At 40.2% G+C, this 112,868-nt stretch carries 138 protein-coding genes, 3 tRNA genes and 7 pseudogenes (1 of these 148 running past the window's edge); 38 read left to right on the top strand and 110 right to left on the bottom strand.

Annotated features, from left to right (window positions below; all coding sequences use genetic code 11):
• The 6 genes from MCO_RS03390 to MCO_RS03365 form a co-directional block, all read right to left on the bottom strand.
• On the bottom strand, window positions 1–227 hold the 5' portion of the coding sequence (locus tag MCO_RS03390; RefSeq protein ID WP_007552617.1) for a hypothetical protein. Its footprint begins 154 nt before the window's first position; 227 of the gene's 381 nt are visible here — the first part of the coding sequence; the start codon lies at window positions 225–227; the stop codon falls past the left edge of the window.
• Window positions 228–247: 20 nt separating this feature from the next.
• Complete coding sequence (locus tag MCO_RS03385) at window positions 248–1,375, bottom strand: N4-gp56 family major capsid protein (protein ID WP_007552616.1); 1,128 nt, start codon at window positions 1,373–1,375, stop codon at window positions 248–250.
• A gap of 93 nt (window positions 1,376–1,468) precedes the next feature.
• Window positions 1,469–2,356: a hypothetical protein gene (locus MCO_RS03380; RefSeq protein ID WP_007552615.1), complete on the bottom strand. Its 888-nt coding sequence runs from the start codon at window positions 2,354–2,356 to the stop codon at window positions 1,469–1,471.
• A gap of 13 nt (window positions 2,357–2,369) precedes the next feature.
• Window positions 2,370–4,379 (bottom strand): portal protein, encoded by a 2,010-nt coding sequence (locus MCO_RS03375; protein WP_007552613.1) that lies wholly within the window; start codon window positions 4,377–4,379, stop codon window positions 2,370–2,372.
• Entirely contained in the window at window positions 4,364–5,692 is a 1,329-nt protein-coding gene (locus MCO_RS03370; protein ID WP_007552611.1) for a PBSX family phage terminase large subunit, read from the bottom strand. Before MCO_RS03370 ends, MCO_RS03375 begins: the two co-directional genes overlap by 16 nt.
• The gene (locus tag MCO_RS03365) at window positions 5,673–6,005 is read right to left on the bottom strand and encodes a hypothetical protein (protein WP_007552609.1); all 333 of its coding nucleotides are present in this window, start codon (window positions 6,003–6,005) and stop codon (window positions 5,673–5,675) included. Before MCO_RS03365 ends, MCO_RS03370 begins: the two co-directional genes overlap by 20 nt.
• Window positions 6,006–6,209: 204 nt before the next feature.
• Here MCO_RS03365 and MCO_RS03360 point away from each other — a divergent pair, with 204 nt between their 5' ends.
• Window positions 6,210–6,833 carry a hypothetical protein gene (locus tag MCO_RS03360; RefSeq protein ID WP_007552608.1) on the top strand — a complete coding sequence of 208 codons (624 nt, stop codon included), beginning with the start codon at window positions 6,210–6,212 and terminating at the stop codon, window positions 6,831–6,833.
• 9 nt (window positions 6,834–6,842) lie between these two features.
• Here MCO_RS03360 and MCO_RS03355 read toward each other — a convergent pair whose 3' ends face one another.
• The 9 genes from MCO_RS03355 to MCO_RS03315 form a co-directional block, all read right to left on the bottom strand.
• Entirely contained in the window at window positions 6,843–7,373 is a 531-nt protein-coding gene (locus tag MCO_RS03355; RefSeq protein ID WP_007552607.1) for a hypothetical protein, read from the bottom strand.
• A complete protein-coding gene (locus tag MCO_RS03350; protein WP_007552606.1) occupies window positions 7,342–7,674 on the bottom strand; it encodes a hypothetical protein in 333 nt (110 codons plus the stop codon). Before MCO_RS03350 ends, MCO_RS03355 begins: the two co-directional genes overlap by 32 nt.
• A gap of 12 nt (window positions 7,675–7,686) precedes the next feature.
• Window positions 7,687–8,127 (bottom strand): single-stranded DNA-binding protein, encoded by a 441-nt coding sequence (gene ssb, locus MCO_RS03345; RefSeq protein WP_007552605.1) that lies wholly within the window; start codon window positions 8,125–8,127, stop codon window positions 7,687–7,689.
• Window positions 8,128–8,445: 318 nt separating this feature from the next.
• Window positions 8,446–9,216 (bottom strand): hypothetical protein, encoded by a 771-nt coding sequence (locus MCO_RS03340; protein ID WP_007552604.1) that lies wholly within the window; start codon window positions 9,214–9,216, stop codon window positions 8,446–8,448.
• A 407-nt stretch (window positions 9,217–9,623) separates the two neighbouring features.
• Window positions 9,624–10,139, bottom strand: coding sequence for a hypothetical protein (locus tag MCO_RS03335; protein ID WP_007552603.1), 516 nt, complete (start codon window positions 10,137–10,139; stop codon window positions 9,624–9,626).
• Complete coding sequence (locus MCO_RS03330; protein WP_007552601.1) at window positions 10,126–10,473, bottom strand: hypothetical protein; 348 nt, start codon at window positions 10,471–10,473, stop codon at window positions 10,126–10,128. The genes MCO_RS03335 and MCO_RS03330 overlap by 14 nt, the downstream gene beginning before the upstream one ends.
• 181 nt (window positions 10,474–10,654) lie before the next feature.
• Window positions 10,655–11,116, bottom strand: coding sequence for a hypothetical protein (locus tag MCO_RS03325; RefSeq protein ID WP_007552600.1), 462 nt, complete (start codon window positions 11,114–11,116; stop codon window positions 10,655–10,657).
• Window positions 11,061–12,203, bottom strand: coding sequence for a DUF1376 domain-containing protein (locus tag MCO_RS03320; protein WP_007552599.1), 1,143 nt, complete (start codon window positions 12,201–12,203; stop codon window positions 11,061–11,063). Before MCO_RS03320 ends, MCO_RS03325 begins: the two co-directional genes overlap by 56 nt.
• Window positions 12,193–12,666, bottom strand: coding sequence for a crossover junction endodeoxyribonuclease RuvC (locus tag MCO_RS03315; protein ID WP_007552598.1), 474 nt, complete (start codon window positions 12,664–12,666; stop codon window positions 12,193–12,195). The genes MCO_RS03320 and MCO_RS03315 overlap by 11 nt, the downstream gene beginning before the upstream one ends.
• A 65-nt stretch (window positions 12,667–12,731) precedes the next feature.
• Here MCO_RS03315 and MCO_RS03310 point away from each other — a divergent pair, with 65 nt between their 5' ends.
• Window positions 12,732–13,385, top strand: coding sequence for a hypothetical protein (locus tag MCO_RS03310; RefSeq protein WP_007552597.1), 654 nt, complete (start codon window positions 12,732–12,734; stop codon window positions 13,383–13,385).
• Here the strand turns inward: MCO_RS03310 and MCO_RS03305 are convergent.
• The 4 genes from MCO_RS03305 to MCO_RS03290 form a co-directional block, all read right to left on the bottom strand.
• Window positions 13,382–14,140, bottom strand: coding sequence for a hypothetical protein (locus MCO_RS03305; protein ID WP_007552595.1), 759 nt, complete (start codon window positions 14,138–14,140; stop codon window positions 13,382–13,384). The genes MCO_RS03310 and MCO_RS03305 overlap by 4 nt on opposite strands.
• A 12-nt stretch (window positions 14,141–14,152) precedes the next feature.
• A complete protein-coding gene (locus MCO_RS03300; protein WP_007552594.1) occupies window positions 14,153–14,614 on the bottom strand; it encodes a hypothetical protein in 462 nt (153 codons plus the stop codon).
• A gap of 11 nt (window positions 14,615–14,625) precedes the next feature.
• Window positions 14,626–14,961 carry a dATP/dGTP diphosphohydrolase domain-containing protein gene (locus MCO_RS10790; RefSeq protein WP_196794021.1) on the bottom strand — a complete coding sequence of 112 codons (336 nt, stop codon included), beginning with the start codon at window positions 14,959–14,961 and terminating at the stop codon, window positions 14,626–14,628.
• A 670-nt stretch (window positions 14,962–15,631) separates the two neighbouring features.
• The gene (locus MCO_RS03290) at window positions 15,632–15,913 is read right to left on the bottom strand and encodes a hypothetical protein (protein WP_007552592.1); all 282 of its coding nucleotides are present in this window, start codon (window positions 15,911–15,913) and stop codon (window positions 15,632–15,634) included.
• Window positions 15,914–16,025: 112 nt separating this feature from the next.
• Here MCO_RS03290 and MCO_RS03285 point away from each other — a divergent pair, with 112 nt between their 5' ends.
• The 10 genes from MCO_RS03285 (at window position 16,026) to MCO_RS03240 (ending at window position 22,037) form a co-directional block, all read left to right on the top strand.
• On the top strand, window positions 16,026–16,355 hold the full coding sequence (locus MCO_RS03285; RefSeq protein WP_007552591.1) for a helix-turn-helix transcriptional regulator: 330 nt from the start codon (window positions 16,026–16,028) through the stop codon (window positions 16,353–16,355).
• Between the two features lie 264 nt (window positions 16,356–16,619).
• On the top strand, window positions 16,620–17,030 hold the full coding sequence (locus MCO_RS03280) for a hypothetical protein (protein WP_007552590.1): 411 nt from the start codon (window positions 16,620–16,622) through the stop codon (window positions 17,028–17,030).
• A 96-nt stretch (window positions 17,031–17,126) separates the two neighbouring features.
• Window positions 17,127–17,546 (top strand): hypothetical protein, encoded by a 420-nt coding sequence (locus MCO_RS03275; protein WP_007552589.1) that lies wholly within the window; start codon window positions 17,127–17,129, stop codon window positions 17,544–17,546.
• Window positions 17,543–18,085: a hypothetical protein gene (locus tag MCO_RS03270; RefSeq protein WP_007552470.1), complete on the top strand. Its 543-nt coding sequence runs from the start codon at window positions 17,543–17,545 to the stop codon at window positions 18,083–18,085. Before MCO_RS03275 ends, MCO_RS03270 begins: the two co-directional genes overlap by 4 nt.
• The gene (locus tag MCO_RS03265; RefSeq protein ID WP_007552588.1) at window positions 18,082–18,630 is read left to right on the top strand and encodes a hypothetical protein; all 549 of its coding nucleotides are present in this window, start codon (window positions 18,082–18,084) and stop codon (window positions 18,628–18,630) included. The genes MCO_RS03270 and MCO_RS03265 overlap by 4 nt, the downstream gene beginning before the upstream one ends.
• 73 nt (window positions 18,631–18,703) lie before the next feature.
• Complete coding sequence (locus MCO_RS03260) at window positions 18,704–19,459, top strand: ERF family protein (protein WP_007552586.1); 756 nt, start codon at window positions 18,704–18,706, stop codon at window positions 19,457–19,459.
• Window position 19,460: 1 nt separating this feature from the next.
• Window positions 19,461–20,084 carry a lambda exonuclease family protein gene (locus MCO_RS03255; RefSeq protein ID WP_007552584.1) on the top strand — a complete coding sequence of 208 codons (624 nt, stop codon included), beginning with the start codon at window positions 19,461–19,463 and terminating at the stop codon, window positions 20,082–20,084.
• 68 nt (window positions 20,085–20,152) lie between these two features.
• Window positions 20,153–20,641, top strand: coding sequence for a DUF488 family protein (locus MCO_RS03250; RefSeq protein WP_007552583.1), 489 nt, complete (start codon window positions 20,153–20,155; stop codon window positions 20,639–20,641).
• Between the two features lie 133 nt (window positions 20,642–20,774).
• A complete protein-coding gene (locus MCO_RS03245; protein ID WP_007552582.1) occupies window positions 20,775–20,993 on the top strand; it encodes a hypothetical protein in 219 nt (72 codons plus the stop codon).
• 6 nt (window positions 20,994–20,999) lie between these two features.
• Window positions 21,000–22,037 carry a tyrosine-type recombinase/integrase gene (locus tag MCO_RS03240; protein ID WP_007552581.1) on the top strand — a complete coding sequence of 346 codons (1,038 nt, stop codon included), beginning with the start codon at window positions 21,000–21,002 and terminating at the stop codon, window positions 22,035–22,037.
• A gap of 357 nt (window positions 22,038–22,394) precedes the next feature.
• Here the strand turns inward: MCO_RS03240 and MCO_RS03235 are convergent, their stop codons facing one another.
• Entirely contained in the window at window positions 22,395–23,492 is a 1,098-nt protein-coding gene (locus MCO_RS03235; RefSeq protein ID WP_007552580.1) for a DUF6421 family protein, read from the bottom strand.
• A gap of 94 nt (window positions 23,493–23,586) precedes the next feature.
• Window positions 23,587–23,931 (bottom strand): hypothetical protein, encoded by a 345-nt coding sequence (locus tag MCO_RS10785; RefSeq protein ID WP_245256834.1) that lies wholly within the window; start codon window positions 23,929–23,931, stop codon window positions 23,587–23,589.
• Between the two features lie 528 nt (window positions 23,932–24,459).
• On the opposite strand from MCO_RS10785, the gene MCO_RS11540 reads away from it, so the two are divergent.
• Window positions 24,460–24,573, top strand: coding sequence for a transposase (locus tag MCO_RS11540; RefSeq protein WP_155799336.1), 114 nt, complete (start codon window positions 24,460–24,462; stop codon window positions 24,571–24,573).
• A gap of 257 nt (window positions 24,574–24,830) precedes the next feature.
• Here MCO_RS11540 and MCO_RS03225 read toward each other — a convergent pair whose 3' ends face one another.
• Window positions 24,831–25,814 (bottom strand): RluA family pseudouridine synthase, encoded by a 984-nt coding sequence (locus MCO_RS03225; RefSeq protein WP_007552578.1) that lies wholly within the window; start codon window positions 25,812–25,814, stop codon window positions 24,831–24,833.
• A 208-nt stretch (window positions 25,815–26,022) separates the two neighbouring features.
• On the opposite strand from MCO_RS03225, the gene MCO_RS03220 reads away from it, so the two are divergent.
• On the top strand, window positions 26,023–27,807 hold the full coding sequence (locus MCO_RS03220) for a glucan ABC transporter ATP-binding protein/ permease (protein WP_007552577.1): 1,785 nt from the start codon (window positions 26,023–26,025) through the stop codon (window positions 27,805–27,807).
• A gap of 99 nt (window positions 27,808–27,906) precedes the next feature.
• Here MCO_RS03220 and alaS read toward each other — a convergent pair whose 3' ends face one another.
• The 35 genes from alaS to rpsL form a co-directional block, all read right to left on the bottom strand.
• On the bottom strand, window positions 27,907–30,570 hold the full coding sequence (gene alaS, locus MCO_RS03215; RefSeq protein ID WP_007552576.1) for an alanine--tRNA ligase: 2,664 nt from the start codon (window positions 30,568–30,570) through the stop codon (window positions 27,907–27,909).
• A 198-nt stretch (window positions 30,571–30,768) separates the two neighbouring features.
• Window positions 30,769–31,812, bottom strand: coding sequence for a recombinase RecA (gene recA / locus MCO_RS03210; protein ID WP_007552574.1), 1,044 nt, complete (start codon window positions 31,810–31,812; stop codon window positions 30,769–30,771).
• A gap of 608 nt (window positions 31,813–32,420) precedes the next feature.
• Window positions 32,421–33,734, bottom strand: a complete 1,314-nt coding sequence (locus MCO_RS03205; protein ID WP_040298768.1) for a replication-associated recombination protein A — start codon at window positions 33,732–33,734, stop codon at window positions 32,421–32,423.
• Window positions 33,735–33,741: 7 nt separating this feature from the next.
• The gene (locus tag MCO_RS03200; protein ID WP_007552570.1) at window positions 33,742–35,136 is read right to left on the bottom strand and encodes a DegQ family serine endoprotease; all 1,395 of its coding nucleotides are present in this window, start codon (window positions 35,134–35,136) and stop codon (window positions 33,742–33,744) included.
• 254 nt (window positions 35,137–35,390) lie between these two features.
• Window positions 35,391–35,816, bottom strand: a complete 426-nt coding sequence (gene rplQ, locus MCO_RS03195) for a 50S ribosomal protein L17 (RefSeq protein WP_007552569.1) — start codon at window positions 35,814–35,816, stop codon at window positions 35,391–35,393.
• A gap of 24 nt (window positions 35,817–35,840) precedes the next feature.
• Window positions 35,841–36,854 carry a DNA-directed RNA polymerase subunit alpha gene (locus MCO_RS03190; protein ID WP_007552568.1) on the bottom strand — a complete coding sequence of 338 codons (1,014 nt, stop codon included), beginning with the start codon at window positions 36,852–36,854 and terminating at the stop codon, window positions 35,841–35,843.
• Window positions 36,855–36,948: 94 nt separating this feature from the next.
• Window positions 36,949–37,338: a 30S ribosomal protein S11 gene (gene rpsK, locus MCO_RS03185; protein ID WP_007552567.1), complete on the bottom strand. Its 390-nt coding sequence runs from the start codon at window positions 37,336–37,338 to the stop codon at window positions 36,949–36,951.
• A 124-nt stretch (window positions 37,339–37,462) separates the two neighbouring features.
• Window positions 37,463–37,831: a 30S ribosomal protein S13 gene (gene rpsM / locus MCO_RS03180; protein WP_007552566.1), complete on the bottom strand. Its 369-nt coding sequence runs from the start codon at window positions 37,829–37,831 to the stop codon at window positions 37,463–37,465.
• Between the two features lie 177 nt (window positions 37,832–38,008).
• The gene (locus tag MCO_RS03175) at window positions 38,009–38,587 is read right to left on the bottom strand and encodes an adenylate kinase (RefSeq protein ID WP_007552564.1); all 579 of its coding nucleotides are present in this window, start codon (window positions 38,585–38,587) and stop codon (window positions 38,009–38,011) included.
• Entirely contained in the window at window positions 38,584–39,930 is a 1,347-nt protein-coding gene (secY, locus tag MCO_RS03170) for a preprotein translocase subunit SecY (RefSeq protein WP_007552563.1), read from the bottom strand. Before secY ends, MCO_RS03175 begins: the two co-directional genes overlap by 4 nt.
• Before the next feature lie 166 nt (window positions 39,931–40,096).
• Window positions 40,097–40,564 (bottom strand): 50S ribosomal protein L15, encoded by a 468-nt coding sequence (rplO, locus tag MCO_RS03165; RefSeq protein WP_007552562.1) that lies wholly within the window; start codon window positions 40,562–40,564, stop codon window positions 40,097–40,099.
• Window positions 40,565–40,584: 20 nt separating this feature from the next.
• On the bottom strand, window positions 40,585–40,791 hold the full coding sequence (gene rpmD / locus MCO_RS03160; protein ID WP_007552561.1) for a 50S ribosomal protein L30: 207 nt from the start codon (window positions 40,789–40,791) through the stop codon (window positions 40,585–40,587).
• Window positions 40,792–40,822: 31 nt separating this feature from the next.
• Window positions 40,823–41,371: a 30S ribosomal protein S5 gene (gene rpsE / locus MCO_RS03155; protein WP_007552560.1), complete on the bottom strand. Its 549-nt coding sequence runs from the start codon at window positions 41,369–41,371 to the stop codon at window positions 40,823–40,825.
• A gap of 114 nt (window positions 41,372–41,485) precedes the next feature.
• A complete protein-coding gene (gene rplR, locus MCO_RS03150; protein WP_007552559.1) occupies window positions 41,486–41,848 on the bottom strand; it encodes a 50S ribosomal protein L18 in 363 nt (120 codons plus the stop codon).
• Window positions 41,849–41,860: 12 nt separating this feature from the next.
• The gene (gene rplF / locus MCO_RS03145) at window positions 41,861–42,394 is read right to left on the bottom strand and encodes a 50S ribosomal protein L6 (RefSeq protein ID WP_007552558.1); all 534 of its coding nucleotides are present in this window, start codon (window positions 42,392–42,394) and stop codon (window positions 41,861–41,863) included.
• Window positions 42,395–42,431: 37 nt separating this feature from the next.
• The gene (gene rpsH, locus MCO_RS03140; protein WP_007552557.1) at window positions 42,432–42,830 is read right to left on the bottom strand and encodes a 30S ribosomal protein S8; all 399 of its coding nucleotides are present in this window, start codon (window positions 42,828–42,830) and stop codon (window positions 42,432–42,434) included.
• A 14-nt stretch (window positions 42,831–42,844) separates the two neighbouring features.
• Complete coding sequence (gene rpsN, locus MCO_RS03135) at window positions 42,845–43,150, bottom strand: 30S ribosomal protein S14 (RefSeq protein ID WP_007552555.1); 306 nt, start codon at window positions 43,148–43,150, stop codon at window positions 42,845–42,847.
• 24 nt (window positions 43,151–43,174) lie between these two features.
• On the bottom strand, window positions 43,175–43,732 hold the full coding sequence (gene rplE, locus MCO_RS03130; protein WP_007552553.1) for a 50S ribosomal protein L5: 558 nt from the start codon (window positions 43,730–43,732) through the stop codon (window positions 43,175–43,177).
• Window positions 43,725–44,039 carry a 50S ribosomal protein L24 gene (gene rplX, locus MCO_RS03125; protein WP_007552552.1) on the bottom strand — a complete coding sequence of 105 codons (315 nt, stop codon included), beginning with the start codon at window positions 44,037–44,039 and terminating at the stop codon, window positions 43,725–43,727. Before rplX ends, rplE begins: the two co-directional genes overlap by 8 nt.
• Window positions 44,040–44,051: 12 nt before the next feature.
• The gene (gene rplN / locus MCO_RS03120; protein WP_004855715.1) at window positions 44,052–44,420 is read right to left on the bottom strand and encodes a 50S ribosomal protein L14; all 369 of its coding nucleotides are present in this window, start codon (window positions 44,418–44,420) and stop codon (window positions 44,052–44,054) included.
• 146 nt (window positions 44,421–44,566) lie between these two features.
• On the bottom strand, window positions 44,567–44,806 hold the full coding sequence (gene rpsQ / locus MCO_RS03115) for a 30S ribosomal protein S17 (protein ID WP_007552551.1): 240 nt from the start codon (window positions 44,804–44,806) through the stop codon (window positions 44,567–44,569).
• A gap of 11 nt (window positions 44,807–44,817) precedes the next feature.
• Entirely contained in the window at window positions 44,818–45,018 is a 201-nt protein-coding gene (rpmC, locus tag MCO_RS03110; protein ID WP_007552550.1) for a 50S ribosomal protein L29, read from the bottom strand.
• Window positions 45,019–45,030: 12 nt separating this feature from the next.
• A complete protein-coding gene (gene rplP / locus MCO_RS03105) occupies window positions 45,031–45,444 on the bottom strand; it encodes a 50S ribosomal protein L16 (protein WP_007552549.1) in 414 nt (137 codons plus the stop codon).
• Between the two features lie 36 nt (window positions 45,445–45,480).
• Entirely contained in the window at window positions 45,481–46,191 is a 711-nt protein-coding gene (gene rpsC, locus MCO_RS03100; RefSeq protein WP_007552548.1) for a 30S ribosomal protein S3, read from the bottom strand.
• On the bottom strand, window positions 46,191–46,580 hold the full coding sequence (gene rplV, locus MCO_RS03095; protein WP_007552547.1) for a 50S ribosomal protein L22: 390 nt from the start codon (window positions 46,578–46,580) through the stop codon (window positions 46,191–46,193). Before rplV ends, rpsC begins: the two co-directional genes overlap by 1 nt.
• Window positions 46,581–46,582: 2 nt before the next feature.
• Window positions 46,583–46,861 (bottom strand): 30S ribosomal protein S19, encoded by a 279-nt coding sequence (gene rpsS / locus MCO_RS03090; RefSeq protein ID WP_007552546.1) that lies wholly within the window; start codon window positions 46,859–46,861, stop codon window positions 46,583–46,585.
• 15 nt (window positions 46,862–46,876) lie between these two features.
• Window positions 46,877–47,710, bottom strand: coding sequence for a 50S ribosomal protein L2 (gene rplB / locus MCO_RS03085; RefSeq protein WP_007552544.1), 834 nt, complete (start codon window positions 47,708–47,710; stop codon window positions 46,877–46,879).
• Between the two features lie 22 nt (window positions 47,711–47,732).
• On the bottom strand, window positions 47,733–48,026 hold the full coding sequence (locus MCO_RS03080) for a 50S ribosomal protein L23 (protein ID WP_007552543.1): 294 nt from the start codon (window positions 48,024–48,026) through the stop codon (window positions 47,733–47,735).
• Complete coding sequence (gene rplD, locus MCO_RS03075) at window positions 48,023–48,643, bottom strand: 50S ribosomal protein L4 (protein WP_007552542.1); 621 nt, start codon at window positions 48,641–48,643, stop codon at window positions 48,023–48,025. Before rplD ends, MCO_RS03080 begins: the two co-directional genes overlap by 4 nt.
• Window positions 48,643–49,383, bottom strand: a complete 741-nt coding sequence (gene rplC / locus MCO_RS03070; RefSeq protein ID WP_007552541.1) for a 50S ribosomal protein L3 — start codon at window positions 49,381–49,383, stop codon at window positions 48,643–48,645. Before rplC ends, rplD begins: the two co-directional genes overlap by 1 nt.
• 27 nt (window positions 49,384–49,410) lie before the next feature.
• On the bottom strand, window positions 49,411–49,719 hold the full coding sequence (gene rpsJ / locus MCO_RS03065; protein ID WP_004855744.1) for a 30S ribosomal protein S10: 309 nt from the start codon (window positions 49,717–49,719) through the stop codon (window positions 49,411–49,413).
• Window positions 49,720–49,784: 65 nt separating this feature from the next.
• Entirely contained in the window at window positions 49,785–50,960 is a 1,176-nt protein-coding gene (gene tuf / locus MCO_RS03060; RefSeq protein WP_007551991.1) for an elongation factor Tu, read from the bottom strand.
• A 63-nt stretch (window positions 50,961–51,023) separates the two neighbouring features.
• Window positions 51,024–53,108 (bottom strand): elongation factor G, encoded by a 2,085-nt coding sequence (gene fusA, locus MCO_RS03055; RefSeq protein ID WP_007552540.1) that lies wholly within the window; start codon window positions 53,106–53,108, stop codon window positions 51,024–51,026.
• Window positions 53,109–53,135: 27 nt separating this feature from the next.
• Window positions 53,136–53,606, bottom strand: a complete 471-nt coding sequence (gene rpsG / locus MCO_RS03050; protein ID WP_007552539.1) for a 30S ribosomal protein S7 — start codon at window positions 53,604–53,606, stop codon at window positions 53,136–53,138.
• 18 nt (window positions 53,607–53,624) lie between these two features.
• On the bottom strand, window positions 53,625–53,996 hold the full coding sequence (gene rpsL / locus MCO_RS03045; RefSeq protein ID WP_004859227.1) for a 30S ribosomal protein S12: 372 nt from the start codon (window positions 53,994–53,996) through the stop codon (window positions 53,625–53,627).
• A 513-nt stretch (window positions 53,997–54,509) separates the two neighbouring features.
• On the opposite strand from rpsL, the gene xth reads away from it, so the two are divergent.
• From xth to MCO_RS03020, 5 genes are all read left to right on the top strand, one after another.
• Complete coding sequence (xth, locus tag MCO_RS03040; RefSeq protein WP_007552537.1) at window positions 54,510–55,292, top strand: exodeoxyribonuclease III; 783 nt, start codon at window positions 54,510–54,512, stop codon at window positions 55,290–55,292.
• Between the two features lie 134 nt (window positions 55,293–55,426).
• Window positions 55,427–56,332, top strand: coding sequence for a transporter substrate-binding domain-containing protein (locus tag MCO_RS03035; RefSeq protein WP_007552536.1), 906 nt, complete (start codon window positions 55,427–55,429; stop codon window positions 56,330–56,332).
• A 146-nt stretch (window positions 56,333–56,478) separates the two neighbouring features.
• On the top strand, window positions 56,479–57,231 hold the full coding sequence (locus tag MCO_RS03030; protein WP_007552535.1) for an amino acid ABC transporter permease: 753 nt from the start codon (window positions 56,479–56,481) through the stop codon (window positions 57,229–57,231).
• 2 nt (window positions 57,232–57,233) lie between these two features.
• The gene (locus MCO_RS03025) at window positions 57,234–57,950 is read left to right on the top strand and encodes an amino acid ABC transporter permease (RefSeq protein WP_007552534.1); all 717 of its coding nucleotides are present in this window, start codon (window positions 57,234–57,236) and stop codon (window positions 57,948–57,950) included.
• A gap of 11 nt (window positions 57,951–57,961) precedes the next feature.
• On the top strand, window positions 57,962–58,708 hold the full coding sequence (locus MCO_RS03020) for an amino acid ABC transporter ATP-binding protein (RefSeq protein WP_007552533.1): 747 nt from the start codon (window positions 57,962–57,964) through the stop codon (window positions 58,706–58,708).
• Window positions 58,709–58,792: 84 nt separating this feature from the next.
• Here the strand turns inward: MCO_RS03020 and MCO_RS03015 are convergent, their stop codons facing one another.
• From MCO_RS03015 to MCO_RS02990, 6 genes are all read right to left on the bottom strand, one after another.
• Window positions 58,793–59,584: a tetratricopeptide repeat protein gene (locus MCO_RS03015; RefSeq protein ID WP_007552531.1), complete on the bottom strand. Its 792-nt coding sequence runs from the start codon at window positions 59,582–59,584 to the stop codon at window positions 58,793–58,795.
• Window positions 59,585–59,914: 330 nt separating this feature from the next.
• Window positions 59,915–62,638, bottom strand: a complete 2,724-nt coding sequence (locus MCO_RS03010) for a valine--tRNA ligase (RefSeq protein WP_040298765.1) — start codon at window positions 62,636–62,638, stop codon at window positions 59,915–59,917.
• 143 nt (window positions 62,639–62,781) lie between these two features.
• A complete protein-coding gene (locus MCO_RS03005) occupies window positions 62,782–63,348 on the bottom strand; it encodes a DUF2497 domain-containing protein (protein WP_007552529.1) in 567 nt (188 codons plus the stop codon).
• Between the two features lie 271 nt (window positions 63,349–63,619).
• Window positions 63,620–64,936, bottom strand: coding sequence for a TolC family outer membrane protein (locus tag MCO_RS03000; protein ID WP_007552528.1), 1,317 nt, complete (start codon window positions 64,934–64,936; stop codon window positions 63,620–63,622).
• Between the two features lie 33 nt (window positions 64,937–64,969).
• On the bottom strand, window positions 64,970–65,644 hold the full coding sequence (locus MCO_RS02995) for a protein-L-isoaspartate O-methyltransferase (RefSeq protein WP_007552527.1): 675 nt from the start codon (window positions 65,642–65,644) through the stop codon (window positions 64,970–64,972).
• Between the two features lie 213 nt (window positions 65,645–65,857).
• Window positions 65,858–65,931, bottom strand: a tRNA-Cys gene (locus MCO_RS02990).
• 186 nt (window positions 65,932–66,117) lie between these two features.
• Between MCO_RS02990 and MCO_RS02985 the strand changes: the two genes are divergently transcribed.
• A tRNA-Asn gene (locus MCO_RS02985) sits at window positions 66,118–66,192 on the top strand.
• Between the two features lie 90 nt (window positions 66,193–66,282).
• On the opposite strand, the gene MCO_RS02980 is transcribed toward MCO_RS02985, so the two are convergent.
• Entirely contained in the window at window positions 66,283–66,657 is a 375-nt protein-coding gene (locus tag MCO_RS02980) for a helix-turn-helix domain-containing protein (protein ID WP_007552526.1), read from the bottom strand.
• 206 nt (window positions 66,658–66,863) lie between these two features.
• On the opposite strand from MCO_RS02980, the gene MCO_RS02975 reads away from it, so the two are divergent.
• The 3 genes and pseudogenes from MCO_RS02975 to MCO_RS10775 all read left to right on the top strand — a co-directional run bounded on the left by MCO_RS02975 (window position 66,864) and on the right by MCO_RS10775 (window position 67,396).
• On the top strand, window positions 66,864–67,121 hold the full coding sequence (locus MCO_RS02975) for a type II toxin-antitoxin system RelB/DinJ family antitoxin (protein ID WP_040298763.1): 258 nt from the start codon (window positions 66,864–66,866) through the stop codon (window positions 67,119–67,121).
• A gap of 71 nt (window positions 67,122–67,192) precedes the next feature.
• Window positions 67,193–67,330 (top strand): annotated as a pseudogene (locus tag MCO_RS11070) (type II toxin-antitoxin system mRNA interferase toxin, RelE/StbE family); the annotation flags it as partial.
• Window positions 67,304–67,396, top strand: coding sequence for a type II toxin-antitoxin system YafQ family toxin (locus tag MCO_RS10775; protein ID WP_081488143.1), 93 nt, complete (start codon window positions 67,304–67,306; stop codon window positions 67,394–67,396). The pseudogene MCO_RS11070 and the gene MCO_RS10775, both read left to right, overlap by 27 nt.
• Here the strand turns inward: MCO_RS10775 and MCO_RS10495 are convergent.
• The 7 genes and pseudogenes from MCO_RS10495 to MCO_RS02945 all read right to left on the bottom strand — a co-directional run bounded on the left by MCO_RS10495 (window position 67,387) and on the right by MCO_RS02945 (window position 69,466).
• Window positions 67,387–67,524 (bottom strand): hypothetical protein, encoded by a 138-nt coding sequence (locus MCO_RS10495; RefSeq protein WP_196794022.1) that lies wholly within the window; start codon window positions 67,522–67,524, stop codon window positions 67,387–67,389. The two genes, MCO_RS10775 and MCO_RS10495, sit on opposite strands and share 10 nt — an antisense overlap.
• On the bottom strand, window positions 67,496–67,720 hold the full coding sequence (locus MCO_RS11065) for a hypothetical protein (protein WP_081488140.1): 225 nt from the start codon (window positions 67,718–67,720) through the stop codon (window positions 67,496–67,498). The genes MCO_RS10495 and MCO_RS11065 overlap by 29 nt, the downstream gene beginning before the upstream one ends.
• Complete coding sequence (locus MCO_RS02965) at window positions 67,653–67,880, bottom strand: hypothetical protein (RefSeq protein ID WP_007552524.1); 228 nt, start codon at window positions 67,878–67,880, stop codon at window positions 67,653–67,655. The genes MCO_RS11065 and MCO_RS02965 overlap by 68 nt, the downstream gene beginning before the upstream one ends.
• Window positions 67,877–68,341, bottom strand: a pseudogene (locus MCO_RS02960) (lysozyme); the annotation flags it as partial. The gene MCO_RS02965 and the pseudogene MCO_RS02960, both read right to left, overlap by 4 nt.
• 133 nt (window positions 68,342–68,474) lie before the next feature.
• Window positions 68,475–68,672, bottom strand: a pseudogene (locus MCO_RS02955) (lysozyme); the annotation flags it as partial.
• Between the two features lie 75 nt (window positions 68,673–68,747).
• Window positions 68,748–69,077, bottom strand: a complete 330-nt coding sequence (locus MCO_RS02950; RefSeq protein WP_007552520.1) for a hypothetical protein — start codon at window positions 69,075–69,077, stop codon at window positions 68,748–68,750.
• A gap of 11 nt (window positions 69,078–69,088) precedes the next feature.
• Window positions 69,089–69,466: a hypothetical protein gene (locus tag MCO_RS02945; protein ID WP_245256833.1), complete on the bottom strand. Its 378-nt coding sequence runs from the start codon at window positions 69,464–69,466 to the stop codon at window positions 69,089–69,091.
• Between the two features lie 320 nt (window positions 69,467–69,786).
• On the opposite strand from MCO_RS02945, the pseudogene MCO_RS11060 reads away from it, so the two are divergent.
• Window positions 69,787–70,208 (top strand): annotated as a pseudogene (locus MCO_RS11060) (integrase); the annotation flags it as partial.
• Window positions 70,209–70,420: 212 nt separating this feature from the next.
• Here MCO_RS11060 and MCO_RS09785 read toward each other — a convergent pair.
• Together MCO_RS09785 and MCO_RS09780 are read right to left on the bottom strand one after the other, a co-directional pair.
• Window positions 70,421–70,723, bottom strand: a complete 303-nt coding sequence (locus MCO_RS09785; protein WP_007552518.1) for a hypothetical protein — start codon at window positions 70,721–70,723, stop codon at window positions 70,421–70,423.
• A complete protein-coding gene (locus MCO_RS09780; protein WP_007552517.1) occupies window positions 70,705–70,896 on the bottom strand; it encodes a hypothetical protein in 192 nt (63 codons plus the stop codon). Before MCO_RS09780 ends, MCO_RS09785 begins: the two co-directional genes overlap by 19 nt.
• 224 nt (window positions 70,897–71,120) lie before the next feature.
• Between MCO_RS09780 and MCO_RS02930 the strand changes: the two genes are divergently transcribed.
• Window positions 71,121–71,210, top strand: a tRNA-Ser gene (locus MCO_RS02930).
• 101 nt (window positions 71,211–71,311) lie between these two features.
• On the opposite strand, the gene MCO_RS02925 is transcribed toward MCO_RS02930, so the two are convergent.
• From MCO_RS02925 to MCO_RS02820, 21 genes are all read right to left on the bottom strand, one after another.
• Entirely contained in the window at window positions 71,312–71,680 is a 369-nt protein-coding gene (locus MCO_RS02925) for a transcriptional regulator (protein ID WP_007552516.1), read from the bottom strand.
• Window positions 71,681–72,127 (bottom strand): hypothetical protein, encoded by a 447-nt coding sequence (locus MCO_RS02920; RefSeq protein ID WP_004854298.1) that lies wholly within the window; start codon window positions 72,125–72,127, stop codon window positions 71,681–71,683.
• A 35-nt stretch (window positions 72,128–72,162) separates the two neighbouring features.
• Complete coding sequence (locus MCO_RS02915; protein WP_007552515.1) at window positions 72,163–72,381, bottom strand: hypothetical protein; 219 nt, start codon at window positions 72,379–72,381, stop codon at window positions 72,163–72,165.
• Window positions 72,382–72,512: 131 nt separating this feature from the next.
• Window positions 72,513–72,740, bottom strand: a complete 228-nt coding sequence (locus MCO_RS02905; protein WP_007552513.1) for a hypothetical protein — start codon at window positions 72,738–72,740, stop codon at window positions 72,513–72,515.
• Entirely contained in the window at window positions 72,737–73,402 is a 666-nt protein-coding gene (locus MCO_RS02900) for a lysozyme (protein ID WP_007552512.1), read from the bottom strand. The genes MCO_RS02905 and MCO_RS02900 overlap by 4 nt, the downstream gene beginning before the upstream one ends.
• Before the next feature lie 13 nt (window positions 73,403–73,415).
• A complete protein-coding gene (locus MCO_RS02895) occupies window positions 73,416–75,119 on the bottom strand; it encodes a hypothetical protein (protein WP_007552511.1) in 1,704 nt (567 codons plus the stop codon).
• 6 nt (window positions 75,120–75,125) lie between these two features.
• Entirely contained in the window at window positions 75,126–75,389 is a 264-nt protein-coding gene (locus tag MCO_RS02890) for a hypothetical protein (RefSeq protein ID WP_007552510.1), read from the bottom strand.
• Between the two features lie 9 nt (window positions 75,390–75,398).
• Window positions 75,399–76,379, bottom strand: coding sequence for a tail fiber protein (locus MCO_RS02885; protein WP_007552509.1), 981 nt, complete (start codon window positions 76,377–76,379; stop codon window positions 75,399–75,401).
• On the bottom strand, window positions 76,372–77,364 hold the full coding sequence (locus tag MCO_RS02880; protein WP_007552508.1) for a transglycosylase SLT domain-containing protein: 993 nt from the start codon (window positions 77,362–77,364) through the stop codon (window positions 76,372–76,374). The genes MCO_RS02885 and MCO_RS02880 overlap by 8 nt, the downstream gene beginning before the upstream one ends.
• Window positions 77,364–79,601: a hypothetical protein gene (locus MCO_RS02875; RefSeq protein ID WP_007552507.1), complete on the bottom strand. Its 2,238-nt coding sequence runs from the start codon at window positions 79,599–79,601 to the stop codon at window positions 77,364–77,366. Before MCO_RS02875 ends, MCO_RS02880 begins: the two co-directional genes overlap by 1 nt.
• Entirely contained in the window at window positions 79,594–81,426 is a 1,833-nt protein-coding gene (locus MCO_RS02870) for a hypothetical protein (RefSeq protein ID WP_007552505.1), read from the bottom strand. The genes MCO_RS02875 and MCO_RS02870 overlap by 8 nt, the downstream gene beginning before the upstream one ends.
• Window positions 81,426–82,481, bottom strand: a complete 1,056-nt coding sequence (locus tag MCO_RS02865; protein ID WP_007552504.1) for a tail fiber domain-containing protein — start codon at window positions 82,479–82,481, stop codon at window positions 81,426–81,428. The genes MCO_RS02870 and MCO_RS02865 overlap by 1 nt, the downstream gene beginning before the upstream one ends.
• Window position 82,482: 1 nt before the next feature.
• On the bottom strand, window positions 82,483–82,866 hold the full coding sequence (locus tag MCO_RS02860) for a hypothetical protein (protein ID WP_007552503.1): 384 nt from the start codon (window positions 82,864–82,866) through the stop codon (window positions 82,483–82,485).
• 41 nt (window positions 82,867–82,907) lie between these two features.
• Window positions 82,908–84,365 carry a hypothetical protein gene (locus MCO_RS02855; protein WP_007552502.1) on the bottom strand — a complete coding sequence of 486 codons (1,458 nt, stop codon included), beginning with the start codon at window positions 84,363–84,365 and terminating at the stop codon, window positions 82,908–82,910.
• Window positions 84,365–85,063 (bottom strand): hypothetical protein, encoded by a 699-nt coding sequence (locus MCO_RS02850; protein WP_007552501.1) that lies wholly within the window; start codon window positions 85,061–85,063, stop codon window positions 84,365–84,367. The genes MCO_RS02855 and MCO_RS02850 overlap by 1 nt, the downstream gene beginning before the upstream one ends.
• Before the next feature lie 72 nt (window positions 85,064–85,135).
• On the bottom strand, window positions 85,136–85,579 hold the full coding sequence (locus tag MCO_RS02845; RefSeq protein ID WP_007552500.1) for a hypothetical protein: 444 nt from the start codon (window positions 85,577–85,579) through the stop codon (window positions 85,136–85,138).
• A gap of 30 nt (window positions 85,580–85,609) precedes the next feature.
• Window positions 85,610–86,755 (bottom strand): N4-gp56 family major capsid protein, encoded by a 1,146-nt coding sequence (locus tag MCO_RS02840; protein ID WP_007552499.1) that lies wholly within the window; start codon window positions 86,753–86,755, stop codon window positions 85,610–85,612.
• Window positions 86,756–86,852: 97 nt separating this feature from the next.
• On the bottom strand, window positions 86,853–87,764 hold the full coding sequence (locus tag MCO_RS02835; RefSeq protein ID WP_007552498.1) for a hypothetical protein: 912 nt from the start codon (window positions 87,762–87,764) through the stop codon (window positions 86,853–86,855).
• An 11-nt stretch (window positions 87,765–87,775) separates the two neighbouring features.
• A complete protein-coding gene (locus tag MCO_RS02830; protein ID WP_007552497.1) occupies window positions 87,776–89,830 on the bottom strand; it encodes a portal protein in 2,055 nt (684 codons plus the stop codon).
• Window positions 89,815–91,140 (bottom strand): PBSX family phage terminase large subunit, encoded by a 1,326-nt coding sequence (locus MCO_RS02825; RefSeq protein WP_007552495.1) that lies wholly within the window; start codon window positions 91,138–91,140, stop codon window positions 89,815–89,817. Before MCO_RS02825 ends, MCO_RS02830 begins: the two co-directional genes overlap by 16 nt.
• A complete protein-coding gene (locus MCO_RS02820; RefSeq protein ID WP_040298753.1) occupies window positions 91,121–91,435 on the bottom strand; it encodes a hypothetical protein in 315 nt (104 codons plus the stop codon). The genes MCO_RS02825 and MCO_RS02820 overlap by 20 nt, the downstream gene beginning before the upstream one ends.
• Window positions 91,436–91,740: 305 nt before the next feature.
• Here MCO_RS02820 and MCO_RS02815 point away from each other — a divergent pair, with 305 nt between their 5' ends.
• Window positions 91,741–92,139 (top strand): hypothetical protein, encoded by a 399-nt coding sequence (locus MCO_RS02815; protein ID WP_007552491.1) that lies wholly within the window; start codon window positions 91,741–91,743, stop codon window positions 92,137–92,139.
• A 781-nt stretch (window positions 92,140–92,920) separates the two neighbouring features.
• Here MCO_RS02815 and MCO_RS02805 read toward each other — a convergent pair.
• The 10 genes from MCO_RS02805 to MCO_RS02765 all read right to left on the bottom strand — a co-directional run bounded on the left by MCO_RS02805 (window position 92,921) and on the right by MCO_RS02765 (window position 98,461).
• Window positions 92,921–93,415 carry a hypothetical protein gene (locus tag MCO_RS02805; protein WP_007552490.1) on the bottom strand — a complete coding sequence of 165 codons (495 nt, stop codon included), beginning with the start codon at window positions 93,413–93,415 and terminating at the stop codon, window positions 92,921–92,923.
• Window positions 93,416–93,468: 53 nt separating this feature from the next.
• Window positions 93,469–93,915, bottom strand: a complete 447-nt coding sequence (ssb, locus tag MCO_RS02800; protein WP_007552489.1) for a single-stranded DNA-binding protein — start codon at window positions 93,913–93,915, stop codon at window positions 93,469–93,471.
• Between the two features lie 274 nt (window positions 93,916–94,189).
• Window positions 94,190–94,717 (bottom strand): hypothetical protein, encoded by a 528-nt coding sequence (locus tag MCO_RS02795; RefSeq protein ID WP_007552488.1) that lies wholly within the window; start codon window positions 94,715–94,717, stop codon window positions 94,190–94,192.
• A gap of 399 nt (window positions 94,718–95,116) precedes the next feature.
• Window positions 95,117–95,632 (bottom strand): hypothetical protein, encoded by a 516-nt coding sequence (locus MCO_RS02790; RefSeq protein WP_007552487.1) that lies wholly within the window; start codon window positions 95,630–95,632, stop codon window positions 95,117–95,119.
• Complete coding sequence (locus MCO_RS02785) at window positions 95,619–95,966, bottom strand: hypothetical protein (RefSeq protein ID WP_007552486.1); 348 nt, start codon at window positions 95,964–95,966, stop codon at window positions 95,619–95,621. The genes MCO_RS02790 and MCO_RS02785 overlap by 14 nt, the downstream gene beginning before the upstream one ends.
• A 181-nt stretch (window positions 95,967–96,147) precedes the next feature.
• Entirely contained in the window at window positions 96,148–96,639 is a 492-nt protein-coding gene (locus tag MCO_RS02780) for a hypothetical protein (RefSeq protein ID WP_040298703.1), read from the bottom strand.
• On the bottom strand, window positions 96,554–97,654 hold the full coding sequence (locus tag MCO_RS02775; protein WP_007552483.1) for a YdaU family protein: 1,101 nt from the start codon (window positions 97,652–97,654) through the stop codon (window positions 96,554–96,556). The genes MCO_RS02780 and MCO_RS02775 overlap by 86 nt, the downstream gene beginning before the upstream one ends.
• Complete coding sequence (locus MCO_RS10770; RefSeq protein WP_007552482.1) at window positions 97,647–97,799, bottom strand: hypothetical protein; 153 nt, start codon at window positions 97,797–97,799, stop codon at window positions 97,647–97,649. Before MCO_RS10770 ends, MCO_RS02775 begins: the two co-directional genes overlap by 8 nt.
• Window positions 97,789–98,121, bottom strand: a complete 333-nt coding sequence (locus MCO_RS02770) for a dATP/dGTP diphosphohydrolase domain-containing protein (RefSeq protein ID WP_007552481.1) — start codon at window positions 98,119–98,121, stop codon at window positions 97,789–97,791. The genes MCO_RS10770 and MCO_RS02770 overlap by 11 nt, the downstream gene beginning before the upstream one ends.
• An 88-nt stretch (window positions 98,122–98,209) precedes the next feature.
• Complete coding sequence (locus MCO_RS02765; protein ID WP_007552480.1) at window positions 98,210–98,461, bottom strand: helix-turn-helix transcriptional regulator; 252 nt, start codon at window positions 98,459–98,461, stop codon at window positions 98,210–98,212.
• Window positions 98,462–98,570: 109 nt separating this feature from the next.
• On the opposite strand from MCO_RS02765, the gene MCO_RS02760 reads away from it, so the two are divergent.
• The 11 genes from MCO_RS02760 (at window position 98,571) to MCO_RS02710 (ending at window position 105,725) form a co-directional block, all read left to right on the top strand.
• Window positions 98,571–99,188, top strand: a complete 618-nt coding sequence (locus MCO_RS02760) for an XRE family transcriptional regulator (protein ID WP_007552479.1) — start codon at window positions 98,571–98,573, stop codon at window positions 99,186–99,188.
• A gap of 157 nt (window positions 99,189–99,345) precedes the next feature.
• Complete coding sequence (locus tag MCO_RS02755) at window positions 99,346–99,720, top strand: hypothetical protein (RefSeq protein ID WP_007552478.1); 375 nt, start codon at window positions 99,346–99,348, stop codon at window positions 99,718–99,720.
• Between the two features lie 64 nt (window positions 99,721–99,784).
• Complete coding sequence (locus MCO_RS02750) at window positions 99,785–100,147, top strand: antA/AntB antirepressor family protein (protein ID WP_007552477.1); 363 nt, start codon at window positions 99,785–99,787, stop codon at window positions 100,145–100,147.
• Window positions 100,148–100,161: 14 nt separating this feature from the next.
• Complete coding sequence (locus tag MCO_RS02745; protein ID WP_007552476.1) at window positions 100,162–100,890, top strand: Rha family transcriptional regulator; 729 nt, start codon at window positions 100,162–100,164, stop codon at window positions 100,888–100,890.
• 12 nt (window positions 100,891–100,902) lie between these two features.
• The gene (locus tag MCO_RS02740) at window positions 100,903–101,310 is read left to right on the top strand and encodes a hypothetical protein (protein ID WP_007552475.1); all 408 of its coding nucleotides are present in this window, start codon (window positions 100,903–100,905) and stop codon (window positions 101,308–101,310) included.
• A 120-nt stretch (window positions 101,311–101,430) separates the two neighbouring features.
• Complete coding sequence (locus tag MCO_RS02735) at window positions 101,431–102,189, top strand: ERF family protein (protein WP_007552474.1); 759 nt, start codon at window positions 101,431–101,433, stop codon at window positions 102,187–102,189.
• Between the two features lies 1 nt (window position 102,190).
• Complete coding sequence (locus MCO_RS02730; RefSeq protein ID WP_007552473.1) at window positions 102,191–102,814, top strand: lambda exonuclease family protein; 624 nt, start codon at window positions 102,191–102,193, stop codon at window positions 102,812–102,814.
• Window positions 102,815–102,924: 110 nt separating this feature from the next.
• Window positions 102,925–103,773 carry a hypothetical protein gene (locus MCO_RS02725; protein ID WP_007552472.1) on the top strand — a complete coding sequence of 283 codons (849 nt, stop codon included), beginning with the start codon at window positions 102,925–102,927 and terminating at the stop codon, window positions 103,771–103,773.
• Complete coding sequence (locus MCO_RS02720) at window positions 103,770–104,312, top strand: hypothetical protein (protein WP_007552470.1); 543 nt, start codon at window positions 103,770–103,772, stop codon at window positions 104,310–104,312. The genes MCO_RS02725 and MCO_RS02720 overlap by 4 nt, the downstream gene beginning before the upstream one ends.
• A gap of 124 nt (window positions 104,313–104,436) precedes the next feature.
• Window positions 104,437–104,685, top strand: a complete 249-nt coding sequence (locus MCO_RS02715; protein WP_007552468.1) for a hypothetical protein — start codon at window positions 104,437–104,439, stop codon at window positions 104,683–104,685.
• A 2-nt stretch (window positions 104,686–104,687) separates the two neighbouring features.
• Window positions 104,688–105,725: a tyrosine-type recombinase/integrase gene (locus tag MCO_RS02710; RefSeq protein ID WP_007552466.1), complete on the top strand. Its 1,038-nt coding sequence runs from the start codon at window positions 104,688–104,690 to the stop codon at window positions 105,723–105,725.
• A gap of 306 nt (window positions 105,726–106,031) precedes the next feature.
• On the opposite strand, the pseudogene MCO_RS11535 reads toward MCO_RS02710, so the two are convergent.
• From MCO_RS11535 to MCO_RS02680, 6 genes and pseudogenes are all read right to left on the bottom strand, one after another.
• Window positions 106,032–106,701: pseudogene (locus MCO_RS11535) on the bottom strand (DNA adenine methylase).
• 270 nt (window positions 106,702–106,971) lie between these two features.
• Window positions 106,972–107,361: a VOC family protein gene (locus MCO_RS02700; RefSeq protein WP_007552464.1), complete on the bottom strand. Its 390-nt coding sequence runs from the start codon at window positions 107,359–107,361 to the stop codon at window positions 106,972–106,974.
• Window positions 107,362–107,749: 388 nt separating this feature from the next.
• On the bottom strand, window positions 107,750–108,739 hold the full coding sequence (locus MCO_RS02695) for a phage late control D family protein (RefSeq protein WP_007552462.1): 990 nt from the start codon (window positions 108,737–108,739) through the stop codon (window positions 107,750–107,752).
• Complete coding sequence (locus MCO_RS02690) at window positions 108,739–108,993, bottom strand: tail protein X (RefSeq protein WP_007552461.1); 255 nt, start codon at window positions 108,991–108,993, stop codon at window positions 108,739–108,741. Before MCO_RS02690 ends, MCO_RS02695 begins: the two co-directional genes overlap by 1 nt.
• Entirely contained in the window at window positions 108,990–109,421 is a 432-nt protein-coding gene (locus MCO_RS02685) for a phage tail protein (RefSeq protein ID WP_007552459.1), read from the bottom strand. The genes MCO_RS02690 and MCO_RS02685 overlap by 4 nt, the downstream gene beginning before the upstream one ends.
• 47 nt (window positions 109,422–109,468) lie before the next feature.
• Window positions 109,469–111,370: pseudogene (locus MCO_RS02680) on the bottom strand (phage tail tape measure protein); the annotation flags it as partial.
• A gap of 461 nt (window positions 111,371–111,831) precedes the next feature.
• Between MCO_RS02680 and MCO_RS10765 the strand changes: the two are divergent.
• Window positions 111,832–112,868, top strand: a pseudogene (locus tag MCO_RS10765) (autotransporter outer membrane beta-barrel domain-containing protein); the annotation flags it as partial.

Genomic DNA, 112,868 nt, shown 5'->3' with positions numbered 1-112,868 from the left:
TTTTCACCAAACTCATTGCCGCCATAGGTGCTACCTATCTTTAATTTTGCCTCAGAAAACGCGGTCTTGACAAAAGCCTTCATCGAAGTGATCAAAGCACCTCGAGGCAAAATTCCTATTTTCTCCGTAAGATGTTTATCTTTATGCGAGATATTCAAACGTAAGAAACTCACCTGTTGGGTATGAAGAGTTCTTCCCTGTAATGGAGGTGGTAATTGATCTGCCATGTCTTGTTTCCTCCATATGATTAATTATCAGGTTCACCACTGTAAGTGGGAATGACAATCGTTCCAAAATCTTGGGCTGCTTGAGAGCTATTTGGAAATTTGAAACGGGTTTTCTTCATGCCAATCAGTGTTTTCGCAGACAAACCATAGTAACGTTGATAGTCGAAATGCTCTTCCACCAATTTATAGCGATTGACATTGCGATTATTCCCAAAAGCCATAACGATACTCTGTGCACCAAGCAAAACAGCGCGACGCACACTTTTTTTCGCTGTATGATCGGTGGATTTAACCCCATGGGTGACATGTTCAGATTCACGTAAAATCACACCATTATACATGCCTAAAGAACCATCAAAGATTGGGTTTTTCGCACGAGAGCCTGTGTAAGCAGCTTTCTGAATATCAAGCCACTGACCCGTTTCTGTATTGGTACGCAATTGCATCACTTGTGTTGGATGCAAATAAAGAACATAAACACTCTCCCCATTCACACGCACTGGTCGAATTTTGGGATTAGCAAGTTTGGCCATTTTTACAGCTTCGTCAATAAGCTTCAAACTAAAGCTGTGTTTTGGGGCTTCACTTAGCTCTTCATCCTTGGTTTTACTATCTGGACGGATAATTCGCTTACTGCTTGGTGCCAGAGGTTCATTAAATCCATAATGCACATTCTCGATATCTATCATCCGATCTTCAAAAGAGATTGTCCTTGCTGTATATCCACAAGCTTGAATGAAAAACATCAAGCTTAGGCGATCTGCATACCAATCAACCAAGCCATCTTTTGCTTCGTCACGCAAATCAAATGTTGTACGTTGCTGCGCTATACTACCTTCATTTTCTACACGAACTGCATGCGAAAGCTCGTCAATATACAATCTGTCATGAAGGAATTGTAATGCCTCTTCATTCCCTTCAAGCGTCTGTCCTGAGGTGACACCCCGTCCCAAAAGCTGTGCACGCAAGCTAAATGTAACACAATCTCCTCTGCCCTTCTGTGTTTCAGTTTTAAGTTGAATAATACTGTTCGACCCCCTGCCTATAAGAGGGGCAATAGGTATCGCCTTTGAAACTTCTGTATTTAATAATTTTGACCACGTGCTTATCGCATGAGGATCATCTGCTCTAACTGTTGTTAATGCCATTGATTTAACCTTTCTTTGCTGTAAAAAAAAACCGGCTTAAAAGCCGGACTATCAACCTGCATAAAACAGGCTAGTTTCTATAAAAAAGCGCACTTAATACCCGTTACCTGCACCATGTAATTGCCGGAATATTTCTTTATTTCTCGGAATGGATATCCAAGCGTCAAATTCTTCTTCTGACATCCTATCAATGCTTGCTAAAGTGGTTGGTCCAACACTCACCCCTCCACCAGATGCCGTCAAAGTCCGCGCAGAATTCTGACGACTTTGAAGCTCTGCTACCTGATTATTGGCTTGTTCCACTTGGTTTTGATAACCAAGATTTTTTGCTATCCCATAAAGCTCGTCTGCTGGATTAATACCCTTTTGTGCACATGTAGCTACAATCGTACGTAATTCATTGCCTATAATCGCATCTATCGTACTCTTTTGCGCATACTCAGGATAAACCGTTGACCAAGCTGCTAACTGCTTAGCACGCGTCTCATAAAGATAATCCGCCGCTGCATCAAAATCACTGTACTTCTTTTTAACCGCTGTAACAGAATTTTCTAAAAACTGGTTCAAATGCGCATCGTGCTGTTGTTGTTCAAAAGCCTGCCTTTGTGCTTCCTGTTGTGCTTTAATAAACGCACCTTGTTCTTGAAGCTTCTTGTCCATCCGCAGAATATAACCTTTTGGGTCTTTCTCCAAGTCAAGCGGTGTGTCATCACCGTCAACATAAGATTCCTGAGATTTCTGGTCATAAAACTTCATAAGGGCTTCACGCGCTTGGCAGGCTTGTTCTTCTGCACGCTGCTCCTCTACCGTAGATATCTCCGAAACCTCATGAACAGGCTGTGAGACCGGCTCTTGAGAACTTACATCATCACTGGTAACGGTTTCACTGTCACCGCCGCCATCAAAAGAGCTCTCATCATCCAAGACCGGTGCCCCAACTCTATAATCTTTATTCATAGCTTCATTCATTTCTGCATTCATTCTTTCACCTCTCTCAACTATGCATACCTCTGTGTAATGCTATTCGCTCTCGCATGATCTGATTGTGTGCCTGATCATTGAGAAGCTTCTGCCGTTCAATCTCATAGCGTTGTTGCATCAGTTCCGCTTCTGTTTTTGCTCTCTCTTGATGCACAAACAGATCAATCTGCTTTTGTTGCAAATCCATCTGATGCATCTGTGCTTTCGTCTCTAAATCTTGTTGTTTTTCCTGCAACTTTATTTCCTGCTCAGGGTCCATCTGCTGTTGTTGTACCATTTGTTGCTGTTGGAACTTCTCACTGACACGATTGAGTAACGACGCTGGTAATGGTGAATAACGAAGTAGATCAAGCATAATATCCGGCGTAATAGCATTTTGGAGTAACGGTAAAAGCTGTGTGATGATACCGAAGGTGCGCTCTTTCTCATTCGGGCTGGTTGGCGCATCATCAACCACAATATCATACTCGACACTCGTTACTCCTTCACGCGTCAATGGAATATATTGCGCATTCTCTTCACCAGATATCCGTACCAAACGCCCATCGGACAAGTAATTCTGTATCAAGTGCAAAATAATCTTACCTTGCCTTTTGCGATACAAACGTAAATCATCAAACAGACAAGCAAGCAGATTTAAACTGGATTGGCGTCGTTGTGCCTCCAAAATACCCGCTTGTGTCACTTCTCTTGTGCCAATGAATTCTGGCGATAAACCCGTCACCTGATTAATTGCTTCCTTAGCTTCATTAAACAGCTGGAAAAACCCCGTTGGAAATTCTGCTACGGGTTTGGGTTGGATCTTTCCTTGTGCAAGAGCGCCATCTTCAGCAACCAGCAACGCATCAGCCCGTGCCCAATCTTGCATAGCCTGCCCGATGTCCTTAAACGCCCCTTCCTCGACAATAAGCCCCCCTTTGGATTGGCTATTGAGGATATACATAACTTGACTAAAATATTTATTCGCCCACCGTTGCGGGTCTTTTGTCGGACGTACAACCCCATAAAATTGCCGTTCTATCTTGTCAAAATATCCCGTTATACACTCCCAACCCAATTGACCAGCTGGAACCATGGGTTGATCGGGGCATAGCAAAACCTTCCTGCCTAAAAAAGCGCGCTTAATAACCTTTTTATTAAAAGCCGCCCCTTGGATATCCGGCATCATGCACTGTAGCTGCTTAAATTCTTCCTCGCTATAATCACGAAGTTCTCCAGTGCTTAAATCGGGCGCTTTGTAATACCTCTCGCTTTCAAACCAACGGCATTCAACAAGCGTGACCATCCGACGACCATTTTCAACATCAATGCTCCCCTCATCACTGTAATAATCAAGATCATTGTGGTGAATACCTCCATGAGAGCTCCCATCCATTGCCCAATCCGCACTCAGTTCACTCCAATGGGCTTTGGGAAACATCTGCTTGGCTACTTCCAAAGGCTTGCGGTCCACATACCACAAACGTTGTGCATCGGTTAAGTTCGGTTGCACCGCTGCACTATCCCAAACCATCTTTAACGGGTCTAAACGGGTAATTACCGGTTCACCATCGAGGCTGTTTTCATAATCAAGGCGGGTATCAGTCCAGCCCATGCCACAAATGACAGCATCCTGAAACGCATCACTATCAGCGTATTCTGCATGCGCTGTATCTCTAAACCATTCCGCTGCACCGGTAAGCAATTCACTTGGCAATGCCTTACCTACTTGACGTGGAATAAACTGCACTTCGCGCTTGTTATTGCGCTCTGACCCCACAACAGCATTGACCAATGGGGCAATACGATTAAAGGTCATAACGGGGCGGCGTTGCTTTTTTAACGCCGATAAATCTTCTTCATTCCATTGATCACCATTGTAAAAACCAAAATCCTCCCGTGCATGTTCACGCCATTTGTTCACATGCTCCACATCTTCTTTGTACCAACTGACAAGCTTGCGAAACAAACCTTCATGAGAAAGATCAGAGACTTTGCTGTCTTTCTCTAAATGTTCATCATCATGCATCATTCTGCCATCCATGAGGTACTCTCATATTCCGTTCTGCCGCTATAAGCTGGTCGCTTTTGTATTTCTTTTGGTGGTTTGTATGAAATGCACATCAATCCAAAGGCATCTGCCCCATGACTGGACCAATCATGCTCTGCTCCCAAGCCAATATTACGCTTCTCATCCCATTTCTCGTGATACCAGTTCAGTGCCTTGCGTCCTGCTACCGTCGTCTTCTCATTAAACCAAACAGAAGGCAAAACACGGCGGACTGTTTCTATACGTATCTTAACAGCCCCTGCTCCCTGATTAGGGATAACTTTTGTTTGAAAGCCTGCCTGTTTAAGAGCGCTTTCAAAACTCACATTGTGCACACGGTCTCTGGTCGCACCATCATGGGGGAGAACCATCAACGCCTTCTCATAGCCATTTTGACGCAACCAGCCTACATGTTCTGATAACGGTTGTCCCTGTGCTTCGTAATAATTAAGCACCCTGATTTCTCGCCCCACAAACTGTGCTATCCATATCGCTGTTGCATCTGCCTTGGCTCCTGTTCCCCCAATATCCCAAAAGGCGCGTATCTGCATTAAAGGATCACGAGCAACACGCCCTATCCGCCCCTCTTGCTCGGCTGCCAACATTTCCTTTTGATAGTAAGCGCCTTGAACCGCTGTAAGATAAGCCCCCTCCCAAATATGCTTATAGGTCTCAGGGCGGTTTCTAAGGTCATCAAGACGCGCTTCATTCAAGATCTTTGGAAACTTCGGATTGTCTGACCAATTGATCTCAACACGCTTAATTGCCTTATTGTCTGAAAAGCGAAACCGCTTCTCAACGGGGGCATTTTCTCGCAATGGGTTCCATGTGACCCATAACTCTGCGTGCCATCCCTCTCCCTCTTCACGCAACGTCGGTATAAGCGTTTGCCAAGCTGTCTCTGTAACGGGCTCTGCCTCATCAACCCAACAAAGCAAAATACGCCCCATAGACTTGATACTTGCAATATTGCGGTCAAGACCAGAAAACTGAAAGGCTATACGACCATCTCTCGACTTAATCGAGGACTCCCCAACCTTGTAATAGTCCTTTAAAAAGTCATGCGCTTCAATGGCGCGTTTAATCTCCTCCAATGAACTTTCTGCTAGAGAATTCTGAAACTGCCGTGCACAAAGAATAGTGCCTGATATTCCTCCCATGCCAAATTGATAGCCTTTTAAAGCAGCCATCAAGGCAAATGATCTTGTCTTCCCAGAACCTCTCCCTCCCCAAGCCGCTCGTACCAAAGCCTTACCTGTAAAAATCGGTATAAGCTTTGGAACAATATTAATCTGTCGTGTCGTCATTGACCAAAGGCGCGATTTCTACACGCGTTATCACCTTAACGGCTCCCCCATCTTCACCTGTTACCTGTAAAGGCAACACCTTACCAAGCAACGCTAAATAAGCCGCTGGACATTCCATAGCCTGCTTTTCCAAATAGGAAATCAAACCATCATTGCCAATTTTATTCCCAGCATTCTCAGCAGCCTTAACCACTGCTTCTTTTAAAATGCGCGTCATTTTATTGGGAACGCCTTTAACCCGCCCTTGACCTGCCTTTGGGGGTATACGCTTTTTAATGGGTTGTGGAGCCTGTTCTGTATTTTGTGATGTCATAAAATACGCCCTCCAGATAATAAAAAACCCCGCATTTGCGGGGATTTCAAACTGCACTGCCTCTCGTCTAGATACAATACGACCAAGTACAGCAATGTCATTAAATACGATTTGCTACACTTTGTCAACATAAAAATAACACATATTGATACATTCAAAAGGAATCGGTTAAACAGCGCTTATAATAATTAGGGATTCAAAACGATGAAATCATTATCCATAACACGCATCATAACATTTATAGCTTTCTTTTCTATATCAGCGCTACCTGCATCAGCGTCATTTGGATTTATAGACAAATTGACGCGTATGTTTACAAGTGTAGATACTAAAGAGAAGTATAATAAACTTTACAACAAATACGCGAGTGAATCATATATTGGCTCTACGCATTCTGAAAAGATACTCGAAGCAAAAGAATATGCACACAGACATGGATACACCGAAACTGATCTTATATTGAAACGTCATCTATGGGTTATTTATTGCGGACGCTATGTGAATTTATTGCGGGGTGATTATAATATATTGATGTCACATATGGATCTACCCATGGCTCTACCCAATGTGATAGATCATTTACGCAGGAAATATCTTTGGAAGCCAATGTATTTTATGTGGGCATATAACGAATCAAATAACAGCAAAAATCCAATGATTTATTATGCGAAAGAATTTCTTAAAACTACGAAGGACCCTGAATTTGACTTAGAAGAACAAATTACTGATCTAGTATATAATGTGAGAAACGGTTATTATGAAACGATTGAATTACTAAAGAAACGTTGCAACACCATAGAATGGATATACTATATAATGAAACCGTAATAGAGATTGTCATTTACGATCAAAATGCTTTTGAAGCGCATCAAGAGCAACCCGCAGTGAATTCACAAGATGTGGTAGCATTTGATCTTCTATAACGAGGTACTGTAGCGCTGCATAAAGATTGTACTGTCTATAAAGACACTGGGCTTCTTTTAGTGCCTCTTGCATATTAGAAAACTGTTCTGTTGCAAATTCTACCCACTTATCTCTTGCCTTATCATCTGCTGATGAGGGCATTTCATCATAAACAGCACTTGGCAAGCCTTTTGCACACAAATAGTCGTTTCTTATCTGTAAATACTGTTGCGAGGCGTCATATTGCTCTTGTGTAAGTACGCCTTGCAAACAAAGCCGCCCTATGTAAGTACCAGAAAGTGGATTTTTTGCCTCCTGTAGCGTTAAACCGAAGCGCTTTGCACGTATTTCTATTGCCAATTTATCAACGGCTTCACGCGGTGCTTTTGCACGTGTTATACGACCATTTGGCTCTCTTACCTGCCCTGCTATTTTAGGGCGTCCCCTCTTTTTGTTTTTTTTCACTTATGTCCCCAGATTCCTGTTTAATATCTTGCCAAATTTTATCTGACACTGAACGCACTTTTTCATTCAAAACACATAGCCATATGAATAAAATGAAAGCTACAATTATGGCTGTCCAGTTTTTCCAATCTCCACCACTAAGTGGTGTCATAATAAAGATAGATGACGCCACCCCCAATATGATACCTATAATAAGATTAAAATCGCGCCTACATACATCATGACTCTCTAATATCTGTCTCTGTTGCTCTGTAATAGCATGATAAGATTTACGTCCTGCCTCTAATTTTACATCACTCATTTTCACACCACCTCAAAAAGGAATCTCATCATTTAAAGCGTTTGTAGGCATATCAAGAGGTCTCTGAAAGCTTCTGTCATAAGGGGATGACTGCTCTTGATTATCATTATTTTTGCCATCTAAAAGCTTTAACTCGCCTTTGTACTGAGGCAATATGACTTCTGTTACATACCGTTCAACACCGTTTTTATCTTGCCATTTACGAGTTTGTAGTCGCCCCTCGATATAAACTTTGCTGCCCTTATTGAGATACTGGAGAGCTATTTTTGCAAGGTGTGGATTAAACACCACAATGGAATGCCATTCTGTTTTGTCTACTTTCTTATTGGTTGCCTTGTCTGTATAGCTCTCAGTAGTTGCCATTCGAAAATTAACCACCTCACCACCAGAGGTCATAGTTTTTCTTTCTGGATTGGTACCTAAATGACCAATTAAGATCACTTTATTAAGCATTTGCTTTCTGTCCTTTAATGGAAAATAGTACTTAGAACAAAATGAACTCACAACTGATGGTGGTATAACACATTATGGTGTGTAATTACAAACGAAATTTATTATAACACACTGAATCTAAAGAATGAATCCCATTTTTACTTTATTTAACAGCTTGCATTTTGATACGTTTTGTGCAATAAAGAGATGTTCTTTTAATTTCGATTGATCATTTTAATCGTTTATTTAGATCGCTATTTTTTTGATCATAAAAGCCGTATCAATTCATTTTGATGCGGTTTTTTTGCTATAAAGCAGCCCCCCGCGCCGTTATTTTATTTACGCTGCTTTATCATCACCACAGACATCTTCAGAAAATTTCTTATTTTCTTTAAGCACAGCATTGCCATAAATCGTTGTAAATTGGCAAATTTGTGCCTTGCCACTCACATGAGCATTATCGTGAATTTTTGCACAGGGACCAACACGCGCCGAGCCAGAAACCTTGGCATTGTCATAAATATTGCTACCATCATAAACTATAGCGTTATCAAAAACATGAGCATTTCCATAAGCTTTTGACCACGCAGCAAGGCGTGATTTCCCATAGACATGGGCATCATTAAACACAAGCCCACTCACATACGCATTTTCATAAACACGGGCATTATCGTAAATAAGAGCCCCCTCTGTAATAACGGCATTATCACTCACAACAGCATTGCCAAAAACATAGCCTCCAATTTTTGCATTGCCATTAATGACTGCATTGTCATAAACATGTGCCTTATCATTCAAAACCCATGCCTTATCACTAATCACGGCATTACCATAAACCCTAGCCCAATTCACAACGCAGGCTTTATTGCGTATTTTGGCATTTTCGGAAACGCTTGCTTGAATAACCATAGCATCATCATACACCCAGCAATTGCCATCATGAGAAAGGTTGCTTTCATTTTCAATAAAGCCCCCGAGGTCCCCAGCTTTTACATCAGCAAAATCTCTAATAGCTCTAATGCGGTGTAAAGTCACACCGTTAACAACGCAGTTTTCATTAGTAAGTTCATATTTTGGAGATGTTTTTTGATTTTTTACTGTAGCATTCATGCTAGTAATCCTATTCGTAAAAAAGGTTTCTATTGACACCCTATAAGGGCGTCGGGCGCTAGAAACACGGCGAATAGTCCGCTGTATGCTTTCCCCTAAAAAGGGTATTGTATAACATACTACGCCCGACAAAATCGTTATATGCCAATAATAGCATAAAAGAAAGTCAGTTTCTTAAAGGCATGGGAGAGGCTGTTTCGTAACCTATCCGCTATTCGTAAGTGTTTCTACACACTTGACGTCCTTCTAAACGAACCTTCTTTTAATGTCAATACGTATTTTTTATTTTTTCATATTTTTTCATTTTGATGCTTACCTAATTGAATATTAAGCGCTTTTTCTAGCTTGCTGTCTATAAGGTCATAAGAATGAAGTCTTTGTAAAAAAGTATAAAATAGGAAATTTTACTATGGCTTTTTAACTGAGCACTGTAGTGTGTAAATAGATATATTTATTAAACTGCGTGTATGTAACATAAGAAACAATACACAAACTAAAAAAGAATACCAAAGAGCAATATCTGAGTACCAAAGTACAGTATCTAATGGAAAAGAAAGCTTGTATTCCACGTAATTAGAAACGACAGACAAAGAAACAGTTTCTTTATAACTACTTGGGAAAATTAAAACGACAAGCGCTAAACTTATTAGCTTTAAAAGTCTATGCATATACTGTTGTAAATCACGTGTTAATATCTTCCAACCTGTTGTATTTCCGCATTTGTATTTTGGGTTGTTTTGCAACTCAAAAGGGATATTGGAATTGCATAAAATTGCAAAAACCGTTGTGACTATTACCAAAGAAACAGATGCGAATGTCAAAATACTCTGAATAAAGTCAAGATTTTTTTTAATTCCTAAAAAACATAAAAATATAAAAGTTATAATGCCAAACAAGGCTCTTAGTTGTTTATCTGTAAACATATTTATTTCCTGTGGTTTTCGATAATTTTTTGATCTCTTTATTGATCTCATCTATGAGAGGTTCGTAATTGAGAACGCTTTTCGGAACATTACCTCCATAAACCCACGCTTTCACTTGCGCTTTGGTACTAAAATCCGCATTTTCTGGTGTGGTATAATACTGTCCGCCATCAAACTTTTCACACTCTCTTGTGCCATCAGGATATTCGTAGAGGTTGTAAAAATACTCTGCCGCTCCGTCCCCCCATGGGACATAGCCAACAGCTGTTGCGATAAACTTTTTTTGCATTGGCTGTTTACGGTTTTTTAAGAACAAATGTTTTAAAATCCTCATGCTTTTAGTCCATAATTTTACCAATGTGTCTATTTGCCTCAAAATGGACCGTACAGAAGCGTTTTTAATTTCAATGTAGTTTTTATCATAAAATCTTTAAATCGCTCTGTACGGTGTCTTTCTGTCAATTTAAACGCATATCTATTCTCAAAACGTTCAGCAAATTTCACTACTTTGCTGTTTATCCTTCAATGCCCTTTAAAATCTCTTCAAGTTCTTTTTGAAGCTTTTCAATGCGTTCTGATGGCATCGGTGCCTTTTGATTTGTTCCTTTTTCAGGCTTTTCAAGGTTCTTTAGAAGGCGATTTGCACGAAAGCGAATATCGCTTTCAAGCTTTTCGCAATAACGATAAAAATCTGCTGTTGAGGGCATAAATGTTGGATTTAATCCCTCTGCTTTGCCTTTCAAAACGTTCTTTGTTGCTGTTTGCAATACCCAGCTGCTCACACCTTCAAGAGCGTAAAGATACGCAAGCGCTGTTGATTTTGCGTCTGATCCCAATTGGCTTTTGAGACCACTTGAAAGGACAAGATACGTCGTTTGGATTTCCTCTTCGCTCGCTTTTTTTTCAAGCTTTTTCAACGCATCATTGACTAATGAAGTAACTCTCTCCACTTCTACAATCGAGGGCTTTTGACCCATTTTCCAAAGGAATGGTGGTTCTTTCTCCATCCTCGAATAAAAATTTGTAAACACTATCTGAATTTTTGATATCGGACATGTGCTGTGCAACTCGATAATTCCACCCGCGCTGTTGTCCTGTTTGGGAATTGGTTTGTTTTCCATAATTTTTTCCTTTCTCTAAATCCTCGATAGCCTTTCGCACCCAGTTTCTCCACGTTGCTTTCCAATCCGTTTTGCGTGCATCCTTACCTGCTTTAGCTTTCCAAAAATCTCGAAACTTTGCGATTTCGACTTTCACACGCTCTGGAGGCAACCCCTCTGCAATGGCAAAAGCGTAATCGGGTTCGAAATCATCAGGGATACGACAGCCCCAGTCATTTCTAACCCGCTTTGCTTTTTCTGGAACGCTCTCTTGCTCGTGAATGGGAGGTTGGTTTTCTGATGAGGTTGCGATTTGATCTGATTGGCTCTCGAGATCATGAACCTCCGTTGGCTCTTGAACCAAATCGATTGTTTCTAAATTTTCAGAACCAATTTCTTTTTTTGCTAATACGATAGTATTAGTTTTTTTATTATATATGTTATTGTTATTGTTAATGGCATAATTAAGCATTGCTTGTGCATTGCTAGCGTCATGCTTAGCATTATGCTTAGCATTCTTAAGCATACCGTTAGCATCATGCTTAGCATCCTTAAGCATTGCTTTAGCATCATGCTTAGCATCTTGATCATCACTAATTGTTTTTGCTTTATGATGTTTTGCCCATTTTGCTTGCGCTGCCTTCTGTGCTCTCTCTGAAAATTTATTTAAATTTTCGTTTGAGTTATTGAGTTCTTCCTCAACATCTGAACTCCACAAACGACCATCTTCTAAACAAATGATGTGTCCAGATCTAAATAAATACTCTAATGCCTTTTGAAATCTTTTTACTGAACAACAAGTAAAATGAGATAATATTCGTGAATCATTCAAAAGAGGTTCACGCGTGTGTAACATTCTTATCCGCAACTTCACATAAACATTGACTTCCATAGGCGGTAAATCAGAGAGTTTAAATAGCCACTGGTCTGTATTAAGTCTCGTCCACGGTAATTTACTGGACATACCCCAATTCCCTTTCTTTAACTAAATATAAAATTGCTAAAGCATCTGCTTCGTTGTCATCTTTTGGATTGTGCCCTTTTGCACGCACCGCCTTAATCATCTCTTCTTTCGACGCATTCCCCTTGCCTGTCGTCACTTTCTTAATCGTACAAACCGGTATACCCTCATACGGTATCTGATGCTGTTCACACCAAGCCGTTAAGTGACCTAATAAACCACCGTACACATGCGCAGCATCTGTACCAATATGCCGGTGCACCTCTTCAAAATACACCGCATCAATTCCATCTGCTGTCTGCTTTATTTCTGATAGCCATCTCTTAAAGCGCAAGTAACGCATCCCACCGCTTTCAAAACGACTTGGTTGAAAATTCACGGTACCACTGAATATGTCACCACTTGCACCACGTATCGCCCACCCCGTCTTCGTACCTAGATCAAAACAAAGAATCGTGTTATTCACCGCGCCTCTCCATACAAAATGTGTTTTATAGGATTGTCTTTTTCCAAAAGCGGGCTGAGAAAAATATGGAAGATACACCAACAACATATGAATGTATTTCTTTAATCATTAGTACGTTCTCTCTACTTTTTGTTTTGTATAAAAGCTACAAAGAACAAAAAGAAAAATGTTTAGGACAAAAGTTGCAAAACTGTACTGTACGTACAGTTTATGAACATCTGTCTCCAGAGCATCCTAGTGACCTTGAAGTTGAATTGGAATTAGCCATTTACAATCCTACAAACCAAATAATCAAAATAAATCACATCAAAATACCTAAAAAACACCCATTTATATTTACTGAAGCACTCTACCCAGATCCTACCGAAGGTATCTCAGATTCTAAAAAACGTAAAAATGCAAAGAAAATCGCTTTAAAAAGCGATAAGTATATTGATTTAATAGACCCAAAATTAGATCCTAACCATTTGGGATTTTTTGATCTTTTTAGTATAAAAGCCAAAAGTAAATTGACTCTTTGGTTTACCATACACCCACAAAAACCATGTTTAAGAAAACCTATAACCATCGTAGTTGAACACACCTCATGTAATGATCCAGAAGCAGCGCTTGAAACCAAGTTTTGTCTTGGTTTTTTCCGGTGGACAAACCAGCAAAACAAAACGTGGTTTGATAAACTATTTAAAAGAAAGCTCTTCATGAATAATTCTAATAGCTAAAGCCATATTCCGCACTCCCAATAATAACGGAGTCGCTCCCATATTCTACGGTGCCAAGGTAGAGATGCCATGTATTGTTGTGGTGTTAACATAGACAATTTATAAGTCGTATTGGAAATGTAATTAAAGTTTGGAACTAGGTGATCACCACGTAATCTGCCGCCACCAAAAACAGCCCCCAAACCACTAATCCAACAATTACCTTCGTGACTGAGGTTCTCTTCACTCTCTACCCAGCCACCTAAATCACCTTTCTTTACTTTGCCAAAGCTTCTCAATGCTCGTATTCGGTGTAACTTGAAAGGACCGAGATCAACTGTATCGTCTGTAAGTTCGTATTTCTTTTTACTACTATTAACTAAATCACAACCACTAATATAACCTGTATCAATCCATGCATTACCACACACACGGGCATTTCCACAAATTATTGCTGTACCGTATACATGTGCATTATCAAAAACTTTAGCATCAAAATAAACAATGGCATTGCCATAAACATGAGCGTTATCATAAACGTTGGCATTACCAAAAACCTTGGCTCGACCGTAAACCCTAGCACTACCATAAACCTTTGCATCGTCCCCAACCCAACAGTCTCCCTCATGACTTAAATTGCTTTCATTTTCAATAAAGCCACCTAAGTCACCTGCGTACACATCTCTAAAATTTCTTAAAGCACGTATACGGTGAAGCGTAACTCCATTAACTTCGATTGTTTCATCAGTAGATTCATACTTCTTTTTAACTGTCATCTTATCCACACCTCACTTACCCTTCTTCTTACTCTTCTTATTTTTATGAGACGGCGCTTTTACTGCTTCATCACGCTGTTTAAGCTCTTGTGTTAGTCTTTGAATTTCCGCATCACGTGATTGCACATCTGCTTCAAGTGTCATTACAACTTCACTTACATTTCTGAACGCCTTTTCATGCTCTTCAGTCTTTTGTTTCAGTTGTTTCATTTCCTCGTCGCGTTCTTCAAGCTCTTGTTTTAGTTCTTCAATTATCTTGTCACGTTCTTTAAGATCCGCATCACATTCATCAATTGTCTGCTTGCTTTCCTTTAAATACCTCAACTCATTCTCTCTCATTTCTTTCTTAAGATTATTAACCTGCTCTTTAAGTGCTTTAACTTGGTCACGATAATGCAAGGCAAAACGAAATATGACCCCTCCTAAAAGCAAAACTGAAAACGTCACTATCCATAAAATTTCATTTAAACTCATCTTTATCTCCTTTAATTTTTATGAAGGCGGTCATCATGACCAATCTGTTGTGCTTCGCATTCCATTAAAAAAAGAATGCAACAAGCCGCATGTGCCAAGTGTGACAAATCACTCTCAGCATCCTTATGCTCTCCACCAAACCATGCTAATAAATGACGTAAAGCAGCACCGTGAAACCTGCTCCAGTGCATGCCATTACGCCAATTGTTTGCTCCGTACTTCTTTGCCCCAAACTCTAAAACTTTACCGATTTCAATCAGTGCCAACGGTGGGATTAGTTCAACACGCGCCTTACCAGCATCATCCTTATGTGCTTCGTTTGTGCTATATGAAACGTGTTTACGCATGTAAACTTCGTCGTTATCGCGAAAATCTTCATAGTCACAAACATCGGCATTGCCGTAAATCTTGGCATTCTCTCTAATCTTGGCATGCCCGTGAACTAACGCATTGTCATAAACTTTAGATTGATTGAAAACTTCGGCATTACCAAAAACCTTAGCTTGACCGTACACACGTGCTTTTGTATAAATTTCAGCATTCCCAAAAATGCGAGAATTCCCATAAACTTCTGCTTGACCTCTAACAAAAGCATTCTCATAAATTTGTGCTTCACCGTAAACGCGAGAATGATAAACCTTGCTATTACCGTAAATCTTTGCATGATCATAAACATACGCAAAATTAGAAACTTCTGCACAACCGTATACTTCCGCATTTCCAAAAACACGAGCCCTGCCACCAACACGTGCATCTCCAAAAATCCTAGCATTGCCAAAAACATATCCACGGCTAAAGGAATTATCCGAATCATCTACCCAACAATCCCCTTCATGTGATAGGTTACCTTCATGTTCTATAAAACCACCAAAATCACCTTTTTTAACGTTTCCAAAGTCTCTCAGTGCCCGTATGCGACGAAGCATTACAATACCATGTGAATTATTCTTATCAGGATAAAGCGTTACTCCTTGGCGTGTGAACTCATATTTCTTTTCTACAGCCATCATCATCTCCTTAAGAGCGCAAAGTCTCACCCGCGCTATCAACGCCGCAGCTCTTGAAAATCTTCGTAATTGGGGGGTGTTGCTCTTGCATTAATCTCTGCAAGCGTTCAGGATAAAAGAAATCATCAGGACGCAAATCTATGCCATGGTCACGTGCATAATTTAAAATTTTTTGCTGGTGTTTTGCTGGTATCGAATTACGCCATCTGCAAACAGATGATACATCCCTTTTAACTATGGTTGCTACCGTTTTGTAACCACCTAAATATTTTATGATTAATCTCGAAGGCATATCTATCTCCATAACAGCGCAATAGATAATTGCATTTTATGCACAAGTCAACACAATTGTGCCTTTTTAGCATTTTTTGCATAAAAGTATATTTTTAAGGATTATATGAATCATGAAACAAGATATTCAGTCCCAAATTAAGCTATGGATTAAAGAGCGGCTTAAAGAACGTGGACACGGTGCACAAACATTATTAGCTTCACATCTAGAGTTACACCCGTCAGCAGTGAATCGCATGCTTAATACCTATCAAAATGGGAAAACCCGCGATATAACCATAGATGAATTAGTAAAAATCTCTGAATTTTTTAATGAGCCTCCACCTAGTTTTTATAAAGAAGTGGATTTAGATTTCATGAAAATGTGTGCCTCTCTTGAACCAGCCGATAAAGAAGCCGTACTTGATTTTCTTGAATTACTAAAAAAATTAAAAACAAAATAAGCAACAACTGATTGTTCTTTTTCATTAAATAACGAAAAAATAGAAGCTATTTTTTTATCTATATTACTCATAACACCTCCTAAATTGTGGATAGAGTATAAATTAATTACATTTTTTAAGAAAATTTTTTGCATTTTATGCAAAATTTTAATTGACTTGTGCATAAAATACAATTATCACCATGCCATAACCTCAAAAAAAAACGCCTGTCAAGAGACGTTTGTAACAAAATGATATTTATAAATTTTGGTAATGGAGGCAGTTGTGAATAAACCAGTGTTTATAAAATCTGATGAAATTCTCTTAGTGATGTGCAATGATGAGATAGACAACATTGCAAAATCTGGTCCTTTCTACGAAGAAAAGGACATTATCAAATTTATCGACCAAACCGAGAATGCTGTCCAAATCTTGCGCGTCGAACCAACGACTCATCGTTGTGAAGATATCTCTGAAGATATTGCGGAGTTCTACCTTAGAGAACATGAAGAACAGTGTTTAAATGGAAAAATACCTCACGAATTTATTGAACACAGCGCAGCATACAGTTTTTTTTTAGAAGAAATCGAACAGCAGCGATATGAAGATGAAATGTTTGGTACCTATGAACAACAGCACCGTTTAACCCTTTGGGACGTTATTCCAAACTACCCTCACTATACAGGGCGTTTCTAAAAGCGCGCCGTTCTTTTCAAAAAATTGACCACACAATGCAATGCCGTTCTTTTGCAAGAACGACAAAGGCAGAGTCTAACTTAAAGGAGTAAAATCATGGAAAAGAAATACGAACTTACTGATGAAACAACCGAAGTTGATGGCAAAACTCTTCACCGCATTCGTGCACTGAGAGACTTTTCTGATGTCGAGAAAGGTGACCTAGGCGGTTATATAGAGCGTGAAGGCAATTTATCTCATGAAGACTCCTGTTGGATTTATCATAATGCTAAGGTTTATGGTAATGCACGGATTTATGGCAATGCCTCGATTTATGATGATGCAGAGATTTATGACAATGCTTTGGTTGGTGGTTATGTACTTGTGCACGATAATGCAAGGATTTACGGTGATGCTGGAATTTATGACAATGCAGAAGTGTATGGTGATGCAAAAGTTTACGGGGATGCGGTAGTTCGTCTTGGTGCACACGTTGGCGGCTATACCGCCATCTCAACTGGAGAAAAAACCAAATGAAAAAATACGAACTTACTGATGAAACAACAGAGGTTTATGGCAAAACTCTCCACCGCATTCGTGCATTAAGAGATTTTGGAAAAGTAAAAAAAGGTGATTTAGGAGGCTATATCGAAAAAGAAGACAACCTATCGCATCATGGTAATTGCTGGATTGGCGGTTATGCTTGTGTTTATGATGATGCTAAGGTTTACGAAAATGCACAAGTTTACGGTTATGCCGAGGTTTACGGTAATTCTCATATTTATGGACATGCAGAAGTTTTCAATGAACCACGTATTTACGGTCATGCAGAAGTTTACGGTGATGCATATATTTGCGGTGAACCTGAAATTTTTGATAATGCACAAATTTACGCAGAAGCACAAGTTTACGGTAGTGCACGCGTTTACGATAAGGCACAAGTTTACGGTAATGCACAAGTTTCCGATGATGCGCACATTTACGGTAATGTAAAAATTTACGGTAATGCAGATGTATGTTCGGACGAATGGATTGGCGGAGATAAGGTCATCTCAACTGGAGAAAAGACCAGATGAAAAAATACGAACTTACTGATGAAACAACGGAGGTTTATGGCAAAACTCTTCACCGCATTCGTGCATTACGAGACTTTAGAAATATTAAAAAAGGTGACCTAGGCGGTTTTATAGCAAAAGAAGACAACTTAAGTCATGAGGGTGACTGTTGGGTTTGGCATGATGCCGCGGTTTGTGATAACGCTAAGGTTTTTGGTAATGCACAGATATTCGAAAAATCAATAATTAGAGATAATGCCAAGGTTTATGATAGTGCCAAGGTTTGTGGTAATGCTGGTGTTGAATACAATGCGCAAATCTTCGGCAATGCACAAATTTATGACAATGCACATGTTTATGGTCTTGTTTATGATAATGCTCGTGTTTTTGGAAAAGCCGTTATATGTGAAAATGCACACATTTCTGGAGATATTAGAATTCAAGATAAAGTATATGTTTTCGATAATATAGATATTTCTGGTAATTTTGAAATTCGTGGAGAAACTTCAATCATCTCCAAAAGTGAATATTCAACAATCTATCCAAGCTACATAAGCCGTTTCTAACCGCATAAACAACTTTTAAACACAAGCGTGATTCACGCCACGGGTGAATTGTGCGCAAATGGAGGAAATCAAGATGAGTGAACAAAACACTAACCTAACAGAAGTTGAAGAAACACACCACTTAGCCGTCGAACAAACTGCTATGGAACGCATTTTAAACAGAGCCTTAGAAAATGACGTCGACATGGACCGCTTAGAGCGTCTTCTTGCTTTAAGAGAAAAAGAAATAGAACGGCAAAACTATCAAAGCTTTGTCTCTGATCTTTCCGCTATGCAAACGGAATATCAAAAGATTGAAAAAACTGCTAAGAATAACCATACAAACAGCAAATACGCTACGCTTGATCAGTATATTGATGCTGTAAAGGACACACTTGCAAAACACAACTTTGCTTTGTTTTCTCATATTAAGCATCAAACAGAAAAAAACATTACCATAGAAATGACACTGTCTCATCCTTCAGGCAAGGAAATCTCAACACAAGGAACATTTCCCATTGACGGTACAGGCTCTAAAAATAGCATACAATCCGTTGGTTCTACACTTACCTACGCACGAAGATACCTGTTAGGCATGCTTCTTAATGTAGCAAGCAAAGAAGACGATACAGATGGAAATATGCCGACTAAACCTGCTTTGCCGCGCCAGATCAATGAAATCAGAAGACTTATAGTACAAACGCAAACAGAAGAAGCAAAGATACTTTCTTATGCAAACGTTGAAAAGCTTGATGATATCTCTGATCAGAGCGCACAAACCGTTTTGCATCTTTTGAAAGATAAACAAAACAAGCAAATGGCACCAACACAACAACAAACGGCGGTGTGAGATGGAACAAAGAACAGCAGAATGGTTTCAAGCGCGCTTGGGTAAAGTCACCGCATCAAACATTTACAACATACTCAGTAAAACTACAAAAGGATTGCCTACAAGCAAATATGAGGACTACAAAATCAAACTCATAACAGAACGTTTAACAAGGGAAATAAGCCCCTATTATGAAACTGAAGATATGCGTTGGGGCGTTGAACATGAGGATGATGCCTTGAAAGAATATGCATTCATTTATGATGCCGATATAACAAAATGCGGGTTTATCCAACACCCCACAATAGAAATGGCGGGGGCTAGCCCTGATGGTCTTATTGGAGAAGATGGATTAATCGAAGTCAAATGCCCGAGATCAGTAAACCATATGCGCTTTTGTATAAGTGACGAAATCAAGCCTGAATATCACGCACAAATGCAATTCCAAATGGCTTGTACAGGACGAAAGTGGTGTGATTTTGTAAGCTATGACTCACGTTTTGCGGGAGCATCATTTAATTTGCGCATGAAAGTCAAGCGTGTTCACCGTGATGAGAAACAAATTGAACAGATTAATAAAACTGTTGAAGCCTTTTTAGCAGAAATAGATCAAGACATGAAGCAAATCTTGACAAAAGCTGCTTAACCTTATGGGGGTGTTTTGTTCCACGCATATCTACGAGCACCCCCACCCATTTACTAAGGAAATTAAACGTGTGTAACATCAAACATATTATCATACAGCCTGCTAAAGATGAGGAATTTTGTTTTTTTACCATTGGCTATGAAGGTAGGTCCCTTGAGAATTATCTTAAGAGTCTCATAGAAAACAATATCAAAACTTTATGTGATGTTCGTAAAAATCCAATAAGTAGAAAACGCGGATTTTCAAAAAGACAATTAGAGCAAGCTGTAAGCAACATTGATATTGAATATATGCATATGCCTGAACTTGGAATTGCTTCTGAAAAACGAAGAAATTTGAAAACACAAAAAGATTATGACCGCCTTTTTGAAGATTATCAAAATACAACTCTCAAGAATAATTCTTGTGCAATAAATAAATTATATCAAATTTTTTTAAATAAAAAGCGTGTTGCAATCACCTGTTTTGAAGCCAATGTATGCATGTGCCATAGAGGACAACTCGCATTAGCTCTTACTCAATTGCCTGATTGGAAATATGAAATTGAACACATCTAAAAAATAAACTTACAAACTTTTTACATATGGGGGTGCTCTCTCCTCCCAGCACCCCCGCCCTTTCATAACAACTTTTAAGTAATGCGTGATTCACGCCACACGTGAATTGCATCTAAATGTAAGGAGAAAAAACATGGCGCCACGCCCTGCTACTATAACGCAATCAGCCATTGCACGCGCTTTAAGAGAAGCTAAAAAACAAGGATGTGAACTCGTAGAAATCAAACCTACCGGTGAACTGCTTATCTATCTTAAATCCGATATCCCAATACCAAATTCAGTTAACCACCCAGACAAACTTTTAGATTTGTCAAAGAATGAATATTACGAAACCGCACTCTCTAAGATGTAAAATACCATGCCTAAACCACGCCCCCCTCATCTTGTCAAAGAAGTCACACGCCATGGTAAAATTATATGGTATGTACGTATTGGTCATGGACCACGTATTAGAATACGCGGCACCTATGGAACGCAAGAGTTTGTTGATAACTACAAAAGCGCACTTGCCGAGTTACAAGGGCTTATACTTCCTAAATCAAAAACTGGTAAACTTGTTGAAGGGTCATTTGCATGGCTACTTAAACAATACTTTAACAGCTCCAATTGGCATAACCTTGCTAAAGCTACAAAGAAACAAAATCAACTCATTCTTATAAAGGTGTGCGATGCAATAGGAAATATTCCATATCAAGCAATCGAGAAAAAACATATCATAGCCGGTGTTGAGAGGCGTAAAGAAACACCAGCAATGGCTAGGAATTTTCTGAAGGCACTTAATGGTCTTTTTAATTGGGCGATTGATCAAGGACTTTTGGAAAGTAATCCAACTTTAGGCGTTAAAAAACCTCCACTTAAAAATAAAGAGGGATTTCCTGTTTGGACAGAAGAAGATGTTGAGAAATATTATCAAAAATGGGCTCTAGGAACCCATGAACGTGTCTGGATTGATGTTCTTCTTTACACGGGTTTGCGTCGTGGTGATGCCGTACGAATTGGTTGGAAAGATGTGAAAGATAATATCATTCATCTTAAGACAGAGAAAAGTAAATTCCAAACAGATGTTTTTCTACCAATTTTGCCTGAACTAGCCGAAACCCTTAAAATTGGTCCTATTGGAAATGAAACATTCATTTGTGGTAGACGTGGAAACAAAATACCCAAAGAAAGCTTCGGGGTTTTATTTTACAAAGCATGCAATGAAGCGGGTATAAAAAAATCAGCACATGGTTTGAGAAAATTAGCAGCAACACGCGCCGCTAATTCCGGTGCAACAGTTTCACAATTGAAAGCACTTTTTGGATGGACAGACGACAACATGGCATCTCTTTATACAAAGAGTGCAGATCGTAAAAAACTTGCTCTTGAATCGATAAAAAAGCTCCAAAAAAGTTAGGGATAGGAGCAAAAAAACGTAATAGAATCAATAACCGCCCAATCCCTTACATTAAGCATAATTATTTGATTTTATTTGTACTGTATTCGCCAAAGCTGCATACAAAATACAGCGAGAATCCTAATACTGATAGAATTAAAAAAGAAGGCATCATTGCAAGCAATGGTAATGATCTTAAAACGGCTTTCTCACGAAATACTACGATCAACCATAAAGCTGCAGCAGTAGCACATAACCTAAGTCCAACTGCATGCATTACCGGTATACTGTTAACCAAATTCTTAGATAATAACCAACTTATGGAAAACAACACTAGAATAGTAAAAGTAAAGAATAATAACCGTCCTTTTAAAAAACTCAATGATTTAATCCTCCAATCACTCGCCGTGCATAATATGATGTTGAAAAATCAAATCGTGACTTTGGAGTTTTCGGCTTCCCAAGGTTATTTTGGATATAATCTTTAGCACCTGCTAAATAAGCGTCATCATCCAATGCTTCAAATGCTTCTATATCTACGATTATCAATGGTATTACTTCTTTAAGACGCTCCAAATCAAATTGAAGATAAGCTCGCCCTGTTTCAATCAATGCTTTGTTACGCATCAATATTTCAAAAAGTAAGATACCTGTACCAGCATCAAACGTCATATGCCGGTCAGAACCTTTTGGATAACGAAATATGCGTTCTAATAGGACAAACTCAGATATTTCTTTCCAAAACTTTGGACGATTTTGTAGCATAATACGCACTGTAATTAAGTCCACTTTAATTTCTTCTAGAAGACCTGCAAACCAATTTAATTTTATATACAGATTCTTATCTAATGGCCGCGGTCCAGTATGGTGTGCATAGTCATGATAATAGCCCCACAAACAACGAACATCATAAACGTCATCTTTAGATAAGCTACGACTACTCAATTGGCCAAATAGGAATTTACTATCTCGACCGAGTAAACGTTCAGCTTCTACGATTGTCTGCTCATTGTAAATATCAAAGAATTTGCTGAAAAAAAACAAAGCAAATGCTTGCTTATCAATTTTCTTAGCAGTAGCCACAGATTCTGGGAATAGAACAAGACAATTTCCTTCTAAAAATCCCCTTGACGTTATTCCCATTTTTATACATTGAAACGGTAATACATAATTCTTTGTATATTCTGAGTCCTCTGCAAGATAGGGTGTTTCATGACGGTAGCCTGTAACTAATTCTAGCCGAAATCCTTCTGGATCAGGCCCATTCGTAGCACGCATTGGAGCTAAAAAAAATAGAGGAGAATCTGGTAATGGCGCTTTGAATGCAGCCAAAGTGTTATCAAGTTTTGGGGGAGTATTTAAACCGCTGAGCATCCACTGATTAAAATCATCAGAAGTGGTAGCTAAAAGCTCCGGAGATAATCCGTCAATAATATCTGCATGACGGTTCAACAGAGTGATCAATTCATTGATCATATCACCATCTGCTGAAATTGGTTATTTAATACTACCATCTAGTTCTTGGCGTACACGAAGTTTGTCAACCAGGTTAACAATAGAAAGAAGTGTTTCAGATTGCTTCATGATGAGCTGACTTTAGTGAGTGGAGCAAGAAGGCCATTGGCACTTGCCCAAATTTTTTGACAATATTCAGCTCGTAGCGCTTTGCAGCAACCAACGTCGTGATACAAGCATCTGCTCTTTCAGCTTTACAAAGAACCGCTGCGTCAGCATTGCTGTTGGCAAATATTTTGTCATATTGATGTGCCACCAGAGATTGTGGGGCAGGATGAGTAGCTACAGTTTTAATTTCATCAGAGTTATTGCGTTTAGCTAAGACCATAGGATGAGTAGGCCTGATAAAGCTATCAAATAATTGCATATCACCTAAACGTGTGAATATAAGTGTATGCAAATCGGGGTAAGCAGCACCACTCAGGAGATAACCATCTTTTTTCTGAGCAAGTTCATTAAAGGCTTCTTCAAGAGTTGCGTATAAGATAATATGCGATTTTGAATCAGCAGGAGAGATATTTAAACTATGATTGTCAAACCACTATTGAGCCGCAGCTTCACAATTAGTATCCGCAGGGTCAAGTGTATAGATAAAAACATTATTTTCAGGTTGCACGATCTCTATTCTTTCAATTATGTGACTAAATTACTAAAATATGTAGAATAGAATCAACCACAATGAATCGAGCTTTCATTGATTATAATACTTCAAATTAGTATTTTAAATAATATATGAATGCAAATTTAAAGTATAATTCGTCCTTAACAAAAAATATAAAAATTGGAGCTATGCTTTCCTCTTTCGAGGAAGCATTTATTTCCGTTGGCTTATTATATTGATCAAATTATATACCCACCTAAATTAGCAATATCTACAGTCGTCAACAGATTTAAAAGATGTTTTTAGCAGAACGCTAAAGCCGAAAAAATGCTTATCACTCAAAGAAAGTTACGGAATAATACCTCTTGGTCATCATCCTACGTTGCTAGTAGCTGTGGAGGCACACCAATTGACATTATTCGTCAATATATCCTACAATAAAATACACTTGGTGTATGAAATTTACATGCCTTATATCCCCTTAAACAACAATATTTTTTGGGCATAATAGGATAAAGAAACTGTAGAAAAAATTGTAAATGATATGTGCCAGATTTATCACTAAAAATACAATTCTTGAACAATGATCACTTATTAAGGCTCTCCCCATAACAAATGATCTCTGTAACGCTTTATCAAATCTACAAAATTGCACAAATCAAAAAGAAAAAACGACAAAAATCCTTATTCGATTCTACCTATTCTGTCTCACCATCATGCTCATCAAAAGCCAAAAGATTAAAACTTTGTACCATATGGGGTGGTAAGGGTGCTACAATATCCAACACCCCTCCTGAAGGATGAGGGATACGAATACGGCGCGCATGAAGGTGAAGACGGTTTTGAATTCCTCCCAGTAATGCCCAATTACTATCAGAAAAAAAATATTTTGAATCACCAATGATAGGATGATCCATATGGGCGGCATGCACACGTAGCTGATGTGTTCTCCCTGTATAGGGTTCCATTTCAAGCCACGAAAGAGCCCTCCCCCTAGTATCTAAAACGCGATAGTAAGAAACCGCATGGTTAGAATCTGGCTCTCCATGTTCACAAACACGCATTTTATCACCTTGCGCAGTGATATCCTTAACCATCCATGTTGAAATCTTATCCTGCTTTTTTTTAGGTACTCCCCGAACCAATGCCCAATAAGTCTTTTTCGTTTCCCGCTCTCTAAAAGCAGCCGTCAATGCCTGCGCAGCACTCCTAGATCGCGCAACGATGAGGACGCCAGATGTTTCACGATCAAGGCGGTGAACCAAACGTGGTTTTTCGCCTTTCTTATTGCGCCATGCCTCAAGCATGCTATCCACGTGGCGCGTCAAGCCAGAGCCACCTTGTACAGCTAACCCCGCAGGCTTATTAAAAACAAAAACCTTTGGATCTTCATAGAGGAGCATTTTTTTCAAAACAGTTTCATCATCCTGTCCACGAAGTGTTTTATCCGTTATAGGAAAGCTTTCCTTATCATCAACAGGGAAAGGTGGAACACGCACAGCCTGTCCCATGAGAAGACGCGTATCCGTTTTAACACGTCCACCATCAACTCGTATCTGTCCAGAACGAAGCAACTTTTGTAAATATCCAAATCCAACTCTTGGATAATGCACTTTAAACCAGCGATCCAAGCGCATTCCATTTTCATCTACTTCGACCTGTTTTATTTCGACGCCTACCATAACCCTTTCCTTACCAGACAATTTTCTTGGCCCTTTTTATGCCTTAAACACAAAAATCCATACCCTATAGAATTGGTTTTATCACACCATATTACAATCAGTATCTAAAATTGCATTTTCTTACTGATAAAATTTTATTAACTCAAAACTTAGTGATTATCAGAACTGTAACCTTTATACTTATGATAACTATTGGAGATAATGCCCTGTGTCCTTATTCAAAACCTATGCACGTGTTCTTACCTACCTAAACAGAGAAAAAAATACATCTCTTTTAATCTGTTCAGCAAATATTATATTGGCTATTATCACCATTGCAGAACCTATTTTATTTGGACGCGTCATTGACGCTATCGCAGAAAAATCAGGTATTGTTTTAACCATCACCATTTGGGTATGTTTTGGACTTTCACATATTATTGCTTACGTCCTTGTAGCTCGCAGTGCGGATCGCTTAGCACATAGACGTCGCATAACTGTTTTAGCGGAATCCTTTGAGCGTATCATTGCTATGCCTTTAATATGGCATCAACAACGAGGAACTTCTAACTCTCTCCACACACTCTTGCGCGCCGTAGATTCTATGTCAACCATATGGCTTGATTTTATGCGTCAACATCTCTCAACTCTTGTCGCTTTATTCATTCTTATCCCCATAGCTTTTAACATGAATTGGCGTCTTTCAACAGTCTTGGTTGTACTCGCCATCATTTATGTACTGATTGCACGTTTAGTAATGCAAAAAACAAAAGACGGACAAGCCGCTGTAGAAAGCTACCATCATAATCTTTTTAAACATGTAAGTGATTCAATCTCTAACGTTTCCATTGTACAAAGCTACAACCGAGTAAAAGAAGAAACTTCCACATTACATCAGCATACAAACAATCTTCTTAAAGCACAAAATCCTGTTCTCAATTGGTGGGCTCTTGCAAGTGGCTTAAACCGAATGGCCTCAACTATTTCAATAGTTTGTGTTCTTCTGCTTGGAGCTTTTTTTGTAGCAAAAAGCCAATTACGTGTAGGTGAGGTAGTCGCCTTCGTCGGATTTGCGCAATTAATGATTAGCCGTCTGGATCAAATGAGCAGTTTTATTAATTTAACCGTATCCTCACAAGCAAAACTACAAGAATTCTTTGCAATGGAAGACTCAACCTTTCATATCAATGAACCTGAAAATCTACCTTCCCTTCAAAATGTTAAAGGTGCCATAGAATTTCATCACGTTACCTATAAATTCCCAAATTCTTCTCAAGGTGTTTTTGACATCTCCTTTGAGGTTAAAGCAGGACAAACTGTTGCAATTGTAGGACCAACAGGTGCTGGCAAGACAACATTAATCAATTTGCTGCAGCGTATGTACGATCCTACATTTGGACATATCTCCATTGACGGAATAAATATACGCTCTGTTAATCGCGAATCTTTACGCAAATCTTTAGCAACAGTATTTCAAGACTCTGGACTTTTTAATCGAACTATTCACGACAACATCTCGGTAGGACGGGCAACCGCAACGGATGAGGAACTTTATGAAGCGGCCAAAATAGCAGCTGCCCATGATTTTATCCTAACAAAAACCGATCGTTATGACACAATGGTCGGCGAACGGGGGTCTCAATTGTCAGGTGGAGAAAGACAACGTTTAGCAATTGCACGTGCTGTTTTAAAAAATGCCCCCATCCTTATTCTAGATGAAGCAACAAGTGCCCTTGATGTTGAAACGGAAGCACACGTTAAAGATGCTCTTGATTGCATAAGTCACAACCGCACCATTTTTATTATAGCACATCGCCTTTCAACAATACGCAATGCTGATGTTGTGCTTTTTCTAGAACATGGTCATTTAATTGAAAAAGGAAGCTTTCAAGAGCTGATCAATAAAGGTGGGCGCTTCTATAAACTATTACAAGCCAGCGGTTTAACAATCGAGCAACCAGTGATAGGAAAAGATAAAAACGTATTCCCATTGCATGAAACCATTGCATCATAGAATGAGCACTCTCTCTTTAAGAAAGATCCTATCTAAATTACAAACTTTACTCTCTTTAAAAAATCTCGAAGCGAAGCAACACAAATAACCAACAAAAAATTATCCCTCAAGAAAAGCTTTTAATGCCGCAAGTGCCTCACCAGCCTTATTCCCATCAGGTCCACCAGCCTGCGCCATATCAGGACGACCACCACCACCTTTACCTCCAAGGATACCTGAAACAACACGAACGAGATCAACAGCATTCAATCTATGAATTAAATCACCTGTAATACCAACAACAACACTCCCCTTACCATCCTCTGAAACACTGATGAAAGTGACAACACCAGATCCAATTTGCTTCTTTCCAGAATCCACTAATGCTTTGAGATCCCGCGGTAAAATGTTTCCAACAACACGTCCCATAAAAGAAATGCCATTGATGATGGTAACATCTTCTTGACCACTCTTCATGCCTCCACTGTCCAGAGCAATTTTCTTGCGTGCATCATTTAACTCTTTTTCAAATTTACGACGATCATCAAGTAAAATACGGACACGTTCTTCCACATCAGTCGGAGAAATTTTTAAAAGGTCAGCAATTTCATGAATTCGCTCATCTTGGCGGTTCAGATGGAGGCGTGCGGCTGTACCTGTTAAAGCTTCGATACGACGAACTCCAGCAGCTACAGAACTTTCAGAAACTATATGGATCAAACCGATATCCCCTGTTCTCTTCACATGTGTGCCACCACAAAGCTCAATTGACCAATTCCTCTTTAACTCTCCCTGCTCAAGCTGGTTTCCCATGGAAACAACGCGAACTTCATCACCATATCTTTCACCAAATAACGCCATTGCCCCTTCAGAAATTGCATCATCAACGAGCATAAGGCGAGTTTTTACCTCACTATTTTGCAAAACAATATCGTTCGCTAAATCTGCTATCTTTTTCAGTTCTTCTGAAGAAACAGGTTTTGGATGAGAAAAATCAAAACGTAACCGATCTGGCAATACAAGAGAGCCCTTCTGTGCAACATGGGATCCCAATGTTTGGCGTAAAGCTTCGTGTAATAAATGGGTAGCAGAATGATTTGCACGAATTTTCTTACGACGAACAATATCAACGGTTAATTCTAAACAATCAGACGTTTTTGCCTGACCAGACTTCACTTCTCCAATATGGATAAAAACACCATCACCTTTTCTCTGAGTATCATGCACCTCAAAAACAAAACTTTCATGAGAAATGATACCGCTATCACCAATCTGCCCACCAGATTCACCATAAAAAGGTGTCTGATTCACAACAAGAATAGCTTTCTGCCCTAAAGAAATATGATCAACTATTGTTCCGTCATACACAATAGCTGTAAGAATACCTTTAGCTGTTTCGGTTTCATAACCTAAAAATTCTGTGCCCCCCACTTTTTCACGAATAGAAAACCAGATCTTTTCCGTAACGGCCTCTCCAGAACCAGACCAATTGGCACGTGCTTTCTCTTTTTGACGTTCCATCGCCTTATTAAAAACGTCAACGTTAACAGATATTCCGCGACTTCGAAGTGCATCTTGCGTCAAATCAAGCGGAAAACCATAGGTATCATAAAGCTTGAAAGCAACTTCACCATTCAAATAATCTCCTTCTTTAAGAGCAGTACTTGCTTCATTCAACAACTCCAATCCCCGTTCAAGCGTTTTACGAAAACGCGTTTCTTCTAACTTTAAAGTTTCTGCAATCAAAGATTCAGCACGCACTAATTCAGGATAAGCTTGTCCCATTTCATGAATTAAAGCAGGCAAAAGTCGCCACATTAAAGGTTCTTTAGTACCAAGGAGATGCGCATGACGCATAGCACGACGCATAATACGACGTAAAACATACCCCCGTCCTTCATTGGAGGGAAGAACACCATCAGCAATCAAAAATGCACATGAACGAAGATGATCAGCAATCACGCGATGGCTCGCAACAAAATTACCCGTTGCCTCAATCCCTGTTATTTCTTGGGATGCACCAATTAATGCACGAAAAAGATCAATATCATAATTATCATGAACACCCTGTAAAACAGCTGCAATACGCTCTAACCCCATGCCCGTGTCAATAGAAGGATGAGGCAACTCAACACGCTCTTCCTTAGCAACCTGCTCATACTGCATGAAGACAAGATTCCAAATTTCAATAAAGCGATCACCATCTTCATCCGCACTTCCAGGCGGTCCTCCAAAAATTCCATCGCCATGGTCATAAAAAATCTCTGAACAAGGACCACAAGGCCCCGTATCTCCCATCGCCCAAAAATTATCAGACGTCGCAATACGAACAATTTTTTCATCAGGAAGACCTGAAATTTTACGCCATAACTCAGCAGCTACATCATCACTTTGATAAACTGTCACCAACAACTTCTCTTTTGGAAGACAAAATTCTTTTGTTAAAAGATTCCATGATAAAAAAATGGCTTCTTCTTTAAAATAGTCACCAAAAGAAAAATTACCTAACATTTCAAAAAATGTATGATGGCGTGCCGTATAGCCAACATTATCAAGATCATTATGCTTTCCACCGGCACGCACACATTTTTGCGCCGTTGCCACCTGCTTATAAGAACGCTGTTCAAGTCCAGTAAAAACATTTTTAAACTGCACCATTCCTGCATTTGTAAACATGAGTGTAGGATCATTACGCGGAACAAGAGGGCTAGAAGAAAGAATTTTATGCCCATTGAGATGAAAATAATCTAGGAAAGTTGACCGTATACTATTAACACTATTCATATCGTCACCTGTAGAGTACAGCGCAAAACCATATAAGCAAAATTCCCCTCCATTAAATATCCTCTTTTCTATACGTAGAGTTAATTTAATCAAAGAGTGGTTTTTTGTTCAAAGAAATTTAGAAAAGCGGTCTCAATATTTTAAAACACTAACAAATAAAAAAATAAATGACGTCCGCATATTCAGATAAGCATTCCATCAAATTTCTTCATCGTTTTCTATATTTTCTGCCCCTACATTTTCTAACAATTCAATCGCAATTAAACCAGCATTTTGCCGCAAAGCTGTCTCGATTTCTGTAGCTATTTCCGCGTGATCACGTAAAAACTGCTTTGCATTTTCTCGTCCCTGCCCTAAACGCTGAGAATTATAAGAAAACCATGCACCAGATTTTTCCACAACACCAACTTTGACGCCCAAATCAATTAACTCACCTACTTTGGAAATGCCTTCACCATAAATAATATCAAATTCAACTTGCTTAAACGGAGGAGCCAATTTATTTTTGACGACTTTAACACGTGTCTGATTACCAACGATCATATCCCGATCTTTAATAGATCCAATACGACGAATATCTAAACGAACAGAAGCATAAAACTTTAAAGCGTTTCCGCCTGTTGTCGTTTCAGGAGAACCAAACATGACGCCAATTTTCATGCGAATTTGATTAATAAAGATAACCATACAGTTAGAACGAAAAATTGCTGCTGTTAGTTTTCGCAATGCTTTACTCATTAACCGAGCTTGCAGCCCAGGTAAAGCATCACCCATTTCACCATCAATTTCCGCCCGTGGTGTCAAAGCCGCTACGGAATCAACAACGAGTACATCAACAGCACCAGAACGAACCAACGTTTCTGTAATTTCCAATGCTTGTTCGCCAGTATCGGGTTGAGAAATAAACAAATTTTCTAAATCAACACCAAGCTTACGCGCATAAATAGGATCAAGAGCATGCTCCGCATCAATAAAAGCACAAATCCCACCAATTTTTTGTGCCTCAGCAATAGCATGAAGAGCTAATGTTGTTTTTCCAGAACTTTCTGGTCCATAAATCTCAACAATACGCCCCTTCGGTAATCCACCAACACCCAAAGCAATATCCAAGGATAATGAGCCCGTTGGAATTGTTTCAATTTCAACAACCTGCTCTTTTTGCCCAAGACGCATAATTGAGCCTTTACCAAAAGAACGTTCAATTTGTGAGAGAGCAGCATCGAGAGCTTTTGTTTTATCCACGATTATATCCTTGACAGATTCATAACAACTAAACACCCAGTGTACACTGTTATTTTAACTTAACTAAAGTCTTGAGTTTCAATTTTCACAGACTATTTCCATTTTTAACCTCCCATTGTGTCGACAACAGATCATTATCATAATAGAAAGATTTGATATTCCTTATTTTATGATAAAAAACCTCCATGCTAAGAAAAGAAACTTGGCACATTTATATCCCTCCTCCAGAAAAGAAACAATTTAAATTTAACATGGTACTTTATATACAGCCTTTATGTTACTTCTCAAACGCTTAAGAGATCATATCTCTTAAGCTAATCTCCAACTATTGATAACCCCAAAATTCCTCATCAATCAAAACCACAATACATCGCATACAACTGAAACCACAAATACAAAGCAACACACGAATTATAGCTAGACAAATATTTATTGAATTTGGGTTTTAAGGGTATATAAATTCTTATGTGAAAAGAAAAATTTTTCACTCTATGAAAAATAATAAGCGTTTAAGACATATCCTAGTCTATTAATGCAATTATAGTCACATAACTGTGTAAAATAAGTTTAAGATCCATAAAAATCCTGTCCTAATCAAAGTTTCATTTTTAATTGGCTCGTTTTTTGCGCAATTTTTCCCACCACTCAAGACGCTTCATAATTTCTCGCTCAAAACCACGTTCTCGTGGTTGATAATAGCTCTGGCGCCCAAGTTTTTCAGGAAAATATTCCTGTCCAGAAAAAGCATCTGGTTCATCATGGTCATAACGATAACCATGCCCATACCCTTCTTCCTTCATAAACTTCGTAGGTGCATTCAAAATGTGCCTAGGAGGAGGTAAAGAACCATTTTTGCGTGCACAATGCATAGCTGCCTTATACGCGAGATATGTCGCATTTGATTTTGGCGCAGTTGCAACATAAAGACATGCTTGTGCTAAAGCCAATTCTCCCTCAGGTGATCCTAAATAATCATAAGCATCTTTTGCCGCATTACAAATGACAAGAGCTTGAGGATCTGCCAAACCAATATCTTCAACAGCCATACGAACCAATCTTCGCCCAATATAGAGAGGATCTTCCCCCGCATCAAACATACGCGCCAAATAATAAAGAGCAGCATCAGGATCAGACCCACGAACTGATTTATGTAACGCTGAAACGAGATTATAGTGCCCCTCTTGTCCTTTATCATAAATTGGAGCACGACGCTGAATGATTTTTTGCAAAGCAACAGCATCAAATATCTCTCCTTGTCGAGCAGCACACCAAACTTCCTCAGCCAATGTTAACGCTGCCCGCGCATCACCATCAGACATCCTTATCAAAACATTTCTGGCATCATCGTCCAAGGGAAGAAGTTTTCCTTCCACTTCTTCTACACGTTTCAAAAGTTTACTCAAACTTTCATTGTTATGGGGAAGAAACGTCAAAACACGTGCACGAGAAAGAAGAGCAGCATTAAGTTCAAATGAGGGATTTTCTGTTGTTGCGCCGATAAGAATGACCGTACCGTCTTCCATAACGGGAAGAAAACTATCCTGCTGAGCACGATTAAATCTATGAATTTCATCGACAAACAAAACCGTTCTCCGCCCAGACATAAAACGAGTTCGAGCACTTTCAAAAATCTTTTTAAGTTCAGCAACTCCAGTAAAAATAGCAGAAACTTGCTCAAAAGAGAAATTTGTTTCAAGCGCTAACAAGCGCGCAACTGTTGTTTTTCCTGTCCCTGGTGGTCCCCAGAAAATCATCGAACCAAATGAACCAGCTGCTATCATGCGTGAAAGCAATCCCTCCTCCCCAACTAAATGATCTTGTCCTATTACATCACAAAAAGAGCGAGGACGCATTCTCTCAGCAAGCGGCCGATTTTTATTAACTTGGAAATCAAGCGACGAAGTAAAAAAATCTTTATTCAAAAAAACCTCAGCGAATAAATTGGCGAATATACATACCATCACGTTCATATTCCAATTGCCAAATACGCGGACGACCTTGCACAAGAATCTTTTTCAACTGACTAACTGTTTGAATTTTGTAGCCATTAACAACACGCAAAATATCTCCTGGACGAAAAATTCCAGCAGCATTGCTCATTTCGTCAAGATTGGTAATCACAACACCTTTTGCAGATGCTGGAAGATGAAAACGTCGACTATTTTGCGGTGTTAAATCCAATACTTCAGCACCAGAAAGAGGACCTTCACCAATAATTTTTTCAGATTTTAAGAATTCAGATTCCGGTATTGATAAAACGATTATTTCTGTTTTGAAAGTTTCGCCATTTCGTAAATATTCTAAAGGAAGGTTCTGCCCCATGCTTGCTGTCATTAAACGATATCCAAGACTATCTGGGCTATCAATTCGTACCCCTTGCATACTTAAAATAACATCGCCTACTTTCAAACCAGCTTTTTCAGCAGGACTATCTTTGCTAATTTCAATGATAAGAGCACCATAGGGACGCTCTAAACCTAAACCACCTGCAATATCAGGCGTAACATTTTGAAAAGATGCACCAATATAAGGTGGTACAAAATACTTTCCACCATGCTTAACGGTATCAAGCATTACCTTCACAAGATTCGCCGGAATAGCAAAACCAATCCCTACAGAACCACCCGAACGCGAATAAATAGCTGTATTAATCCCGATTAATTGCCCTTTCATATCAATCAAAGCCCCACCAGAATTCCCTGGATTAATAGCAGCATCTGTCTGAATAAAAAAGTCAAAATCAGAAATACCAACACGTGTACGTGCTTGCGCTGACACAATACCACTTGTAACGGTTTGACCAACACCAAAAGGATTACCAATTGCTAAAACAAGATCACCAACTTCAACCTCATCGGAATCTCCTAAAAGAAGAACAGGAAACTGCGCACCTTTTGCATCAATTTCAAGCACGGCAATATCCGTTGCTTCATCTTTTAGCATAACCTTACTCTCAAATTCTCGTCCATCAGAGAGAGCAACTTTAATTTCGTTTGCATCCTTAATGACATGATAATTCGTAACGATCAAACCACGTGCATCAACAATCACCCCAGATCCTAATGAAGATTGCTTACGTACAGGCAGATTATTTTGAAAACGACCAAAAAACTGCTCAAAAAATGGATCACCTTCAAAAGGTGAACGCGCTCTAATTTGCCGAGCTGCATAAATATTTACAACAGATGGAATAGATTTTTTAACTAAAGGAGCAAATGAAAGAGTAATTTCTGACTGTGTTTGCGGAATTTTGGCAAATGCGCAAGAAAATGACATTTGCGCTATAATCACAAAAAAAAGCCCAACAAAAAGAGAATTCTTCATTATTCACTCCTTATAAACTAATCTACTCTTTAAGAGGACAGCCACCTCTCTTCTCCCATAAATTAAAGATCCCCATTAATATTTATACTTGAGAATAAAAACAACCTATTTGAACAATAAATATTATAAAAAACAAATAATTCAATATTTTATATCCTCATTTTTACTTTTATCACTTGAATAAAGTCTACTCTGTAATGCTAACAAAAAAACCGCCCTAAGAGGCGGCTTTCTCAAACACAACGAAAAAAATATTAAGACGACGCTTTTTCATTTACAGCATCTTCTGCACGCGCACGATCTACAGCACCTTTCGCATCGATATCTCGATCAACAAATTCTATAACAGCCATGGGAGCATTATCACCTGTACGAAACCCCGCTTTCATAATACGCAAGTATCCACCGTTTCGCGATGCATAACGCGGAGCAAGCGTATCAAATAATTTTGCAACTTTCCCTGCATCACGAAGTGCAGAAACCGCTTGTCGACGCGCATGCAATCCCCCACGTTTACCAAGAGTAACTAACTTTTCAACGATAGGACGAATTTCCTTAGCCTTTGGAAGCGTCGTCACAATTTGTTCATGCTCTATCAGCGAAACCGCCATATTTGCAAACATCGCCTTACGGTGACTAGCAGTTCGGTTCAATTTGCGACCTGAGTTACTATGGCGCATGAGCCTTCTCCTTAAATTCTAACTTTAATACTGATCTTCATAGCGTTTAGCAAGATCATCGATGTTCTCAGGAGGCCATGCAGGAATTTCCATACCAAGATGCAGCCCCATACATGCCAAAACTTCCTTAATTTCATTTAACGACTTTCGCCCAAAATTTGGTGTCCGAAGCATTTCAGATTCCGTTTTCTGAATAAGATCACCAATATAGACAATATTATCATTTTTAAGACAATTTGCAGAACGAACTGAAAGTTCTAGCTCATCCACTTTTTTGAGCAACGCAGGATTAAAAGCAAGCTCTGAATCAGACTCTTCAACAATTTCTTTCTGTGGCTCCTCAAAGTTGACAAATAATGATAATTGATCCTGAAGAATACGTGCAGCAAAAGCAACAGCATCCTCTCCATTAACAGCACCATTTGTTTCAATCGTGAGTGTCAATTTATCATAATCCAACACTTGACCTTCGCGTGTATTTTCTACTTTATAGGAGACTTTACGAATTGGTGAATAAAGACTATCAACTGGAATAAGACCTATTGGCGCATCATCGACATAATTACGATCAGATGGAACATAACCTTTTCCTGTATTAACAATAAATTCCATACGAATCTCAGAACCTTCATCAAGAGTACAAATAACGTGCTCTGGATTCAGGATTACCATATCCCCAACAGTACTTATATCCCCAGCCCTTACAACACTAGGACCCTCTTTACAAAGAACAAGGCGTTTAGGCCCCTCTTCTTCCATACGAAGTGCGATTTCTTTGATATTTAAAATAATATCTGTAACATCCTCACGCACACCTGGAATTGATGAAAATTCGTGCAACACACCATCAATTTGCACAGCAGTAACCGCAGCACCACGAAGAGAAGACAATAATACACGACGAAGTGCATTCCCTAACGTTAAACCAAAACCACGTTCAAGAGGCTCCGCAATCACACTCAAAACGTTTGGATTATCATGTGCGAAAAACTCAACCTTATTAGGTTTAATCAGTTCCTGCCAGTTTTTCTGGATCATATTTTTATTCCCGTTCTTTAGTTCCGCTACCATTCAATCACAACGGACAATGTGAACATCAGAGAAACCTCTGACAACGAAAAAACAACACCAATTAAACACGCCGTCTTTTTCGGGGGCGGCATCCATTATGAGGAATTGGCGTTACATCACGAATGGAAGTAATGACAAAACCAACAGATTGCAAAGCACGCAAAGCAGACTCACGACCTGATCCAGGACCACAAACCTCAACTTCCAAAGAACGCATACCATGCTCCTGCGCTTTTCTAGCACAATCTTCAGCAGCAACCTGAGCCGCAAAAGGCGTAGACTTACGCGATCCTTTAAATCCCTGAGCACCAGCAGACGACCACGCAATTGTGTTTCCCTGAGCATCAGCAATGGTAATCATTGTATTGTTAAATGTTGAATTGATATGCACAACACCTGATGATATATTTTTGCGCTCGCGACGACGAACCCGTGTGGCTTCCTTGGCCATAGTTTTCCTTTCAACGATCTCTTCACTGCCGTAACACCAGCAGCTCCACCCTCTTTATTCTTGTTAAAAAAATTAACAAAAAACAGAATATCTAAAAAATAAAACTCTATAAAAATAAAGAATATTATTTCTTCTTTCCAGCGATTGCCTTAGCAGGCCCCTTACGCGTACGTGCATTTGTATGCGTACGTTGTCCACGAACAGGCAAAGAACGGCGGTGACGCAAACCACGATAACAACCAAGATCCATTAAACGCTTAACATTCATCGCAACCTCACGGCGAAGATCTCCCTCAACTTGATAGCCTTGATCTATCGCCTCACGAATTTGCAACACCTCTGCATCCGAAAGCTCATGGACACGACACCCTATGGGAATGCCAACCTTCTTAGTAATTTCTTGAGCAAATTTCGGTCCAATCCCGTGAATATACTGAAGCGCAATAATTACACGCTTATTTGTCGGGATATTGACGCCAGCAATACGAGCCACGCCTACTCTCCTTGGTTATGTTGATAATTAACCATAAAATACTTGATGTACCTTACAGAAAAAAGACTCGGCACAAATACACCCCGAATCCAATTACTTTACTGAAATAAACTGAGGCTTTTTCTGATAGATTTCACCGAAAAAGTCAACACTTTTCATCTATTTCTAAAAAAAATCTTATTGAAAAGACTTTTTAATTACATCTGATATCTCACTAATACCAATCATTCCATCAATCACCTTTAATAATCCCTTCTCTGAATAAAATTTTGATAAGGGAGCTGTTTTTTCACGATATTCTACTAATCGCTTCGCAAAGGCAACAGGATTATCATCTAAACGAACGTGCCCACCAGTAGCTATTGTTTCCTCAACACGTTTCTTCATTCTTTCAATCAACGCATCTTCATCAACACTTAGTTCGATAACAGCATCAAGCTGCATATTTTTCGACTGCAAAATCTGCTGCAATGCTTCTGCCTGCCCCACAGTCCGCGGATACCCATCCAAGACAAAACCATTTATACAATCACTTGCGTCAATTCGTTCTGATACAATTTGATTAACAATACTATCAGGAACTAAAGCACCAGAACTCATAACAGCTTTAGCTTTTTTGCCAACTTCCGTTTCTTTGGCAATAACTTCACGTAACATATCACCCGTCGATAACTGAGGGATATTATACTCCTCAGTCAACATTTTAGCTTGTGTGCCTTTTCCAGCTCCAGGAGGTCCTAAAAGAACAACTCTCATCGATTCCTTCTACCTCCACGAAGTTTTGACTTTTTAATCAATCCTTCATATTGGTGAGCAACAAGATGCCCTTGGATTTGAGCAACTGTATCAAGCGTAACAGTAACGACAATCAACAAAGACGTCCCCCCAAGATAAAAAGGAACCTGTAGTGCAGATATCATAAACTCAGGTAATAAACAAACCAAAATAATATAAACCGCTCCCACAACAGTAATGCGCGTCAAAACATAATCAATATACTCAGCTGTACGTTCACCAGGGCGAATTCCTGGAATAAAACCAGAATGCTTTTTCAACTGATCCGCCGTATCACTTGGATTAAACACAATAGCTGTATAAAAAAAGCAAAAAAAGGCCATTAAAATAGCATAGACAATCATGTAAAGTGGCTGTCCATGACCAAGAGAATAAGAAATAGCCTGAACCCATTGCGGCATTTTATCAGAAAAATTATTAATAGTTGCAGGCAATAACAGCAAAGATGAAGCAAAAATTGGTGGAATAACGCCAGCAGTATTCAGTTTTAAAGGGAGATGCGACATGTCTCCTTGAAACATCTGATTACCAACTTGACGTTTCGGATACTGAATAAGAATCCGACGTTGTGCACGCTCTACAAAAACAATAATTCCTATAACAGAAACCGCAATAAGAACGATCCCTATTAACAAAAAAGTTGATAAATCAGCCTGACTATGAGCAGTCAAAAGTTGAGCAAAAGTAGAAGGGAGATTAGCTACAATACCTGTAAAAATAATAAGAGAAACCCCATTACCAACACCACGTGATGTAATTTGCTCGCCAAGCCACATTAAAAACATCGTTCCACCAACAAGTGTAATAACAGAAGAAATACGGAACATAAACCCAGGCTCCACAACAATTTGAAGCCCTGTCCCTATACCTGTTTCAAGCGCAACCGCAATACCAAACGCTTGCAGAATTGCTAAAACTACTGTTACGTAGCGTGTATACTGATTAATAATCTTACGACCTAATTCACCCTCTTTTTTAAGAGTTTCTAACGAAGGGATAACTGAAGTTAGCAATTGCACAATAATTGATGCCGATATATAAGGCATAATTCCCAGTGCAAAAATTGCCATACGCCCAACAGCTCCTCCAGCAAACATATTAAACAACCCCAAAACACCAGAAGCATGATGTTCAAATGTTTGACGCAAAGAATCAATATTAATACCAGGAAGAGATATATAAGTACCAAAACGATAAACAAGAAGCGCAGCTAAGGTAAACCAAATACGTTTTTTCAATTCGGTTGCACGTGAAAAAGTTCCAAAGTTTATATTGGAAGCAAACTGCTCTGCCGCTGACGCCATAAAACCTCTCCAATCTCCACTTTAGTTCTTTAAATCACAAGAGTATAACTCCAGAAATCCCTGTCGTCATACATAAATAAATACAAAACTTAAATAATTCTCCATAAAAACATCCTCAAACGAAGCATAAAAAACTGCTCAGGATATCATTCATGTTAAAATAAGCTCACCGAACAGTCTCAGGAAGAATAACCTGACCACCAGCTTTTTCAATCTTAATACGAGCAGCATCAGAAACACCAGAAACATGAACTATAATCTTTACTTTCAATTCACCATCAGCAAGAATACGTACACCATCCCTCATACGACGAATAATACCAGCCTCTTTCAGTGCAACAATATCAACAGGTTTTTCAACATTCAACTTACCCGCATCAACTGCTAATTGAATACGCCTCAGCGAAACTTCGTTATAGTTCTTAGCAAAAAAATTTTTAAATCCACGCTTTGGTAAACGACGATAGATAGGCATTTGCCCACCTTCAAAACCATTAAGCGAAACACCAGAACGTGAATTCTGCCCCTTTACACCACGACCAGCAGTTTTACCGGTACCAGAACCAATACCACGCCCAACACGTTTACGATCTTTCGTTGCACCTTCACAATCGCGCAGCTCATTGAGTTTCATATTCTATACTCCCGCAACCGTTAATCTTTATCTATAACGTGAACAAGATGCCGAACCTTAGCAATCATACCCCGCACACAAAGCGTATCCTCTAAAACACGCCGCCGCCGCATTTTATTCAACCCGAGCCCCTTCAAAGTTGCACGCTGAATCCGCGAATTCCGAATTGGGCTACCAATTTGTTCTACCGTTACAGTTTTGCTACTCTGAGATTTTTTTTGAACCATTTCCTAATTCCTTTTCTGATAATCTCAGAAACTAGCCTTCCACATCAACTAAATGCTTACGACGTGCCTGCAAAGTTGAATATTTTATACCGCGTTGAGCCGCAATATCTCTAGGATGCATTTGATGCATTAAGGCATCAAATGTTGCACGCACCATGTTATACGGATTTGACGATCCTAATGATTTTGCCACAACATCCTGCATACCAAGAGTTTCAAAAATAGCGCGCATCGGCCCACCAGCAATAATACCTGTACCAGCTGAGGCAGAACGCAATAAAACACGACCAGCCCCATGACGACCTTCAAGATCATGATGCAATGTACGTCCAGACCGAAGCGGAACATAAATCATTGCACGCTTTGCAGCTTCTGTAGCCTTACGAACCGCTTCTGGCACTTCACGCGCCTTACCATGACCAAAGCCCACACGCCCTTTTTGATCCCCAACAACAACAAGAGCCGCAAAACCAAAACGCCGCCCACCTTTCACAACTTTAGCAACACGATTGATATGAACAAGTCTATCGACAAATTCACTATCACGCTCATCTCGCTCACCACGTTCTTTATGTGCCATTCCTCATTCCTTCTTCTTTTCCGGAAGCACGCTAAAAAAGTTCCATCATCAAACCAAAGGAACTCACACGAAACACCCTAAAATCCCCTAACTAAAATTTCTAAATAAAATACTTTAGAAGCTCAAACCACCTTCACGAGCAGCCTCAGCCAAAGCCTTTACTCTACCATGGTACACGTATGCTCCACGATCAAAAACCACCTCATTAACACCAGCCTGTTTTGCACGCTCAGCAATTAACTTACCAACAGCAAAAGCTGCCTCTTTATTAGCACCACTTTTTAAAGATTTCTTTAAATCACCTTCAAGGGTAGATGCTGAAACAAGCGTATACCCCCGCAAATCATCAATAATTTGAGCATAGATGTTCTGATTTGAACGATAAACACTAAGCCGCGGACGATTACTAGAAAACATCTTGATTCTACGACGAACACGTCGTGCGCGACGCTGGATAATGTTCTTAGATGAAACCATAATACAAAATCCTTATTTCTTTTTACCTTCTTTACGAAAGATACGCTCATCTGCATGCTTAACGCCCTTACCTTTGTAAGGCTCAGGCCTACGATATTCGCGAATTTCTGCTGCAACTTGTCCAACTCGCTGCTTATCAATTCCAGAAATAACAATTTCTGTAGGTTTGGGAACTGTTATAGTAACACCCGATGGCACTTTATAAATCACATCGTGCGAAAAACCTAACGACAGCTGAACATCTTTGCCCTGCAAAGCAGCACGATAACCAACTCCGTTAATTTCCAATCTTTTTTCAAAGCCATCTTTCACACCACAAAAAATATTTTCAATCATTGAACGCGACATCCCCCATTTTGAGCGTGCATCTTTTGACTGATCTCGTGGTGAAACTGATATAAAATTTTCCTCAAGTTTTACCAAAACTTCATCATTAACAACGTAACTCAACTCACCTTTCGGACCTTTGGCTTTAACCAGTTGACCTTCAACCGTTGCAGTAACCTCAGAAGGAATTGAGATGGGCTTTTTTCCAATACGAGACATTATTCTAACCTACTTTTTTCTGTTTTCTTTACATAACTTAGAAAACACGACAAAGGAGCTCTCCACCAACATTCTGCTCACGTGCCTCATGATCTGCCATAACTCCCTTAGGAGTTGATAAAATAGAAATACCAAGACCATTTGCCACTTGAGGAAGTGACTTAGCAGAAACATATACACGACGACCAGGCTTCGAAACACGTGAAATCTCACGAATAGCAGCTAACCCTTCAAAATATTTTAACTCGATTTCAATTTCAGATTTTCCATCACCACAATCAACTTGATTATATCCGCGAATATAACCTTCAGACTGAAGAACATCAAGAACGCGAGCACGAAGCTTAGAAGCAGGCGTAACCACTTTTCCTTTTTTACGACCAAGCGCATTACGAATACGCGTTAACATATCACCAAGAGGATCCGACATAGACATTGAGTAATCTCCTCTCACCAACTAGACTTAACGATGCCAGGAATATGCCCTACAGAACCAAGTTCACGCAATGCAATCCGAGACATTTTCAATTTACGATAATAAGCCCGAGGACGCCCTGAAACCTCACAGCGATTACGAACCCGAACTTTTGCAGAATTGCGTGGTAACCCTGCCAATTGAACAGACGCTTTAAAGCGCTCCTCAAGAGAAACCTTCTGATCCATAACTACCGCTTTCAAGCGGGCACGACGCGCGGCATAACGCTTTACCATCACCTCACGACGCTTATTTTTCTCAACGGCACTTACTTTAGCCATAATCTTACCTCGCTACATTTGCCGTTACGAACGAAAAGGAAAATTAAAAGCACGCAACAATTCACGCGCCTCATCATCCGTTTTTGCTGTCGTACAAACGATAATATCCATGCCCCAAATTTGATCAACTTTGTCATAATTGATTTCTGGAAACACAATGTGCTCTTTAATACCCATAGCAAAATTGCCACGACCATCAAAACTTTTGGAATTCAAACCACGAAAGTCACGAACCCGCGGAAGCGCAACCGTAACAAGACGATCCAAAAACTCAAACATACGATCTTTACGCAACGTAACTTTAGCCCCAAGCGGCATTCCTTCACGAACCTTAAAGGTCGCAATAGAATTACGCGCGCGGGTTACAACAGCTTTCTGACCTGTTATTAACCCTAAATCCTCAGCAGCAACAGATGGTTTCTTAGAATCGGCAGTTGCTTCACCAACCCCCATATTAATCACAATCTTATCAACCCGCGGAATTTGCATTGCATTCTTATAATTAAACTTCTCTTGAAGAGCTTTACGAACAACTTCAAAATAATGCACCTTCATGCGCGGCGTTTGTTTTTCCTCAGCCATTAATCAACTCTCCCGAACGCTTGGCAAAACGAACCTTACCACCATCTGCATTCACACGAAAACCTACACGCGTAGGCTTACCATCTTTAGGATCAGCAATCGCCAAATTAGATAGATGAATCGGAGCTTCCTTAGAAATGATTCCAGCCTCTTGCTTTTGCGTTTGGCGTTGATGACGTTTAATCATATTAACCCCACGAACAAAAGCTTTGCTCTCCTTCGGATTCACCTTAATTACTTCACCACTACACCCCTTATCTTTACCGGATAAAACTACAACTTTATCGCCTTTTCGAATTTTTTGCATACCACCCACTCCTTACAACACTTCAGGAGCGAGCGAGATGATCTTCATATGATTCCGACCACGAAGCTCGCGGGGAACTGGTCCGAAGATACGTGTACCGATCGGCTCTTTCTTATTATCCACTAAAACGGCAGCATTGCTATCAAAACGAATAACACTACCATCTGCGCGACGAATATCCTTAGCAGTACGAACTACTACAGCTTTCATCACATCACCCTTTTTAACACGACCACGAGGAATAGCATCCTTGACCGAAACAACAATAATGTCACCGACCGAAGCATATTTTCGCTTTGAACCGCCTAACACCTTGATGCACATGACACGACGGGCACCAGAATTATCGGCAACGTCGAGGTTTGTTTGCATCTGAATCATGACTGGCCACCTTCTCTTAATAGTTATACCCGGTTATGTCTCTTAACACATCCAGATTTGCCTGCCAAATAACGACAAAAAATCATCCCTAAATCTACCAACGGAAATAAAACCACTGTTAAATTTCAAAACAACAAATTAATTAACTACGCTACACTGCCTTTAACGACAGTCCAACGCTTATCTTTCGAAATTGGTCTAGATTCCTGAATAGAAACCTGATCACCAACTTTGAACTGGTTACTCTCATCATGCGCTTTATACTTTTTAGACTGCCGAACAGTCTTTTTGAGAAGTGGATGAGAATAACGACGCTCCACTTTAACAACAACAGTCTTATCGTTCTTATCACTAACGACAACACCTTGCAAAATGCGTTTAGGCATCACTTATTTCCTTAAGCCTTACTTTCGTTTATCTTCTGGCGAAGAAAAGTTTTAACACGCGCAATGTCACGACGAACTTGCCTAACACGTGCAGTCTTTTCCAATTGGCCTGTTGCTCTTTGAAAGCGCAAATTAAATTGCTCTTTCTTTAACTTAGCCAACTCATCTTTCATCTGGTCGAGCGTTTGCGCCCGTAATTTTGTGGCTCTCATCGCTTAACCTCTTTATTCAGCAATACGCTGGATGAAACGTGTCTTTATAGGCAACTTAGCAGCACCCAATCTTAGTGCTTCACGTGCTACATCTTCAGGAACCCCATCAAGCTCAAACATGACACGTCCAGGTGCAACACGAGTCGCCCAATAATCTACACTTCCCTTACCCTTACCCATACGAACTTCAGTCGGCTTAGATGTAACCGGAAGATCCGGAAAAATACGAATCCACACGCGACCAGAACGTTTCATATAACGTGTAATCGCACGACGTGCCGCTTCAATTTGGCGGGCAGTAACCCGCTCTGGCTCAACAGCCTTCAAACCGTAAGCACCGAAATTCAAATCCGTACCACCCTTCGAAACACCGTGAATACGGCCCTTGAACTGTTTACGGAACTTTGTGCGCTTTGGCTGCAACATTGCTCTCTACTCCAAATTCTAGTTCAATCACAAAAACTAAGCATTTTCGCGGCGACGATTCGATGAGGAACCAGAATGATCAGCCTCTGTAGCACGACGCTCTGAAGCCATCGGATCATGCTCAAGAATTTCACCCTTAAAAACCCAAACCTTAACACCACAAATACCATAAGCGGTCTTAGCCTCTGCTGTACCGTAATCAACATCAGAACGCAAGGTATGAAGCGGAACACGACCTTCACGATACCACTCCATACGAGCAATTTCCGCCCCACCAAGACGACCAGAACAATTTATACGAATTCCTTCCGCTCCAAGACGCATAGCTGATTGAACCGCACGCTTCATTGCACGCCGAAAAGCAACACGACGTTCTAATTGCTGAGCAATCGATTGCGCTATAATAGTAGCATCAATTTCCGGTTTACGAATTTCCACAATATTCAGTGAAGTCTCAGCACTTGTCATCTCCGAAAGCTTACGACGAAGCTTTTCGATATCAGCTCCCTTTTTACCAATAATTAAACCAGGACGCGCCGAATGAATCGTTACACGACATTTCTTATGAGGACGTTCAATAACAACCTTAGAAATAGCTGCTTGCTTCAGCTCTTCAAGAACATATAAACGAATCCTTAAATCCTCATGAAGAAGACGCCCATATTCACCACTATCAGCATACCAACGGGAATCCCAAGTCCGGTTAACTCCGAGACGAAGTCCTATTGGATTGATCTTCTGACCCATTATGCGGCCTCCACTTTTTCGGTAACTTCACGAACAATAATAGTAAGATGCGAAAACGGACGCTCAATCCGACTAGCACGTCCACGACCGCGAACATGGAAACGCTTCATCACTATCGACTTACCAACATAAGCTTCTGCAACAACAAGCGAATCGATATCAAGATCGTGGTTATTTTCTGCATTTGCAATCGCTGATTCAAGAGTTTTTTTCACAGTCCCAGCAATACGTTTATGTGAAAACGTCAAATCAGCTAACGCCATATTCACTCTTTTACCACGAATCATCGCAGCAACCAAATTAAGTTTCTGCGGACTAACACGAATTGTCCGTGTGACAGCTTTCGCCTCATTGTCCTTAAGCTGGCGCGGAATCTTAGCTTTTCCCATTACTACTTCCTCTTCGCTTTCTTGTCTGCACCATGCCCATAATAAGTCCGAGTGGGAGAAAACTCACCAAACTTATGTCCAACCATCTCTTCAGAAACAGAAACAGGAATATGCTTATTTCCGTTGTAAACACCAAAAGTTAAACCAACAAATTGTGGTAAAATAGTAGAGCGACGACTCCATATTTTAATAACTTCATTACGCCCACTTGCACGTACCTTCTCTGCTTTTCCAAGAAGATAGCCGTCGACAAACGGACCCTTCCAAACTGAACGAACCACTTCAGACTACCTTTCTCATTTCTTGCGCTGATGACGCGTACGCATAATAAACTTATCAGTGGCTTTATTGGAGCGCGTACGCTTACCTTTCGTAGGCTTACCCCAAGGAGACACTGGATGACGCCCCCCTGATGTACGCCCCTCACCACCACCATGTGGATGATCAACAGGATTCATAGCAACACCACGAACATGTGGACGCTTACCACGCCAACGTGATCGCCCTGCCTTACCATCATTAATATTCCCATGATCCGGATTTGAAACAGCACCAACAGTTGCAAAACAGCTACCAGACACCAAACGTTGCTCTCCAGAATTAAGACGAAGAATAGCCATTCCTTGATCTCGTCCAACCAACTGCGCATAAGTGCCAGCTGAACGCGCAATCTGTCCACCCTTTCCAGGTTTCATTTCAACATTATGAATAATTGTACCCACCGGCATATTACCAAGCGGCATAGCATTACCTGGCTTAACATCAACATTAGAACCAGCTATAATAGCATCACCCACACCAAGACGCTGTGGTGCGAGAATATAACTCAACTGTCCATCCTCATAACGAATTAATGCAATAAAAGCAGTACGATTTGGATCATATTCTAGACGCTCAACTTTTGCAGAAACATTACGTTTAAGACGCTTAAAGTCAACAAATCGATAACTGCGTTTATGACCACCACCCTGAAAACGAGCAGTAACGCGACCACGATTATTACGCCCACCTTTTGATGACAAGCCCTCAGTCAGAGTTTTTATAGACCTACCCTTATAAAGACAAGAACGATCTACAATAACAAGCTGACGTTGCCCAGGTGTAGTTGGATTAAAGTGCTTAAGTGCCATTATTCTTTATCTCCGAACCTCTTTAAAGACCTGTCGAAACGTCGATAGACTGCCCACTAGCCAACGTTACGATCGCTTTCTTAACATTATTCTGCCGACCAACAATGCCTTTAAAACGCTTCACTTTACCTTTACGGATTATCGTGTTAACTGCTTTAACTTTAACGCTAAAAAGCGCCTCAACAGCAGCCTTAATTTCGGGCTTCGTCGCTTTCGGCGCGACATCAAAAGCAACTTGATTATATTCAGAAATCATAGTCGACTTTTCAGTAATAACCGGACTAACAATTACATCATAATGGCGAAGATCTGTCATCTAAAACGCTCCTCAAGAAACTCTACAGCTTCTTTTGACAAAACAAGTTTGCTGCGACGCAAAATATCATAAACATTAATTCCTTGAATTGGTAGAATATCAATATTAGGGATATTAGATGCTGCACGAGAAAAATTAATATCAATCTCTTTACCACCAATCAAAAGAGCATTATCAAACCCAAGCTTCGAAAAATGAGAAACAAGCATTTTAGTTTTAGCATCCTTAACGCTCAGCGCCTCAACAACAATCAAATCCTTTGCCTTTAATTTTGCTGATAACGCAAGTCGCAATCCAAGTGCACGAACTTTCTTAGGAAGATCATGCGCATGACTACGGGCCACCGGACCATGTGCCTTACCACCACCCCGAAACTGCGGAGCACGAGCAGAAGAGTGCCGTGCACGTCCAGTTCCTTTTTGTTTAAACATCTTTGCCCCTGTTCGAGACACATCAGAGCGTCCCTGTGACTGGTGGGTTCCCTGCTGATGACGTGCAAGTTGCCAACGAACAACACGTTGTAAAATATCCTTACGCGGAATAAGACCAAAGACAGCTTCAGAAACTTTCAACTTACCAGTCTCATTACCATCAAGCGTTTTAATTACAAGATCCATTATTCGGCTCCCTCAACTTCAGAGATTTCCATTGCCGGAGCAACCACTTCCGTCTTCTCATTAACAAAACGACGAATACCCGCAGGCTTCGGCGCATTATCAGGAAGAGGTCTCTTTACGGCATCTCGCACTAAAATCCAAGAGCCTTTGGAACCAGAAACAGCACCACGCACCAAAATTAAACCACGTTCAACATCTGTGGAAACAACCTCAATATTCTGTGTTGTTACACGGACCTGCCCCATATGACCAGCCATTTTTTTACCTTTAAAAACTTTACCTGGATCTTGACACTGTCCTGTTGAACCATGAGCACGGTGTGTGATAGAATTACCATGAGAAGCACGATGTCCACCAAAATTATGCCGTTTCATAACACCAGCAAAACCTTTACCGATACTCGTACCTGTTACATCGACTTTTTGCCCTGGAACAAAATGTTCTACTGTAATTTCAGTACCGATATCAAGGAGATTATCGGGACTCACACGAAATTCTGCTATTTTAGCTTTTGGCTCAACAGAAGCCTTAGCAAAATGCCCACGAAGAGCTTGCGATGTATTCTTAACCTTAGCAAAGCCTACACCTAACTGAACAGCAGTATAACCATTCTTTTCAACTGTACGCTGAGCAACAACTTGACAATTCTCTAAACGAAGTACTGTTACCGGCACATGCTCACCAGCTTCATTATAAATACGGGTCATGCCCAGCTTCTGTGCTATTACACCTGAACGCATCGGGTCTGTTCCTTCTGTCCTCAAACCTCAGAGCTTAATCTCTACATCCACACCAGCAGAAAGATCGAGCTTCATAAGCGCATCCACTGTTTGTGGTGTTGGATCAACAATATCAAGAAGACGCTTATGTGTACGCATTTCAAACTGCTCACGACTCTTCTTATCGATGTGCGGCCCGCGATTGACCGTAAACTTCTCAATTCGCGTTGGAAGCGGAATAGGACCACGGACATTTGCACCAGTACGTTTAGCGGTCGACACAATTTCACGCGTCGACGCATCAAGAATTCTGTGGTCAAACGCTTTCAAGCGAATGCGGATATTCTGACTGTTCATGCTCTTTTATTTCCTTGCCACATAACGCGCCTTTAACAATTAAAGACACCCTTAGTAACTATTATTTATTCAATGATCTTAGAAACGATTCCTGCACCGACAGTACGACCACCTTCACGAATAGCAAAACGAAGCTTCTCTTCCATGGCAATTGGAACAATCAAAGAAACATCCATCGCAACATTATCACCAGGCATAACCATCTCTGTTCCTTCTGGAAGCGTAACAATCCCCGTAACATCCGTTGTACGGAAATAAAATTGAGGACGATAATTCGTGAAAAATGGAGTATGACGTCCACCTTCATCTTTCGTCAAAATATAAGCTTCTGCTTTAAAGCGCGTATGAGGCGTAACTGAACCAGGCTTCGCCAGAACTTGTCCACGCTCAATCCCTTCACGATCAACCCCGCGAAGCAATGCGCCAATATTGTCACCAGCTTGTCCTTGATCTAAAAGCTTGCGGAACATTTCAACACCTGTAACCGTCGTCTTAGATGTCGGACGAATACCTATAATCTCAATTTCCTCACCAACTTTAATGACACCACGCTCAACACGACCAGTAACAACCGTACCACGTCCCGAAATCGAAAAAACATCTTCAATCGGCATCAAAAATGGCTGATCAACTGGACGCTCAGGTGTTGGTATATAATTATCAACTTCACTCATCAGAAGACGAACCGCATCTTCACCAATGCTTTTATCTTTATCTTCAAGAGCTGCCAGCGCTGAACCTTTAACGACTGGTATATCATCCCCTGGAAAATCATATTTTGACAAAAGCTCACGTACTTCAAGCTCAACAAGCTCCAAAAGTTCAGCATCATCAACCTGATCAACCTTATTGAGAAAAACAACAATCGCTGGGACACCAACCTGACGTGCGAGCAAAATATGTTCACGCGTTTGAGGCATCGGACCATCAGCAGCAGAAACAACCAAAATTGCTCCATCCATCTGTGCCGCTCCCGTGATCATATTTTTTACATAATCTGCATGACCAGGGCAATCAACATGCGCATAGTGTCGTTTCTCTGTTTCATATTCAACATGCGCCGTAGAAATGGTAATTCCACGTGCACGCTCTTCTGGTGCCGCATCAATTTGGTCATACGCTTTAAATTCACCAAAATATTTCGTAATTGCTGCTGTTAACGAGGTCTTCCCATGATCAACGTGACCAATCGTTCCAATGTTAACATGCGGCTTCGTACGTTCAAATTTGCTCTTTGCCATTTGAGCTCTCCATTTTCCGTCCAAATCAAGGACTAAGTTAAAAATTAATTACACAACCAAAAATCACGCGTATTTCTTTTGAATCTCCAAAGCAACAGCCGAAGGGACAGGCTCGTAATGATCAAACTGCATTGTATACTGTGCACGTCCCTGACTCATCGAACGAAGAGTATTCACATAACCAAACATATTTGCCAAAGGAACCATCGCATTCACAACTGTAGCAATACCACGCGCTTCAGTTCCCGAAATCTGACCACGACGAGAATTCAAATCACCAATAACATCACCAACATAATCTTCCGGAGTTACAACTTCTACCTTCATGATCGGCTCAAGAAGCTGCGCACCAGCCTTCTTTGCCCCATCACGAAAAGCTGCACGAGCTGCAATTTCAAAAGCTAAAACAGAAGAATCAACGTCGTGATAACCTCCATCAATTAAAGTAGCTTTTACACCAAGCATAGGGAAGCCTGCAAGAGGTCCAGACCCCATAACGCTCTCAATTCCTTTTTGAACACCAGGAATATATTCTTTGGGAACAGCACCCCCAACAACTTTTGACTCAAAAATAAAATCATCACCATCATGAGGTTCAAAAACAATTTTTACACGAGCAAACTGTCCTGCACCACCAGATTGTTTCTTATGTGTATAATCAATTTCTGCCGTTTTGGTAATCGATTCACGATAAGCAACCTGGGGCTGCCCAATATTTGCCTCAACCTTAAACTCACGCCTCATACGATCAACAATAATATCAAGATGCAGCTCACCCATTCCAGCTATAATAGTTTGCCCTGATTCCTCATCAGACTTTACACGGAATGAAGGATCCTCAGCAGCCAAACGATTAAGCGCTATACCCATTTTTTCTTGATCTGCTTTCGTTTTTGGCTCAATTGCAATTTCAATAACAGGCTCTGGGAAATCCATCCGCTCCAAAATAATAGGCTTTAAAGGATCACAAAGAGTATCACCGGTTGTCGTCTCTTTCAGCCCCGCGAGAGCAACAATATCACCAGCAAACGCCTCCTCAATGTCCTCACGAGAATTTGAATGCATTTGAAGCATACGTCCCAAGCGCTCTCTTTTTCTCTTAACAGTATTTTCGAGGGAAACACCTTTTTGAACCTTACCAGAATAAATACGACAAAAAGTTAATGATCCAACAAAAGGATCATTCATAATTTTAAAAGCAAGCATAGAAAGCGGAGCATCATCTGAAGATTCACGTGTTGCTTCAGACTCGGTCTTCACATCAACACCATTAATTGCAGGGACATCAATCGGAGAAGGAAGATAAGACACAACAGCATCCAAAAGCGGCTGAACACCTTTATTCTTAAAAGCCGTACCGCAAAGAACCGGATGGAACTGAACCTCTATTGTCCCTTTACGAATAAGAGCAACGAGCTGTTCATTGGTTGGCATAACACCTTCCAAATAAGCCTCGGTCGCAGCCTCATCAACTTCAACCGCCATCTCAATCAGCTTTTCGCGATATTCCTCCGCCGCCTCCTTCAAATCAGAAGGTATATCCCCCACTACAGCAGACGAACCGATAGAACCATCCCACTTCAACGCCTTCATCTCGACAAGATCAACGACACCCTCGAAATCATTTTCAGCACCAATTGGCAATTGTAAAACAAGCGCCTTAGCCCCCAACCGCGAACCAACCATTTCTACACTACGATAAAAATCAGCACCTATTTTATCCATTTTATTAACGAAGACCATGCGTGGCACACGATATTTCTCAGCCTGCCTCCAAACAGTTTCTGTCTGAGGCTCCACACCAGCATTTGCATCCAACAACGCTATTGCACCATCAAGAACACGTAAAGAGCGCTCAACTTCAATCGTAAAATCAACGTGCCCTGGCGTATCAATGATATTGAAGCGCCGCTTCCGACCATCACGCCCTTCCCAAAACGTTGTCGTTGCAGCAGACGTAATCGTAATACCGCGCTCCTGCTCCTGCTCCATCCAATCCATTGTAGAAGCGCCATCGTGGGTTTCACCGATTTTATGATTTTTGCCGGTATAAAATAAAATACGCTCAGTCATAGTGGTCTTACCAGCATCAATATGCGCCATAATACCAAAATTACGATAATCTTCAATTTTATATTCGCGAGCCATTGCACTTGCCTTAAATTTTTAACACGTCTACCAACGATAGTGAGAGAATGCACGATTAGCCTCAGCCATACGATGAACATCCTCACGCTTCTTGACCGCAGAACCACGATTATTTGCCGCATCCATCAACTCACCAGAAAGACGATCAATCATTGTCGTCTCATTTCGTCCACGTGCCGCCGAAATCAACCAACGTATAGCAAGAGCCTGACGTCTATCAGGACGAACATCAATCGGAACTTGATAAGTAGCACCACCAACACGACGCGAACGGACCTCAACATGAGGAGCAACATTTTCCAACGCTTGATGAAACAGGACCACTGGATCTGCCTTAATTTTCTTTTCCACAGCTTCAAGCGCACCATAGACAATACGCTCAGCAACTGACTTTTTACCATCAAACATAATGGCATTCATAAATTTTGTAACAACCAAATCACCAAATTTAGGATCTGGATTAATTTCACGCTTCTCTGCTCTATGGCGACGGGACATTGGCTTTGTCTCTCAATATTATTTTGGACGCTTTGCGCCATACTTAGAACGACGCTGTTTACGATTCTTGACACCCTGAGTATCAAGCAAACCACGAATAATGTGATAACGAACCCCTGGCAAATCTTTTACACGACCACCCCGAATCATAACAACAGAGTGCTCTTGAAGATTATGCCCCTCTCCAGGAATATAACCAATCACCTCAAATCCATTTGTCAAACGGACCTTAGCAACTTTACGAAGTGCAGAATTTGGCTTCTTCGGTGTCGTTGTATAGACACGAGTACAAACCCCACGCTTCTGTGGATTCGACTGAAGAGCAGGGACCTTATTGCGCTTAACTGGCGCTACACGCGGCTTGCGAATCAACTGGTTTACGGTAGGCATGTAACCTTCCTCTTTATTTGATCTACGTTCGTCTTGCCCACTTGGGCTTTATTCTATTTTTAATACTCCGACAGAACTCGAAGTAAATACTAAACTTACACACAAAATCGGGCATGCCGGCTATAAACAGCTCACCCGATCATAAGCAGAGAAGGCAATGGCCTTTTGCACTGACATTTGCTTTTAACTTTTAAAATAAACCTGCTTGAATAATCCTCTGAATACAAAAACAGGTATCACTCTTACATGTCCGTAGAACCCTTAATAGCGAGAACACATACATTCGTCAAGGACTAAACATCAGAAAGTTTTTTAAAAATGAAAAATAATCAACTTTCAATGCTTTAATCGAATTTCTACAAGAGTTCTTGATAAACTACATTACCATAGTAATATCTTCTATACAATAATTTTAAAGAGACATAACATATCATAAAGATATCAAAGGTATTTATTTATGAAACATTTTAACGTAGCAATTTAATAAATTGCACACAATTTAAGACAAGCATAATGAAAATAGTAACGTGGAATATTGCCGGAATAAAAGCACGACATGAAACATTATATCAATGGCTACAACACAATCAGCCGGATATCGTCTGTTTACAAGAAATTAAAAGTACCGATGAGAATTTTCCACGCGATGCAGTTGAAAGACTAGGTTATCACATAGAAACGCACGGACAAAAAAGTTTTAATGGTGTTGCGATTCTTTCTAAAAAAACACCTGATGAAGTGATCCGTCGATTACCTGGCAATGATAATGATGAACAAACACGTTACATTGAAGCCGTTTATTCAACAAATAAAGGCGTTGTTCGTATTGCATCTCTCTATCTGCCAAATGGAAACCCTATAAAAAGTGAAAAATACCCTTATAAAATGGAATGGATGGAAAGATTGTATGCACATGCAAAAAAATTGCTTGCTTATGAAGAACCCCTTATCCTAGCTGGTGATTATAACGTCATTCCTACTCCATTGGACGCAAAAAATCCTCAAGAATGGAGTAATGACGCTTTATTTACTCCACAAACAAGACAAGCATTCCAACGCATTGTTCATTTAGGTTTTTATGATGCTATTCGTAATGTAACAGATACCTCCTCATTCAGTTTCTGGGATTTTCAAGCCTCTGCATGGCTCAAAAATAACGGGATTCGTATTGATCATTTGCTCTTATCACCAGAAGCTATTGATCAACTTATTTGCGCTTATAGCCAAAAAGAAGTAAGGGGATATCAAAAACCATCAGACCATGTCCCCGTTTGGATCCACCTTAATCTCAGTTAATTAGAGTACAACACCCGATTTTATTGTGATAAAAAATATCCCATCTAAAATAATAAATGTGTTACACCATGCAAACAATATACCTTAAACAATAAAATCAATTACTAAGAATTTTAAATGAATGGAGGACATCAATGAGAAAATCACTGTTAATGTTTATTGCAGCAACTGCCATTGGGCTCACAAGTGTCGCACATGCTGGAAATGATACCCTTGAAAAAATAAAAAAAACAGGAGAGATTACGCTGGGTGTACGTGAATCATCAGGTCTAGCCTATGCCCTCGGCAATGACAAATATGTCGGTTTCCACACAGAAATGGCAGAGCGTATTATTGACGATATTTCAAAAAAAATTGGTAAGCCAATCAAAATTCATTATCTCCCTATCACATCACAAAATAGAATTCCTCTCTTGAAAAATAGTACCTATGATTTTGAATGTGGCTCAACAACAAATAATGTTGCCCGTAGTAAAGAAGCCGCTTTTGCTTATACTACTTATGTCGAAGAAGTTCGAATTGCCGTAAAGAAAAATTCTAACATTAAATCTCTTGATGATTTAAATGGGAAAAAAGTCGCAACCACTACCGGTACAACATCTGTTCAACTGATCCGCAAAAATAAACGTGCAAAAAACATTCAGTTTAAAGTTTTAAAGGGAAGAGATCACGGAGATAGTTTTTTATTATTAGAATCTGGTAAGGCAGACGCTTTTGTCATGGATGCCTCAATTCTTGCTGGACATATTGCTAAATCAAAAAATCCATCTGATTATATCATTCTTGATACTGTACTTTCAGTCGAACCTATCGCCTGTATGCTCAGATTAAATGACAAAAACTTCGAACAAGCAATCAACGATAGCATCTTGCGTCAAATCAAAGACGAATCACTTGAAAAGCTCTATGGCAAATGGTTTATGAAACCAACCCCGCCTGCAAGCACTATTGTCAACCTTCCCTTGTCAAATTCAACAAAATATGCTTGGGAACATCCAAATAATAAACCTCGGGAAGATTATACAGAGAATAATTTGTAGAGTTTAAAAAAGAATAACCACATTGTTTAGAAAATTGAGTGTGGTTATGTTTTAGTTTATTTCTTAATAAATTCAGCATATGTAAAAATATTGCTGATTTATTATTTTGTTTTGCAGATGACTAAATTTAGGAAATATTAAAATTTATGGACTTTTCTTTCCTTTGTACAGATGATCTTGACCAAACACTCGTAGCTGGATGTCTTGGAACTCCTGGTGTAAGTCATACCTACTTAGATACACTGCTTGATGGCTTAAAGAATACAGTTATATTATCGATCTCTTCACTAATCTTAGCGGTGCTTTTGGGTGTCATTATAGGGACAATGCGCACTCTACCGAATACTTCCATGATCCGCTGCGTATTACGTGCTATTGGAAGTATATGGGTGGAGATCATGCGTAACATTCCTTTGCTTGTACAAGTATTTTTATGGTATTTTGTTGTGCCTAAAATTTATCCACCAGCGATGAACTTTTCACCCATTCTCTTAATAACATGTGCCTTGGGGTTCTTTACATCCGCCCGCATAGCAGAACAGGTCCGCTCAGGCATTGAAGCGATTCCTTCTGGGCAGCGCCACGCAGCTATGGCAATGGGATTTACGACCTACCAAATTTATCGTTATATCATATTACCGCGTGCTATGCGTACAATCATGCCACCACTTACTTCAGAAGCAATGGGTATCGTGAAAAATTCATCTATAGCATTCGCCGTTTCAATAAATGAACTGATGCAATTCCAATACCAAACAATCGAAGAAGTAAGTCACGTTTATGAAAACTATCTCATAGTTACGATTCTTTATATCTTTATAGCCTTATTCGTATTTATTATTATGACAATAATTGAGCAAATGCTCAAAGTTCCTAATTTTCAAACAGAGGAACACTAAATATGATAAATTTTATAACCTCTCAGTTTGGATTTTCTACTCCTTTCAATTTTTCAGATTTTGATTTTTCATTTTTTACTTTTGATGTATTTTGTTCTTACATTTTATCAGGTTTGCTCTTTAGCATTTTTCTCACCCTTTTTGCCACTGTATTTGGACTTATTTTCGGTACACTCTTAGCAATGATGCGGCTTTCTTCTATAAAACTACTCTCTTGGCTTGCAGTAATTTATATAACTGCCATGCGTTCAATACCGCTTGTTATGGTTATCTTATGGTTTTTCGTGCTTTTACCTTTGCTAACTGGAACATCAATCGGTGCAAATAAATCAGCACTCATTACCTTTACCGCATTTGAAACCGCTTATTTTGCCGAGATTATGCGTGCCGGCATAAATTCCATTTCGCAAGGACAAAAACAGGCAGGGCAAGCTCTTGGAATGACATATTTGCAAAATATGTATGTTGTAATTCTACCTCAAGCTTTTAGAGATATGCTTCCAATCTTTTTAACACAAGTTATCATCCTCTTTCAGGACACAACGCTTGTTTATGCAATTAGTGGGAATAGTCTTTTGAATGGTTTTGATATTGTTGCTAACAATTTTGGTGTAAAACAAGAAGCTTATGTCTTGGCAGCCATTTTTTATTTTGTTATCTGTTTTACACTATCGCAAATAGTTTTGTATCTACAGAAAAAAATATCCATTATTCGCTAACAGGAAAAAAAATGTCTAATCATATGATCGAAATAAAAAATGTTTCCAATTGGTATGGCGAAATTAATGTTCTTAAAAACTGTACAGCCAATATTAATAAAGGGGAAGTTGTTGTGGTTTGTGGTCCATCAGGATCAGGAAAATCAACCTTTATTAAAACTATTAACGCCCTTGTCCCTTTTCAAAAAGGAGAAATTTGGATTAACGGAACACCAGTTCATTCAAAAAAAACAAATTTGCCTAAATTGCGCAGCCATGTAGGAATGGTATTTCAGCACTTCGAGCTTTTCCCACATTTATCTGTCACAGAAAATTTGACAATTGCACAAATCAAAGTCCTAAAGCGCACCAAAAAAGAAGCACTTGAACGCGGTTTATTATATCTTGAACGCGTTGGACTCATTGAACATAAAAATAAATACCCTGGTCAACTTTCTGGAGGTCAACAACAACGTGTTGCTATTGCTCGCGCCTTAACTATGGATCCACTCGTAATGCTTTTTGATGAACCGACATCTGCTCTAGATCCTGAAATGGTAGGTGAAGTACTCGATGTTATGATTAGCTTAGCTGAAGAGGGTATGACGATGATTTGTGTAACGCATGAAATGGGATTTGCGCAAAAAGTTTCTGAACGTGTTATTTTCATGGATCAAGGAAAAATCCTCGAAGACTGCTCTTCTAAAGAGTTTTTTTCTGATCCACAAGCCAGAACGCCTCGTACGCAGGATTTTTTATCTAAAATCCTTAGCCATTAACTATCAACCACATCTGTTGTAAGACCAAACATAAGAGATAAGGATTTAGTGTCGGAGAGGTCGCTAAATATTGCAATAAAATGTTCAAAAATTGTTGCTTTTTAAAATGTCACCAACCAGCGACATTGCTATACGCTTTTCAAATTCATCACAAATGGCAAAAGCGTGCTCTTGCATAGGACGAATCCAATCTCGATCTTTTATACTCGCCTTTTCATAAGCTACAGTTAGCAATGCTGTGCCGCGAACAACTTTTCCTGCCTGAAGCAGCATATTCCCAAGCATCGCTTGAGCAGGAGGATTTCCTTTTCTTGCAGAAAGCTGGAACCATCGTGCCGCCTGTACAAGGTTTTTTTCTCTTCCCTCTCCCTTTAAAAACATTTTTCCTAAATGGTACTGAGCTTTAGGATTTCCATAATTCACCGCAGCCTGCATATAAAGACGAACAGCATAAGAAGGATTAGGTTTCACCGGTGAGTGAGGGATACCTTTTTTTATATAACCTGCAAGTTTGACCAATGCATCAGAAATATAGCTTTCATCCTCTGAACCAAGAGCAGCACCTTTTTCAACAATATACGCAAAAAAATTGTACGCCTTATAATCATCTTCAGGGACACCATCACCCTCTGCATAGATATAACCAAGCTTCCAATACGCACCGATACTTCCCATATCAGCTGCACAACGTAACGCTGAAATTGCCTGATTTATTTGCCCATTTTTATAAGCAGACATACCACGTTTCAAAAAATAAAACGAATTACCAATAGCTTTCTGCTCACTATTTGCATCTAGTACACAAGAAAGTAAAAGAACTCCTCCTAAAGTAACAATAATCGAGACCTTTCTCCATATTTTAAGCCCGTTTCCCATCCAAACCTTCTCCCCTCATCTTCGTTTTAATCATTACATCTATCACAAATTCTTTGTATGGATTTGAACCCTTCTTAGTAAGATAAACAAATTACTGCGAATGCCTCATATTCTAGCAGAAAAACAAACAAAAGAAAATCTCTCCAAATATCTAACAAAAAAACTTTGACTTTTATAGATAACTAACTGATTTTTAATCACACAGCATCATTCTGTATTTTATATCAGATCTCTTTTGAGTTATAGCTCTTGATTATTTTAATATTCTTATTATCCTATCCAATAGGAAGGTGCATATAGTAAAAAGAAGTTTTGGAATAGAAAGCCCTATTACACCAATCTCGCTAAAGCAATAGATATTTTCTTTTGCCTAGCACGCAATTCTACGATTCTGTTACGTTCAACCTCAATAATTTCCGATCTTGCATTTTCTATAAACTTTTGATTGTTTAATTTAACTGATATTTTTTCAATATCTTGCTCAATTTTACTCATGTCTTTTATCAAACGAGCACGTTCAGCTTCCAGATCAATCAATTGCCCCAATGGTAAACAAAAAATTGCCTCTCCAAAAATCATTTGTGCTGAAACAGCTGGAACTTTATCAGAAAAATGTATTATCTCAATACGCGCTAACTTTTTAAGAAGAGTATCATAACGCTGCACACGCTCTCGCGTTAAATCCCCTGCCTCTACAATAACAAGGGGTGCGAGTGCCCCTGCTGGAATATTCATTTCAAAACGAACAGACCGAATCTCACAAACAACATCAATAAGCCAATTAATATCGGCAGCAGCCTCTTCATCTACAAACTCTCCCTCTGGCCATTGTATCAATGCGAGCATATCCTCACGTTTCATGTTTGGCGTTTCTGTAAGAGACCACAACTCCTCCGTTATATGAGGCATAAAAGGATGAAGAAGTTTATAAACCTCATCTAAAACCCAAGCAGTACAAGCTTGAGCTTCACTTTTAGCATCCTCATTTGAACCTTGAAAAACAGGTTTGAGAAGCTCCAAATACCAATCACAGAGTATGTTCCAAATGAAGCGATAAAGAGTACTAGCAGACTCGTTAAACTTATAATTTTCAATACCAGTAGTCACTAGAGATATAGTTTTAGATAACTCTGTTAAAATCCAACGATTAAGCGCAAGTTTTACTTTTTCTGGCCTAAAAGTCGGGTTATGCTTAACACCGTTCATCTGTGCAAATCGGGTAGCATTCCATAATTTTGTAGCAAAATTACGATAACCTGCAACACGGGAAGGATCAAGTTTTACATCACGCCCCTGTGCCGCCATAATAGCCAAAGTAAAACGCAATGCATCTGCACTATATTGATCAATGAGCTCTAATGGATCAATAATATTCCCCTTCGACTTTGACATTTTTGCCCCCTTCTGATCTCGAACGAGAGCGTGCACATAAACCGTTGGGAAAGGAACCTCACCCATAAAATGAAGCCCCATCATCATCATACGCGCAACCCAGAAAAAGATAATATCAAACCCCGTAACCGATAGAGATGTTGGATAAAAGGTAGCTAATTCAGTCGTTTTATTGGGCCAACCTAGCGTTGAAAAAGGCCAAAGAGCTGATGAAAACCACGTGTCTAAAACATCTTGATCACGGGTTAATTCAACCATTTCACCATAATGAGAGAGAGCTGAATCTAAAGCTTCTTCTTCACTTTTTTCAACAAAAACCGTACCATCAGGACCATACCAAGCCGGTATCTGATGCCCCCACCATAATTGGCGCGAAATACACCAAGGTTGAATATTTTGCATCCAATTGAAATAAGTTTTCTTCCAACTATCGGGAACAAATTGTGTTTTTCCTTGATGAACAGCTTCTATCGCTGGCTTAGCTAATTCTGCAGCGTGAACATACCATTGATCTGTCAAGAATGGTTCAATAGGTACTCCACTGCGATCTCCATGAGGAACAGTGTGTGGATGATCATCCACAGCTGCTAAATATCCTCCCTCTTCCATCAAAAAAACTATCTTATCGCGTGCAACAAAACGATCAGATTGATCGAGATTTTTTACCAATATTTCTAATTCACCTGATAAGATTAAACCATCAAAAAATGCTTCATTCTCACGTAGAAAAATCTCCGCTTTTTTTGTAAAAATATTGATCAAACGTAGATTGTTGCGTTGCCCTACTTCAAAATCATTAAAATCATGTGCTGGTGTAATTTTTACAGCACCACTTCCTTCATCAGGATCTGCATAAGCATCACCAACAATCAATAACCTACGACCAACAAGCGGCAAAATAGCATTTTGACCTATAAGATTTTTATAACGTTCATCTTCAGGATTAACCGCAATTCCCGTATCACCAAGCATTGTTTCTGGCCGTGTTGTCGCCACTGTTATAAAAGTTGTAGCATCATTTGGATTAAAAACTTTACCTTCAAGTGGATATCTAAAGTGCCACAAATGGCCTTTGACTTCTTTTTGCTCAACTTCAAGATCCGAAATAGCCGTTAACAATTTAGGATCCCAATTAACCAAACGCTTATCCCTATATATCAACCCTTGTTTATAAAGTGTGACAAAAACTTCACGAACCGCTTGAGACAAACCTTCATCCATTGTAAATCGCTCACGCGACCAATCACACGAAACACCAAGGCGACGCAGCTGGTTTGCAATAACACCCCCAGTTTTGTGACGCCATTCCCAAATACACTCAACAAATTTTTCTCTACCCATTTCTTGACGTGTAGGCTCTTGACGCTCGGCAAGTTGACGCTCGACAACCATCTGCGTAGCAATCCCCGCATGATCCATGCCAGGCTGCCATAACACATTCTTACCACGCATACGTTGAAATCTAACTACAATATCTTGAATTGTCGTATTGAGTGCGTGCCCCATATGAAGTGAACCCGTAACATTGGGGGGCGGAAGCATAACGCAAAAAGATTCTGCATCACTTTTTGAACCCGCCCCTGCTTTAAAAGCACCACGAGCCTCCCACCTCTTTGCAACCCGTTGCTCTATGGAAGCAGCATCACAGTTTTTTTCTAGCATTCCACCCATCCATAACGCCGCTGAAAAATGCAACATATGATCTAAAATCCGATCATATCCTTTGCAATCCTCACCTACTCATATTAAGCTTGCAAAACTGCAAACAAAATCCTTATAAAATAAAATGAAAAAATAACGAAGCGTTAAGACGACTTTTTAATTGCCTTAACAATCTCTTCATGTAGAATATTCTCAAGCAAAACAGGCAATTTAGACTGTAACCATTCTGCTATAGCTGGGCGCAAGACATCCTTTGCAATCTTCTCCGCAGAAGAAATACAATATTCGGACAACTCCACATGACCAGCAACCACGTTTTCCAAGTGTGATACACCAGCCTCATCACTATATTCTTTTGTTTTATGAACAGAACGCTGTTCTTCAGAAGAAAGCTTTATCTTTTGCATATCCACACCAACCGTATTATTTCCTTCTACCCTATTCTCTTTCTCCTGCGTTAAAGAAAAATCCTGATTTTCAGAAGAAAGACCAATACGATCGGCCAAAGCTTTCATTGCATCATCAACCGATAAAGTCGTATCATAAACATCTTCCGGTGCTACCGGCAAACGATCTGCAGACGCATTGGCTGCAACATCTTCATTTAAAAGGTGATTAGGTTGAACTGCATTTTCTTCGATTATTTCACGAATAGATGTCAAAATTTCATCCATACTTGGCTCACGTAATACGCTTGAACTCTGTACCATACTTTAAAACCTCTCAAAGACGCAATAACAAACAGAATCATACTTTCAGTGTAAGGAAAAGAATCATAAGATCAACATGCCTTCTTTTATATTTTCAAACATGCTATTATATTTTCAAACATAATTGTCACGAAGAGGACGCTATACACAACTTTCCTCATTTATTATAAAACAACATCCAATCGCTATCTTGTTCTAATGTGATCAACTACGGCCTTTCCAATCTTCTGAAAACTAAAAGTATTTGCAGATTAAGAGCCTCTTTCAAGTATTATCGGATATATTTAATTGTTTTTAAACCTAAATGACCTGCAGTTAATTTACCAATGGAAGATTGAACACTATAACTCGCAACAACCGCATTACGTTCTGCAGTAGCAAGCGCAATTTGAGCATTAATCAACAGAGTTCGAGAATTTAAAACATCCAATGTCGTCGCCTGTCCCACACGATTCTCTTGAAGACGACCTTTAAGAGCAATTTCAGCAGCACGTACACTCTCGCGATAAGCAACAACAGACGCACGTGCGCTCTTTAACTGAAACCAAGCAGACGTAAGAGACTGTCTTATATTACTGTGAGCAAGATCAAGTTGAAGATGAGCCTGTCCAAGTTGTTCCTTGGACTGGCGAATCTGAGCAGATGTACGCCCCCCTTCAAAAATTGGAACACTTAACGACAATCCTACTGATTTAGAAACTCCATCCTCCCCAGAACCATTGTAAATCCGATTATAAGACGCTGTTGCAGAAAAATCAACTTTAGGAAGCAAGGCCCCTTCTTTTGCCTTTACATTGTAAAGGCTAGCATTAACCAAATATTTTGCATAAAGAATTGCTGGATGCGATGCAACGCTCATTTGGTAAGCAGCATCAAGATTAACCGGTAAATTTTTTGCCACTGGTGGATATGTTAATTTTTCAGGATCAGCACCAATAATTTGTCTATAAACTGCCTCTGCTGATTTTACATCAGCATGTGCAAGACTCAGTTCTGAAACAGCCACAGAACGCGCAGCTTGTGCTTGGGAGAGATCAACGCGCCCTCCCTCTCCCACATCAAATTTCGCTTTATTAGAACGAACTTGCTCTTCAAGAGCAGCCAAATTTTCTCTGCGAAGATCAGCAATACGACGTGCTTGATATACATTAGTATACGCTGTTACAGTATCGAGAAAGGTATTTTGTTCAGTATTACGAAGATATTCACGCTGTGCCTGCAGCTTAACCTGAGCTGAAGAAAACATGTTTTGCGTAATAAAACCATCAAATAATCTTTGATTTAATTTTATTCCTATAGACCCAGAAGTGATATAAGGACCGGTCATAGACTTATTCCGCCCATAACTTCCAATCCCCTCAATTTGCGGCAATAACCCCGAACGTGCAATAATCACATCATCACTTGAGATGCGTAGAGCTGCCCGCTCACTATTTAACTTAGCATTGTGTACATACGCTTTAGCAAAAGCACCCATCAGTGTTTCAGCATCAACCGAACCTGATATAAAAACACTCGAAACCAGCAACAAACACGCTTGAAATTTCTTGTTTATTTTCAACACAATAACACATCCTAAATTAATCATACAACTTATCTTTATTCACAAACAAAACAAACATTAAAATATAAAATCAGGTGTTTTTAAAAAATTAGCAAGAGGCTTTACAGCGAGATTAAAAGCACGACGCGCCGCAATAACTCCATCTTGCTTTACATAGATTTGTGCAACACCGGAATTACCATGTCCTTCAACCACAATAAGGCGTCCATCATCTTTCATTTGCTCAAAGATACCCTCCGGAATAAAATCAACTGAACCCTCGATAAAAATTAGATCATAAGGCCCCTCAACGGCATATCCCTGCTCCAAATAGCCATGAATCACAATTACATTACCACACTTATTACATTCTAAAGTCTCAGCTGCTCGTTCCGAAAGAGCTTTATTATTTTCCAATGCAATCACAGTCCGTGCAAGCTTTGAAAGCAATGCCGCACAATAACCACTATTTGCACCAATATCTAAAACAACATCTGATGATCTTACAGCTGCAAGCTGTAGTAATTTTGCAAGAGAAGCAGGTCGCATTAAGTAGCACGCAGGTAACCCATTTTGCGCAGGACATACAATAATATCACTATCAAGATAACTCAAAGCTTTTATATCTTCTGGTACGAAATCTTCACGCGGTACCGTTAAAAAAGCTTCAAGAACTGGTAAATCCGTCACATCTACTGTACGAATTTGATTGTCAACCATTTTGCGACGAAGCTCTGCAAAATCTGCGACCATAACGACCATCTTCTCCTACATACAACACGAACCACAACAAAACAACGATAATGAGGGCTTAAAATCTTTATACTGTGGGTGTTACAAAAAAGTACGCTACAGTCAACAATTAGATTCTAACCGCACCATTTCTCACGATAAAATCTCTTACCATAAAGGAAAGCAGTTTATTTGCACATATTATCCCTAAAGGTCACTTTATTTAGGCACAGCTGGAGGCCTCGCCCGGAATCGAACCGGGATACAAGGATTTGCAGTCCTCTGCGTAACCATTCTGCCACGAGGCCTCATCGACAAACATGAAACTGTCAATAAGGGAAGGCAGCACATACGTCAAGGTATAGAAAATTTTCTCTGCTTTTTTCCTCTTCTTTTCCAATTATATGACATTTTTTTTTAAAAAAAGTAATTTTATCCTTTGCAAATCAGTATTGCTTTGCTATAGCCCTTGCAGTTGAATGATTGGGCACCGTTCCCCGGTAGCTCAGTGGTAGAGCAACCGGCTGTTAACCGGTTGGTCGCTGGTTCGAATCCGGCCCGGGGAGCCACATTCTTTTCTATCATAGATAACTTATTGATTTTCCATATGTTTTTTTAAGGTTCGGGATGTGTAAATAAAAGTGAGGGAATAGGATTTTCTAACATTTCTCTATAAAGCACGCTTCGCACAATGTTTCTAATGTTTCTTTGAAGTCTGCTAACGCTTCTTGATGTAAGCCATCTAAAAGTCTCATAAACGCAACAGCAGTTTCACGTTGCAACGGAGTAGAAGGCTTTATTATGATGCTTTTTCGACAAGAATAGGCTGCTTTTTTTAAGAGAGAAGCCATAGCTTTATCTAAACCATAGAGCTCTATGATCTTTTCCTCCAGTCCTACAGGAACAGATCTTTTGCCAATTTCTACAGAAGATAGAAATGATACAGATATGTCTAATTTCTTAGCCATATCTAAGAGACGTTCGGAGTGATCAATGCGAAGTTTCCGTAAAATTTTACCAAAGGATGTAAGCATCAAAAAAGTCCTGTTAGAGAAGAAATATTTCTTCTGATTCTAACAAATCTTTTTATGATTTTCCTCAATTATTACGAATCAAGAGTTCTTTTCGGGGTATTTTTTTAGCAAAACCAGAAGTCCAAAGTGTTTTTAGTTATAAAAAGTTAACTTAGAGCTACAATGTAGCTACCTCATAATAAAGGTTAATGAATGAAGAATTTACCATGAAAGCTGACTCTATCGTTCGCGCCCGTATCCCCACTGAAATGAAAAAACAAGCAATGATCACCCTAGAGCGTATGGGTTTAAGTGCTTCAGATCTCATCCGCATGACATTTTCGCGTGTAGCTGAAGAAGGCTGCTTACCTTTCGATGTCAAAGTACCCAATAGCACCACACGCAAAGCCATAAAAGAACTAGACGAGGGAAAAGGTAAAACATTCGCAAACGCAGACGCGCTATTTAAAGACTTGGGTATCTGATATGCTGACGCCTATTCGTTCAGTACAATTCAGAGAGTGACGTACGCAAAGTAGAAAAACACGGTAAAAATATGAATAAACTGCGTACACTATTGAGCCTATTGATTGAAGAAAAACCATTATCGAAATATTATTGCGACCACCCCTTAAAAGGCTCTTGAGCTGGTTGCCGTGATAGTCATATCGAACCAAATTGGCTGCTGATTTATAGAATTGAAAAAGACAAATTACATCTTGTCCGTACAGGAATTCACGCTGACCTTTTTCAAAGATAACATAATGCTAACCATTTCATGATGCGTGACATCATCTTTAAGCCTTGATAGGTCTCTATCATCTCGTGAAGCAGCTGTTGTTCTGTTTCTGTAAGATCTTTATCTTTGCTGCTTCGTTTCTTGACCATCTTTCCAACCACATAAATGTGCTCCCTGCTTGTTATGCTTTAAAATATCTCTTGCAAGGTTAGAGCTGATGACCTCAACGTCCTGATTATCCAGATAAATTGGCAACCAGCCAACACAAGAAACAGACCTATTTGCTGCGCACCCAACAAGAAAGTTCAGTACGCACATCAACATCACTTTTCTGATTAACTTCATTTTCAACCTCAAGCCGTGTCATAGCTGTCTTTAACGCATTTTCTGTTTGCTTATGCCATTCGCTTTTCTTGCCAAGGTGAAAGGCTTTCGCTAAAGCCATAAAAAAAACGGCTAAAGCCGCTGTAAACATAAGAAAATATTTCTTAAACCAAAAAATCACAAGCGTTGCTCCCTAAATCGCTTGGCTACAAACACTATGCCTGTACATGCCGCTAAAACCATTATTCCTGCTAATGCCCATTGGATAGGACCATTGCCTGCCAACAAACCTCCAAGACCTGAACAAGAGCCTATAATTGGTGCAAGCGCTTCTATTTTGAGAAGTCCTGTTGCTGCTTTCGTTTCTACTCTTTGATAATTAGAAGAAACATAACTTCCTTTCGCCCATAACCCTGCTTCCGCTGCTCTACGGTTTGCAAGCCCTTGAAGAGGTTTTCCACCTACCTTATTCCATTTCTGTAGTTCTGTTGGAACAGCCTCATAATCTCCCTTATTCAGTTTTTTCAACAACGTCGAGTGACAAAAGGCTTTAATCCCTACATTATAGCAAAACGATACTAATGCCGCGAACTGTTCATCCGTTAGCGAAACTGTTACAGCTTTCTCAACGGCTGTCTCAAGCAGATAGTGTTTACCACCCATCCACGCAAACAGTGTTTGTGTAAATTCTTGTGTCATCATATTTTAAAGAAAAGATTTTTAGTGCACTAACTTTTGATTATCCACTTTTTGAGATGTGAGAAGATATTGTCTATTGCTTTAAATCCTCACAAAGAATTTCTTCTGCTTGCTGTTGTGTAATACACATCCCTTTTTTGACAAGCGGTTTACCAGCTTTGCTCGTGTGTCCATAACCAATGGTCCACACGCATGCTATATCTTGATAGGCATTCAACCGTAAACCTTCCCATTGTTTGATAAGTGTAAGCCCTTCTGATGATATTCTTCTCATCTGCTTCTCCATAAAAAAAGCCCCACACAAGGTGAGGCACTCCAAAAGATATTGTTGTTTATGCTTATAACGATTTTATTCCCTATTTTCTTTGATCAATTGCTCCACCTCTTCAACACTAAAGCCAAGAGCAAAGATCGGCGCATATTCGCTTTCCTGTAATTCATATTGTATGCGCTTTTCTAAAAAAACTCCCTCTAAACCAATCGGCATTTCTGTTACCATATCAATCTTATGCCTCTCATCTTCAATGCCTTCTTCCCCTTCACCAAGTTCCTTTATCGCAACCCAGTAAAAACGCGTTTCCAATAGCTGCTCTAGCCGTTTTACTGTCTCAGCCTTGTCAAATTCAAACATGTTCAGATAATCTTGCTTTGTATTCAAATGCTCTGGATACTCTCTCATCTCCTCCTCCTCTAAACAAAACGACGCGCACGGCTACATCCTCGGGCGCTAGCTGCTTCATAAATGGCATTACGTATAATGACTGCACGCAGATGCGAATTGATATTCCTACTATCTGACCAGTCTCCACCACCTAGCAATGCATACATATCTTGTTTAAATTTTACATTTGGTGAGGTTCCAGTTACTGTTTGCATAAAACAAACATCTCTTACAAATTGCCAAACATAACCGCAACCATCTTCACACCCTATATGCGAGATCATTCGTCTGTTCTCCGTGGTCTTATGACCTCCGGAATGTTTAGGAGAAGGTGCCTTTTTGCCTTGAATCCCACCACCTTCATTGCTTCCATACATCGCAGAAGTAAATTCTGTATTATTTAGCAAAGCCTTCTTAACACGCAACATATCTGATACGTGATTTGTCTGTAGACGGTTCGTCGTAATAGGAACACCATATGCCGAGCGCGTATTTTCACCAGTGCCTGACTGGAGATAAATATCTACTCAAATACTCTGTATAATATATTGATTTGTAAATATAATTTAGAGTTATTCAACTTGAATGAGACTCCGAATATCGTAAGATTCTCTCATTTCAAATCTGTGTATGTTAAATCAATCAAAATCACTTTCTTGCATGTTACAAGCGTGGCTGGCGTGTGGGTAAAATTGTATAAAAAAGGAGTAAAAATGATGGTGCCGGCTTGCTCCTCCATAAGCATAAAGATGGTGGAGCTCAATGGCTTTATCGTTATACCCTTCACAAGTCCCCGTCGCGGAATGAGTTTGGAAGTATTGAGAGATGTTTCTTTAAAAAAGCCCGTGAATGTGCAAACCAATAGCGTTCTGCTTTACGTGAAGGTCATGCCCCCATTAAAGAACGCAATAAACAAAAGCGTGAGGAAATGCGTAATCTCCATTATTTAAAAGACATTGCTCTAGACACTTCTGAAAGTCAGAAAGCCAAACTAAAGAATGATGCTAAAGATGGAAATTGGTTTTACCTTTAAAACTGCATATTTTACCAAAATTAGGCTGTCTACCCGTTTCAGAGATTACAAAAACAGATATACGCAATACACTCGATCCCATCTGGTATACAAAAGCTGGAGCGTCAATTAGAGCCTCTATCGGGCTTTAAAACAGCACCAACAACAGAGGTAATACCTAGCCCCAATTACTTTATCCCTATCCAAGAAAAAGAGGTAGCGAATGCAGTACTTGAGACTATACCCCCTCCTCGCAAAGTAACCACAAGTAAAGTCATCGGTCGGAGGAGACTCAGTGCACTCCCAGCAAGTCTTGTCGCCATTATTCCCAGCGAACGCTCTGAAACTGCTAACCCTCACCAAATTGCCTAAGACCACGACTAACACCACCAAGCTTGATAAAAGAGCCTATCAATTGAAGTCGACCAAGGCAGAAACTAGCAAAGAGGATAATGCACAACATACGCAAAGTAATATTAAAAGTCATCAGCACGGCAATGGTTTTAATAATAGCACTTATTAAAGTTGGATGGGCATTGTTCCATGCCATAAGCTCATTGGTAAAATTCCCAATACTTTCCATCAAATTGTTTACAAGGGGCAACAGTATTTTACCAATGGTAATGTTCAAAGCTACGATACGATTTTGCAAAAGTTCAAACTGCCTGATGGAGGACCGATGGAACCCATTGCTTGTTTGTCCGCCTCTCGCTCTACAGCACCTTTAAAGACTTTTGGATCTTTCACAAGCTCTAAAACATGTCCTAATAATTCTGGGTTGCTAGCCAATTTGGCAAAGCGTTTACCAATTTGATCACCTGTCATATCAAAAACCACGGCTGCTTTGACAGCATAAATACTAAAAGCTTCCAGATTTTGTATTCCTGTCGGAAAGATTCGTCAGACTAAAATGAAATTGTACATTTTTTAAAAACTATACCTTAGAAAATGATTGCATTGGAGATTCAAGAAATTTTATTAAAAACGTAAAAAAAACATTTAAATGATTGACCTTTTGCAAGAACTTTGCAAAAAGACATACTTAATTTGGAGGGGTGGCCGAGCGGTTTAAGGCACCGGTCTTGAAAACCGGCGTGCAGGAGACTGTACCGTGGGTTCGAATCCCACCCCCTCCGCCACAGCATTTTTGTTGTGCTATAACTTGTTGATTTTATGTGTGTTTTTTCAAGGTGCGGGATTCGTAAATAAAGGTTCGGGAATAGGATTCTCGAACATGCTTCTACAAAGTGCATGCTTGTTTGCTAACTTTCTCTAATAATTTTTTGAATTCTGCTAAATCTTGTTGTGAAAGATTATGTAAATTTCTAACAAACATGCCAACAATTTCACGACTCAACGGATTAGAAGGCTTTATTGTAAAACTCTTGCGGCAAACATCAGCCTCTCTTCTTAAGAGACATGCCATCTTTTGGTCTAAAGCGTAAAACTCTATGATCTTTTCCTCCAGCCCTACAGGAACAGACTTTTTGCCAATCTCGACAGAAGATAAAAATGCTACAGATATATCTAATTTTTTAGCCATATCTAAAAGGCGTTCTGAATGATCAATGCGGAGTTTGCGTAAGGTTTTACCAAATGGTGTTAGCATCTAAACATAACTCCTTTTCACAACTTTAGAATAAAAAATATTACAGTATTTCTCGCTTGCTTTGTGCAAAAGAAAACAACTACCATCTGCTTTTGCTCCAAAATAAAAATCATTAAAATGACTAGGAGTGGAACATCTCCTGATGTAACAGTAATCAAAGTCGTCCTTGAGTAAACAATCTGATAAGTAATAATTGATTGATTCTATACGCTGTTCAACTGCATCAATATCAGTGAAGTCAATAATATCTTTCTGAAAACTAATATCGAGATTTGCTTTTTTATTCTTTCTCTTTTTACCATTCATGTATCCACTCACGAGCAAATCATTAAAGATTTTTTGCCATTGGAGATTCTTTTCTGAAGTTAAGAGTGGATCTTGTGTTAAGATCACATCATCATTCTGAACAGTCTTTAAGAATCTAATTGTGCTAGGTATATTAAACATAGGCTTTCATATTTTAAGGAGAGGTATGGGTAGGGCTAATTTTTTGAGAACCATTGCTTTAAATGGGCGCAGATATTATCTAGCGCATCCATGAGGCGTGCAAAATCAAGGATCAACAAAAAAAGAAAAAATGCACCCCACTTCATCAAGCGAGACATCATTTTAACGCTTTGGTAGGTGATGATCATTTCCTGAAGCATCTCTTTTTCTGTGTCCGAAAGCTCTATGTGTTTTTCAGTTTTTTTTCTGGACATGTTGCCACCCACACAAGTACTCACCCTGCTTGTTATGCTTCAAGATCTCTCTTGCTAAGTTCGAACTGATAACAATAAGATCTTTCCGGCTTACATAAATGGGCAACCAACCAACACAAGAAGAGCTATATTTATTTGTCGCGCAACCAATCAGAGAGAGCAGCACGCACATCAGCATCGCTTTTTTTGTTAATTTCATTTTCTACCTCAAGCCGTGCTGTTGCTGCTTTTAAAGCATTTTCTGTTTGCTTTTGCTGTTCAACCTTTTTTCCAAGGGTAAAGGCTCTAGCTAAGGCAATAAAAAAAGCGGATAAAACCGCACCTGTTAGCATAAGATTTCTTTTCATCCAGAACATCATAAACAGTGCTCCTGAAAGCGTTTAGCAACAAAGAAAATACCAGCACCTGCTGCCAAAACCATAATAGCGGCTAATGCCCATTGGATAGGACCATTGCCAGCTAAAAAACCACCAAGACCTGAGAAAGACCCAATAATGGGTGCCAATGCTTCTGCTTTGAAAAGACCTGTTGAATCCTTTGTTTCTACCGTTTGGTAGTTGGAGGAAACAAAAGCACCTTTTGCCCATAATCCTGCTTCTGCTGCACGCCGGTGGACAAGACCTTGTAAACGTTTCCCTCCCGCTTTGGTCCATTTTTGTAATTCGGCAGGTATCGCTTCATAATCACCTTTGTTGAGTCTTTTAAGCAACGTAGAATTTTGGAAAGCTGAAATACCTACATTATAACAAAAGGAAACAAGAGCACCAAACTGCTCGTCACTTAAATTCACACAAACCGCTTTTTCTACCGCTCCCTCATATTGCTGCAAATCTGCTAAAAGCATGGTTTCAGCTTTTTTTTCTGTAATCACCATACCCTCAACAACTGCCGGCTTACCAGCTTTTCCTGTATGTCCATAGCCAATGGTCAAAACACCAGAAGCATCTTGATAAGCTTGTAAGCGCAAACCTTCCCATCTTTTTAAACAAGCAAGACAATTTTTATTTATTTTCCGTGCCATTATTCAATTCACCTTATAAATATACCTTTATGAGTACTGCACCATCTCCACCATCGCCGCCAATTTTGTCGCCTCCGGATTTCCCATCAAAATATCCCCCGCCGCCACCACCACATTCTTTACCACCTCTACCACCGTTACCACCTTTGTAACTCTCACCACCCTGCCCCATGATAGAACCCTTGCATTGACCACCACCTCCACCGCCGCCGCCAAGAAAAGAACTTCCACCGGTACCAGCTCTCTTGCCGTCACTTCCACTTCCTCCACCATTCCCACCAGAAAAAATAAAACTCTCCCCACTGCTGCCCCCTCTGTTTCCTCCTCCATCACCGCCTTTCCCTCCAAAGTTAACGAGAGCCATGGAGACGGAATATCCTCCTTCTGCTGTAACAAGCCCTTTGATCATTGTTCTACCACCATTGCATAAAATGTTACTGTCGTTGCCTTTACCACCACGACCAATGTAAGCTGTTTTTAATTTATCTAAATCAGAACCTTTCATTTTAACATGCACGCATTGACCTCCTCCGCCGCCGCCATCCTTAACGCCACCACCTCCACCACCCCAAGCCCATACTTCGATATCGGTGTCAGAAGTAATACCAGCAGGCAGTGGAATATCTCCACTTTCCGTCATCAGAATTTCAACAGGTTTGCTTACCCCGCCACCATTGTTGCCACCGCCGCTGCTATTGCTACTATTTGCTTTGATTGAAGCCATCAGTTTGGCTGGTGAGATAAGGGCATCAACTGTTTTTGTGCCATCAATCCAGTCTTGTTTTGCAAGAGGTTGAATGAGATCAACTTTTTTCTGTACACTATCCGCTGTTTCTTGTGCGACACTTGCCACAGCTTGTGCCCTGTCTCCTGTTTTTTGTGCGGACTCAGCGGTATTTTTCGCATCTACAGCGTGATCTTGCGCATCTTTCGCTGTATTTAATGCAGCACTCCCAATACTCTTTGCCTCACTTGCTGCATAAAGCCCTTGTTGTGCGCTTTCCTGTGCGTGTTGTGCCACATCTTCAATTTTATCAATTTTTGCAATCTGTGCACGTTCTTGAGGGGTTAAAATAAGATGCGTGTTCCCCTCTTTCATATTCTCCATATCAAAGGCATCTTTTTCTATTTTATCTGGATCATAGACTGATTTTGACATACCAAAAGACTTTGAGCCTACAAAATAACTAATGGTATTTTTGAGATCTACCGGAGATATGGGATAATAAACACCTTCACTTCCCTTATGCCACTTTTCTATTGTTGGTTGGGTAGCACTCAACCATCGTAGCTTTGATCTTTCTTCTGTGGTTAAAATCTTTTTGGTAGGACCCTCGTGCATATTTTCCATAGAAAATGCATTTGACCCCACATTGTCGGGGTCATATATAGCAGCCTTCATATCGCCAATCCCTAAAGGCGATATTTTTACCCAGCCAGCACCTGATAAAATCGCATTCTCATGCGCTTCACCACTTGCTTCAATATCGTGGATTGTGACCTTATCTTTGTAAGCAAGAGCTCCAATATCTCTCTTTGCAGCAGCATCATCAGCCTTTTTCCCTTGAGCAGCAGTTGCAAAATATTCTACCTCATAAGCTGCTGCACTCCCCACTGAAACAGGTGCAAGAGCCTTACTATCTAAAACACCTTCTTTGACTTCTTTCTTTGTTGCTGGTTCAAGCTTAAATATATGCGTATGATAGGGTAATGGCATCGCGGTTCATTCCTTAATAAGTCTGTTTTTGAGATTTTTGGGGATGAGAGACTGTAATTCATCAATAAGTTTTTGCATGGTCTCTATGCGTTTATCTGTCGCTTCTTTATATTCTGCAAAAGCGCTTAAAAGATCATGCTGTATGTCGCTTTTGACAAGATTAAGCACCTTATTCAATGGCGCATGAACCATTCTATTGCTTGCATAAAAAAGGACGCGGATTTGCTCCGCGTCCGCAATATCATCAATAGCAGACGGATTATTGATCATCTGAAAACCTTATGATTTTATAGCATAAACAACCGTTATATTAACAGGGCGTGTTTCTGTTTCACCTGTTGAAGATATGGTTACCTTATGCGTGTGTGCCCCAGCAGGCTCCGTTACTCCTGTGGTGTAATCAGGATCATAATATGGATTCCTTCGACCAACTCTATTCGCTGGCCATCCAAATATTTGATAGCGAAAGTTGTGGGTATGCTCCCCCGCTTTTTCAATGGTGGCAACATGTGTGTGCGATTTAAGGCAATCTTGCTGTATATCAGCAAATTTTCTATTTCTGTCTAAACCGCGACCATTGTCAAAGCCACGCAAAAACATTCCTCTAAAGTCTGGAACTTTAAAGGTTGTATCGCTGTTTTTTCCCCATTTATCCCCTATCGCCTTGAATAATTGCGGATAATCCTTGCGTTCATAAGTAGCGCCATCACATAAAAGCCAACCGTTTGGCACTTCTTGCATAGCAAAGGTCGCAATAAAACCGCAAGGAAAGGTTTCGACCTTTGGTGGTGGAATGGGGGTAGGATTTAAAAGATACCAGCCCTCAAGACCTTTTGTTGATGCGCCATCATTATAGACTATTTCATAAATGCCCCCTGTTTGTAACTCACCGCCTGTCAATGGTACTATCCCCGTGCTGGTGGCTTTATAGAGTGGCTTTGCTCCTATATTATTCATGTTTATTGTTGTCGTGCCAATATTCATACCACGCGCCTTAAAACGGATAATGATATCGTTTTTATATTTCGCTATTGACGAAACCGTCGTTAACAGGATTGATGTTGTTTGTTCCTTTCCATTCACAATAAACTTTGAGTCAAGAGAACCGCCATTATCGGCAAGATATTCACGTATACGCTGCATCATGACTCGCGCACTATCATTGACAGAACTAGGCGGCTGCCCTTCTGCCCAATTGATCATACTATCTGAATTGGCATTTTGATCAGCTGTGAGTGACCAGTCATAAATATCAGACATGATAAGCCCCCGTTCTTCTTAATAACTCTTCGCGCAATTGCTCTTCTTTTTGCCGCCTATAGGAACCGACAGATTGCCGCCTAGAGGGATCAATCAGAGGTGTTAAATCTGTCGGGCGCCTAGTCGATTGTGAGAAACCCGCCATGATTGGTTGCTGTAACATTTGTTGCTGTACCATCTGTGCCTGCTGTTTTTGCCTTTCTCCATTCTCTCTCATTAAATGAAGCAAACCGGAAAAACCCTTTTTAAGAGCACCTGCATCAATGCCTTGTGCTTGCAATGGTGTCGTTTCCATAGCCTGTTCTGTTAAATTGTTTCTGCTTTCAGGTGCCATCATTCTGTTTGGGAATGGCGTGTCATATGCCATCAATTGGCTGCCCCCTTGATCACCTTGACCCACTTGATTACCTTGAAGTGTCTTTTGAAGCCTCTCAAACCCATGAAAAGGACCGACCTCGTTTGGTGCTGCTTGCCCATTGCTTTGGCTTTGTGGTGTCATACCATTCGAAGTATCTCCCGTTTTGTTGTAAAGCCTATAAATATGATTCGTAAAATCCCCCGCTGTAGCTTCACTATGACCTCCGTTAAGGACGACTGCTTGACGCCCTAAAAGCTGGCTTGCTGGAATATGTGGATTTTTGATAAGCTTTACTGCCCCTGCTGGTCCTTGTTGGTGTGCAAGATAAAGTTCTGCTTCTGACGGCGCTCTGCCTAATGCTGTAGCTAAATAACGCGTATTATCTTTCGTTAACCGTGCCATAGCATCGGTTGCTTGAAAGGGATCAAACTTGTTATTGAGTTGATATTGCTTTGCTGTTGAATCTAAAAATTGATACAGCCCCCCTGCACTGCTGTTCTTATTTCTTGCATTTGGATTACCGTTACTTTCTATCATGGCGACACGTTCAAGAAAGCTTTCCGGCAAACCATATTTTTGTGCTGCCTGTGAGATAGCACGCTTCACATTGGGATGAAAATTGATCATTAGTTTATAACCGTTCTATCAGCACTGCTATTCAAAAGAATGCCAAGAAAATTGAAGAATTTTGTGTGGTCTTCTTTGGTTATTAAGCGTTTCTTTTCTGCTTCATGAAACTTCTTAATTAATTCAACAGCTTTTTCTCTTGCTAACCCAAAATCTCCTTTTTCCCGCGCTGTTATAAGCGCTGCAATATCTCTTTCAGTATCTTTATGGACGCTTGAGAGTTTGCGTCCAAATTTCCCTAAGAAATTTTTTACAACTGCCTTGATGAAAGCAATCTTTCCTATACCCATAGTCTGTTGTGCCCCCCTCTCTTCCACTTCACCCATATGGTTTGGCATTCGTGCAAAAAGCTTTGTTCTTTCCACTTCTGGTCGCAACACTTTCATAAGTTGCTTGGCTTTATCCTCACCAAAAATACGCTGTAATTTTTCTTGACCATTTTGCGTGTCAAACAAACTCAAAAGATTGTGGTCAAAATTCTGTGCATTGCCTGCCGCATCCTCTAGTTGCGACCGTACACCTTTTTGAAACGCATCTTTTTCCATCAACCCAAAACCCGAAAGTTGACTGTTGATTGTGTCGAGATTAACGCTCTTCTTCAGCGCTTGCTCTCCTTGCTCTAAGGCATCACCAATAGTACGCTCGTCATAATAAATTTTCCGTGCTTTAGCATAATCTGGAGATGATGTATCCAAAACGTCCAGAATGCGTTGTTTGAAATCAGTCAAATCTCGAGCATATCCCCATTTTCCTTTGATACGTGCAGATTTAATTTGATCATCCAAAACCTCTTTCATCTTATGTAAAATCCGCATATTCAGTTTTGGATATCCATTGCTCCCTATAACTGTTGCATCCGCTTCATTTGTCATTTGCGCAATTGCTTTTTTATAGGCTTTTTGGAAGGCAGGAGTTTCTTGCAACCGCGATAAATCTTTACTGACAGCATTAGAAATAGGAGAAGCTTTCGCCCTCTCATAAAATGGTTCAGCCTTTTTCTGTGCTTGTTTGATAATCTCTTGCTTTAAATTAAGCGTATCTACTTTTGGACCCATCACATCTGTCAACGCATCCTTTACCCGCAGTGCACTTGCACCTTGCCTTTCGTTCAAACGATTACTTATGAGCGAATATATATCATGGTCTTTTTTTGCTGCCTTAAAAGCTCTTGTAGCAAGCCCATCATGAAGATCAATAATCATTGAATCAGGACCACGCTGTTTTAATGCCCTTTCAAGCTTATCAACACCTTCATCCCCTAAAGTTTGGCTTACATCCCTAAGCGCTCTATCGCTTATCTGAAATGCCTCTTTTTCTACACCTTGTGTTATTGGTTCAGTTTTACCAAACAATTTTCCAACTGTGTTTTTGAGAGCCTCAGGTGTTTTTTTCACAATAGCAGGCGTTTTTTTAAGTGATCTTGTCGCAAAAGATGTTGCTTTTGATACACCACTGGCAACAAATGGTGTTGCAACGCCTAGCCCTGCACCAAGCCCAGCAGACACTAGAGTATCTGCAAGCCCTTCCCCCTCACCACTGCCTGCTATCCCACCATAAATGGCTCCAGTTTTTGCTGCACGCCCCAAGCTAAACTTTGCCGCCTCTTTACTTGCTACTGCTTTCATTGCGGCTTCACCTGCTGCTTTTGCCGCTGTCCGTTCTGCACCTTCTGCTAAAGCAGATTGCACCGCCCTTTCTCCTGCAGCTAAAGCTTTACTCGTTATTCGTACTCCTGTGGCACCTGCTCTACTTCCCAAAAGCACATCAGCCCCAAGAGCGGAACGCGCAGCAGCAGTAGCTCCTGCTGCGGGTGGAAAGAAGGCAGAAGCTATTATGGGTGCCGCTGCCCCCGTTAAATTCCCCGCAAGAGATGCATAAAAATGATCTCGGTTCGCCGCTCTTTGATAATCACGCCATCGTTTTGTCACTTCATTATATTTTTTGACTGCCTTATCTGTTCCATTCCACAACCCCTCCCAAAGTGCTGATGTCAACCCTGCTGCTTCATCATCATAGCCCATAGTTAACCCATGAAGAGCCCCCCATCCAAAAGCACCAGCAACACTTGGATGTGGACCATCTTCTTCTGTTGCACCATTATTTCCTGTAATGGAACCTCTTAGCTTTTCCTTATTTTTCGCGAAAAGTTCTTGAAGCTGTTCTGGTGTATAGTCACTTATATGCCCAATGACTCTTGTGTTTTTACGATTAATAAGGGGAGGAATTACTTCAGCCATTGGTTTGTTTCTCCTTAATACGCCCGTCACTATCAACGAACAGCATGCCTTCCGGCAATGCTTCTATCTGTTTTTCTAGTGGATCATTTGACTGTGCATGATTTCCCTTATTCCCTTTATAAGCATCTTCCCCATAGGCAGCTCGAACGAGCTCGCTTGTTGCTTCTGCACCACCAAAAAGAATTGCGCGCGTTGCTGCATTGGATTTGTTGAAAGTGTCAATAACTGTTTTTAAAGATTTCTTCATTTGCTCTGCGGAAAGATCTTGATACAGCGCCGCTACAGAGTTTTGCAATGCTTGCAATTCCATATTAGACAAGTTCCCAAAGCCAGATGCGCCATTTGGTGAAAATGCTTTTGCTTTTCTCAAGGCATCAAGCCCGATACTCGCCTTCAATGAATCGAGCATGTGTCCGAAATCGTTTGCCTTAGAATTAGGAAGGAACGACCCTATAGAACCCGTAAAACCAACAACATGCGGGTTCTCCTCAACAGTTTTTAGCAATTCTTTAGATGCCGAGAGTATACGATTTGACCTGTCTGCTGTTTCCAAAATTCGCATTTGTGTTTGTTGGTTTTTACGCTCCTCCTCCTTCTGTTCTTGAATTAATTTATATTCTGCACCACTGCCTGCAATTGGCACCGCACGTATGCCACCAAGTGCATTTTCGTCCTTAACATACATATAACCTGATTCAGGCTTTGACACTGTGCCCCCCGCATTACTCCCAAATCCAGAAGCAGTGGAACGCTGTCCTCCTTGGACAGGTATAATTTTCCCTGTGCTTGTTGAGACTTGGAAAGTCATATCCTCAGGCAATCCCTGCTCTGCCTTTTCTTCTGCTGTCAATGTTCTATAGCCTTCTTGAGGGCTTAACGTGTTGCCTATAACTTTCATGGCAAGATCTGGATATTGCACAAGGGCTTGTGCGTCTTTATCACTATATCCTTTAGAGCGTAAAAACTCAAAAATTGGTCTATTTTGAGCTCGTACATTATTGCCCTGCCGCATAACAAGCGCCGCATTTGAAAAACTTTCTTGCGGTGTTTTTCCTGATGCAAGCCCCGCAAAAAAATCCATTAAATGCTCGGAAAATTCTGATTTTCTAAAACGCTCCCATAAGCTGCTTGGGTCTGCATCTTTATGGATAAAATTTCCAACTGCGTTTACATAATCCGTTGCCTGTTCGGGCTTAGCATTTGCTTTTAAATGTTCTTCTTCTGGAATAGGCGTATGAGAAAGTTTTTCTTTATTGACAGGGCTGCTCCCCTGCGGATTTTCTGCCATAGATCTGTTGTTGAGTTCAGTAGTGTAATCTACCGCATTTTTTTGCTGTCGTTGTGCTTCATCCTCACTCCTTTTACCAATGTTCGTAAAAAGTGGAGATTGAGAAACCATTGATGCAACGCCTCCCTGCGAGAAGTCATGCTTTTGTTGCTCTGGCGCCTCTTGTATCTTAACAGTATCCTTTGAAACATCCGGCAATGGAAGCATTTGGCGCTTTAAATCATCCGTAGACATAATCAATTCTGCTGGCGTTTTTTTCCCAACTTCTCCTCCTCCTGTTTGAGAACCACTAATAAGCTCTGTAGGACTCAATTTTTGTGGAGTATTATCCCCATTGTTCGCATCAAAAGGGTCTGTGCTAAAAGCAGCGCGTTCTAAAAAACTTGGCTTGTATCGCCCTTCCAACGGCGTGCTTGGAGGCGTAGAAAGCTGTTCGAACAAATGCTTTGGCAATTGATACATACCCTGATATATCAAGGGACGCAAAAATTTTGGATCAAACAACTTTAAAAGAGAATTTGTGTTTTCTTGTTCCATCACCGCACCCTTTCCATCTCAAAGCCAAGCTTGCCATAATCCACATGCAAAAAGCCTGTCGCCTTATGCAAGAAAACAGCTTCAGGTTTTGACTTCAAAACATCTTGTGCCATCACCCCGCGATAGCGCTCTGGATAGCCCTTGTAATTATACTCATAGAGTTTGTGTCCATTTCGCCGCCCCACTTGCACGATATTTTCTTTCGCTCTGATGTCGCTAAGCCCAGCAAAAGTACCAAGGATAGTTCCAACATTTCCAACAATCTCCCACGGATTAGGTTTTGGCTGTGGAGTCAATGTCGTCATTTGTCCTGTTCGTGTTCCATAATTTCCAGCAACAGCCCCACCAGCTGCGAGCAACTTACTTAACTGGTCCCAATCAAGATTGTTCTGCTGCTCCCATTTTTGCCGCTCTTCATCTAATTGCCGTTGATGATTGGCATCAAGCACACTCCCTCCCGTCAACGCATTAAGATTTGCCTGACCTTGACCTTGAAAGAAGTTATTGGCGCCAGCCAACTGATTTTGGTTTGCTTGGTCAATGAGACCATTGGCATTCATCATGTTGTTGACATCTTGGTTATATTGCTGTGATAAAGCTTGTGTTGCTATGCCCCCCAATTCATCAGCCAAAACCCCAGTATGCGCCCCAGAACCATAACGCCCCGCCCCCGAAAGTGAACTGTTAATCGTGTCTGTTGCTTTATTTAATGTGTTTTGAAGTGCTTCATTAAAATAAGGGTTATTGCCTACTTGTTGACCTGAAGCCATGTTCTTTAAGTTTTGGCTTGTTGCATTTTGCCCTGTGGCTAATCCATTTAAAGTGTTGTTATCATAGTTATGCGTATTATTGGTAAGCCCATTAATGGCATTCTTTGTCTGATCACTTAAATCTGCAACACGCTGTCCATCATAAACGGCTTTTCCGCTGCCTTGGTTATAAAAAGTCATGGCGTCCTTAGCGGCGTGTTCAAAAATACCTTTTGCCCATTCAGGGGGTGCATTTGTTTGCGTCGTATTTTGGGTATTCTGGATTGGTTTAGAACTTTTTCCCATGTTAAAGCTGCTTTCTATATTCTAAAAGGTTAACGAGATATCCATGCGATTTAAGAGATTTTTCCCACCCTCGCCTGCCTATGATGACAAGCTCTTTTGCCCCTTTTTCCTTGTAATAAGCTTCAATCTGAGTGATAAGCTTTGTTAAGGGCGCTCCTCCCTTTCCACCAAGTGTGACAATAACCGCCCTTAATGCTCCAGTGACGAGTTCTTGTAACTGTGTTGTGACATGCGCCATAAAGTTTTCATGCGTATCAACGATAATCCAAAGAACTTTTTCTCCCTTTAAAATATCGTTTAAAATGGTCTCTGTATTATAATCATCAGGGAATTTTTGATTAAAATAAGCTATCGATTTTATGACATTCTCAAAATAGGGCGCCATTTGTTCAGCGCTCCATTTTTCTGTATTATAGATCTTAAAACTCATCTTATGCCCGCGGGTTTGAGCGTCACATCAAAGCCTGTTATATGTGTCCATGGCGTGCCTTCTGGTATTCTCAGACGCAAAGCGTGATAACGCGCCCGTGAGCGGATATTATACATCCCATTATTATAGCCGGCATAACGCTCTTTAGCCCAATTTAATTGGTTCTTGTTATCAATGATAAATGCCGCCCCAACACTCAAAAAACCATTTGTTGTATCCGCTTGAACAAAAGCCTCACTCATCAGGTTGATTTGCCTACCCGTATCCCCCACAATTTGTGAAGCAATAACTGCTTCCATCGGAGGACCTGCAAAAAATCCAAATGTGTTGTCTGGCGTAAAGGCTCCCAAAACAGGCGCACCATTTTGCCACATTTTACTATCAAGAGAAGCTGGTAAATCTTTCAAGCTCTCTTGTACTTCGTCTAAGCCTTCTAATGTATAACCGGCTGCAAAAAGGGGAAATAAGAGAAGGTTTTGCCCCTTAATGACACTCCATATTTGTAAGAGCCAATCATAAACATAAATATGCATCCCTTCGGTGTTATCATTGATAGAAAAATAAACACGAGAATAGACCGGATCAATACAGGCTTTCATCTCATCAATGGCAAAGTTATTGTAAAGCGTAAAAACAGTTTTATCGACTTTTCCAAAGCCTATAGGGAGCATTTCACCACCACTGTTGATTTGATAAAAACCATCATCAGATGCAAAGAAAGTACAGTCTCCACGGCTTGCAATTGCTGTACTGCTTTTCGCCCCTATTTTGTCTTTTATTTTTGCAAAACTGAAGATAATTTTAGAGCCTGGTACAAAAGTTGCATGATAAATGGCGGAGCGCATAAAAATAAGTGGATTGGTTGATTCCGTAGACCCTTGAACATATTCACCATCAGGAAAATCTTGATAATCACAACTTTTCTCCCCAACCGTCCAATGTGTTGCATCATTCAAACCTGACCACTGCACACGGTTTGGCTTATCTGTTAGTTGCATCAGGCAAACAAAATCACCCCACACACGCACAAGTCCAGCACGCGGCGGATTACCACTCAAATCACAAAACTTTTCATCTGTTTTCAACGAAAGCATTTGTGGTGGATCATTGCTATTAACAGCAATAATATGATCACCAAAGGAAGCAAAAGACCAAAGCGCGGTCTCATTGGCGTGATATTGTGTGTGAGGCTTGCTAATGTCTTTCCAGCCGCGCGTGCTGTTGTCATATTCATAAAGCTTTGTTGGTGCGCCCACAATGATGCGCACACCACTCAACGAGCGCACCGCATAGACCCCCAAAATCACATCCGGAAAAAGATCTGAGACTGGCGCCACCATGGGAAACGGAATATACGAATTTGGTGCCGGCAAAACGTTTACTATCTCATGAGAATAACCACTATTAATAAATGCGGTGTCCGGTCTATATTCAGCAATAGGAATAAAAGTCATCAGAAATCCGTGTGTTGAATTTTGAACAGATTTTTGCGCCGCGAAGTCTCAATTCTCAATGCGTCTAACTGTTCTTGAAACATGGCAAAAGCTGCCGCTGCCATCTGTGGTTCTTTAATAATATTCGTATAGAGTTCATATTTTGCGCGGGTTTTGATCAATTCATAGGCTTCACAAAACCATATGGACGCGTCTTGTGCGCTCTCAATGTCTTTTATTCTTATAGGATCGAGAATAAGCCTGATGGAATAAACTCGATCTGGTGTTGGATACAAGACAAACTTTTGTTCAAAATAGGCATAGCGCGTAGGCATGCTATGGTGAGAGTCATCCTCAAGGCTCTCAATGAAGAGCGCGTCCCCATGCAAAAGTCTTGATTTGCTGTGATTGTCCTCATAAATATAAGCATCAACAATTCGAACAGCCCCTGTCATAGAGGGATGTGTCTCTGCGCCATAACGGCTTTTGCCCTTTAGAGTGGTGAAAACAATTTCACGGCTTTCATTGAAATAAAAAGGCAATCGTTCACAAAAGCGAATAGCCGAAAATATCGCTCTTTGCACTTGATCAACATACTCATTGGTTTGATCATCTATTTCATCCTGAATATCGTTTAACATCTGGATAAAATTTTTATCCCAAGGAACAATGGTCTCTTTTTCTCCAATCGGACCACCTGTCTGTATTACTATTGTCATATCACCCTCTTCCAAATGTCTTGGGGCATCCTGTGTGGGAAGGGGACGCAAGAAACAAACGCCCCCTTGCCTTTAACGATTGGTGTAAAACTCAACAATCACCTCAACATCACCTTTGGTGCTTTGCTTGTCTCGTGTCATATAAATTGTATTTTCAGCTTCTAGTGGGACATCTCGTTCCTCCATGGGTATGTACACATTGCCATCGCTAGATTGCGAAAGTTTATTTTTTCCATAATCATCACCATGAGGCTCTTTTCCAAATGTAGCTGTTACACCTTCAAAATCCGTCATGGCATAAAATTTAATGCTTTTGATAAAAGCCCCTCGGGGTAGAATACCAATTTTCGTTATCAACCCTTGGTCTGTACATTTAACACGCGCCCGTAAAAAACTAACCTGCTGCGTAGAGTTATTGCGTCCTTGCAAAATAGGTGGCAAACCCTCATCTGTCATAATACCAACGGTCTCAACGGTTTCAACAGGTTCCTGTGTAATTAGCGATTTTTCTGCCATAATTGTAATCCTTTAATACAATTAAAATTGTTAGCTCGCTTCTGCAAAAGAAGGGATGACAATGGTACCAAAATCCTGTCCCCCTTGATCAGAATGCGGCAAGGTGTAGCGTGATTTTTTCATGCCGATAATGGTCTTTGCAGCCAAACCAAATTCACGTTGATAATCAAACAATTCCTCAACAAGTTTATAACGCGTCGCACTATTTTCCCCATTGCCTCCTGTTGCACCATTGCCAATACGCCCATAAGCCATGATGATACTTTGTGCACCGAGCAAAACAGCACGACGAACAGATGCCACAGGCTCTTGTGTCTTTGAATTAACACCATTGGGGACATGCTCTGCTTCACGCAAAATGACACCGTTATACATCCCCAAAGAACCATTAAAAATTGGGTTCTTCGCTCCAGAGCCATCATAAGCTGCCTTGGTAATGTCTAACCATTGACCACTCTTGGTGTTAGTACGCAATTGAGTTACCTGTATTGGGTGGAGATACATCACATAAGCCGATTTCCCATCAACACGAACAGGACGCAAACGTGGATTTGCAAGTTTTGCGCGTTCAACAGCTTGATCTATAAGATCTAATGTAAAAACATCCTCTTTTGTAAGCTCTTCATCAGTCTTTTTCTTATTCGGGCGAATAATACGCAATTTGCTTGGCTCTGATGGCGCGTTAAAACCATAATGCACCGGTTTAAGCGTTATGGTGCGTCCTTCAAAATGCATCCATGGTGCGCTATAGCCTGCTGCCTGAATGAAAAACATCAGACTTAAACGGTCTGCATACCAATCAACCAACCCATCTTTTGCTTCGGTACGCAAATTAAAGGGAACACGTTGTTGATCAATAGAGCCTTCATATTTGATGCGCACAGCATGAGTAAGCTCGTTGATGTGCACCTTTTCATTCATAAATTGGAGTGCTTCTTCATTGCCTTCCAGCGTTTGTCCCTCGCTAACGCCATCCCCCATAAGTTGGACTCGTAAACCGCTCGTAACGGAGTCACCAGCGGATTTCCCTAGCACATCCAACACTTGGATAATGCTATTTTTGCTCTTCCCCATCAGCGGTGCAATAGGCAACGCTTTTGAGGTCTCTGTATTTAGCATCTTAGCCCAAACGCCAACGGCTAATGGGTCATTGAGCTTTACTTGTGTTACTGCCATTTCAATCAATGCCTTTCTTGGTTTTTAAAACTGCCTTACGGCACAACCAAACGATAACAATCACTTGGTTCTCTCTGTCGCGCCATTGCGCACATCTTCATGCTCTGCACATAATTTGTTCAAATTTTTCGGGATTTTTCTCAACCCATGCTGCAAATTCGGCTTCCGGCATGGAAAAAAGCGTTCTCACATCCATCCCACCTGTTGGAACTTGCCCGCCGCGCGCAGTGAGTGTCCGCGCTGCTTGAGAACGCTCTTGAAGGACTCCCACTTCGTCCTTAACTGGCGCGCCACTATAGCCAAAAGCTTTTGCTTTTTGCACCAGCACTTCGATTGGGTTTATACCGGCTTTCTGGCACTGCTGGCATATTTGGCGCAATTCAGCACCAATTTGCTGTTGCCGCGCCATAGGGTCTTTCCATTGTGGGTAAAGGCTTGCTTGCGCTTGTAGAACACTGTCTGCTCTTTCATAGAGATAGTCCGTGATACTGTCTAAATCTGGATATTTATCTTGTACTTGCGCTTTGGCTTCCTCGAAATAATTACCTAACTGCTGGCGTTCATATTCCTCTTGACTCATGCGCTCTTGGCTCTCTCTCATATGAGAAAACTCATCAAGCAATTTCTGTTGTTCTTGTACCTTATGACTAAGCCATGCAACATGTGCTTTTGGATCGTCTTCTAGGGTAGGAATATTTTCCTCACGGCGGCGCGTGATTTCTTCCTGCATTGCGGCATATTTTTGCGCAAGTTCAATAGCCAATTCACGCGCTTCAATGGCGCTTTGTTCTGCCTTTTGGCGTGCTTGCCGCTCTTGCTCTAATTTATCAGATCCTATTGCATCAGAGCTTGGCTGCTCTCCAACTGGTTCTACAGCTGGCTGTTCAGAACTTTCCTCTGCTTCAAAAACTTCCTCAACTTGCTCAGGCTCGACCAACTCAACAGCATTATCACTGGCAAAATGTTCATCATAGATTGCTTGTTCTTCAGGCGTAAACTCTTCTTCCATATTCTGTCCCTTCAATGTGCTATTATATTTTTTGTCAAAACTCGATAATGTTCCAACTGTGCCTGTAGGGCTTTGCGTTCTAAATCGCGCTGCGCTATCTCATTTTTTGCCTGTTCAAGCTCAAGTTGCATCCGCGCTTGTTCTTGCTTCAAGAAAAGTTCGATATTTTTCTGCTGCAATGCTGCTTGTTTCTGCTGTGCATCAAGTTGATAGAGTGTGCTCTTTGCCTGTGCTTCCTGCTGTAAAACAGCAATCTTTGCTTGTTGCTCAGGGGTTAATTGTGCCCCTTGACTTTGTTGCATCATCTGCTGTTGCTGTTGTTCTTGTTGTGCCTGCTGTGCTTTTGCCGTTAAACTTGCTACCAATGTTGCCGGTAGTGGCGAAAGCTTTAAAAGATCTGGAATCATATCCGGTGTTAAGAAACCACCAAGCAATGGCAACATTTGCGTAATTGCCGCAAAAGTTTTTTCTTTTTCATTAGGGCTTGTAGGTGAATCATCAACAATAATGTCATACTCAAGAGTTGTGACAGCTTCACGAGTTAACGGCACATATTGCGCATTCTCTTGTCCAGAAATGCGCACCAAACGCCCATCAGAGAGGTAATTCTGGATGAGATAAAGAATAATTTTTCCTTGTCTGCACCGATAAAGCTTGAGATTATCAAATAAACCTGCAAGCAAATTAAGCGTTGATTGCCGGCGTGTATTTTCCAGAACATTCGCTTGATTAACCTCCCGTGTTCCAATAAATTCTGCCGATAATCCTGTTACATGTGTTATCGCCTCACGCGATTCATTAAACAGCTGGAAAAATCCATTGGGAAATTGTGCACTTGGCTTTGGTTGAATTTTCCCTCCTGTAAGCGCGCCATTTTTAACCCAAGTAATCGTATCCGTTCGCGCCCAGCTTTCTAACGCTTGGCGATCATCATCGAAAGCGTCTCGTTCTGCCATCAAGCCGCCCTTAGACTGGCTATTGAGGATATACATAACTTGGCTAAAATATTTATTCGACCATTTTTGTGGGTCTTTTGCGGGGCGAACAATCCCGTAAAACTGGTTTTTAAGCTTATCCAGCGTGCCCGTGATACATTCCCAACCTAGCTGCTCATCAGGTGCTAATGGCTTATCGGGCTTTGCTAAAAGGCGCCGTCCCAGAAAGGCTCGCCTGACCACTTTTTTATTAAAACGCGCACCTTGTAACTGTGGCATTACCCTTTGAAGCTGTTCAAACTCCTGTTTGCTATAGTTGCGCATCTGACCGGTTTGAAGATCAGGCGCCTTGTAAGTGGTCTCATATTCAAACCAACGGCATTCAACCAGCGTAACATAGCGTTTCCCAGAACACGGCTCTGAGAGAGAAGTCGCATTGGAGTCATCATGATACGCATCAAGCGACACATGAGAATCCTCAGAAGCGGTTGTACTATCGATAGCCCAATCGGCGTTAAGATCTTCAACAGCCACATCAGGAAAAAGACTTTTCGCATCCTCAACGGATTTGCGATCAACATACCACATACGCTGTGCGTCAATGAGATTTGGTCTTACAGCATTGGCATCCCAAACCATTTTCAGTGGGTCTAAACGTTGAACAGCAGGGGTTCCTTCAGGATTTGATTCATAATCAAGCCGTGTATCTGTCCAGCCCATACCGCAAATAACCATATCCTGAAAAGCATCAGAATCGGCATATTCCGCCTCCGCCTCATCACGAAACCATTCTGCTGCTCCAGTAAGCAATTCATTTGGTATTGCCGCTCCTACTTGCCGTGGTTGAAATTGCACTTCGCGCTTGTTATTACGCTCTGCACCAACAATAGCATTCACAAGGGGTGCAATACGATTAAAGGTCATGACAGGGCGGCGTTGCTCTTTTAAAACCGCAAGATCTTCTTCCGCCCATTGGCGACCATTATAAAAATCAAAATCTTCACGCGCCTGTTCACGCCATTCATTGACATGTTCAATATCTTCTGCGTACCAAGACTTTAAACGCTTATAGAGTTCATATTCATCGAGGATTGTCGTTTTTTGAAAGTCTTGATCTAGAATGCCATCCATGATGCCGCTTCTCTTTCCATAGTGCAATAACGCTCTTGTTTGGGTTTGACACGGGGTGCTTCATAGACAATGCACATTAAACCAAAGGCATCCGCCCCATGGCTCGACCAATCATGCTCTGCACCCAAACCAATGCCGCGCTTCTCATCCCATTTCTCGTGATACCAATTCAGTGCCTTACGACCCGCTACCGTCATCTCTTCATTGAACCAAACCGACGGCAAAATACGCCGCACCGCCTCTATCCGCATCTTAACAGCCCCTGCCCCCTGATTAGGGATCACTTGCGTTTCAAAACCCGCATCATTTAAAGCACTCTCAAAACTCACATTGTGCACACGGTCTCTCGTCGCACCGTCATGAGGCAAAACCATCAATGCCTTCTCATAGCCATTTTGACGCAACCAGCCTATATGCTCTGAGAGCGGTTGCCCCTGTGCTTCATAGTAATCGAGAACACGAATTTCTCGCCCCACAAACTGTGCTATCCATATTGCTGTCGCATCCGCCTTGGCTCCTGTTCCCCCAATGTCCCAAAAAGCACGCATTTGCATCAAAGGGTCGCGCGCAACACGTCCTATTCGCCCCTCCTGCTCAGCTGTCAACATTTCCTTTTGATAATAAGCACCCTGAACGGCTTTCAGATAATCCCCTTCCCAAATATGCTTATAGCTCTCTGGTCGATTGTTAAGATCATCCAACCGCGCTTCATTCAAGATCTTCGGAAACTTCGGATTGTCTGACCAATTGATCTCAACACGCTTGATTGCCTCATTGTTGGAAAAACGAAACCGCTTCTCAACGGGGGCATTCTCACGCAATGGGTTCCATGTCACCCATAACTCTGCTCGCCATCCTTCTCCCTCTTCACGCAACGTCGGTATAAGCGTTTGCCAAGCCGTCTCTGTAACAGGCTCTGCTTCATCAACCCAACAAAGCAAAATTCGCCCCATGGATTTGATACTTGCAATATTGCGGTCAAGACCAGAAAACTGAAAGGCTATACGACCATCTATCGACTTAATCGAAGACTCCCCAACCTTGTAATAGTCCTTTAAAAAGTCATGCGCTTCAATGGCGCGCTTAATCTCCTCCAATGAACTTTCTGCCAAAGAATTTTGAAACTGCCGTGCACAAAGAATAGTGCCTGATATCCCTTGCATACCAAATTGATAGCCTTTTAAAGCAGCCATCAAGGCAAATGATCTTGTCTTTCCAGACCCTCTCCCTCCCCAAGCAGCACGCACCAAAGCATTCCCTGTAAATATCGGTATAAGCTTTGGAACAATATTAATCTGTCGTGTCGTCATTCACTAAAGGCGCAATTTCTACACGCGTTATCATCTTAATGGCTCCCCCATCTTCACCTGTTACCTGTAAAGGCAACACCTTACCAAGCAACGCTAAATAAGCAGCTGGGCATTTCAGTGCCTGTTTTTCGAGGTAAGAGATCAAACCATCATCACCATATTTCTTACCAGCACGCTCTGCTGCTTTAAGCACTGCCTCTTTCAAAATGCGTGTCGTTTTATTTGGCACGCCTTTTACCCGCCCTTGACCTGCCTTTGGGGGCGTTCTTTTTGCAGGTTTCTCAGTGGTTTTCATGTGTGTTTCTTTTTGTAAACAAGACAATAAAAAACCCCGCAAAAGCAGGGCTCTGAACATTCATATAAACTTATAAGAGAGGTAATACCTTTACCGTAATTCTAGACACAGTTCCGCTAGTACAGCAGCGCCATAAAACACTATTTTTCATATCCTGTCAACAAAAAAATCACGATATAGTGTATTTTTTATTTTTTTACCTAAATCTAGTGTCTTTAACAACCAACCACTCACAATTGTATCCTCTAAACGAATCAATTATACGGGAGCACAAAGTTATTGATTAGCAAAAAGTGGGGGGAATAATGCGTGATATTGTCATAGTAATAGTGGGTATACTCATACTATGGGCTATAGTCTCTGACATGTGGGAAGAAGCAGAGAATGGTCGGAATACAGAATTTCAAGGTACTCTTTTATTAGTCGTAGTACTCGGGGTGCTTTGGTATCTTGAATTTTCAAGAAACTTTTTATTATTAGTAGCAATTTTGTTGTTTGCTTGGAGAAATTACCTAGGAATAATAGCAAATTTTGAACATGATCGCTTAATTGAAAATTATCAGATAACGTCTGATTGGAAGGATCAAAGAATTAATGAACTCCAAGCGGTTGAAGAGGGAATAGTTAATGAGGAATTGTCCAAGATAATAATAAAAGCTTTGGCAACAACAGAAACAGATCATGATAATGGAAAAACAGAATGAATCTGGTTGAGAAAAAAATCAATTAAAAATTCAATACTATGATTAATAATTAATAAAAAGGGGGAGAAAATATGGTTTATTATAGGAATTGTAATCCTTATCTTAATAATCCCAATATTAATTGATATTATTATATTAGTAATTTACGGCATTGGATTATTTCTAGGGGGCATACTTGAAACTCTAAAAGAGTTCCTAAATTTAGTAGGAAAAATACTATTAACAATAATACTGCCAACGTTAGAAACTATAGATTATGCTTTTACAAAGGATAAAAGCAAATGGAACGAAATAATTGAGAAACGAGAAAGATTTAGAGAACATAAAGCGATTAAGAAAAAAAACGGAGAAAAAACAATAAATTATTACTTTCGTTTTGCTAAACGTGGCTTATTTCTACTCTTGCGCCTAGTGGGGCTCTCCTATTTTACAGCAGTGGTTACCTTTATAATTATGTTTTCTACAGGGTACATCATTGCTACGTTTTTCCCCCGCTCTTTTGCCTCTTATTTGTTAGGGACAATTATTTTAATGCTTACTCTTCCCCTTACAGTCTGTATGGCACCAATCCAATATAGAATACAAGCGCTACCTGTTTCATTTTTACTACAAACAATGCTTCTCTGGATTCAGTTTTGCGAAAACCTCTCTATGGGTATTGTATTCTATATCGCATTCTTTGAGCTATTCGTATATATATTATTTAGCTTTTCTCACGCAGTATTTATAGCCGAACTATCAGAAGAGCAATCAACTGCCTTTGAAACATTATAATAAACATTTACCATTTAGTTTTTCTGTCAAAATATTTACGAAGCGCATTAAGAGCGACCCGCAATGAATTCACAAGATATGGTAATGTTTGGTCTTCTACAATAATATATTGTATTGCTGCATAAAGATTATACTGTCTATAGAGGTGTTGTATTTCTTTTATCGCCTCTTGCATATTAGAAAACTGTTCTGTTGCAAATTCGACCCATTTTTCTCTTGCTTTGTCATCAGAAGATGATGGTATTTCATCATAAACAGCGCTTGGTAAACCTTTTGCACACAAATAGTCATTTTTCACTTCAAGATATTTTTGCGCAGCATCATACTGGTCTTGAGTAAGCACGCCTTGTAAACACAGCCGCCCAACATAAGTACCAGCAAGCGGATTTTTAGCTTCTTCAATCGTCAAACCAAAGCGTTTAGCACGCATTTCAATTGCCAATTGATTAACAGGATCTTGACATACTTTCACCCGTGAAATGCAAGCATCTTTCTTTTTCATACATCCCCTAATCTGTGGGAGCCCACATGTTTCTCTTTGTTATATTTTTTCAATCAAAATGGCATGCTGTCATTAAGAGATATACCATAATCACTAGCACCTGAAGCAACAGCATAACTTTGAGCAGTGATAGGTGAAGAGGATGCAGATTGCTCTTTCTTAGTATCAAGCAAATATAACTCGCCTTTGAATTGTGGTAAGACAATCTCTGTTGTGTGACGTTCATTCCCATTTTTATCTTGCCATTTGCGTGTCTGTAATTTGCCCTCTACATAAACCTTTGAACCTTTGTTGAGATACTGAAGAGCAATTTTTGCCAAATGTGGATTAAAAACCACCACGGAATGCCATTCAGTCTTCTCTACTTTTTGATGGGTATTTTTATCTGTATAGCTCTCAGAAGTTGCCATACGAAAATTGACCACCTCACCACCAGACGGCATTGTTTTGCTTTCGGGATCAGCACCAAGGCGCCCGATTAACGTCACTTTATTTAGCATATTTGTAGCCCCATTAGATTTGCAATTTATACAAGCAAAACCTTAGCATAATTTTCATATTTTTTCAATTATTTCAAAATGATATTATTGTTTTTTAACATATAAAATTATGTTTTTTATCTTTTGATAAACATAAAGCCACATCACGCAAATGACATGGCTTTCTTTTTTCTATTTTAAAACAGGCGCCCCCCGCGCCACCACACCACTGCTTTTTTACGCAATTTGATCTAAAATCGTTTCATTTCCATTGATTATGATATTGTCACAAATGCTAGCATTGACCACAAACTTTGGCATTCCCCTTTATAACTGCTTTATCACACACCTCGGCATTATTAAAAACGCGGGCTTTCTCGTAAACGTAAGAAGAACCAAAAACCTTGGCATTATCATAAACCTTGGCATTATCGTAAACACTACCATATTCAAAAACCTGAGCATTGTCACAAACGCGCGCTTTACCAAAAACATCAGCATTACCAAAAACCTGAGCATTATCAGAAATATAGGCATCATCATAAACCCATCCATTACCACCAACCCAGCAATCCCCTTCGTGACTTAAATTGCCCTCATGCTCTATAAAACCACCCAAGTCATCCGCTTTTACATTACCAAAGTCCCTTAATGCACGTATGCGATAAATGGTTCGAACTCGATCACTTAAAAGATCTTTCACTGTTTTCATTTCATTTGTTAATTTAAATTTTTTTGCAAGATCTTTCTTTTGAAAGGGGGTGTTGTCATTTGCAACAGTAGCAATAATGGAGGTCATTTGATTTTTAACTATAGCGTTCATGCTAGTAATCCTTAACGTAATGAGGTTTCTATTAACACCCTATAAGGGCGTCGGGCGCTAGAAACACGGCGTTAAGTCCGCTGTATGCTTTCCCCTAAAAAGGGTATTGTATGGCATAACCACACCCGACATAAATCATTATACGCTCTTAAAGCATAAAAGAAAGTCAGTATTTTAAAGACATGGGAGAGGCTGTTTCGTAACCTATCCGCTTAACGCTAAGTGTTTCTACACACTTGATACTTTTCTAACAGCACACCTTTCCAATGTCAACATGCCTTTGCAATTTTTTTCTTTTTTATACTTACCTAATTGAATATCAAGCGCTTTTTCTAGCTTGCTGTCTATAAGGTCATAAGAATGAAGTCTTTGTAAAAAAGTATAAAATAGGAAATTTTACTATGGCTTTTTAATGGAGCACTGTAGTGTGTAAATAGATATGTTTATTAAACTGCGTGTATGTAACATAAGAAACAATACACAAACTAAAAAGGAATACCAAAGAGCAATATCTGAGTACCAAAGTACATTATCCAATGAAAAAGAAAGCTTATTCTCTACGTAATTAGAAATGACAGATAAAGAAACCGTTTCTTTATAACTACTTGGGAAAATTAAAACGACAAGCGCTAAACTTATTAGCTTTAAGAGTCTATGCATATACTGTTGTAAATCACGTGTTAATATCTTCCAACCCGTTGTATTTCCGCATTTGTATTTTGGGTTGTTTTGCAACTCAAAAGGGATATTGGAATTGCATAAAATTGCAAAAACCGTTGTGACTATTACCAAAGAAACAGATGCGAATGTCAAAATACTCTGAATAAAGTCAAGATTTTTTTTAATTCCTAAAAAACATAAAAATATAAAAGTTATAATGCCAAACAAGGCTCTTAGCTGTTTATCTGTAAACATATTTATTTCCTGCGGTTTTCGATAATTTTTTGATCTCTTTATTGATCTCATCTATGAGAGGTTCGTAATTGAGAACGCTTTTCGGAACATTACCTCCATAAACCCACGCTTTCACTTGCGCTTTGGTACTAAAATCCGCATTTTCTGGTGTGGTATAATACTGTCCGCCATCAAACTTTTCACACTCTCTTGTGCCATCAGGATATTCGTAGAGGTTGTAAAAATACTCGGCCGCTCCATCCCCCCAAGGGACATAACCAACAGCTGTTGCGATAAACTTTTTTTGCATTGGCTGTTTACGGTTTTTTAAGAACAAATGTTTTAAAATCCTCATGCTTTTAGTCCATAATTTTACCAATGTGTCTATTTGCCTCAAAATATACCGTACAGAAGCGTTTTTAATTTCAATGTGGTTTTTATCACAAAATCTTTAAATCGCTCTGTACGGTGCCTTTCTGTCAATTTAAACGCATGTCTATTCTCAAAACGTTCAGCAAATTTCACTACTTTGCTGTTTATCCTTCAATGCCCTTTAAAATCTCTTCAAGTTCTTTTTGAAGCTTTTCAATGCGTTCTGATGGCATCGGCGCCTTTTGATTTGTTCCCTTTTCAGGCTTTTCAAGGTTCTTTAGAAGGCGATTTGCACGAAAGCGAATATCGCTTTTAAGCTTTTCGCAATAACGATAAAAATCTGCTGTTGAGGGCATAAAGGTTGCATTTAATCCCTCTGCTTTGCCTTTCAAAACGTTCTTTGTTGCTGTTTGCAATACCCAGCTGCTCACACCTTCAAGAGCGTAAAGATACGCAAGCGCTGTTGATTTTGCGTCTGATCCTAATTGGCTTTTGAGACCACTTGAAAGGACAAGATACGTCGTTTGGATTTCCTCTTCGCTCGCTTTTTTTTCAAGCTTTTTCAACGCATCATTGACTAATGAAGTAACTCTCTCCGCTTCTGCAATCGACGGTTTTTGCCCCGCTTTCCAAAGGAATGGTGGTTCGGTTGTCATCCTCGAAGAGAAATTTGTATGCACTATCTGAATTTTTGATATCGGACATGTACTGTGCAACGCGATAATTCCACCCGCGCTGTTGTTCTGTTTGGGAATTGGTTTGTTTTCCATACTGTTTCTCCTGTTCTAATCTTGCTTTTTTCTTAGCTAGCATTCCATATTCGGGATGTGTAACCCACTTGTACCAAGCCTTTTGCCAATCACTTTTTTTAGCATTTCGACATGGGTTATCTTTCCAATGAAGTTTAAATCTTTCGAATTCTAACAGCGCCTCATCATGCGTTAAGCCTTTATCGATTGCGTATTGCAAATTAGGTTCAAAATCCTCAGGTAAGCGAAAACCATCTTTGGTCCTAATCCGCTTCGCTTTTTGGGGAACATTCTCTTGCTCGTGAATGGGAGGTTGGTTGTCTACACCCGTTTCGATTTGTTCTGATTGGCTGTCAACAGCAGCAACCTCCGTTGGCTCTTGAACCAAATCGATTGTTTCTAAATTTTCAGAACCAATTTCTTTTTTTGCTAAAACGATAGTTTTAGTTTTTTTATATATATTCTTATTCTGGTTCTTTATAGCTTGATTTTGCTTAGCGTTTGCTTCAGCAAAAAAAACGTTTTGCTTGTCATTTGCTTCAGCAAAATTATTAACATGTTGTTTTGTATTATTTTTTGCTTGTGCACCTTTTTTACCAGCCTCACTACGAACTTGCGATATGTGCTCTTTTTTATCAGCAAAATCGTTCAGCTCTTCTTCAACACGCGTATTCCACAAACCATTATCTGTCTCAACAAGTTTATTATTCCTTATGAGATATTCGACAATAGCTGCAAATTTTTTCTGCGAACAATGACAAACGCGTGCAAGCGTTTGAAAATCTGTTTTTAGTGGTTCTTTTTTTTCATACATGCAAACGAGAAGGGTTATATAAACCCCCCGTTGTTCAGATGTCATTCCATTTGTGCCACTTATCCAGTCATACAAATGGAATCTTATCCATGGCATACCATTAGACATGCGCATCCCCTTCTTTTATTAAATATAAAATTGCTAAAGCATCTGCTTTGTTGTCGTCTTTAGGCACGTGTCCTTTGGAACATATCGCCCAGTCAGTCTTGGTGCCTAGATCAAGACAAAGAATGGTGTGTGTGTTAGTGGTCATGATACTTCCGCCTTTCTTTTGGACGGTTATCACAACCAATCTGTTGTGTTTCGCATTCCATTAAGAAAAGAAGACAGTAAGCTGCATGCGCTAAGTGTGGTAATCCGCTTTCAAGGTCCTTATCTTCTCCACTGAACCATGCTAATAAATGACGTAAAGCAGCTCCATACAAACGGTTCCAATTCATGCCATGACGCCAGTTGCTCGCACCGTATTTGTTTACTCCAAACTCCAAAACACGACCAATATCAAGCAACGTAAGTGGTGGAATAAGATCAACACGTGGTTTTCCAATATCATTCTTATGTGCTTTAAAAACCATGATTATCCCCCCTTAAGCTGTAACGTATTAGTTAGTATGTGCTCCATGATGACGCGTAATCTATAATTTGATCTTTTCTTTTGCCTATTTAAGAGTGTGAATGGTGTTGCTGGTGCTCGTTATTGTCTGTAGGAGCAGCAATAAAAGCAGACATAGAGCTAGAACTATCTTTCAATTTTTGCAGCTTTAAATAATTTATTACGGAGATAGATCCTCTTTTTTCCCACTTGCAAACAGCTGCTTGAGTTACACCAAGCATTTTTGCCATTTCTGATTGTGTCCAATTAAATTTGCCCCGTATTGACTTAGTCAAATTCTTAAAGTTTTCTCGTTGATCCATTTACAAGCTCCAATTACAGCTTCGTCTTATTTTATTCATATAATTATAGTTATATAAAGTCAAGGAAATTTATCTTTATCAACGATAAAAAAATAAGGTAAGCAAAAGTATGAGTAATAAATCTAATATCATAAGCACATTAAAAAAGATTTTGACCGAGTTTAACTTAACGCAAGAAGATGTAGCCAAACGGCTAAACGTAACACAAGCTTCAGTGTCTAAGTGGTTAAAAGATTCTGATCCACGCGGCTCTAATCGAGATGCCATTTTAGAATTATATAAAGAACTAAAAGGGGATAATCACTTAACAACTTTTGTTCCTCTTATGGGCTATATTGGAGCAGGAACACAGATAGATCCAAGCTTTGAACAAATCCCTGAAGATGGTCTTGAACAAGTAGAAATTCCTTTTGCTTTACCTGATGATATGGTTGCTTTTGAAGTTAAAGGAGACTCTATGCTTCCAGCTTATAAAGATGGAGATATGGTTATCGTAAGACGGCGCCAAATTAAAACTATAGAATCCTTTTTTGGCAAAGAAGCCGTTATTTTAACACATGATAATAAAAGATATATAAAGCAGATTAGCAGGGGCATGAATGGTGAAATAGATCTGCTTTCTTGGAATGCCTTACCCATTAAGAATGTTAAAATTGTGTGGGTTGGAGAGATATTTGCTATTTTGCCAATAAGTTCTTACAGCAAGATGATTCGGAATTATCGCTAATTATCCTCTCCTCTTATTCAGCAAGATATTATAATAATTTTTATAAAAAATATAACTTTTTATAATTTTTTGCTTGCTATTTTATAATTATAGTTATATAAGTAATTATACAAACCGCAAACAAACAATTGCCAAGAGGCGTTAGGGAGGAGAAATTATGGATAAGCCAATTCTTATTAATTCCAATGAAATTTTATTAGTTGTCTACGGTGATAATCAACACATTGGAGAGTCAGGTCCACTTGATGAAAACCAAGTTTTAGAGATTGTTGATGAAGCAGATGATACCGTACAAATCTTTCGTGTGAATCCTTCTGAGAAAAGTTGCGAAGATATCTCTGAAGATATTGCAGAACTTTATCTTAGAGAACGTGAAGAACAGTGTTTTAATGGAAAAATACCTCACGAATTTATTGAACATAGCGCAGCATACGGTTTTTTTTTAGACGATATAAAACAGCGCGAATATGATGACGCAATGTATGGTTCTTATGAACAGCAACACCGCTTGCGTCCATGTGATGTGCTTTAAAAATTCTTAAGGGCGCTTTTAAATGCGCCCTCTTTTCCCATCAATAATTGATTAGAGTAAACTTATGACCACACATGATACTCATATTCATAGTGAAGGATATCTCACGCCTGAAAACGAGGTAGACAACAAAATCGGTTATGTCCAAATGGTCAATGCCCATGTAATGCATAGGCACTTACATTTGAAACAAGATTTTTCCACTTGGTTTAATGATTGTGTTGAAAAGCTTGATCTAAAAGAAGGCATGGATTTTGTTTTTACAAAACAAGAATGGAACAGACAGAAGATTTGTCCAAACTCTGAAATAGAAACATATAAAACCGATAATCATTACTTCAAAATTCACGCAGCAAGGAAAATCGCTAAAGCAGAGCGTCATAGAAACTATGGCATAATATTATACCAAAACTTGTGTTTTTCTTAATTAAGGGGGTGATGATGCGAAACTTTATTACAATATCTGAAAACAATTTTCAAAACACAACTGTTCCAACCATGTCTAGTCGTGAAATTGCAGAGTTATGCGGTAAAAGACATGACCATGTCATGCGTGATATTAAAAAAATACTTGAAGAATTATACACTGAAGGAGGTCTCCCCAAATTTGGGGGCACCTATTTAGATAAACAAGGCAAATCTCAAAACTGCTATCATCTCCCCAAGCGTGAATGTTTAATTCTCGTGTCTGGTTACAACATGACATTACGAGCAAAAATAATTGACCGCTGGCAAGAATTGGAAAAGCAAGCAGTAATACCACAAATCGACTACTCAAGCCCTCAAGTTATGCTTGGTGTTTTAACGTATCTCAAAAATGAAAATGAACAAAAAGATAACATTATTGCAAATTTAAAACCAAAGGCAATGGCTCTTGAAAGCTTACAGCGTCATGACGGACTCTTCGGTCTTACAGAAGCTGCTAAAATACTAGAGATGCAACCAAAACAGTTCATTCTCTTCTTACAGCAAAAAGGTTGGGTTTACAGACGAGCAGCAGGTGGAAATTTGCTTCCTTATCAAGACAAAATCCAAAAGAAACTTATGGATTGTCCAACCATCACACTTCAAACCGCAAGTGGAATAGAAAAAGTCATTCCTTGCGCAAAAATCACAGCAAAAGGAATTGGTGTGCTGTCTCAAGAGCTTAAAAGACAAAGCATGCATTAAGAGGAGGTTATTATGATAAAAAAGAAATACGAACTGACAGACGCAACAATCGAAGTTAATGGCAGAACTCTCCACCGCATTCGCGCCTTACGAGACTTTGGAAACGTCGAGAAAGGCGATCTAGGGGGGTTTATAGAGCATGAGGGCAATTTAAGTCACGAAGGGGATTGCTGGGTTGGTGATAATGCATGGGTTTATGAAGGTGCCCGTGTTTATGATGATGCACAAATTTCTGATAATGCTCATGTTTTTGGTAATGCAGAAGTTTACGAGGGTATACATTTTTATGGATATACAGAAGTTTACGGTGATGTACGTGTTTTTGGTAACTGCGATGCTGTATGCATTGGCAATGATGCAGGTGCTTATGGGCATGTTGATGCTACTGACCTCATCTCAACTGGAGAAAAGACCAGATGAAAAATACGAACGACTAATCTTATAGTATCTCTATAAGCCGTTTCTAACCACACAAACAACTTTTAAACACAAGCGTGTTTCACGCCACGGGTGAGTTGCGCGCAAATGGAGGAAATCAAGATGAGTGAACTAAGTACCATGCAAACGGAATTAGTGGAAAAAACGAATGATTGTGAAGTCAAGCCAACTGCTATGGAACGCATTTTAAACAGAGCCTTAGAAAATGACGTCGACATGGACCGCTTAGAGCGTCTTCTTGCTTTAAGAGAAAAAGAAATAGAACGGCAAAACTATCAAAGCTTTGTCTCTGATCTTTCCGCTATGCAAACGGAATATCAAAAGATTGAAAAAACTGCTAAGAATAACCATACAAACAGCAAATACGCTACGCTTGATCAGTATATTGATGCTGTAAAGGACACACTTGCAAAACACAACTTTGCTTTGTTTTCTCATATTAAGCATCAAACAGAAAAAAACATTACCATAGAAATGACACTGTCTCATCCTTCAGGCAATGAAATCTCAACAGATGGAACATTTCCCATTGACGGTACAGGCTCTAAAAATAGCATACAATCCGTTGGTTCTACACTTACCTACGCACGAAGATACCTGTTAGGCATGCTTCTTAATGTAGCAAGCAAAGAAGACGATACAGATGGAAATATGCCGACTAAACCTGCTTTGCCGCGCCAGATCAATGAAATCAGAAGACTTATAGTACAAACGCAAACAGAAGAAGCAAAGATACTTTCTTATGCAAACGTTGAAAAGCTTGATGATATCTCTGATCAGAGCGCACAAACCGTTTTGCATCTTTTGAAAGATAAACAAAACAAGCAAATGGCACCAACACAACAACAAACGGCGGTGTGAGATGGAACAAAGAACAGCAGAGTGGTTTCAAGCGCGCTTGGGTAAAGTCACTGCTTCAAACGTTTACAACGTACTCAGTAAGACAGCCAAAGGATTGCCCACAAGCAAATATGAAGATTACAAAATGAAACTCATGACAGAGCGCTTAACAGGAGAAATAAGCCAATCTTATACAACAGCGGCTATGCAATGGGGCATTGAACATGAAGAGAATGCACTGAAAGAATATGAATTCATTTATGACACCAATGTTACAAAATGCGGGTTTATCCAACACCCCAAAATAGAAATGGCGGGGGCTAGTCCTGATGGGTTCATTGGAGAGGACGGTTTAGTTGAAGTCAAATGCCCACGATCAACGACCCATCTTCGCTTTTTTATGGATGGCGAAATCAAGCCTGAATATCACGCACAAATGCAATTCCAAATGGCGTGTACAGGACGCAAATGGTGTCATTTTATTAGCTATAATCCAAACTTTGTAGGCAGATCTACTGGTTTGAGAATGAAAATCAAACGCGTCAACCGTGATGAGAAACACATTGAAGAGATCAATAAAGCGGTCGAGATTTTTTTAGGGGAAATAGAACAAGAGATGCAAAAGATTTTGGCAAAAGCTGCTTAAACCTATGGGGGTGCTCTCTCCTCCCAGCACCCCCGCCCTTTCCTAATAACTTTTAAGTAATGCATGATTCACGCTACGGGTGGATTGTACGCAAATCAAGGAAATAGACCATGGAAAAGAAATATGAACTTACTGATGAAACAACTGAGGTTGATGGCAAAACTCTCCACCGCATTCGTGCCTTACGAGACTTTGGTGGTATTAAAGCAGACGACCTAGGCGGTCTTATAGAGCATGAAGGCAACTTATCCCATGAGGGCAATTGTTGGATTTGGTATAAGGCTTGTGTTTTTGGAGATGCCCGTGTTTATGGCAATGCACTTGTTTTCGATGAAGCAAAAGTTTCCGATAATGCACATGTTTACGAGAGCGCACGCGTTTACGATGAAGCGCGCGTTTACGGTCGTGCAGAAATTTATGGAGAAGCAAAAGTTTACGGTGATGCATGCGTTTACGGTAGGGCAGAAGTTTACGATTGTGCACGCGTTTTCGATGAAGCACGTGTTTACGATAAGGCAGAGGTTTACGGTAATGCACGCGTTTACGATTATGCAACAGTTTTAGAAAATGCACATGTTTACGGTTATGCATATGTTTCCGATAAGGCAGAAGTTTATGGCAATGCAAAAGTTAAAGACGGAGATGTGTGCGATAGTGCAAGGATTTATGGTGATGCTAAAATTTATGATCATGCAGAAGTTTACGGTAATGCATGCGTTTCCCATAATGCAGAGGTTTATGGTTATGCCAAGGTTTTTGGTGATGCCTTGGTTTTTGGCAATGCACATGTTCATGGGCGTGCAAAAGTTTACAATGATGCACGCGTTTACGATGAAGCACGTGTTTACGATAAGGCAGAAATTTACGGAGAAGCAAAAGTTTACGGTGATGCAGAAGTTTACCGTAGCGCACACGTTGATGACTATAACGCCATATCAACTGGAGAAAAGACCAAATGAAAAAATACGAACTTACTGATGAAACAACAGAGGTTTATGGCAAAACTCTCCACCGCATTCGTGCATTAAGAGATTTTGGAAAAGTAAAAAAAGGTGATTTAGGAGGCTATATCGAAAAAGAAGACAACCTATCGCATCATGGTAATTGCTGGATTGGCGGTTATGCTTGTGTTTATGATGATGCTAAGGTTTACGAAAATGCACAAGTTTACGGTTATGCCGAGGTTTACGGTAATTCTCATATTTATGGACATGCAGAAGTTTTCAATGAACCACGTATTTACGGTCATGCAGAAGTTTACGGTGATGCATATATTTGCGGTGAACCTGAAATTTTTGATAATGCACAAATTTACGCAGAAGCACAAGTTTACGGTAGTGCACGCGTTTACGATAAGGCACAAGTTTACGGTAATGCACAAGTTTCCGATGATGCGCACATTTACGGTAATGTAAAAATTTACGGTAATGCAGATGTATGTTCGGACGAATGGATTGGCGGAGATAAGGTCATCTCAACTGGAGAAAAGACCAGATGAAAAAATACGAACGACTAGTCTTATAGTATCTCTATAAGCCGTTTCTAACACCGAAAAACCAACTTTTAACACCAGCGCGATTCACGCCACGGGTGAATTACATCTAAAATGAAGGGGAATAAACATGCCACACCGCCCACCTACTATCACGCAGCCAGCTATTGCTCGTGCTTTAAGAGAAGCTAAAAAACAAGGATGCGAATTAATAGAAATCAAACCTACAGGGGAATTATTGATTCATATCAATAAAATCATAACACCAACAACGACAGATAATACTTATAGCATTGACGATTTTCCACCGCTTGAAAATGAACAAGAAGACTACGAGACCAGCAAAAGCTGCCCCTCTGTCGACGGTATAAAGTTTTAGCCATGCCAAAACGCCGTCCACCGCATCTTGTTCGTGAACGTACACGCCATGGTAAAGTTATATGGTATGTACGTATTGGTCATGGACCACGGTTTCGGATTGAAGGAACCTATGGAACGCAAGAGTTTGTTGACAATTATACGCTGGCTATTAAACAAGCGCAAAATGGCTCCTCCAAAACAAAGAGGCGTACCAGACTCACAGAAGGGTCTTTCGATTGGTTGTTGCATCAGTATTTACAAAGCATGCAATGGCATAATCAATCAGAATCTACTAAAAAAGTTAAATATCGAATTCTGAATAATGTTTCTAAACATATCGGTAATCGTGCATATAAAAGCATAGAAAGACACCATATCCTTGACGCCGTAGACAGAAGACGAGAGACTCCCGCAGCAGCAAGACATTTTTTGACCTCTTTAAACGGTCTTTTCAATTGGGCAGTTGATAATGATCTTTTAAATAGAAATCCTGCCTTTAATATAAAAGCACCAAAATCTTTAAACAGTGAGGGATTGCTGCCATGGCTAGAAGAGGACATAGACAAATATTATCACCGTTGGTCACATGGTACACATGAACGCGTCTGGATTGATGTTCTTCTTTATACCGGCTTGCGCCGTGGTGACGCCGTTCGTATAGGCTGGAAAGATGTCAAAGATAATATCATTTATCTCAAAACAGAAAAGAGCCAATTTAAAACAGATGTTTTTCTTCCTATTTTACCAGAACTAGAGGAAACCCTTAAAATTGGTCCCATAGGTAATGAAACATTCATTTGTGGTAAAGGTGGAAATAAGCTTGTCAAAGAAAGCTTTGGCAACCTTTTTCGTGAAGCGTGTAATGCGGCGGGTATTAAAAAATCAGCGCACGGATTGCGAAAATTAGCAGCAACACGTGCTGCCAATGCTGGTGCGACAGTTTCGCAAATGAAAGCGCTTTTTGGCTGGACAGAAGATAAAATGGCATCCCTTTATACCAAAACAGCCGATAGAAAACGACTTGCAATAGAAGCAATCAAAAAACTTCAAAAAAGTTAGGGATAGACATAAAATAAGTTAAAAGAATCACCGGAATCAAAACTCCCGAACTTTTATATAACTTATTGATTTTATATAAATATAACGCTCCCACCCCCTCCGCCACAGCACTTTTGTTGTGCTATAACTTGTTGATTCTATATAATCTTTTTTAAGTGTAGCTTGCCAGCGGGTTTTGTATATTTTGCCACTAGGTTTTGTACCAATTTATTTTTTCTCAAAGAGTTTTAAAGGTGTTCTCAAAGGATCTTCAAAGACCTTTCAAAGGTCATTTAAAGCTCCTTTAATCCATATTTTTCTCCTTTCTTAAAAATCGCAATTTGAGATGATGAGCTTTTGAGCCGGAGGTTGATTCTTTGAACCGCATGTATAAGATATATTCACCTCTTTTATATTAAATTGGCTAAAGGTTTTTCGGATCTCAGGCACATCATTGAGAAACAGAAGAAACTGTCCCTTTAATTGCACAAGCAGTGTGGACATCGTCTGATAATCCTCCCGCTTAAACAAATCCTTTCCACAGTAATCCTCAACGCCAAAGTAAGGCGGGTCAAGGTAAAACAAGGTATTTGTCCGGTCATAGCGCTTGATAAAGTCAAACCAATCTAAATATTCAATGGTCACACCTGCCAAGCGCCGGTAAATAAGCTTTAATAAGGCTTTAAGTTTGAAAGAGTCAAACCCATGCACCACGATGTGGATCAACTCCAAATATCCGCTTTGCCACCTGACCAGAAAAACTCAACCGCTGCAGATATAAAAACCGCAAAGCCCGCTCTAAATCCGTCAGGGTGTTTGGATCTTATAGAGCGAAAACATTGAAACGCTTCACGGCTGCTTATCTGGAACTCCAACAGCTCCATAAAAGGGTGACAATGGCGTTGCAACACCTGAAAAAATTCACTACATCACCTGAGCGATCATTGGTGACTTCGTATAAGGGAATCAATTTTCGCCTAAAGAATATTCCCCCCATTCCAACAAAAGGCTCAGCATAAGTGCGATGAAGAATGCCTTCAATAATTTTGATACAGGTACTGATCACTGTCCATGCAATAACGCCGCCCGATCCCCAAGCCAATTAGACAGCCTGTGAGAACAGGTAGGTTGTAGGACTGAAAGTAATGGAACAGTACCGAACAGATAAGCCACGCGCCGCAAGTAAGCCTCTAGCGTGCATAGTTTATAGATTTTGGAAACAGACAATTATTATAATTCAGGCAATTAAAGATCGGGTCTAAGACTTTTAATCTAGTGGACAAACACGAATAATATGACCGTCGGGATCTTTAATTAGGAAGGTACGTCCAAATATGTCAGTATACGGTTCCTTCAAGACATTTATCTCAATGGTGGTTTGCTCTTGCCATTCCGCATATAGCTTATCTACGTCCTCTCCCTTAGGCAACATAATGCCGACTTCTGAAAAACGAGGCACATTTTCCTCAGGTGCATCCCCCCCAGACCAGATAGCAAAGAGTGCATCACCCGAAGAAGCAAATGCAACATAGCGTGGTGAGATGAATACAGGATCTTTCTTGAAGATGAATTTGTAAAAAGCAGTAGAATGCTCCACATTTGATACGTATACCAACTGCAGGTTTGGGGTAACAGGATAAGTAGGAATATTACTCATAAATTCTCCATGATTTGCGATTGCCTAACATGCTATACCTATATTAGAGAATATCTCAACAAGAGTTTGTGATGCTTCCGTTTGCAGTGGGCTCTGTTTATATGTTTTTACTCTCTTATTACTATATGTTAAAATATCGAAACCGCTACTACATCGTTTTCGCCAACTTGATTTTGCTACCAATATAAGCAGTAGCTGATTCTATAGGATCAACAGATTTTAATGTTTCTTTACAAAGTGTATCCATACTTTTTTAACACTCTTTCATCTATATTAGCCATCTTCTCATTGCTTTAAGTGATAAGAAGTGGCTGCGATGTTGTGTTATCTTGCATCGGACGGGGTGTTCGCAAAACTACTCCCGTTGGCTGAGCAACCAGCCCAGCTTCTATTCTTTGTTGCTTTGTTTTCCCTTGTTTGGAGCTTCGAGGGTGATTTCTGTTGTGTAACCGCTTTGCTTGTCATAGCGGTGGGTAACGGTTGCGGCTTTCCATGAACCATTGATTTCGCCACGAAACCCTTGCAATAAAAGAGGTTGGTCGGCCATGATTTCTGGACGCCCCGCAAGGGACAAAGAACCACTGCCTACAGCACGGCATAATCGGTCTGATTCTGAGGCAGCAGCAGCCAGAGCTTCTTCCTCACAGGTGTAGCAATTGCGCAAGCGGTGCATGGGACCGCTAAAACCTGTCTGATGTTTTACTTGGCATTGCTGCCCTTGGGAGCGGTCAAAATAAAAAGCTTCAATGCTGCCATATTGCGTGCGCGGCTCAAGGGTAAATTCCCAGCTGGAACAGTCATGTTTATGGATGTCGAGGGCTGGTAAATTCTCTCCGCTTAAAAATAAAAACTTATTATCCTTGATTAAAAACCGCGCCTGCATGCGGTCAGCAAGGCGGGTTAAAAAATCAACAGCCGATTGATCTGTACGAATCACATAAGGCAAAGTTTGTTGAGTGAACTGAGGACTAATCTTTGCTTGATAGCCATGGCGTTTGGCGAGTGTCTCAACAATCTCGCCAACAGTTTTGTGGTCAAAATGTTCGCTTGTTTGTTCTTTGAGTTCTTTACGCATCGAAGCGCTTTTGCCACAAAGGCGCAATATCTCTCCCTCACTGCCACCGGAACTGATCACCGATTCGACAACAAAACGCCCCATAGAAGCACTGATGCTGTTCTCATAGCCAAAGATCACTTGCAGTGCACTGTTGCTTTGCGGAACCTCTAAATCATTGCCACTATCGTCAAACTCTGCTTCAAAGCTATCAGCTTCATTGCCGGCATGATCTGTGATGGTTGCCGTTAAAAGACGCTGGTAAAAAACCTCATGAACAGGTTTGTCTCCCACTTTGACCACAATAAAAGGGTGTGTGCGCATTAATCCCATAGCCGCTTCACCATGCTTTGGGGATTGTGAAGTGCAAATTCAGGCAAGAGAACGGTTAAGCCCCGCGGCAAAAGAGCACCATATTTAGCAATCTCTGGATTGGCTTCCAAGGTAGATTCTAAGTAGCCGCTTACAGCTCCAACTTGGATGTGCTCCCCTAACACAGCCATGGCATGTTGAAAGCAGATCAGGTCTAAGCTCATATCCTCTAGCTCTACAACAACGCGCTTTTCTGGTATCTTCATTGCATATATCCTTGCGGTTTTCCCCCATTAAAAAAAGGCAAAAGACTGATGGAATAGCGAATGCGCTGGGATTGACCAGAGCGGGCGATAAAGTCGTGATCTTGACTGATGCTGGTGATCACCACGGGGCCATGGAGAATGGCACTATAGGTCGTATCATTGATCCAACGCAGCATCTGAACCGGCTTTGCGGCACGAATGGTTCTGCTTATGGCATCAATGGCTATACGATCACCAAATTCTTCTGGAAACAACACGCCATGAATGGTTTTGGGGTCATTGCCATAGCCGGTAAATTGCAAACTGGGTGCCTTGCCAAAACGCTCCATAGGAACCCATGAGGCAGAAAACTCTTCTTCAAAGGATTGGAAATTCAGCCAGTCCACATAAAATTGATGCGGACCTAACATCATCAAAGGATCTCTCATAGGCTCCCTCCCCTCATTCTGTTTCTGCCATTATTCACTCCCCGCTCTCATTCTGTTCCCCCATGTAGGGCATTGGCGCGTGCACGTTGCAAAGCGTGACTTACCGCACGACCGGTAGCAACGGGATCACGGGCACCATTGATATGCACTGTGACATTTTGATTGTGGGTGGTGGGAGAGCGGTCTTTCTCTCTTTGCTCTGGACCAGATGGATTTGCATGACCAGCACCCGCAAATTGTGCTATGGGTTGAATGGCTGTTTTGCCCCCAAGCCAACTGGGTAAATGAAACAGATCGGATAAATCAACGCTGCCAATCCATTCTCTGATGCGGCTTGGCAAAGATTTAAAAAAATCACTCAACTTTGTGATGGGTGCCATAAAGCCATCGACAATCCAATTGGCCAAGTCCTCCCCTGCTTGTTCCATACCGGCTTTGGCATCATCAGAAAGTTTTTCTTGGGCAAAAAAACTTCCCAACCAGCCCCAAAATTTAGTGATACTGTGCTTAAAACCCTCCCACACATTGCCAAACCCTTGAGAAACAGCGCCAAGACCCTGTTTGAACTTTTGCCAATGTTCAGAAAAGTCAAAAGCAGCAGTAATGGCGTTTTTCCATTTGGTGATGGTTGCGGTATCAGCACCAAAAAAGCGCATGACGGCTTCAAAGGCACGCCCAAGAGCGTGTGCTATTCCCCGTGCAAAGCCTTTAACAAAAGAAGAGAAACGATCCCAATATTTCCACAAAGCAAAACCAGCAGCAAGGATGACAGCCACAACAGTGGTAATCAGAGCCCCTATGGGGGTAAAAACAGTACCAACAACAGAGGCAATGCCAACCCCAACCACTTCTATCGCTGTCCCTACCCAAGCAAAAGAAGCGGCGAATGCACTGCTTGAGACCATAATCCCCCGAAACGCAGCCACTAAGAGAGTCATCGGTCGCAATAACCGTGCAAAACTGCCACCAAGACTTGCCGTCATTATTCCCAACGAGCGCCCTGAAGCGATAAGCGTGCCCCAGCTTGTTTTAAGATTGCCGCTCACACCACCAAGCTTGATAAAAGGGCCTACCAATTGAAGAAGCCCAAGCCGTGTACCAGCAAGGGTAAAGCGCAACACCCGCAGAGCAATATTAAAAGCCATCAGAGAAGCAATGGTTTTGATAATGGCGCTTGTTAAAGCTGGATGCGCATTGGCCCATGCCATAAGAACATTGATAAACCCACCAACACTTTCCATCAAACTGTTGACAGGGGGCAATAAGACTTCACCAATGGTAATTCCCAAAGCTATGATGCGGTTTTGCAAAAGTTCAAACTGCCTGATAGCACCGGTTGCTTGTTTGTCTGCTTCTTGCTCTACCGAGCCTTTAAAGACTTTTGGGTCTTCAACATATTTTAAAGCTTGCCCTAACAATTCAGGATTGCCAACCAATTTGGCAAAATCACCGGTAAAATCACGACCAGCAATGGCTATCAGGGAACGCATGCCCTGTTCGGATTTGGCTAAAACATCAAAAAAGTGCACCAAAGTGCCGGTGGCATCTTTGTCCAGATCTTGCATAAATTTTTGGCGGGAAAGCCCGATATTGGCAAAAGCATCTTCAATATGCTTGCCTCCTGCCTGTATGCGGGCACTCATGGCATTAAAACCACGCGCTGCACTCTCAGGTACAATACCAGCAGAAATCATTGCCGTACCAAAAGCAGCGGTTTCGCGTGCTGTCAACTTAAACATAGTTGCTGCACCGGTGGCGCGATTGGTAAAGTCAGATACTTCGCTTGCCTTAGCGGCCATGTGGTTAGAGAGATGATTGATGGCATCACCTAAATCTTCAATCCCTGCTTGATTAAGCTTAAAGACATTGCGCAATTTGGCAAAACGCTCCCCAATCTGATCCCCCGTCATATCAAAGGCGACAGCTGCCTTAGCGGCGTAAATGCTGTAGTTTTACACTAAAATTTGTATTAATTTACTTTTTAAAGTTTTTTTAAGGAGCTCTCAAAAAACTTTATAAACACTTCTAAAGCTTTTTATTTTTTATAAGAATTACTTAAAAAACTATCCCTTTATTGATTTTGAAATGGCAACACCTAAAATCTTTTTAGTATCTTTCATATTCTTTCTTATCATAATCTAATTAAGATTTTTCTAAATGGTATCTACTATCAATAGAATATTTTATAACAGAATGATATAAATTAATGATATTAAATAGATAATTGTTATGATTTATAAAAAATATTTAATAATAACTTTATATTATAAAAACATTAGGTATTTTATAAATCATTATTTATACTTTACACATAAATAAAAATAATCTATTTGTATATTATAATAATAATCTATTTATTATACTTCTTATAGTAGGATACTTGTGTGTGTTATAAGGAGAATAATACATTATGTATAAAAAATATCCTCTATCGTGTACATTTGCTACAATTATGATGCTCTCTAGAGTCCCTTTCAACGCGCATGCTACCGAACTTTCAGCTAATGCTGGCGAAGATATAACAGGTAGCACAAACGCAACTTATGAGAAGATTAAGGTGACAAGTACCGGTATAATCCATGGTAGATATTTAAAAGTAATTGGTCCTCTAACTCAATGGGAAGTGCCAATTAAAGGTGATAATGGCGAAGCAATAATAGATGAAAATGGTAAACCAGTAACAATTAAATATGTTAGAGAATATGGAATCGGTGTAGAAGCGATTGGTCCTAGCAGCCAAATTTATCTAGAAGGCACAACCATTAAGCGTGTAACGATTGGTCTTGATATAAAGAACAGTAGTAAGGTCATAATAACTAATGGCACCATTAACGCAGGGCAGAATAGTGATAAAGAAATCGCTGGCATAAAAGTCAGTAATCAAAGTATCGTTGAGTTAAATGATGTGACAATTGACGTAACAAATGGACTATGTGCCCAAATAACAGGCGGATCTATGTTAAATATGGCTGGTGGTTTCATAAATTCTTTTAAAAGTGGCATTTCTTTTGTTAACAGTGTAAGAGAAAACAATAAACTGAAAAATGTAATAATTAATGCCAAAGAAAATGGGGTAATGACAGATGCAAGCACTGTTACTTTAAAAAACGTAACCATTGAGAACGCACAAAAAGGTCTGTATGCGGATAATGGTTCCCAAATAACGGTATCAGCAGGTTTATTTCAAGGAAAAAATCTTGGAATATATGCTGGGAACGGTAGTAATATTGTTTTAAAAGATGATGTTACAGTTCTCTCTACTCAAAATGGGATACAAGCAGAAAAACCGAAATCGATAATTACAATGACAGGAGGAACTCTGTCCACAACCGGTTCAGAGCCAGCGGCTTACGCAAAATCCAGTGGACAAATTAATCTGACAGATACTGTTGTGAACGCCAGTGGTAATGGACTACTAGCAGATGATCAAGAAGCAAAAATCACAAT

The organism is Bartonella sp. DB5-6 (genome assembly GCF_000278115.1).
Taxonomy (GTDB): domain Bacteria; phylum Pseudomonadota; class Alphaproteobacteria; order Rhizobiales; family Rhizobiaceae; genus Bartonella; species Bartonella refiksaydamii.
The sequence above is the reverse complement of the archived record's forward strand: the minus strand, read 5'-3'. Positions and strand labels throughout refer to the sequence as shown.

Coding starts and splice junctions, on each gene's coding strand:
- MCO_RS03385 (WP_007552616.1), bottom strand. CDS start 1,375: ATGGCATTAACAACAGTTAGAGCAGATGATCCTCATGCGATAAGCACG.
- MCO_RS03380 (WP_007552615.1), bottom strand. CDS start 2,356: ATGAATGCAGAAATGAATGAAGCTATGAATAAAGATTATAGAGTTGGG.
- MCO_RS03375 (WP_007552613.1), bottom strand. CDS start 4,379: ATGGATGGCAGAATGATGCATGATGATGAACATTTAGAGAAAGACAGC.
- MCO_RS03370 (WP_007552611.1), bottom strand. CDS start 5,692: ATGACGACACGACAGATTAATATTGTTCCAAAGCTTATACCGATTTTT.
- MCO_RS03365 (WP_007552609.1), bottom strand. CDS start 6,005: ATGACATCACAAAATACAGAACAGGCTCCACAACCCATTAAAAAGCGT.
- MCO_RS03360 (WP_007552608.1), top strand. CDS start 6,210: ATGAAATCATTATCCATAACACGCATCATAACATTTATAGCTTTCTTT.
- MCO_RS03350 (WP_007552606.1), bottom strand. CDS start 7,674: ATGAGTGATGTAAAATTAGAGGCAGGACGTAAATCTTATCATGCTATT.
- ssb (WP_007552605.1), bottom strand. CDS start 8,127: ATGCTTAATAAAGTGATCTTAATTGGTCATTTAGGTACCAATCCAGAA.
- MCO_RS03340 (WP_007552604.1), bottom strand. CDS start 9,216: ATGAATGCTACAGTAAAAAATCAAAAAACATCTCCAAAATATGAACTT.
- MCO_RS03335 (WP_007552603.1), bottom strand. CDS start 10,139: ATGTTTACAGATAAACAACTAAGAGCCTTGTTTGGCATTATAACTTTT.
- MCO_RS03330 (WP_007552601.1), bottom strand. CDS start 10,473: ATGAGGATTTTAAAACATTTGTTCTTAAAAAACCGTAAACAGCCAATG.
- MCO_RS03325 (WP_007552600.1), bottom strand. CDS start 11,116: ATGGGTCAAAAGCCCTCGATTGTAGAAGTGGAGAGAGTTACTTCATTA.
- MCO_RS03320 (WP_007552599.1), bottom strand. CDS start 12,203: ATGTCCAGTAAATTACCGTGGACGAGACTTAATACAGACCAGTGGCTA.
- MCO_RS03310 (WP_007552597.1), top strand. CDS start 12,732: ATGGAAGATACACCAACAACATATGAATGTATTTCTTTAATCATTAGT.
- MCO_RS03305 (WP_007552595.1), bottom strand. CDS start 14,140: ATGACAGTTAAAAAGAAGTATGAATCTACTGATGAAACAATCGAAGTT.
- MCO_RS03300 (WP_007552594.1), bottom strand. CDS start 14,614: ATGAGTTTAAATGAAATTTTATGGATAGTGACGTTTTCAGTTTTGCTT.
- MCO_RS10790 (WP_196794021.1), bottom strand. CDS start 14,961: ATGCGTAAACACGTTTCATATAGCACAAACGAAGCACATAAGGATGAT.
- MCO_RS03290 (WP_007552592.1), bottom strand. CDS start 15,913: ATGCCTTCGAGATTAATCATAAAATATTTAGGTGGTTACAAAACGGTA.
- MCO_RS03285 (WP_007552591.1), top strand. CDS start 16,026: ATGAAACAAGATATTCAGTCCCAAATTAAGCTATGGATTAAAGAGCGG.
- MCO_RS03275 (WP_007552589.1), top strand. CDS start 17,127: ATGGAAAAGAAATACGAACTTACTGATGAAACAACCGAAGTTGATGGC.
- MCO_RS03270 (WP_007552470.1), top strand. CDS start 17,543: ATGAAAAAATACGAACTTACTGATGAAACAACAGAGGTTTATGGCAAA.
- MCO_RS03265 (WP_007552588.1), top strand. CDS start 18,082: ATGAAAAAATACGAACTTACTGATGAAACAACGGAGGTTTATGGCAAA.
- MCO_RS03260 (WP_007552586.1), top strand. CDS start 18,704: ATGAGTGAACAAAACACTAACCTAACAGAAGTTGAAGAAACACACCAC.
- MCO_RS03255 (WP_007552584.1), top strand. CDS start 19,461: ATGGAACAAAGAACAGCAGAATGGTTTCAAGCGCGCTTGGGTAAAGTC.
- MCO_RS03245 (WP_007552582.1), top strand. CDS start 20,775: ATGGCGCCACGCCCTGCTACTATAACGCAATCAGCCATTGCACGCGCT.
- MCO_RS03240 (WP_007552581.1), top strand. CDS start 21,000: ATGCCTAAACCACGCCCCCCTCATCTTGTCAAAGAAGTCACACGCCAT.
- MCO_RS03235 (WP_007552580.1), bottom strand. CDS start 23,492: ATGATCAATGAATTGATCACTCTGTTGAACCGTCATGCAGATATTATT.
- MCO_RS11540 (WP_155799336.1), top strand. CDS start 24,460: ATGCTTATCACTCAAAGAAAGTTACGGAATAATACCTCTTGGTCATCA.
- MCO_RS03225 (WP_007552578.1), bottom strand. CDS start 25,814: ATGGTAGGCGTCGAAATAAAACAGGTCGAAGTAGATGAAAATGGAATG.
- alaS (WP_007552576.1), bottom strand. CDS start 30,570: ATGAATAGTGTTAATAGTATACGGTCAACTTTCCTAGATTATTTTCAT.
- MCO_RS03200 (WP_007552570.1), bottom strand. CDS start 35,136: ATGAAGAATTCTCTTTTTGTTGGGCTTTTTTTTGTGATTATAGCGCAA.
- rplQ (WP_007552569.1), bottom strand. CDS start 35,816: ATGCGCCATAGTAACTCAGGTCGCAAATTGAACCGAACTGCTAGTCAC.
- MCO_RS03190 (WP_007552568.1), bottom strand. CDS start 36,854: ATGATCCAGAAAAACTGGCAGGAACTGATTAAACCTAATAAGGTTGAG.
- rpsK (WP_007552567.1), bottom strand. CDS start 37,338: ATGGCCAAGGAAGCCACACGGGTTCGTCGTCGCGAGCGCAAAAATATA.
- MCO_RS03175 (WP_007552564.1), bottom strand. CDS start 38,587: ATGAGAGTTGTTCTTTTAGGACCTCCTGGAGCTGGAAAAGGCACACAA.
- secY (WP_007552563.1), bottom strand. CDS start 39,930: ATGGCGTCAGCGGCAGAGCAGTTTGCTTCCAATATAAACTTTGGAACT.
- rplO (WP_007552562.1), bottom strand. CDS start 40,564: ATGAAACTCAATGAGCTGCGCGATTGTGAAGGTGCAACGAAAGATCGT.
- rpmD (WP_007552561.1), bottom strand. CDS start 40,791: ATGGTTCAAAAAAAATCTCAGAGTAGCAAAACTGTAACGGTAGAACAA.
- rpsE (WP_007552560.1), bottom strand. CDS start 41,371: ATGGCACATAAAGAACGTGGTGAGCGAGATGAGCGTGATAGTGAATTT.
- rplR (WP_007552559.1), bottom strand. CDS start 41,848: ATGGTTTCATCTAAGAACATTATCCAGCGTCGCGCACGACGTGTTCGT.
- rplF (WP_007552558.1), bottom strand. CDS start 42,394: ATGTCTCGTATTGGAAAAAAGCCCATCTCAATTCCTTCTGAGGTTACT.
- rpsH (WP_007552557.1), bottom strand. CDS start 42,830: ATGTCTATGTCGGATCCTCTTGGTGATATGTTAACGCGTATTCGTAAT.
- rpsN (WP_007552555.1), bottom strand. CDS start 43,150: ATGGCTAAAGTAAGTGCCGTTGAGAAAAATAAGCGTCGTGAGGTGATG.
- rplE (WP_007552553.1), bottom strand. CDS start 43,732: ATGGCTGAGGAAAAACAAACGCCGCGCATGAAGGTGCATTATTTTGAA.
- rplX (WP_007552552.1), bottom strand. CDS start 44,039: ATGCAAAAAATTCGAAAAGGCGATAAAGTTGTAGTTTTATCCGGTAAA.
- rplN (WP_004855715.1), bottom strand. CDS start 44,420: ATGATTCAGATGCAAACAAACCTCGACGTTGCCGATAATTCTGGTGCC.
- rpsQ (WP_007552551.1), bottom strand. CDS start 44,806: ATGCCTAAACGCATTTTGCAAGGTGTTGTCGTTAGTGATAAGAACGAT.
- rpmC (WP_007552550.1), bottom strand. CDS start 45,018: ATGAGAGCCACAAAATTACGGGCGCAAACGCTCGACCAGATGAAAGAT.
- rplP (WP_007552549.1), bottom strand. CDS start 45,444: ATGTTGCAGCCAAAGCGCACAAAGTTCCGTAAACAGTTCAAGGGCCGT.
- rpsC (WP_007552548.1), bottom strand. CDS start 46,191: ATGGGTCAGAAGATCAATCCAATAGGACTTCGTCTCGGAGTTAACCGG.
- rplV (WP_007552547.1), bottom strand. CDS start 46,580: ATGGGAAAAGCTAAGATTCCGCGCCAGCTTAAGGACAATGAGGCGAAA.
- rplB (WP_007552544.1), bottom strand. CDS start 47,710: ATGGCACTTAAGCACTTTAATCCAACTACACCTGGGCAACGTCAGCTT.
- MCO_RS03080 (WP_007552543.1), bottom strand. CDS start 48,026: ATGACAGATCTTCGCCATTATGATGTAATTGTTAGTCCGGTTATTACT.
- rplD (WP_007552542.1), bottom strand. CDS start 48,643: ATGGATCTTGTAATTAAAACGCTTGATGGTAATGAGACTGGTAAGTTG.
- rplC (WP_007552541.1), bottom strand. CDS start 49,383: ATGCGTTCAGGTGTAATAGCACAGAAGCTGGGCATGACCCGTATTTAT.
- rpsJ (WP_004855744.1), bottom strand. CDS start 49,719: ATGAACAGTCAGAATATCCGCATTCGCTTGAAAGCGTTTGACCACAGA.
- tuf (WP_007551991.1), bottom strand. CDS start 50,960: ATGGCAAAGAGCAAATTTGAACGTACGAAGCCGCATGTTAACATTGGA.
- fusA (WP_007552540.1), bottom strand. CDS start 53,108: ATGGCTCGCGAATATAAAATTGAAGATTATCGTAATTTTGGTATTATG.
- rpsG (WP_007552539.1), bottom strand. CDS start 53,606: ATGTCCCGTCGCCATAGAGCAGAGAAGCGTGAAATTAATCCAGATCCT.
- rpsL (WP_004859227.1), bottom strand. CDS start 53,996: ATGCCTACCGTAAACCAGTTGATTCGCAAGCCGCGTGTAGCGCCAGTT.
- xth (WP_007552537.1), top strand. CDS start 54,510: ATGAAAATAGTAACGTGGAATATTGCCGGAATAAAAGCACGACATGAA.
- MCO_RS03035 (WP_007552536.1), top strand. CDS start 55,427: ATGAGAAAATCACTGTTAATGTTTATTGCAGCAACTGCCATTGGGCTC.
- MCO_RS03030 (WP_007552535.1), top strand. CDS start 56,479: ATGGACTTTTCTTTCCTTTGTACAGATGATCTTGACCAAACACTCGTA.
- MCO_RS03025 (WP_007552534.1), top strand. CDS start 57,234: ATGATAAATTTTATAACCTCTCAGTTTGGATTTTCTACTCCTTTCAAT.
- MCO_RS03020 (WP_007552533.1), top strand. CDS start 57,962: ATGTCTAATCATATGATCGAAATAAAAAATGTTTCCAATTGGTATGGC.
- MCO_RS03015 (WP_007552531.1), bottom strand. CDS start 59,584: ATGGGAAACGGGCTTAAAATATGGAGAAAGGTCTCGATTATTGTTACT.
- MCO_RS03010 (WP_040298765.1), bottom strand. CDS start 62,638: ATGCTAGAAAAAAACTGTGATGCTGCTTCCATAGAGCAACGGGTTGCA.
- MCO_RS03005 (WP_007552529.1), bottom strand. CDS start 63,348: ATGGTACAGAGTTCAAGCGTATTACGTGAGCCAAGTATGGATGAAATT.
- MCO_RS03000 (WP_007552528.1), bottom strand. CDS start 64,936: ATGATTAATTTAGGATGTGTTATTGTGTTGAAAATAAACAAGAAATTT.
- MCO_RS02995 (WP_007552527.1), bottom strand. CDS start 65,644: ATGGTCGCAGATTTTGCAGAGCTTCGTCGCAAAATGGTTGACAATCAA.
- MCO_RS02980 (WP_007552526.1), bottom strand. CDS start 66,657: ATGCTTACATCCTTTGGTAAAATTTTACGGAAACTTCGCATTGATCAC.
- MCO_RS02975 (WP_040298763.1), top strand. CDS start 66,864: ATGAAAGCTGACTCTATCGTTCGCGCCCGTATCCCCACTGAAATGAAA.
- MCO_RS10495 (WP_196794022.1), bottom strand. CDS start 67,524: ATGGTCAAGAAACGAAGCAGCAAAGATAAAGATCTTACAGAAACAGAA.
- MCO_RS11065 (WP_081488140.1), bottom strand. CDS start 67,720: ATGAAGTTAATCAGAAAAGTGATGTTGATGTGCGTACTGAACTTTCTT.
- MCO_RS02950 (WP_007552520.1), bottom strand. CDS start 69,077: ATGAGAGAGTATCCAGAGCATTTGAATACAAAGCAAGATTATCTGAAC.
- MCO_RS09780 (WP_007552517.1), bottom strand. CDS start 70,896: ATGACAGGTGATCAAATTGGTAAACGCTTTGCCAAATTGGCTAGCAAC.
- MCO_RS02925 (WP_007552516.1), bottom strand. CDS start 71,680: ATGCTAACACCATTTGGTAAAACCTTACGCAAACTCCGCATTGATCAT.
- MCO_RS02920 (WP_004854298.1), bottom strand. CDS start 72,127: ATGTTTAATATACCTAGCACAATTAGATTCTTAAAGACTGTTCAGAAT.
- MCO_RS02915 (WP_007552515.1), bottom strand. CDS start 72,381: ATGTCCAGAAAAAAAACTGAAAAACACATAGAGCTTTCGGACACAGAA.
- MCO_RS02905 (WP_007552513.1), bottom strand. CDS start 72,740: ATGATGTTCTGGATGAAAAGAAATCTTATGCTAACAGGTGCGGTTTTA.
- MCO_RS02900 (WP_007552512.1), bottom strand. CDS start 73,402: ATGGCACGGAAAATAAATAAAAATTGTCTTGCTTGTTTAAAAAGATGG.
- MCO_RS02895 (WP_007552511.1), bottom strand. CDS start 75,119: ATGCCATTACCCTATCATACGCATATATTTAAGCTTGAACCAGCAACA.
- MCO_RS02890 (WP_007552510.1), bottom strand. CDS start 75,389: ATGATCAATAATCCGTCTGCTATTGATGATATTGCGGACGCGGAGCAA.
- MCO_RS02885 (WP_007552509.1), bottom strand. CDS start 76,379: ATGTCTGATATTTATGACTGGTCACTCACAGCTGATCAAAATGCCAAT.
- MCO_RS02880 (WP_007552508.1), bottom strand. CDS start 77,364: ATGATCAATTTTCATCCCAATGTGAAGCGTGCTATCTCACAGGCAGCA.
- MCO_RS02875 (WP_007552507.1), bottom strand. CDS start 79,601: ATGGCTGAAGTAATTCCTCCCCTTATTAATCGTAAAAACACAAGAGTC.
- MCO_RS02870 (WP_007552505.1), bottom strand. CDS start 81,426: ATGGAACAAGAAAACACAAATTCTCTTTTAAAGTTGTTTGATCCAAAA.
- MCO_RS02865 (WP_007552504.1), bottom strand. CDS start 82,481: ATGGGAAAAAGTTCTAAACCAATCCAGAATACCCAAAATACGACGCAA.
- MCO_RS02860 (WP_007552503.1), bottom strand. CDS start 82,866: ATGGCGCCCTATTTTGAGAATGTCATAAAATCGATAGCTTATTTTAAT.
- MCO_RS02855 (WP_007552502.1), bottom strand. CDS start 84,365: ATGACTTTTATTCCTATTGCTGAATATAGACCGGACACCGCATTTATT.
- MCO_RS02850 (WP_007552501.1), bottom strand. CDS start 85,063: ATGACAATAGTAATACAGACAGGTGGTCCGATTGGAGAAAAAGAGACC.
- MCO_RS02845 (WP_007552500.1), bottom strand. CDS start 85,579: ATGGCAGAAAAATCGCTAATTACACAGGAACCTGTTGAAACCGTTGAG.
- MCO_RS02840 (WP_007552499.1), bottom strand. CDS start 86,755: ATGGCAGTAACACAAGTAAAGCTCAATGACCCATTAGCCGTTGGCGTT.
- MCO_RS02835 (WP_007552498.1), bottom strand. CDS start 87,764: ATGGAAGAAGAGTTTACGCCTGAAGAACAAGCAATCTATGATGAACAT.
- MCO_RS02830 (WP_007552497.1), bottom strand. CDS start 89,830: ATGGATGGCATTCTAGATCAAGACTTTCAAAAAACGACAATCCTCGAT.
- MCO_RS02825 (WP_007552495.1), bottom strand. CDS start 91,140: ATGACGACACGACAGATTAATATTGTTCCAAAGCTTATACCGATATTT.
- MCO_RS02820 (WP_040298753.1), bottom strand. CDS start 91,435: ATGAAAACCACTGAGAAACCTGCAAAAAGAACGCCCCCAAAGGCAGGT.
- MCO_RS02815 (WP_007552491.1), top strand. CDS start 91,741: ATGCGTGATATTGTCATAGTAATAGTGGGTATACTCATACTATGGGCT.
- MCO_RS02805 (WP_007552490.1), bottom strand. CDS start 93,415: ATGAAAAAGAAAGATGCTTGCATTTCACGGGTGAAAGTATGTCAAGAT.
- ssb (WP_007552489.1), bottom strand. CDS start 93,915: ATGCTAAATAAAGTGACGTTAATCGGGCGCCTTGGTGCTGATCCCGAA.
- MCO_RS02795 (WP_007552488.1), bottom strand. CDS start 94,717: ATGAACGCTATAGTTAAAAATCAAATGACCTCCATTATTGCTACTGTT.
- MCO_RS02790 (WP_007552487.1), bottom strand. CDS start 95,632: ATGTTTACAGATAAACAGCTAAGAGCCTTGTTTGGCATTATAACTTTT.
- MCO_RS02785 (WP_007552486.1), bottom strand. CDS start 95,966: ATGAGGATTTTAAAACATTTGTTCTTAAAAAACCGTAAACAGCCAATG.
- MCO_RS02780 (WP_040298703.1), bottom strand. CDS start 96,639: ATGACAACCGAACCACCATTCCTTTGGAAAGCGGGGCAAAAACCGTCG.
- MCO_RS02775 (WP_007552483.1), bottom strand. CDS start 97,654: ATGTCTAATGGTATGCCATGGATAAGATTCCATTTGTATGACTGGATA.
- MCO_RS10770 (WP_007552482.1), bottom strand. CDS start 97,799: ATGACCACTAACACACACACCATTCTTTGTCTTGATCTAGGCACCAAG.
- MCO_RS02770 (WP_007552481.1), bottom strand. CDS start 98,121: ATGGTTTTTAAAGCACATAAGAATGATATTGGAAAACCACGTGTTGAT.
- MCO_RS02765 (WP_007552480.1), bottom strand. CDS start 98,461: ATGGATCAACGAGAAAACTTTAAGAATTTGACTAAGTCAATACGGGGC.
- MCO_RS02760 (WP_007552479.1), top strand. CDS start 98,571: ATGAGTAATAAATCTAATATCATAAGCACATTAAAAAAGATTTTGACC.
- MCO_RS02755 (WP_007552478.1), top strand. CDS start 99,346: ATGGATAAGCCAATTCTTATTAATTCCAATGAAATTTTATTAGTTGTC.
- MCO_RS02750 (WP_007552477.1), top strand. CDS start 99,785: ATGACCACACATGATACTCATATTCATAGTGAAGGATATCTCACGCCT.
- MCO_RS02745 (WP_007552476.1), top strand. CDS start 100,162: ATGCGAAACTTTATTACAATATCTGAAAACAATTTTCAAAACACAACT.
- MCO_RS02740 (WP_007552475.1), top strand. CDS start 100,903: ATGATAAAAAAGAAATACGAACTGACAGACGCAACAATCGAAGTTAAT.
- MCO_RS02735 (WP_007552474.1), top strand. CDS start 101,431: ATGAGTGAACTAAGTACCATGCAAACGGAATTAGTGGAAAAAACGAAT.
- MCO_RS02730 (WP_007552473.1), top strand. CDS start 102,191: ATGGAACAAAGAACAGCAGAGTGGTTTCAAGCGCGCTTGGGTAAAGTC.
- MCO_RS02725 (WP_007552472.1), top strand. CDS start 102,925: ATGGAAAAGAAATATGAACTTACTGATGAAACAACTGAGGTTGATGGC.
- MCO_RS02720 (WP_007552470.1), top strand. CDS start 103,770: ATGAAAAAATACGAACTTACTGATGAAACAACAGAGGTTTATGGCAAA.
- MCO_RS02715 (WP_007552468.1), top strand. CDS start 104,437: ATGCCACACCGCCCACCTACTATCACGCAGCCAGCTATTGCTCGTGCT.
- MCO_RS02710 (WP_007552466.1), top strand. CDS start 104,688: ATGCCAAAACGCCGTCCACCGCATCTTGTTCGTGAACGTACACGCCAT.
- MCO_RS02700 (WP_007552464.1), bottom strand. CDS start 107,361: ATGAGTAATATTCCTACTTATCCTGTTACCCCAAACCTGCAGTTGGTA.
- MCO_RS02695 (WP_007552462.1), bottom strand. CDS start 108,739: ATGCGCACACACCCTTTTATTGTGGTCAAAGTGGGAGACAAACCTGTT.
- MCO_RS02690 (WP_007552461.1), bottom strand. CDS start 108,993: ATGAAGATACCAGAAAAGCGCGTTGTTGTAGAGCTAGAGGATATGAGC.
- MCO_RS02685 (WP_007552459.1), bottom strand. CDS start 109,421: ATGAGAGATCCTTTGATGATGTTAGGTCCGCATCAATTTTATGTGGAC.